Origin of the sequence: Achromobacter sp. B7, from assembly GCF_003600685.1 — a bacterium.
In the GTDB taxonomy this organism is placed as follows: Bacteria; Pseudomonadota; Gammaproteobacteria; order Burkholderiales; family Burkholderiaceae_B; genus Achromobacter; species Achromobacter spanius_B.
This window is the reverse complement of sequence record NZ_CP032084.1, coordinates 5,016,119-5,129,554: the sequence shown is the minus strand read 5'-3', so window position 1 is coordinate 5,129,554 and position 113,436 is coordinate 5,016,119. Positions and strand designations below refer to the sequence as shown.

At 66.3% G+C, this 113,436-nt stretch carries 100 protein-coding genes and 1 pseudogene (1 of these 101 running past the window's edge); 56 read left to right on the top strand and 45 right to left on the bottom strand.

Annotated elements, in window-relative coordinates; genetic code table 11:
- Positions 1-224: 224 nt before the first annotated feature.
- The 9 genes from DVB37_RS23270 to DVB37_RS23230 all read left to right on the top strand — a co-directional run bounded on the left by DVB37_RS23270 (position 225) and on the right by DVB37_RS23230 (position 10,110).
- Positions 225-1,664: a M81 family metallopeptidase gene (locus tag DVB37_RS23270; protein ID WP_120156903.1), complete on the top strand. Its 1,440-nt coding sequence runs from the start codon at positions 225-227 to the stop codon at positions 1,662-1,664.
- Positions 1,665-1,721: 57 nt separating this feature from the next.
- Positions 1,722-3,305, top strand: coding sequence for an ABC transporter substrate-binding protein (locus tag DVB37_RS23265; protein ID WP_046803847.1), 1,584 nt, complete (start codon positions 1,722-1,724; stop codon positions 3,303-3,305).
- Between the two features lie 35 nt (positions 3,306-3,340).
- Positions 3,341-4,276 (top strand): ABC transporter permease, encoded by a 936-nt coding sequence (locus DVB37_RS23260; RefSeq protein ID WP_046803848.1) that lies wholly within the window; start codon positions 3,341-3,343, stop codon positions 4,274-4,276.
- A gap of 19 nt (positions 4,277-4,295) precedes the next feature.
- The gene (locus tag DVB37_RS23255) at positions 4,296-5,207 is read left to right on the top strand and encodes an ABC transporter permease (RefSeq protein WP_120156902.1); all 912 of its coding nucleotides are present in this window, start codon (positions 4,296-4,298) and stop codon (positions 5,205-5,207) included.
- Between the two features lie 9 nt (positions 5,208-5,216).
- Positions 5,217-6,290 (top strand): ABC transporter ATP-binding protein, encoded by a 1,074-nt coding sequence (locus DVB37_RS23250; RefSeq protein ID WP_120156901.1) that lies wholly within the window; start codon positions 5,217-5,219, stop codon positions 6,288-6,290.
- Positions 6,287-7,300: an ABC transporter ATP-binding protein gene (locus DVB37_RS23245; RefSeq protein WP_046803851.1), complete on the top strand. Its 1,014-nt coding sequence runs from the start codon at positions 6,287-6,289 to the stop codon at positions 7,298-7,300. The genes DVB37_RS23250 and DVB37_RS23245 overlap by 4 nt, the downstream gene beginning before the upstream one ends.
- The gene (locus DVB37_RS23240; protein WP_120156900.1) at positions 7,297-8,700 is read left to right on the top strand and encodes an amidase; all 1,404 of its coding nucleotides are present in this window, start codon (positions 7,297-7,299) and stop codon (positions 8,698-8,700) included. Before DVB37_RS23245 ends, DVB37_RS23240 begins: the two co-directional genes overlap by 4 nt.
- Before the next feature lie 250 nt (positions 8,701-8,950).
- The gene (locus DVB37_RS23235; protein WP_046803852.1) at positions 8,951-9,130 is read left to right on the top strand and encodes a hypothetical protein; all 180 of its coding nucleotides are present in this window, start codon (positions 8,951-8,953) and stop codon (positions 9,128-9,130) included.
- Positions 9,131-9,450: 320 nt separating this feature from the next.
- Entirely contained in the window at positions 9,451-10,110 is a 660-nt protein-coding gene (locus tag DVB37_RS23230) for an acetoacetate decarboxylase family protein (protein ID WP_120156899.1), read from the top strand.
- Between the two features lie 74 nt (positions 10,111-10,184).
- Here DVB37_RS23230 and DVB37_RS23225 read toward each other — a convergent pair whose 3' ends face one another.
- Complete coding sequence (locus DVB37_RS23225; RefSeq protein ID WP_240433978.1) at positions 10,185-11,150, bottom strand: DMT family transporter; 966 nt, start codon at positions 11,148-11,150, stop codon at positions 10,185-10,187.
- A gap of 98 nt (positions 11,151-11,248) precedes the next feature.
- Between DVB37_RS23225 and DVB37_RS23220 the strand changes: the two genes are divergently transcribed.
- Positions 11,249-12,028 carry a helix-turn-helix transcriptional regulator gene (locus tag DVB37_RS23220; RefSeq protein WP_046803856.1) on the top strand — a complete coding sequence of 260 codons (780 nt, stop codon included), beginning with the start codon at positions 11,249-11,251 and terminating at the stop codon, positions 12,026-12,028.
- Positions 12,029-12,038: 10 nt separating this feature from the next.
- Here the strand turns inward: DVB37_RS23220 and DVB37_RS23215 are convergent, their stop codons facing one another.
- Positions 12,039-12,530 carry a hypothetical protein gene (locus DVB37_RS23215; protein WP_120156898.1) on the bottom strand — a complete coding sequence of 164 codons (492 nt, stop codon included), beginning with the start codon at positions 12,528-12,530 and terminating at the stop codon, positions 12,039-12,041.
- On the bottom strand, positions 12,505-12,897 hold the full coding sequence (locus DVB37_RS23210; RefSeq protein ID WP_120156897.1) for a phage holin family protein: 393 nt from the start codon (positions 12,895-12,897) through the stop codon (positions 12,505-12,507). The genes DVB37_RS23215 and DVB37_RS23210 overlap by 26 nt, the downstream gene beginning before the upstream one ends.
- A 124-nt stretch (positions 12,898-13,021) precedes the next feature.
- On the opposite strand from DVB37_RS23210, the gene DVB37_RS23205 reads away from it, so the two are divergent.
- Positions 13,022-13,288 carry a hypothetical protein gene (locus DVB37_RS23205; protein WP_120156896.1) on the top strand — a complete coding sequence of 89 codons (267 nt, stop codon included), beginning with the start codon at positions 13,022-13,024 and terminating at the stop codon, positions 13,286-13,288.
- Between the two features lie 4 nt (positions 13,289-13,292).
- Here DVB37_RS23205 and DVB37_RS23200 read toward each other — a convergent pair whose 3' ends face one another.
- The 3 genes from DVB37_RS23200 to DVB37_RS23190 form a co-directional block, all read right to left on the bottom strand.
- Positions 13,293-14,378, bottom strand: coding sequence for a calcium:proton antiporter (locus DVB37_RS23200; RefSeq protein WP_120156895.1), 1,086 nt, complete (start codon positions 14,376-14,378; stop codon positions 13,293-13,295).
- Between the two features lie 106 nt (positions 14,379-14,484).
- Positions 14,485-18,747 carry an AAA family ATPase gene (locus DVB37_RS23195; RefSeq protein WP_120156894.1) on the bottom strand — a complete coding sequence of 1,421 codons (4,263 nt, stop codon included), beginning with the start codon at positions 18,745-18,747 and terminating at the stop codon, positions 14,485-14,487.
- 1 nt (position 18,748) lies between these two features.
- Complete coding sequence (locus DVB37_RS23190; protein WP_104142114.1) at positions 18,749-19,132, bottom strand: response regulator transcription factor; 384 nt, start codon at positions 19,130-19,132, stop codon at positions 18,749-18,751.
- A 159-nt stretch (positions 19,133-19,291) separates the two neighbouring features.
- Here DVB37_RS23190 and DVB37_RS23185 point away from each other — a divergent pair, with 159 nt between their 5' ends.
- Positions 19,292-19,981, top strand: a complete 690-nt coding sequence (locus DVB37_RS23185; RefSeq protein ID WP_120157617.1) for a response regulator transcription factor — start codon at positions 19,292-19,294, stop codon at positions 19,979-19,981.
- Positions 19,982-20,086: 105 nt separating this feature from the next.
- Here the strand turns inward: DVB37_RS23185 and DVB37_RS23180 are convergent, their stop codons facing one another.
- The 5 genes from DVB37_RS23180 to DVB37_RS23160 form a co-directional block, all read right to left on the bottom strand.
- Entirely contained in the window at positions 20,087-20,731 is a 645-nt protein-coding gene (locus tag DVB37_RS23180) for a response regulator transcription factor (protein ID WP_240433977.1), read from the bottom strand.
- 154 nt (positions 20,732-20,885) lie between these two features.
- A complete protein-coding gene (locus DVB37_RS23175; protein ID WP_120156893.1) occupies positions 20,886-21,968 on the bottom strand; it encodes a porin in 1,083 nt (360 codons plus the stop codon).
- A 110-nt stretch (positions 21,969-22,078) separates the two neighbouring features.
- Positions 22,079-22,942, bottom strand: a complete 864-nt coding sequence (locus DVB37_RS23170) for an alpha/beta fold hydrolase (protein ID WP_120156892.1) — start codon at positions 22,940-22,942, stop codon at positions 22,079-22,081.
- 24 nt (positions 22,943-22,966) lie between these two features.
- Entirely contained in the window at positions 22,967-23,653 is a 687-nt protein-coding gene (locus DVB37_RS23165; protein WP_104142120.1) for a hydrolase, read from the bottom strand.
- A 254-nt stretch (positions 23,654-23,907) separates the two neighbouring features.
- Positions 23,908-24,297 (bottom strand): helix-turn-helix transcriptional regulator, encoded by a 390-nt coding sequence (locus tag DVB37_RS23160; protein WP_104142122.1) that lies wholly within the window; start codon positions 24,295-24,297, stop codon positions 23,908-23,910.
- 360 nt (positions 24,298-24,657) lie between these two features.
- On the opposite strand from DVB37_RS23160, the gene DVB37_RS23155 reads away from it, so the two are divergent.
- From DVB37_RS23155 to DVB37_RS23145, 3 genes are all read left to right on the top strand, one after another.
- Entirely contained in the window at positions 24,658-25,107 is a 450-nt protein-coding gene (locus DVB37_RS23155; RefSeq protein ID WP_120156891.1) for a YMGG-like glycine zipper-containing protein, read from the top strand.
- A 102-nt stretch (positions 25,108-25,209) separates the two neighbouring features.
- A complete protein-coding gene (locus DVB37_RS23150; RefSeq protein WP_120156890.1) occupies positions 25,210-25,647 on the top strand; it encodes a GNAT family N-acetyltransferase in 438 nt (145 codons plus the stop codon).
- Between the two features lie 182 nt (positions 25,648-25,829).
- The gene (locus DVB37_RS23145; RefSeq protein ID WP_120157615.1) at positions 25,830-28,265 is read left to right on the top strand and encodes a mechanosensitive ion channel domain-containing protein; all 2,436 of its coding nucleotides are present in this window, start codon (positions 25,830-25,832) and stop codon (positions 28,263-28,265) included.
- Between the two features lie 9 nt (positions 28,266-28,274).
- Here DVB37_RS23145 and DVB37_RS23140 read toward each other — a convergent pair whose 3' ends face one another.
- A complete protein-coding gene (locus DVB37_RS23140; RefSeq protein WP_120156889.1) occupies positions 28,275-29,231 on the bottom strand; it encodes a LysR family transcriptional regulator in 957 nt (318 codons plus the stop codon).
- A gap of 184 nt (positions 29,232-29,415) precedes the next feature.
- Here DVB37_RS23140 and DVB37_RS23135 point away from each other — a divergent pair, with 184 nt between their 5' ends.
- From DVB37_RS23135 to DVB37_RS23120, 4 genes are all read left to right on the top strand, one after another.
- A complete protein-coding gene (locus tag DVB37_RS23135; RefSeq protein WP_120156888.1) occupies positions 29,416-29,949 on the top strand; it encodes a thiamine pyrophosphate-binding protein in 534 nt (177 codons plus the stop codon).
- Between the two features lie 79 nt (positions 29,950-30,028).
- Positions 30,029-30,562 (top strand): thiamine pyrophosphate-dependent enzyme, encoded by a 534-nt coding sequence (locus tag DVB37_RS23130; RefSeq protein ID WP_240433976.1) that lies wholly within the window; start codon positions 30,029-30,031, stop codon positions 30,560-30,562.
- On the top strand, positions 30,559-32,169 hold the full coding sequence (locus DVB37_RS23125; protein ID WP_046803865.1) for a GMC family oxidoreductase: 1,611 nt from the start codon (positions 30,559-30,561) through the stop codon (positions 32,167-32,169). Before DVB37_RS23130 ends, DVB37_RS23125 begins: the two co-directional genes overlap by 4 nt.
- Before the next feature lie 36 nt (positions 32,170-32,205).
- A complete protein-coding gene (locus tag DVB37_RS23120; protein WP_240433975.1) occupies positions 32,206-33,201 on the top strand; it encodes a tripartite tricarboxylate transporter substrate binding protein in 996 nt (331 codons plus the stop codon).
- Between the two features lie 79 nt (positions 33,202-33,280).
- On the opposite strand, the gene DVB37_RS23115 is transcribed toward DVB37_RS23120, so the two are convergent.
- Both DVB37_RS23115 and DVB37_RS23110 read right to left on the bottom strand, forming a co-directional pair.
- On the bottom strand, positions 33,281-34,582 hold the full coding sequence (locus DVB37_RS23115) for a sigma-54 dependent transcriptional regulator (protein WP_120156887.1): 1,302 nt from the start codon (positions 34,580-34,582) through the stop codon (positions 33,281-33,283).
- A complete protein-coding gene (locus tag DVB37_RS23110) occupies positions 34,579-35,997 on the bottom strand; it encodes a sensor histidine kinase (protein WP_120156886.1) in 1,419 nt (472 codons plus the stop codon). The genes DVB37_RS23115 and DVB37_RS23110 overlap by 4 nt, the downstream gene beginning before the upstream one ends.
- Before the next feature lie 356 nt (positions 35,998-36,353).
- Between DVB37_RS23110 and DVB37_RS23105 the strand changes: the two genes are divergently transcribed.
- The 4 genes from DVB37_RS23105 to DVB37_RS23090 all read left to right on the top strand — a co-directional run bounded on the left by DVB37_RS23105 (position 36,354) and on the right by DVB37_RS23090 (position 40,232).
- Positions 36,354-36,839 (top strand): tripartite tricarboxylate transporter TctB family protein, encoded by a 486-nt coding sequence (locus tag DVB37_RS23105; protein ID WP_223264704.1) that lies wholly within the window; start codon positions 36,354-36,356, stop codon positions 36,837-36,839.
- A gap of 3 nt (positions 36,840-36,842) precedes the next feature.
- Entirely contained in the window at positions 36,843-38,363 is a 1,521-nt protein-coding gene (locus DVB37_RS23100; RefSeq protein WP_046803868.1) for a tripartite tricarboxylate transporter permease, read from the top strand.
- A gap of 76 nt (positions 38,364-38,439) precedes the next feature.
- A complete protein-coding gene (locus tag DVB37_RS23095) occupies positions 38,440-38,919 on the top strand; it encodes a hypothetical protein (protein ID WP_120156885.1) in 480 nt (159 codons plus the stop codon).
- 53 nt (positions 38,920-38,972) lie between these two features.
- Positions 38,973-40,232, top strand: coding sequence for a putative Na+/H+ antiporter (locus tag DVB37_RS23090; RefSeq protein WP_046803870.1), 1,260 nt, complete (start codon positions 38,973-38,975; stop codon positions 40,230-40,232).
- Between the two features lie 17 nt (positions 40,233-40,249).
- Here the strand turns inward: DVB37_RS23090 and DVB37_RS23085 are convergent, their stop codons facing one another.
- Together DVB37_RS23085 and DVB37_RS23080 are read right to left on the bottom strand one after the other, a co-directional pair.
- Complete coding sequence (locus DVB37_RS23085) at positions 40,250-41,608, bottom strand: ATP-binding protein (protein WP_120156884.1); 1,359 nt, start codon at positions 41,606-41,608, stop codon at positions 40,250-40,252.
- Positions 41,605-42,276 carry a response regulator gene (locus tag DVB37_RS23080; RefSeq protein WP_104142133.1) on the bottom strand — a complete coding sequence of 224 codons (672 nt, stop codon included), beginning with the start codon at positions 42,274-42,276 and terminating at the stop codon, positions 41,605-41,607. The genes DVB37_RS23085 and DVB37_RS23080 overlap by 4 nt, the downstream gene beginning before the upstream one ends.
- Before the next feature lie 164 nt (positions 42,277-42,440).
- Here DVB37_RS23080 and DVB37_RS23075 point away from each other — a divergent pair, with 164 nt between their 5' ends.
- From DVB37_RS23075 to DVB37_RS23055, 5 genes are read left to right on the top strand one after another with little or no spacing between them, the layout of a single operon-like run.
- On the top strand, positions 42,441-43,025 hold the full coding sequence (locus DVB37_RS23075) for a thermostable hemolysin (protein WP_223264705.1): 585 nt from the start codon (positions 42,441-42,443) through the stop codon (positions 43,023-43,025).
- Positions 43,022-44,503 (top strand): AMP-binding protein, encoded by a 1,482-nt coding sequence (locus DVB37_RS23070; protein WP_120156883.1) that lies wholly within the window; start codon positions 43,022-43,024, stop codon positions 44,501-44,503. The genes DVB37_RS23075 and DVB37_RS23070 overlap by 4 nt, the downstream gene beginning before the upstream one ends.
- Before the next feature lie 7 nt (positions 44,504-44,510).
- Positions 44,511-45,182 (top strand): TenA family transcriptional regulator, encoded by a 672-nt coding sequence (locus DVB37_RS23065; RefSeq protein WP_120156882.1) that lies wholly within the window; start codon positions 44,511-44,513, stop codon positions 45,180-45,182.
- Positions 45,179-45,994: an SDR family oxidoreductase gene (locus tag DVB37_RS23060; RefSeq protein WP_120156881.1), complete on the top strand. Its 816-nt coding sequence runs from the start codon at positions 45,179-45,181 to the stop codon at positions 45,992-45,994. The genes DVB37_RS23065 and DVB37_RS23060 overlap by 4 nt, the downstream gene beginning before the upstream one ends.
- On the top strand, positions 45,991-46,656 hold the full coding sequence (locus DVB37_RS23055; protein ID WP_104142141.1) for a hypothetical protein: 666 nt from the start codon (positions 45,991-45,993) through the stop codon (positions 46,654-46,656). The genes DVB37_RS23060 and DVB37_RS23055 overlap by 4 nt, the downstream gene beginning before the upstream one ends.
- Here the strand turns inward: DVB37_RS23055 and DVB37_RS23050 are convergent.
- Positions 46,653-47,210, bottom strand: a complete 558-nt coding sequence (locus DVB37_RS23050) for a cysteine hydrolase family protein (protein ID WP_120156880.1) — start codon at positions 47,208-47,210, stop codon at positions 46,653-46,655. The genes DVB37_RS23055 and DVB37_RS23050 overlap by 4 nt on opposite strands.
- A 162-nt stretch (positions 47,211-47,372) precedes the next feature.
- Here DVB37_RS23050 and DVB37_RS23045 point away from each other — a divergent pair, with 162 nt between their 5' ends.
- From DVB37_RS23045 to DVB37_RS23030, 4 genes and pseudogenes are all read left to right on the top strand, one after another.
- Positions 47,373-47,900, top strand: a complete 528-nt coding sequence (locus DVB37_RS23045) for a sigma-70 family RNA polymerase sigma factor (RefSeq protein ID WP_120156879.1) — start codon at positions 47,373-47,375, stop codon at positions 47,898-47,900.
- Positions 47,901-47,906: 6 nt separating this feature from the next.
- A pseudogene (locus DVB37_RS29010) lies at positions 47,907-48,464 on the top strand (FecR domain-containing protein); the annotation flags it as partial.
- Positions 48,465-48,958: 494 nt separating this feature from the next.
- A complete protein-coding gene (locus tag DVB37_RS23035; protein WP_120156877.1) occupies positions 48,959-51,406 on the top strand; it encodes a TonB-dependent receptor in 2,448 nt (815 codons plus the stop codon).
- A 206-nt stretch (positions 51,407-51,612) separates the two neighbouring features.
- Positions 51,613-53,214 carry a PLP-dependent aminotransferase family protein gene (locus tag DVB37_RS23030; protein WP_120156876.1) on the top strand — a complete coding sequence of 534 codons (1,602 nt, stop codon included), beginning with the start codon at positions 51,613-51,615 and terminating at the stop codon, positions 53,212-53,214.
- Positions 53,215-53,326: 112 nt separating this feature from the next.
- On the opposite strand, the gene DVB37_RS23025 is transcribed toward DVB37_RS23030, so the two are convergent.
- The 4 genes from DVB37_RS23025 to DVB37_RS23010 all read right to left on the bottom strand — a co-directional run bounded on the left by DVB37_RS23025 (position 53,327) and on the right by DVB37_RS23010 (position 56,929).
- A complete protein-coding gene (locus DVB37_RS23025; RefSeq protein ID WP_104142150.1) occupies positions 53,327-54,535 on the bottom strand; it encodes a benzoate/H(+) symporter BenE family transporter in 1,209 nt (402 codons plus the stop codon).
- 129 nt (positions 54,536-54,664) lie between these two features.
- Positions 54,665-55,309 (bottom strand): hypothetical protein, encoded by a 645-nt coding sequence (locus DVB37_RS23020; RefSeq protein WP_120156875.1) that lies wholly within the window; start codon positions 55,307-55,309, stop codon positions 54,665-54,667.
- Between the two features lie 118 nt (positions 55,310-55,427).
- On the bottom strand, positions 55,428-56,396 hold the full coding sequence (locus DVB37_RS23015; RefSeq protein ID WP_120156874.1) for a tripartite tricarboxylate transporter substrate binding protein: 969 nt from the start codon (positions 56,394-56,396) through the stop codon (positions 55,428-55,430).
- The gene (locus DVB37_RS23010; RefSeq protein ID WP_240433974.1) at positions 56,393-56,929 is read right to left on the bottom strand and encodes a GAF domain-containing protein; all 537 of its coding nucleotides are present in this window, start codon (positions 56,927-56,929) and stop codon (positions 56,393-56,395) included. The genes DVB37_RS23015 and DVB37_RS23010 overlap by 4 nt, the downstream gene beginning before the upstream one ends.
- 94 nt (positions 56,930-57,023) lie before the next feature.
- Between DVB37_RS23010 and DVB37_RS23005 the strand changes: the two genes are divergently transcribed.
- Positions 57,024-57,989 carry a LysR substrate-binding domain-containing protein gene (locus DVB37_RS23005; RefSeq protein ID WP_120156872.1) on the top strand — a complete coding sequence of 322 codons (966 nt, stop codon included), beginning with the start codon at positions 57,024-57,026 and terminating at the stop codon, positions 57,987-57,989.
- On the opposite strand, the gene DVB37_RS23000 is transcribed toward DVB37_RS23005, so the two are convergent.
- The 4 genes from DVB37_RS23000 to DVB37_RS22985 all read right to left on the bottom strand — a co-directional run bounded on the left by DVB37_RS23000 (position 57,982) and on the right by DVB37_RS22985 (position 62,599).
- Positions 57,982-59,172, bottom strand: a complete 1,191-nt coding sequence (locus tag DVB37_RS23000; RefSeq protein WP_120156871.1) for a Xaa-Pro peptidase family protein — start codon at positions 59,170-59,172, stop codon at positions 57,982-57,984. The two genes, DVB37_RS23005 and DVB37_RS23000, sit on opposite strands and share 8 nt — an antisense overlap.
- Positions 59,173-59,397: 225 nt before the next feature.
- A complete protein-coding gene (locus DVB37_RS22995) occupies positions 59,398-60,363 on the bottom strand; it encodes a PDR/VanB family oxidoreductase (protein WP_046807537.1) in 966 nt (321 codons plus the stop codon).
- A gap of 1 nt (position 60,364) precedes the next feature.
- A complete protein-coding gene (locus tag DVB37_RS22990; protein WP_104142157.1) occupies positions 60,365-61,432 on the bottom strand; it encodes an aromatic ring-hydroxylating dioxygenase subunit alpha in 1,068 nt (355 codons plus the stop codon).
- 9 nt (positions 61,433-61,441) lie between these two features.
- Entirely contained in the window at positions 61,442-62,599 is a 1,158-nt protein-coding gene (locus DVB37_RS22985) for an ABC transporter substrate-binding protein (RefSeq protein WP_240433973.1), read from the bottom strand.
- 108 nt (positions 62,600-62,707) lie between these two features.
- On the opposite strand from DVB37_RS22985, the gene DVB37_RS22980 reads away from it, so the two are divergent.
- Positions 62,708-63,631: a LysR family transcriptional regulator gene (locus DVB37_RS22980; RefSeq protein WP_120156869.1), complete on the top strand. Its 924-nt coding sequence runs from the start codon at positions 62,708-62,710 to the stop codon at positions 63,629-63,631.
- Between the two features lie 44 nt (positions 63,632-63,675).
- Here DVB37_RS22980 and DVB37_RS22975 read toward each other — a convergent pair whose 3' ends face one another.
- Entirely contained in the window at positions 63,676-64,557 is an 882-nt protein-coding gene (locus DVB37_RS22975; RefSeq protein WP_371683147.1) for a ZIP family metal transporter, read from the bottom strand.
- A gap of 42 nt (positions 64,558-64,599) precedes the next feature.
- Positions 64,600-65,121, bottom strand: a complete 522-nt coding sequence (locus tag DVB37_RS22970) for a ferritin-like domain-containing protein (protein ID WP_120156867.1) — start codon at positions 65,119-65,121, stop codon at positions 64,600-64,602.
- Positions 65,122-65,276: 155 nt separating this feature from the next.
- On the opposite strand from DVB37_RS22970, the gene DVB37_RS22965 reads away from it, so the two are divergent.
- From DVB37_RS22965 to DVB37_RS22950, 4 genes are all read left to right on the top strand, one after another.
- Positions 65,277-66,452, top strand: coding sequence for a hypothetical protein (locus DVB37_RS22965; RefSeq protein WP_205571582.1), 1,176 nt, complete (start codon positions 65,277-65,279; stop codon positions 66,450-66,452).
- A gap of 10 nt (positions 66,453-66,462) precedes the next feature.
- On the top strand, positions 66,463-67,185 hold the full coding sequence (locus DVB37_RS22960) for a ferritin-like domain-containing protein (protein ID WP_120156866.1): 723 nt from the start codon (positions 66,463-66,465) through the stop codon (positions 67,183-67,185).
- Positions 67,186-67,326: 141 nt separating this feature from the next.
- Positions 67,327-68,145: a glucose 1-dehydrogenase gene (locus DVB37_RS22955; protein ID WP_120156865.1), complete on the top strand. Its 819-nt coding sequence runs from the start codon at positions 67,327-67,329 to the stop codon at positions 68,143-68,145.
- A gap of 3 nt (positions 68,146-68,148) precedes the next feature.
- Positions 68,149-69,969 carry a glycoside hydrolase family 15 protein gene (locus DVB37_RS22950; protein ID WP_120156864.1) on the top strand — a complete coding sequence of 607 codons (1,821 nt, stop codon included), beginning with the start codon at positions 68,149-68,151 and terminating at the stop codon, positions 69,967-69,969.
- Positions 69,970-70,021: 52 nt separating this feature from the next.
- Here the strand turns inward: DVB37_RS22950 and DVB37_RS22945 are convergent, their stop codons facing one another.
- Positions 70,022-70,588, bottom strand: coding sequence for a sugar O-acetyltransferase (locus DVB37_RS22945; protein WP_120156863.1), 567 nt, complete (start codon positions 70,586-70,588; stop codon positions 70,022-70,024).
- Between the two features lie 130 nt (positions 70,589-70,718).
- Positions 70,719-71,858 carry a diguanylate cyclase gene (locus tag DVB37_RS22940; RefSeq protein WP_120156862.1) on the bottom strand — a complete coding sequence of 380 codons (1,140 nt, stop codon included), beginning with the start codon at positions 71,856-71,858 and terminating at the stop codon, positions 70,719-70,721.
- A 357-nt stretch (positions 71,859-72,215) separates the two neighbouring features.
- Here DVB37_RS22940 and DVB37_RS22935 point away from each other — a divergent pair, with 357 nt between their 5' ends.
- On the top strand, positions 72,216-72,704 hold the full coding sequence (locus DVB37_RS22935) for a PleD family two-component system response regulator (RefSeq protein WP_104142168.1): 489 nt from the start codon (positions 72,216-72,218) through the stop codon (positions 72,702-72,704).
- Positions 72,705-72,717: 13 nt separating this feature from the next.
- Here the strand turns inward: DVB37_RS22935 and DVB37_RS22930 are convergent, their stop codons facing one another.
- Positions 72,718-78,093, bottom strand: coding sequence for an autotransporter domain-containing protein (locus DVB37_RS22930; protein WP_162941273.1), 5,376 nt, complete (start codon positions 78,091-78,093; stop codon positions 72,718-72,720).
- 331 nt (positions 78,094-78,424) lie between these two features.
- On the opposite strand from DVB37_RS22930, the gene DVB37_RS22925 reads away from it, so the two are divergent.
- Entirely contained in the window at positions 78,425-80,248 is a 1,824-nt protein-coding gene (locus DVB37_RS22925; protein ID WP_240433972.1) for a tetratricopeptide repeat protein, read from the top strand.
- Positions 80,249-80,267: 19 nt separating this feature from the next.
- Here the strand turns inward: DVB37_RS22925 and DVB37_RS22920 are convergent, their stop codons facing one another.
- Positions 80,268-81,029, bottom strand: a complete 762-nt coding sequence (locus DVB37_RS22920; protein WP_120156859.1) for an SDR family NAD(P)-dependent oxidoreductase — start codon at positions 81,027-81,029, stop codon at positions 80,268-80,270.
- A gap of 23 nt (positions 81,030-81,052) precedes the next feature.
- A complete protein-coding gene (locus DVB37_RS22915; protein WP_120156858.1) occupies positions 81,053-81,787 on the bottom strand; it encodes an SDR family oxidoreductase in 735 nt (244 codons plus the stop codon).
- Between the two features lie 240 nt (positions 81,788-82,027).
- On the opposite strand from DVB37_RS22915, the gene DVB37_RS22910 reads away from it, so the two are divergent.
- Entirely contained in the window at positions 82,028-82,933 is a 906-nt protein-coding gene (locus DVB37_RS22910; protein WP_120156857.1) for an AraC family transcriptional regulator, read from the top strand.
- A gap of 10 nt (positions 82,934-82,943) precedes the next feature.
- Here the strand turns inward: DVB37_RS22910 and DVB37_RS22905 are convergent, their stop codons facing one another.
- Positions 82,944-84,605 (bottom strand): arylsulfatase, encoded by a 1,662-nt coding sequence (locus DVB37_RS22905; protein WP_104142177.1) that lies wholly within the window; start codon positions 84,603-84,605, stop codon positions 82,944-82,946.
- 336 nt (positions 84,606-84,941) lie between these two features.
- On the opposite strand from DVB37_RS22905, the gene DVB37_RS28465 reads away from it, so the two are divergent.
- Both DVB37_RS28465 and DVB37_RS22890 read left to right on the top strand, forming a co-directional pair.
- On the top strand, positions 84,942-85,478 hold the full coding sequence (locus DVB37_RS28465; RefSeq protein WP_162941272.1) for an anti-virulence regulator CigR family protein: 537 nt from the start codon (positions 84,942-84,944) through the stop codon (positions 85,476-85,478).
- 175 nt (positions 85,479-85,653) lie between these two features.
- The gene (locus DVB37_RS22890) at positions 85,654-86,721 is read left to right on the top strand and encodes an FUSC family protein (RefSeq protein ID WP_120156854.1); all 1,068 of its coding nucleotides are present in this window, start codon (positions 85,654-85,656) and stop codon (positions 86,719-86,721) included.
- Here the strand turns inward: DVB37_RS22890 and DVB37_RS22885 are convergent.
- The 3 genes from DVB37_RS22885 to DVB37_RS22875 form a co-directional block, all read right to left on the bottom strand.
- Positions 86,711-88,864: a PIG-L family deacetylase gene (locus tag DVB37_RS22885; protein ID WP_120156853.1), complete on the bottom strand. Its 2,154-nt coding sequence runs from the start codon at positions 88,862-88,864 to the stop codon at positions 86,711-86,713. The genes DVB37_RS22890 and DVB37_RS22885 overlap by 11 nt on opposite strands.
- A 176-nt stretch (positions 88,865-89,040) precedes the next feature.
- Positions 89,041-89,751 carry a hypothetical protein gene (locus tag DVB37_RS22880; protein WP_120156852.1) on the bottom strand — a complete coding sequence of 237 codons (711 nt, stop codon included), beginning with the start codon at positions 89,749-89,751 and terminating at the stop codon, positions 89,041-89,043.
- Between the two features lie 5 nt (positions 89,752-89,756).
- Positions 89,757-91,484: an alpha/beta-hydrolase family protein gene (locus tag DVB37_RS22875; protein ID WP_120156851.1), complete on the bottom strand. Its 1,728-nt coding sequence runs from the start codon at positions 91,482-91,484 to the stop codon at positions 89,757-89,759.
- A gap of 240 nt (positions 91,485-91,724) precedes the next feature.
- Between DVB37_RS22875 and DVB37_RS22870 the strand changes: the two genes are divergently transcribed.
- From DVB37_RS22870 to DVB37_RS22860, 3 genes are all read left to right on the top strand, one after another.
- The gene (locus DVB37_RS22870; protein WP_046807085.1) at positions 91,725-92,492 is read left to right on the top strand and encodes a class II aldolase/adducin family protein; all 768 of its coding nucleotides are present in this window, start codon (positions 91,725-91,727) and stop codon (positions 92,490-92,492) included.
- A gap of 82 nt (positions 92,493-92,574) precedes the next feature.
- Positions 92,575-93,159, top strand: coding sequence for a YceI family protein (locus tag DVB37_RS22865; RefSeq protein ID WP_104142334.1), 585 nt, complete (start codon positions 92,575-92,577; stop codon positions 93,157-93,159).
- A 79-nt stretch (positions 93,160-93,238) separates the two neighbouring features.
- A complete protein-coding gene (locus DVB37_RS22860; protein ID WP_120156850.1) occupies positions 93,239-93,685 on the top strand; it encodes a hypothetical protein in 447 nt (148 codons plus the stop codon).
- A gap of 13 nt (positions 93,686-93,698) precedes the next feature.
- Here DVB37_RS22860 and DVB37_RS22855 read toward each other — a convergent pair whose 3' ends face one another.
- The 3 genes from DVB37_RS22855 to DVB37_RS22845 all read right to left on the bottom strand — a co-directional run bounded on the left by DVB37_RS22855 (position 93,699) and on the right by DVB37_RS22845 (position 96,436).
- Positions 93,699-94,145: an SRPBCC family protein gene (locus DVB37_RS22855; RefSeq protein WP_104142186.1), complete on the bottom strand. Its 447-nt coding sequence runs from the start codon at positions 94,143-94,145 to the stop codon at positions 93,699-93,701.
- 73 nt (positions 94,146-94,218) lie between these two features.
- A complete protein-coding gene (locus DVB37_RS22850; protein WP_240433971.1) occupies positions 94,219-95,796 on the bottom strand; it encodes an FAD-dependent monooxygenase in 1,578 nt (525 codons plus the stop codon).
- Between the two features lie 130 nt (positions 95,797-95,926).
- Complete coding sequence (locus DVB37_RS22845; protein ID WP_104142189.1) at positions 95,927-96,436, bottom strand: DUF1993 family protein; 510 nt, start codon at positions 96,434-96,436, stop codon at positions 95,927-95,929.
- Between the two features lie 221 nt (positions 96,437-96,657).
- Between DVB37_RS22845 and DVB37_RS22840 the strand changes: the two genes are divergently transcribed.
- The 3 genes from DVB37_RS22840 (at position 96,658) to DVB37_RS22830 (ending at position 99,260) form a co-directional block, all read left to right on the top strand.
- Entirely contained in the window at positions 96,658-97,533 is an 876-nt protein-coding gene (locus DVB37_RS22840) for an NAD(P)-dependent oxidoreductase (protein WP_120156848.1), read from the top strand.
- 61 nt (positions 97,534-97,594) lie between these two features.
- Positions 97,595-98,560 (top strand): tripartite tricarboxylate transporter substrate binding protein, encoded by a 966-nt coding sequence (locus tag DVB37_RS22835; RefSeq protein WP_046807089.1) that lies wholly within the window; start codon positions 97,595-97,597, stop codon positions 98,558-98,560.
- Positions 98,561-98,591: 31 nt separating this feature from the next.
- Complete coding sequence (locus DVB37_RS22830; protein ID WP_046807090.1) at positions 98,592-99,260, top strand: RraA family protein; 669 nt, start codon at positions 98,592-98,594, stop codon at positions 99,258-99,260.
- A 12-nt stretch (positions 99,261-99,272) separates the two neighbouring features.
- On the opposite strand, the gene DVB37_RS22825 is transcribed toward DVB37_RS22830, so the two are convergent.
- Together DVB37_RS22825 and DVB37_RS22820 are read right to left on the bottom strand one after the other, a co-directional pair.
- Positions 99,273-99,635, bottom strand: coding sequence for a hypothetical protein (locus tag DVB37_RS22825; protein WP_120156847.1), 363 nt, complete (start codon positions 99,633-99,635; stop codon positions 99,273-99,275).
- Positions 99,636-99,653: 18 nt separating this feature from the next.
- Entirely contained in the window at positions 99,654-100,319 is a 666-nt protein-coding gene (locus DVB37_RS22820) for a GntR family transcriptional regulator (protein ID WP_046807092.1), read from the bottom strand.
- 155 nt (positions 100,320-100,474) lie between these two features.
- On the opposite strand from DVB37_RS22820, the gene DVB37_RS22815 reads away from it, so the two are divergent.
- On the top strand, positions 100,475-101,329 hold the full coding sequence (locus DVB37_RS22815) for an alpha/beta hydrolase (RefSeq protein WP_120156846.1): 855 nt from the start codon (positions 100,475-100,477) through the stop codon (positions 101,327-101,329).
- 37 nt (positions 101,330-101,366) lie between these two features.
- Here DVB37_RS22815 and DVB37_RS22810 read toward each other — a convergent pair whose 3' ends face one another.
- Both DVB37_RS22810 and DVB37_RS22805 read right to left on the bottom strand, forming a co-directional pair.
- Positions 101,367-102,725: an ATP-binding protein gene (locus DVB37_RS22810; protein WP_120156845.1), complete on the bottom strand. Its 1,359-nt coding sequence runs from the start codon at positions 102,723-102,725 to the stop codon at positions 101,367-101,369.
- Positions 102,722-103,390: a response regulator transcription factor gene (locus DVB37_RS22805; protein ID WP_120156844.1), complete on the bottom strand. Its 669-nt coding sequence runs from the start codon at positions 103,388-103,390 to the stop codon at positions 102,722-102,724. Before DVB37_RS22805 ends, DVB37_RS22810 begins: the two co-directional genes overlap by 4 nt.
- Positions 103,391-103,524: 134 nt before the next feature.
- Between DVB37_RS22805 and DVB37_RS22800 the strand changes: the two genes are divergently transcribed.
- The 5 genes from DVB37_RS22800 (at position 103,525) to DVB37_RS22780 (ending at position 109,566) form a co-directional block, all read left to right on the top strand.
- On the top strand, positions 103,525-104,289 hold the full coding sequence (locus tag DVB37_RS22800; RefSeq protein ID WP_046807094.1) for a MipA/OmpV family protein: 765 nt from the start codon (positions 103,525-103,527) through the stop codon (positions 104,287-104,289).
- Between the two features lie 225 nt (positions 104,290-104,514).
- Positions 104,515-105,570, top strand: coding sequence for a Dyp-type peroxidase (locus DVB37_RS22795; RefSeq protein ID WP_120156843.1), 1,056 nt, complete (start codon positions 104,515-104,517; stop codon positions 105,568-105,570).
- 259 nt (positions 105,571-105,829) lie between these two features.
- Positions 105,830-106,027, top strand: coding sequence for a hypothetical protein (locus DVB37_RS28460; RefSeq protein ID WP_146073884.1), 198 nt, complete (start codon positions 105,830-105,832; stop codon positions 106,025-106,027).
- Positions 106,028-106,081: 54 nt separating this feature from the next.
- Positions 106,082-107,374 (top strand): HlyD family secretion protein, encoded by a 1,293-nt coding sequence (locus tag DVB37_RS22785; RefSeq protein ID WP_120156842.1) that lies wholly within the window; start codon positions 106,082-106,084, stop codon positions 107,372-107,374.
- Positions 107,371-109,566, top strand: a complete 2,196-nt coding sequence (locus tag DVB37_RS22780) for a peptidase domain-containing ABC transporter (protein WP_162941271.1) — start codon at positions 107,371-107,373, stop codon at positions 109,564-109,566. Before DVB37_RS22785 ends, DVB37_RS22780 begins: the two co-directional genes overlap by 4 nt.
- Here DVB37_RS22780 and DVB37_RS22775 read toward each other — a convergent pair.
- Positions 109,505-110,143, bottom strand: coding sequence for a response regulator transcription factor (locus tag DVB37_RS22775; RefSeq protein WP_120156840.1), 639 nt, complete (start codon positions 110,141-110,143; stop codon positions 109,505-109,507). The genes DVB37_RS22780 and DVB37_RS22775 overlap by 62 nt on opposite strands.
- Entirely contained in the window at positions 110,140-111,969 is a 1,830-nt protein-coding gene (locus DVB37_RS22770) for a hybrid sensor histidine kinase/response regulator (RefSeq protein WP_120156839.1), read from the bottom strand. The genes DVB37_RS22775 and DVB37_RS22770 overlap by 4 nt, the downstream gene beginning before the upstream one ends.
- 142 nt (positions 111,970-112,111) lie before the next feature.
- Here DVB37_RS22770 and DVB37_RS22765 point away from each other — a divergent pair, with 142 nt between their 5' ends.
- Positions 112,112-113,436 carry the 5' portion of a methyl-accepting chemotaxis protein gene (locus DVB37_RS22765; RefSeq protein ID WP_104142203.1) on the top strand. Its footprint extends 529 nt past the window's final position, so only the first 1,325 of its 1,854 coding nucleotides appear in the window; it begins with the start codon at positions 112,112-112,114; its stop codon lies off the right edge, out of view.

The window sequence follows — 113,436 nt, the reverse complement described above, 5'->3', positions numbered from 1 at the left end:
CAGGGCAAAAGCGCCCACACCATAACCTTGGGTTATCCATAGGCCCACGTTAGCTATTTGTGCCGCGCCGGTGTGCCGCCGATGATCCGCTTACGGAACGCAACGCCATGCCGAACACGCAGGCGCTGACGACATAGCCGGCCTATACAAGGGGAAATGATGACGTCTTACCGGAACGCCACGGCAGTCGTGGCGCTTGCGCCAGCCTGTCCCGGAGCGCAGCCATGAAGGTCTTCTGCGCCGGTCTGGGCACCGAGACCAATACCTTCGCACCCATGCCCACCAGCCTTGCGGCCTTTCAGGAACGCGACTACTACCCGGCCGGCACGCATCCCGATTCCGTCACCTTCGCCGGTGCGCCGCTCTTCGTGGCGCGCCTGCAAGGCCGCGACGCAGGCTGGACGCTGGTGGACGGCCTGGTGGCTTCCGCGCAGCCCGGCGGCATCACCACGCGCGCCGCCTACGAAACCTTGCGCGACCAGATCCTGGCCGACCTGCGCGCCGCGATGCCGGTGGACATGGTGCTGCTGGGCTTGCACGGCGCGATGGTGGCCGATGGCTATGACGATTGCGAAGGCGACATCCTGCGCCGTGTGCGTGAACTGGTCGGCCCCGACGTAACGGTGGGCGCCGAGCTGGACCCGCACGCGCACCTGACGCCGCTGATGGTGGAACAGGCCACGGTACTGGTGCTGTTCAAGGAATACCCGCACACCGATATCCGCGAACGCGCCGAAGACCTGCTGGCCCTGTGCCTGGACGCGCACGCGGGCCGCACGCGTCCCGTGGCGGCGCTGGTCGATTGCCACATGATCGTGCCCATGCACACCACGCGTGAACCGGCGCGCGGCTTTGTCAGCCGTATCAAGGCGCTGGAAGGGCGCGACGGCATTCTGTCGATATCGGCCGCGCAGGGCTTCGCCACGGGCGACGTGCCCGAGATGGGCACCAAGGTGCTGGTCTATGCCGATGGCGACGCCGCCGCCGCGCAGACGCTTGCACGCGCGCTTGCCGATGAACTGATCGGCATGCGCGAACAACTGATGGTGCCGTACCGCAGCGTGGACGAAGCGCTGGACGAAGCCTTGGCGTTCGACGGCGGCCCGGTGGTGTTGGCCGACCGCCCCGACAACCCCGGCAGCGGCGCGCCCGGTGACGCCACCTTCGTACTGCAACGCGTGCTTGAGCGCGGCGTAAGCAATGTGGCGCTGGGCCCGATGTGGGACCCGGTGGCGGCGCGCATCGCCTTCGATGCGGGCGTGGGCGCCGAACTTGACCTGCGTATCGGCGGCAAGGTCGGCCCCTTGTCAGGCGACCCGATCGACCTGCGTTGCACCGTGCTTGCCGTGAAGGCGGACCTGGTGATGACCGGCCTGTCCGGCGCACCGGCGCCGATGGGCGACTGCGTATTGGTGCAGGCCCAGGGCGTACAGATCGTGCTGACTTCCGTGCGTAACCAGGCCATCAACATGGACCTGTTCACCCAGCTGGGCTGTGACCTATCGGCCTGCAAGATCGTGGTGGTCAAGTCCGCGCAGCATTTCCACGCCTCGTTTTCAAAGGTCGCGCGCCACATCATCTATGTGGGTGGCAAGGGCGTGGCGACGCCGGATTGGAAGACGCTGACGTATCGCAACATCCGGCTGCCGAAGTGGCCGCTTTAAGATCCTGCCGGCGCATGGCCGCCGGCGAATCCACTTATTTGACGGGAACCTAGTGCGATGAAAAACCGCCTGCTTTGCCTGATCTCGACCGCCACGCTGGGCCTGGCCTGCACCCTGGGCGCCGTGCCCGCAAGCGCGCAGCCGGCCAAGACCCTGCGTATTGTGCCGCACGCCGACCTGAAGGTGCTGGACCCGACCTTCACCACCGCCTACATCACGCGCAACTTCGGCTACATGGTGTACGACACGCTGTTTGCGATGGACACACACAGCAAGCCGCAGCCGCAGATGGTCGAAAAATACGAGGCCAGCGACGACAAGAAGACGTGGACGTTCACGCTCTTGCCCGGCCTGAAATTCAGCGACGGCCAGCCCGTGACGACGGACGATGTGATTGCATCGCTGCAACGCTGGTCCGCGCGCGACAACATCGGTCAAGCCATCACACGCGCTGGCGGCAAGTGGGAAGCGCTGGACGCCAGCCGCTTCAAGCTGACGCTGAACCAGCCGTTTGACCTGGTGCTGGACGGATTGGCCAAGGTGTCCAGCTACCCCGCCTTCATCCTGCCCAAGCGGCTGGCGTCGCAGCCGGCAACCAAGCCGCTGACCGAAGTCGTGGGCTCCGGCCCTTACGTGTTCAAGCGCGATGAATGGGTGCCGGGCAGCAAGATCGTGTTCGAAAAGAACCCGCACTACCTGGGTCCGAAGATGGCGGCCGACGGCCTGGCGGGCGACAAGACGCCGCATATTCCGCGCGTGGAATGGCGTGTGCTGCCGGACTCCAACAGCGCCACCGCCGCGCTGACCAACGGCGAAGTCGACATGATCGAGCAAGCGCCCGCCGACTACATCGACGCGCTGCGCGCCAACAAGAACGTCAAGATCGGCGTGCTGGAACGCGCGCAGGGCTACATCATCCTGAACCAGTCGATGCCGCCGTTTGATAACCCGAAGGCGCGTCAGGCGGTGGCGCATCTGGTGGATCAGGACAAGTTCACGGCTGCCATGGGCTACCCGGACGACCTGCGCATGAAGTACTGCGCCACGGTCTTCATCTGCGGCGGTCCCAACGACAGCACGGCGGGCGCCGCGCCTTACGCCAAGCCGGACCCGGCGCTGGCCAAGAAGCTGTTGGCCGAAGCCGGCTACAAGGGCGAAAAACTGGTCATCCTGTTGCCGACCGACCTGGCCTATCTGAATTCCGCAACGCTGGTTGCCATCCAGGCCTTGCAGGACATCGGTGTCAATCTGGACATCCAGTCGATGGATTGGGCCACGCTGACCGCACGCCGTGCGCGCAAGGAAACGCTGGACAAGGGCGGCTGGAACATCTTCCTGTCGGCCGCGTCCGAGTTCAACGTGGACTCGCCCATCAGCAATACGTATCTGGGCGCCGTGTGCGGCAACAGCCTGCCGGGCTGGCCGTGCGACAAGAAGCTGGACGAACTGCGCGAACAGTGGATTGCCGCCACCAGTTCGGACGAGCGCAAGCGCGTGCTCGATCTGTTCCAGGAGCGCGCCTACGAGGTCTTTCCCGCCATTTCCATCGGCCAGTATTCGCGGGCGTTTGCCGCGCATAACAGCCTGAAGAACACGGACAAGATCTGGAGCCTGCCGAACCTCTGGGTGCTGGACAAGTAATCCAGCGCCCGCCGTTACCGATACGCGAGACAACTATGGGTTACATCATTCGGCGCGTGCTTGCCATCGTGCCCGTCATGGCGGTGGTGGCAGTGATCGTGTTCCTGCTGATCCACCTGTCGCCCGGCGACCCGGCGGCGTTGATCGCCGGGGACTTCGCCACGGCCGAGGACATCGCCAAGCTGCATACGGCGCTGGGCCTGGACGAGCCCTTGTGGCGGCAGTTCGGCCTGTGGGCCGCCAAGCTGATGCAAGGCGACCTGGGCACGTCGATCTTCACGCAAGTGCCCGTGACGCAGTTGCTGTCGCAGCGGGTGGAGCCCACCTTGTCGATCGCCGCCATCACCATGCTGGTATCGATCCTGGTGGCGGTGCCGCTGGGCGTGTTGGCGGCATATCGCGCCGGCACCTGGATCGATCGCCTGGTCATGCTGTTTTCGGTGCTGGCGTTTTCGTTGCCGGTGTTCCTGGTGGGCTATCTGCTGATCTACGGCTTTGCGGTCAAGCTGCAATGGCTGCCGGTGCAGGGCTATGTCAGCCTGTCCAGCGGCGTGGGGCCATGGCTGCGCAACCTGACCTTGCCGTGTATCAACCTGGCGCTGGTGTACATCGCGCTGATCACGCGGATGACGCGGGCCACCGTTGTCGAAGTGCTGCACGAAGACTACATCCGCACGGCGCGCGCCAAGGGCCTGGCGGTGTTGCCGGTGCTGGAACATGCGTTGCGCAACGCCGCCATTCCCATCGCCACCACGGTGGGCGTGGGCATCGCCTTGCTGATCGGCGGAGTGGTCGTCACCGAGACCGTGTTCGCCATTCCGGGCATCGGCCGGCTGGTGATCGACGCCGTCCAGCACCATGACTACCCGGTCATCCAGAGCGTGCTGCTGATTTCGGCGGGCGCCTACGTGCTGATCAATCTGTTGATCGACCTCAGCTACCGGCTGTTCGATCCGCGTATCCGTTATTGAGCCGTCGCGGGAAAGAACCATGTCAGAAAATTTGATTTCCCCCAACGTGCCCACCGCGCCCGCTGCGCCCATCCTGCTGCACGAGGCCCTGACGGCCAGCGGCCGGCGCTGGCGCTGGGTGCGCAAGCATCCCACGCTGATCATCGGCCTGGTGCTGCTGCTGATCGTGGCGGGCCTGTCGATTGCCGCGCCGTGGATCGCCACGCACAACCCCATCACCATCAACCCCTTGCAGCGCCTGAAGCCGCCTTCGGCCCAGCATTACTTCGGCACCGACGCGATGGGCCGCGACGTGTTCAGCCGCGTGGTCTGGGGCGGGCGCGTGTCGCTGGTCGTGGCCATCGTGGTGGCGCTGGTGGCCAGCGTGATCGGCGTGGTGCTGGGCCTGCTGGCCGGCTTCGTGCGCTGGGCCGACGCCATCATCATGCGCATCATGGACGGCATGATGGCCATTCCCGACATCCTGCTGGCCATTGCGCTGATGGCCGTCATCCGCGCCAGCCTGACCACGGTCATCATCGCCATCGCGATTCCGCAGGTGCCGCGCGTGGTGCGGCTGGTGCGCTCGCTGGCCTTGACCTTGCGCGAGCAACTGTACGTCGAGGCGGCGCATGCCATCGGCACGCGCCTGCCCGTCATCCTGCGCCGGCATGTGCTGCCCAACATGGTGACGCCGCTGGTGGTGCAGGCAACCTTCATCGCCGCTACCGCCGTGCTGACGGAAGCCGTGCTGTCGTTCCTGGGCGTCGGCGTGCCGGCCCAGGTGCCCAGCTGGGGCAACATGATGGCCGACGCGCGCAACTACGTGGCCGTGGCTTTCTACACCATTCTTTACCCCGGCATTCTGCTGGCCATCACCGTGCTGGCCATCAACCTGATGGGCGACGGGCTGCGCGATGCGCTGGACCCGCGCCTGACCAACCAACGCTAGGAGGACGCCATGGCCCTATCCCCCGCCAACGCCGTTGCCCCTGGCGACGTGCTGCTTGAAGTCGACAACCTGCGCACCTACTTCGACACCGTCTCGGGCACCGTCCGGTCGGTCGATGGCGTGTCGTATCAGGTGCGCGCCGGGCGCACGCTGGGCGTGGTCGGTGAATCCGGCTGCGGCAAGAGCGTGACGGCGCTGTCTATCCTGCGCCTGGTGCCGACGCCACCCGGGCGCTTTGCCGGCGGCCAGATCCGCTATCGCGGCACCGACCTGCTCAGCCTCACGGAAAAGCAGATGCGCCAGATCCGCGGCAACCGGATTTCGATGATTTTTCAAGAACCGATGACGTCGCTGAACCCGGTGCTGACCGTGGGCCGGCAGATTGCCGAGACGGTCATGGTGCATCAGAAGCTGAACCGCCGCGACGCGTACCGCCGTGCCGAAGAGATGTTGCGCCTGGTGCAGATTGCCGAGCCCGAACGCCGCGTGCACGAGTACCCGTATCAACTATCCGGCGGCATGCGTCAGCGCGTGATGATCGCGCTGGCGCTGGCCTGCAACCCCGAAGTGCTGATTGCCGACGAGCCCACCACCGCGCTGGATGTGACGATCCAGGCGCAGATTGTGGACCTGTTGCGCAACCTGCAAAAGACGCTGGGCATGGGCATCGTGTTGATCACGCACGACCTGGGCGTGGTGGCGGAATGCTGCGACCGCGTGGCGGTGATGTACGCCGGCCGCAAGGTCGAGGAAGCGCCGGTCACCGAACTGTTCGACCGCCCCTTGCATCCGTACACCCGCGCGCTGATGGGGTCGATGCCGTCCATGAACGCCTCGACGCAACGCCTGGCCGAAATTCCCGGCATGGTGCCCGCGCCCAGCGAACTGGGCAATGGCTGTCGCTTTGCACCGCGCTGCACGTACGCCACGCCGCGTTGCCACGTTGAAGCGCCCGAGCTATCCACGCATGGCGTCGACCATGTGGTGGCGTGCCATGAAGTGGCGCGCGTGGCGGCGCAACCCGGCCTGCTGGCCGCGACTTCCGTGGCGCCCGGCGCCACCCTGACCGGAGTTCAAGCATGAGCGCCCATCCTCAGCCGCCGGTGGTTGCATCGACGGCGCCGTTGCTAGACGTGCGCGACCTGAAGATGCACTACCCCGGCGCGGGCGGCTGGTTCACGCCGCGCCGTAAAGTCGTGCAGGCGGTAGACGGCGTGTCGTTCAGCGTGGCCCGTGGCGAAACGCTGGCGCTGGTGGGCGAGTCGGGCTGCGGCAAGACCACCACCGGCAAGTCGGTGTTGCGGTTGATCCAGCCCACGTCCGGCTCCGTCAAACTGGAAGGCGAAGAGATCCTGGCGCTGACGCCGGAGCAGATGCGCAACCGGCGTCGCGATATGCAGATCATCTTCCAGGACCCCTATGCGTCCTTGAACCCGCGCATGACGGCGGGCGATATCGTGGGCGAGCCGCTGCGCAACTACCCGATGTCGGGCGGCCGCGCGCGCGTGGACGAGCTGGCGTGGCTGTTCGACAAGGTCGGCCTGCGTCCCGAAGCCATGAAGAAATTTCCGCACGAGTTCTCGGGCGGGCAACGCCAGCGCCTGGGCATTGCGCGCGCGTTGGCGCTGCGGCCCAAGCTGATCGTCTGCGACGAGCCCGTGTCCGCGCTGGACGTCTCGGTGCAGGCGCAGGTCATCAATCTGCTGATGGACCTGCAACAAGAGATGGGCATCGCCTATCTGTTCGTGGCGCATGACCTGGCGGTGGTGCGTCACATCAGCCATCGCGTGGCGGTGATGTACCTGGGCCGCATCGTTGAAGTGGCCGACCGCGACACCTTGTTCTCGCAGCCCCGGCATCCGTACACCGAGATCCTGCTGTCGGCCGTGCCGGTGCCCAATCCGCACAAGCCCGCGCAGCGCAAGCTGTTGCAAGGCGATCCGCCCAGCCCCGCGAACCCGCCCAGCGGCTGCCGCTTTCACACGCGCTGCCCGCTGGCGCAGCCCATCTGCCGCGAGACACAGCCCGCGCTGACGGAACGGCCCGTGGCTTCCGCCACCGGCCAGCAGTGGGTGGCGTGCCATTTTCGATGAACACGCCGCAATTGCTGGCCGGGCCGCTGCCTGACGATGACGCGGTATTCGGGCAAGCCATCGCCGCATTGCAGGCGGCGATGGCGGCGGGGCGCTTGACGGCCGTCGACCTGGTGCGCGCGTATCAGGCGCGCATTGCGGCGTACGACCAGGCGGGGCCGGCGCTTAACGCGCTGATCGGCTTGAATTCCCAGGCGGCCGCTGAGGCCGCCTTGCGCGATGCCGAGCGCCGCGCGGGCGCGGTGCGCGGCCCGCTGCACGGCGTGCCGCTGCTGTTCAAAGACAACATCGACGCCATCGGCATGCCGGCCACCGCCGGCTCGCGCGCCTTGGCGCGGCGGCTGCCCCGGCAGGACGCCGACGTGGTGCGGCGCTTGCGCGAGGCAGGCGCAATCGTGCTGGGCAAAACGACCTTGCACGAACTGGCCTGCGGCATCACCAACGTGTCGTCGATGTCCGGCCGCACGCGCAACGCGTATCACGCCACGCGCGTACCGGGCGGGTCCAGCGGCGGCAGCGCGGTGGCCGTGGCATCCAGCTTTGCGGCGGCCGCCATCGGCAGCGACACCAGCGGCTCCATCCGCATCCCAGCGGCGTTCAACCAGGTGCTGGGGTTGCGGCCCACGGCAGGGCGATGCAGCACGGCCGGCGTGGTGCCCCTGTCGCCCACGCTGGACACGGTAGGCCCCATGGCGCGCTGTGTGGATGACCTGGAGATTCTTTGGTCGGTCATGGCGGGTGGCGACGACGGCGATGCGGCGTCGCAACCGAAGCGTAGCAACTGGCGCATCGGCACCGTCAATGCCTTGTTCGGCGCCGGTGCGGCGCAGCGGGAAGTCTCCGCGCACGTGCAGGCGGCATTGGCGCGCTGGCAGGCGGCCGGTGCGTCGGTGCGGCAGGCGCCGCTGGCCATCGACGACGCGCGCCTTTCCGCCGCCAACGTCACCGGCTACGAATTTCGTGACGCATTAGCGCAGTGCCTGCGTGACGCCGACGTGCCGGTGCGCAGCCTGGGCGACATCCTGGACGGCGCCTACCCGCATCCGGAAGTCATGACGGTCTTGCGCGAACGCAATGCGATGCAGGATCCGGACGGCAGCGCCCGTCAGGCAACGTTGGCCCGTGCCGCCGCAATTCGCGCCGAGGCCCTCGCAGCCATGGCGTCCGGCGACTTCGATATGCTGGCCTATCCCAGCGTGCGGGGCGGGCCGGTGCAACTGGGCGAAGCACAGACCGGCGGCAACGGCCTGCTGGCTTCGGTTACCGGCTTGCCTGCCCTGAGCCTGCCCATCGGCTTCACGCCGAGCGGCATTCCGGTTGGCCTGGAGCTGCTGGGCGCGGCGGGCAGCGAAGCGCGGCTGCTGCGCGCGGCGCGGGATTTTGTTCAAGCGGTGGCCTAGCCGCCGTCCGGCACCCCGACAACCCCAACCCATCCATCGACGCGTTCGTGGCGATCATGCGCGACACGCCCGCCAAGCGGGGCCGGCCGCGAAAACCGGTGCAGTTGGCAGCGTTTTCATGCGGTGCAGATCGGTAGATCAGGATCACGGGATAATTCTGAAAGTGCATGGGTCGTCCGGCGCACGTATCATGATCCGCGTCGCGGATGTCGCACGCTTTGCCGATCGACTTGCCTGGCACGAGTAGTACATGAGGCTGCTGAAGCAGCGTTTTGAGGAAATGATGAACTTTTGGGTCCCTGTAGTCTTCGGTACGTTCAAGCTGCTGGTGTTGGGCACGGGCATGTTTCTCGCCATCAAGTCTCACTACGATGGAGAAAAAAAGGAGAAGAAGGAGAAGGAAAAGAATGAGGTGGATGCGCCGTCGTGAGGGCGTGCCATGCAGGGGCGACTGCGATGCCGTGGTGATCGCCCTCTGGCACCTTGATCGTCCACACCTTCCCTTCAATCACCCGCTGCCCCTACTGATGCTGCCCGCTCTGGTGCGGCCGTCAACAACGCCAGGGCGCTGGACAGCACTGCGGGGACGCACCACGGTAGGCGTAGCCGGGGCCGTGGCCGGCCGACGCCCGCGCCGCGCATTGCCCGGCACACGGCTTGCTGCAAGCGCCTTGCACCGGCAAATCCCTGCCATGCGACGTGCCGCTGCCCGGCTCAGGCCTGCGTCCGTTACACCCGAGAGCAACGCCCATGTCTACACCAGCCGCAACACCGTTTCCCCGCGCGCCGTGGTCCTTGCGGGGCTCGGCGATGATCAGCGTCTGGCGCGTGCCGCTGGATGCGCTGCCCGTGGCGGCGGCCAACGGCGCGCGGCTCGTGTCTCTGGGCCGTCAGGCCTTGTGCGCGACGGTGTGGGCTCGCTATGAACCGGGTGGCACGCTGGCCTATAACGAGCTGCTTTTTGCCGTGGCGGTGCAATCGTTTGGCATCGTGGCCCCGGCATGTACCGTCGGGCCTATCTGGGTGGACGACGACGCGGCGGCGGCCGGTGGCCGAACGCTTTGGGGAATTCCGAAACGCATGGGTGTGTTCCAGGCCGGGTCGTCTGACGGCCCGTCGCCCGGGTTTGCTGACGGCGCCACGGCGTCGATGACGGTGGATGGCCGGCGGGTGGCAACGTTGCAATATCAGCCGCCGTCGCGCTTGCAGGTGCCGGTGCGCTTGCCGCTCTGGACGATACAAGACGGCGACTCGGGCCCCATCCGCACGCGCTGTATGTTGCGCGGTCGAATGAGTCGCGGCGCCGCGCGATGGTTTTTCGAGCCGGACGGTCCGCTGTCATTCCTGGCGGGCCGTGAACCGCTGGCCAGCGCGCGACTGGAAAGCTTGTCGGCGCGCTTCGGCGTGTAGCGTCATGGGCTTCCTTGGCGCTTGCGATACGCGCCGCCCACGCAAGCGTCGTACCCGCCAGACCATGATCAGCGCTAGCGCGCGCGACGTGCCTGGGCGGCCGCGGCCGGCCGCGTCGCACTGCCTTGCGCGGCAAGCCTTGAGGGGGCCGCGCCCGCATGCAGCGGCCGATGCACCGTCTGCGCGATCAGCACGCCCACCAGGCTCATGCTGCCGCCGATGACGTGATACGCGTGCATCTGTTCGCCCAGCATGGCCACGGCCAGCACGGCGGTCAGCACCGGCAGCAGGTTGATGAAGATGCTGCAACGGTTGGGGCCCAGGTGCTTGACGCCCTGGATCCAGCAAAACGACAACAGGATGGACGACCCGATGCCGGCGTAGGCGATCAGCGGCAGGGTGCGGGCGTCAAGCGACGCGGTGCCCGCCGGCAGCATCACGAAGAACGGCAGCATGAACACGAGTGCCGCGATGGCTTGCAGGTACACCGCCTGCCACGCCGGAATCGTCAGGCGCCAACGGCGCAGCAGCACGCCGTACAGCGCATACGACAACGAGGCCAGCAGCATCAGCAGGTCGCCCGCGTGGACGCCGTTGTGCGCGATGGCGGCGATGTCGCCCTGGCCCACCAGGTACAACAGGCCCACGAAAGACAGCACGCCGCCCACGGCCATGCCGACGGTCAGCGCTTCGCCCAGCACGATCACGCTGAGGATGGCGGTCAGTAAGGGCACCAGCGCGGTCACGATGGCCATGTTGGTGGCCGTGGTGCTTTCGGCGGCGCGGTACGACAGGCTTTGGAACAGCGCCATGGCCAGCAGGCCGCTGATCGCCATCTTGCCCAGGTGCGGCCGCACCGACGCCCAGTTGCGCAGCAGCGGCCGCAGCACGAAGGGCGACATCAGCGCCAGCGCCAGGATCAGGCGATAGAAGGTGATGGCCGTGGGCGAAATTGCCGACGCGGCCAACTTGGAAACAATGACGTTGCCGGCCCACAGCACGATGGCCATGAACGGAAAGAGCAGGGAAGTGATGGACATGAAGGTCTCCGAAACGAGCCGTTCATGGTGCCGGGCGCCGCCGCGTCCGTCTGGCGCTACTATGTCGCCAGTTATCGCAAAACTGCCAATCTGAACGTATGGAAGATTCCCCTTTCTACAGCGCATTCGTGGCCTCGGGTGCACCCGCCGCCGCCTTGGCGGTGGATTACCCGCACGGCCATGTCATCGCGCCCCACCACCATGACCGGGCGCAGCTGCTCTACGCCATCCAGGGCGTCATGACCATCGAAGCGCAGGGCGGCAGGTGGGTGGTGCCGCCCACGCGCGGCGTCTGGCTGGAGGCCGACGTGGCGCATTCGGTGCGCATGAGCGGCGCGGTGCGTGTGCGCACCGTGTTCGTCGACAGCCGCGCCACGGCGCAACTGCCCGCGCGTAGTTGCGTGTTGGATATTTCACCTTTGCTGCGGGAGTTGATTGTGGCGGCGGTCGACATGGATGTCGCCGCGCCCAAGCGCCCCGGCTCGCGCGATTGGCATTTGTTGCACCTGCTATTGCAGGAATTGCGCAGCCTGCCGGTGTTGCCGCTGTATCTGCCCATGCCGGCGGACGCGCGGCTACGCAAGTTTTGCGATGCGCTGATGCGCCAGCCGGACGCGGCGTTGACGTTGGACGAATGGGCGGCCCGGCTGCACCTGTCCACCCGCACCTTGCATCGGCAGTTTCTGCAACAGACGGGCATGCGCCTGGGCCAGTGGCGACGGCAGGCGAGGCTGCTCTTGGCGTTGGAGCATCTTGCCGGCGGGGCGCGCGTGGTGGATGTGGCGCTGGAACATGGCTACACCAGCCAAAGCGCGTTCGCGGCCATGTTCAAGAAGCACTTTGGCGTGTCACCGGCAGCGTTCTACCGGCAGGGGTGACAGCAGCCGTTCAAGGTGGCAAGGGTTTGCTGGCATCCGCCGACATCCCGTCTTGCAACGCGCGCAGCCGCTGCACGTGCTCGTCCAGCTGCATGCGCAGGCGCTCGGCTTCTATCGCATCCGCGCCCGTCGTCACGTCCGGCCCCAACGCTTCCAGCCGCGCCATCGACGCACGCAGCTCCGCGATCAAGCGCGTCAATCGCTCAACCTCGGGCGCGGGCAGGATGCCGCTGACGCGGCGGGTATTGCGGCGGTCCAGCAGTTCGGCGACACGGGCGCGCAACGCCACCACCGTCATGGCGCGCAGCGGTTGCTTCAGGAATGGTGGCCAGCCCAGCGCGGCGCCGGCGGCCAGGGCGGTGGTCTTGGCCCATGCCGCGCCCGCCTGGCCAAACGAGGGTGAGCGCGCGCTTGCGATGCCCGCCCGGCGCAGCACTTGGCGGTCATGCTCCATCTTGGCTAGCAGCGCGTCTTTATCAGCCTGGGTGGTGGTCTTGGGCATAGTGGCTCCGTGCGGCGGCGGTATCCAGTCGGACCTGGTGGCTCAGTTCGGCAAAGGGCGAACCCTTGGGCGCGTTGTAGCGCGCGATGGCAAGCGCAATCAGGGTCACCACGAGCCAGGCGGCGGCAACCAGCCACGCGGCCAGCATGCGGTAGTCGGTGTCCCAGAAGGTGACGATGGCGGCAACCGAGATGAACCCCAACGTGCCCAGGGCGCAGAACACCAACGCTACCCCGCTGATCAGCGTGGAGATCAACGCGCCCCGGTACAGCGATAACTCGATGCCCACCAGCTCTACGTAATCGCCGGAACGTTCCGCAGCGAATTTCGCGATGTGCCGCAACCTGCGCAATCGTTCGGAAATCATGGCGTCTCCTCGGGGGCCGTGAAAGCCGCTGTGCAGCAATTGCCATGCCCGTCGCCCGCGCTGCCGGGACCATTTTTTGCCGCATGCAATCGCGGTAGCATGGGGCGTTTCAACAGGAGGAATCATGGAAAAGCCAAAGTGGGATTTTCAGATCGAGCGGCCCGTTGAAGAGGGCGGGGAATGGCGCGTCGGCTATACGCTGACGTTTGCCGGCGAACCGCAGCCGCGCGAACGCATCGCCATCGAAAGCACGTACTCGTCGGCGCAGACGGCAATTGACGAGGCGACGCGGCTGGCGCGCATCCACGCGGCGGACCTGAACGGCGAAGCGCCCACCTTCGAAAAGCCGACCGACGCCGAGGTGCCCTTTGGGCAGCATCAGCGGTTTTAAAGTCCTACAAACCCAGGCACAGCAGCATCAGGAAGGCGCCGAACAGCACAAAGTGCGTCATGCCTTCAATGGCATTGGTCTGGCCGTCATTCAGGTTGATGGCGGCGACCAGCAGCGTCACCAGCATCATCAGCGTCTGTAGCGGCGTCATTGCCATGACGATGCGCTGGCCCGAGATCAACGCCATGGCCTCCATGGCGGGCACGGTCAGGATCACCGTGGACAGCGACGCGCCCAAGGCGATGTTCACCACGGATTGCATGCGGTTGGCCAGGGCGGCGCGCAGCGCGGTCAGCATCTCGGGCGCGGCGGAAATGCCCGCCACGATCAAGGCAATCAGGCCGATCGGGACATCGACGCCTTCCAGGCTGCGGTCCAGCGAATGCGACATCAGTTCCGCCAGGAAACCCACCGCGACGATGCCGGCCGCCATGATCGCGGCCGACGGACGCCAGCTGGTCTGCGCCGCCGCGGGCAGGTTGCGGCGCGTTTTCTTTTCCGGATAGCTGTAGCTGAAAAAGTAGCTGTGCGGGCCGGTCTGCATGCGCAGGAATACGCCGTACAGCAGCAACATCGCCACGATGGTGAAGGCGCTGTACGCGCGCCAGCTGGCCTGCGGCACGAATTCTGGAACGATCATCGACACCGTCACGGCAGTCAGGATCATCACGCTGTAGGTGCGCGCGGAATCATCGTTGTAGGCCTGTTCGCCATGCTTGAATCCACCAATCAACGCGGCCACACCCAGGATGCCGTTGATGTCCAGCATGACGGCCGAGTAGATGCTGTCGCGCACCAGCGTGGGCGAGCCGCCCTTGGACGATACGATGGCCAGCACGATCACTTCCACCAGCACCGCCGACAGCGTCAGGATCATGCTGCCGTAAGGGTCGCCAAGTTTTTGCGCGATGCGCTCGGCATGGCGCGCCACGCTTAACGACGCGCACAGGATGGCGGCGATCAGGATGGTGGTTTCCGCCAGGCTGGCCATTCGGCCAACGTCGCGCAGCTGTGAATCGACGGCGTATCCGGCAACGGCGATGACGCACGCCAAGAGTAGAAACTTCTCGGACTGGAGAAAGGATTTCATCTGGGTAGGACGGGCGGGAAATAGTGCCAGCCTAGCATGTGCCGGACCTGCCCGTGTGCGCGCTTTTGGGCATGGGCCTTGCTGGCCCATGTCCTTTCCGCGGACGTTAGTTTGCCGTGCGCAGGCGCGCGAGCTGGAACGAGAAGCGGGTGCCGCACGGCGTGAGCGGCTGCGCGTGCAGGGTGCCGCCATGCGCTTCGATGATTGATCGGCAGATCGCCAGGCCCATGCCCATGCCTTGCGCCTTGGTGGTGAAGAAGGGGTCGAAGATGCGACCCAGATCCTCTGCCGCGATGCCGGGCCCGCGGTCTTCAACGCTGACCTCGACCATGTCACCTTCCAGCCGCGACGACACGATCAACTGGCGCTGTCCTTGCGGCGTGGCGTGCATGGCGTCGATGGCGTTGGTGACCAGGTTAAGCACCACCTGCTGTAGTTGCGTGCGGTCTGCCTCGACCAGCGCGGCGTCGGATTCCAGGCGCGTCAGCAGGCGCACTTGTTGCGCGTCCATTTCCATCTGCGTCAGCGTCAGCACGTCGCCCAGGGTATCGTCCACGCGCACCGGCGCCAGCACGGCGGGCGCTTGCTTGGCCAGCGAGCGCATGGCACGAATGATTTCGGCCGCGCGCAGGCCGTTGCTCTTGATGTGGTTCAGACTTTCGCGAGCTTCATCGATGTCGGGCACCGGCCGGTTCAGCCAACGCAGGCTGGCTCCGACCGACGTCACGATTGCCGTCAGCGGTTGATTGACTTCGTGCGCGATCGAGGCGGCCAGCCCCCCCATTACCGTCAGGTGCGACGTGCGCGCGAGGTCGGCGCGCGCCATGCGTAAATTCATTTCCGCTTGCGCGCGCCGCTGGTTCTCGTCAACCAATTGTGCGTACAGCCCGGCCATTTCCAGCGAGATCGCCGCGTGCGGCGCCAGCAGTTCCAGCGCCGCCGTGCGGCCGGCGTCAAACACATTTGGCGCGTCGTTGTTTTCCAGGTACAGCACGCCCAGCAGCATGCCGCCCCGGATCAGCGGCAGGCACAGTACGGAGCGCAGCGGCCGCGTCGCGGCCATTGCCGCGTGGATCGACGGCGCATCCACCACCGCGTCGGCCAGCACCAGCGTCTGGTGCGAGCGCAGCACGCTGTGCAGCACCGTCAGCGGCAGCGTGTCCGCCGTGGGGGTGGCGCTGCCCAGCGTGACCGCGCAGGTATCGCCCACGCGGCGCGCCGACGCCTCGATCAGCGGCGCTCCGCCGCGCACCAGGAGCAACAGGCCGTATTGCGCGTCGGCATAATCCATCATGTTGGTCATCAGCGTTTCAACCAGGCGGTCAAGCACCACCTCGCTGGAAATCAGCTGCGATGCGCGCACGCCGATGGTCCAGTCCGCCGCATTGGCCGCACCGTCGCGCTCGATCGGTTCAGGGGCGTCCGCGCGCAACGCCAACAAGGCCGCGTGCGTGGCAAACACCTGGTCGGCTTTTTTGCTGGCGCCCCAACGGCGATAACTGGCGTGGGCCAGCCGCACATGCTGACGGGCCGCCGACATCAGGCCGTTGGCCTGGCACAGGCCGGCCGCCATCTCGTGGGCCAGGGCTTGCTCGTGCACGAAGCCCGCCGCGCCCGCGCCGTCGGACGATGCCTCCAGGCTTTGCAGCGCCACCAGCGGCTGCTGGCGCAGGCGGGCTAGTTCGGCGTCAATCAGTTGCAGCTTGCTGAGGAAGGTTGCCGGGTTCAGTTGGCTCCAGGTCACAAAGCGCGCGCGATGCGGCTGCAACGCCGCGATGGTGGCGGCGGGGTCGGCCGCCGCGCCCGGTGCACGCGCCATGGCCAGCGCCAGGTACAGGTGACAATCCGCCGTATTGATGTGGCTGATCACGGACGACTTCAGCGCGGCCGCGCGCGACAGGCTGTCGACCGCTGCCGCGTAGTCATGGAAGTAAAAGGCTCCCATGCCGTCGTACAGCCAGATCCAGAACCGGGTGGATTCCGACCGCGTGCGGCGCGCCTGCTCGGAGGCGGGCTCGTCGCCCACGTACAAGGGCGTACCCAACAGCCGCCGCGTGAACCCGTGCTGCGCCTTGAGCAGCAGCTCGATGTCTATGTACTGGATCAACCGCGTGAGCGCCAGGCCGCGTTCGATTTCCTCTTCGACCAGGCGCAGCTGCTCGCCCATGAACAGCAGGTCTGACACGATGTGGTTGCTGGCGTAGCACGCCATGCCCAGGTCGCCCGACGCTCGGCCCAGCGACACGGCGGTGTGGACGTGCCCCAGCGCGACGCTCAGCGGTTGCGTCCAGGGGCTGACCTGGTCCACCGCCACCAGCGTGGCGATGCGCTCGGCCTCGAAGCCGTGATGCTCGGCCAGCGCCATGCCCGCCAGTCCGTAGGCCAAGCCGTCCTCATAGTCCTCATACTGCGCCGCGATGAAAACGCCGTACCACGACAGCCCATAGGCGGATTCCGGCGTGGCGCCGTGGTCCAGCGTCAGTTCCACCATTTTGGCCAGATGCGTGAAACGGATGCCGTCGTCAACGAAAAAAGACGAGATCAGCGTGGACAGCAGGCCCATCACGGTCTGGACGCGGCGGTCGCGAGTAATTGCCGTGCGCCCCAGCGAGGCGATGGGGCGGCCGGCCAGCTTGTGCCGGACAACGTCATACGCATCGCGCTGCGCGGCGGCGGACGGTGCGCGGGTCAGGGGCACGTCCAGCAGCGCCAAACCGGACAGCGCCGCGCCGATTGCGCCTTCGTAGTCGGACCGCAGCGTTTGAAGCACGGCCTTCAGCCGGTGCACCGCGGCCTTGTCCATCGGCGGCAGTTCGCGCGCCAGCAGGGCGCTGATCTCTTGCGCCGCCGTGGCGAATTCGGCTTGCGCCAACAGGCACTCGCATCGCAGCAGGCTGGCGTCGTAGGCCAACGCGTACTGCGTCGTCCACCAGTCCGGCTGCATCAGCCGGCAGGCCGCGCCCACGTAGCGGGCCGCCTGCTGCACCGCCGCCGCCTCCTTGGCGCGGCGCCCGGCAAGCGTCAGCACGCGCACGAACGCCACGCGTTGCGCCAGCGTGGGGTCAACGCCCTCGGCAAGCTCGATATGGTTGGCGATTTCGAAGGCGTAGTCGCCAAGCTGGGCGGCCCATAGCTGTGCCATCAGCGTGGCGATGCGCGCATGCGCTTGCGGGCGCTGCGCGGGCGGCGTCATGGCGTACGCGGATTCCAACACACGATCATGCGCGAACACATAGACGCCGTCGTCATGGCGTAGCAGGCCCGCATCGACCAGTGGTTGCAGCCGGGCCGCCACATCGGCCACGGGCAGATCGGCAATGCGGGCCAGCAGCGCGTCGCCGCTGCGCAGGCCCACGCAGGCCATCTGGCTCAACAAGCGCCTTCCGTCTTCGGGAAAGCGTTCAAGCCGGGTCACCATCAGGTCCACGACGCTGGCCGCATAGCGCGGATTCATCACGTCGGCCGGGTTCCACAGCCAGGTTTTCGATGCTGCGTCGAACGACAGGACGCCGTCGTCCATCAGGGTCAACAACAGCTGCCGGGCAAAAAAAGGGTTGCCCGCCGTGACCTGGTGCAACGCCTGCCCCAGCGGCTTGACCGCATCGACGTCGCCGCCCAGCACGGCGGCGGTCAGTTCGCAGACATCGTGTGCGGACAGCGGCGCCACCGTCATGCGGGTGACCTGGATGGGGTTCCAGCGGTCGGCGTGAATCAGCCATTCAAACGCCTGGCTTGCTTGGCGGTCCTGGTCGCGATACGCGCCCAGCAGCAGCACGTGCGCAGGGGGATTGACGGTGTACGCCTTCAACCAGGCCAGCGTATCGGCGTCGGCCCATTGCAGGTCGTCGATGAAAAGCACCAGCGGATAGCCGGCCTGTGCAAAGGCGGAAAACGTTTGCAGCAAGGCGTTGTGCACGCGTTGCTGGGCCTGCTTGGCCGGCACGCTGGACAAAGGCGCGGTGCGACCGATCAGGTGTTCTATCTCGGGAAAGATCTCGGCAACGGTCCGGCCCTGGCCCGCCAGGCGTTCGACGAGCCGCGCGCGCAGCGGCGCCAGCGCGTCTTCATCGCGGCCCAGCGCGGCCATGGTCAGGGTGCGCAAGGCATCGGTGATGGGGGCGTAGGGAATGTCGCGCAGTTGCTGGTCGCTTTTCCCGCCGGCAAAGCTCGCGCCGGCCAGTTCCGCCCGTTGCGCCAGCCGGTCCACCAAGGTTGACTTGCCCGAACCGGCGGGGCCGGCCAGCAGCACGAGTTCGGCGTTGCCCTGCACCGTCACGCGGGCCAGGGCGTCGTCCAGCATGCGCAGTTCCGCGCCGCGTCCGACAAAGGGGGAGGCGGCCAGGCCGGCGCTTGGGTCGAAGGCGGACATGTCAGGGAGCCGGCGCTTCCGGGTGGATGGCGCGGTCGATGCAGCGCAGGATTTCGGCGTCTTCGAAGGGCTTGCACAGAAAGCAGAATGCGCCCAGCTGCCGTGCCTGTTCGCGATACCGTTCTTCGGGGAATGCCGTCATCAGGATGACGGGCACGCCAAGGCCACGTTCGCGCAGGGCCGCGCACATGGCCAGGCCGGTCATGCCGGGCATCTGGATATCGGTGACCACGCAGGACAGCCGCGTCAGGTCTTCGGCATCCAGCAAACCCGCCGCGCCGTCGTACAACACCACGTTCAGGTCCAGGGAGCGCAGCAAGCTGCCAAGCGCCTTACGCACTGAAGCGTCGTCGTCGACGACCGCAATGAGGGGGGCGGCATTCACTGTGCATTCCTGTATCAAGGGCGACGAGCGGCTGGATGGCCGCGTCGCGAGTTCCCAAGCATACCCGCAGAAAGCCCCGGGAAAAAAGCCATACAAAGGTATAATTTTTTGCCTTTCTTCCCGCCCCGCTCCTTGCCGTTTCCGCGCGCCGATTTCACCATGCAAGATCAATCCGCCATCCCGTCTGGCGCTTGCGCCACCGCAGCCGCCACCGCAGCCGCCACCGCAGCGGCCAGGGCCGTGGTCTGGGTGGTGGACGATGACGCGTCGATACGCCAGGCGCTGAGCGATCTGCTGCGGTCCGAGGGGCTGGATGCGCGCACCTTCGGGTCGGCCGAAGAGATGCTGGCAGGCGGCTTGCCCACCGTGCCCACCTGCATCATCCTGGACGTGCGGTTGCGCGGCCTGAGCGGGCTGGACTTGCAGGCGCGGCTGTCGCCGGGCGATGCGCCGTTTTCCATCGTCTTTATCTCGGGCCACGCCGACGTGCGCATGACGGCCACCGCCATGAAGGCCGGCGCGGTGGATTTCATTGCCAAGCCATTCACTGACGAAGACCTGCTGGGCGCGGTCCACGCCGCGCTGGACAAGGCGCGCGCGCGGCATGAAACCGCCCGCCACGCGCGGACGCTGCGCGAACGCTACGCCACGCTGTCGCCGCGTGAACAGCAAGTGATGCGGCTGGCGGCGGCCGGCCTGCTGAACAAGCAGATCGCCGCCAAGGCCGACATCAGCGAAGCCACGGTAAAAATTCATCGTGGCAACGCCATGCGCAAGATGCAGGCCCGCACGTTCGCGGATTTGGTGTTGCTGGCACAGTCCATGGGGCTTCTCGAAGCGGGGGATTAGCGGCGGGCGGCGAGCTGCGGGCGGCCAGCTGCGGGCGGCGAGCTGCGGGCGGCCAGCTGCGGGCGGCCAGCCGTGGGCGGCCAGCCGTGGGCGACTAGCCACGAGCTAAGCGACCGCGGCTATCTGCCCGGCCATCGTCACCAGTTGCGCAAAGCTGCGCGCCTGCATCTTGCGCATGGCGTTGCCCCGGTGGATCTTCACGGTGATGTCGCTGATGCCCAGCCGGTCGGCAATCTGCTTGTTCATCAAGCCCGCCGTGGCGTGTTCCATGACCTGCCGTTCGCGCGGGCTCAGGCTCTGATAGCGCTGCACCAGGCCGTGCATGGCCTGCTCGCCGGCGCGGCGCTCGCCGTCGCGCTGCAAGGCCAGCCGCACGCAATCCAGCAGGTCCTGTTCGTTGAAGGGCTTGGTCAGGAAGTCCAGTGCGCCGGCCTTCATGGCCCGCACGGTCATGGGGATATCGCCGTGACCCGTCATGATGATGACGGGCAGGGCATCGCCGTCGCTTTGCAGCAATTGTTGTAGCGCCAGGCCGTTGCCATCGCGCAGCCGCACGTCCAGCAGCAGGCATGCCGGGCGATCGCCCCTGTCGAACTCGCGAAATTCCCGCACGCTGTGAAAGGCCTTGGCGGCCAGGCCCACGGAGGCAAACAGCGCGACCAACGACTGCGTGATCGCGGGCTCGTCATCGACGATATAGACCACGGGGTCCACGGGGTGGGAAATGCCGGGGCTGGCGCATGGCTTCACGATGAACTCCTGAGGGGGCGTGCGCACAAGTCGGCGCGCGGGGCTTGCGCTGCTGGGGCAACTTGCATGTCCGGAATTCTGGCACGGCCCCGCGCCGGGGACGCATCCACTACCACCAAAGTCGTAGCCGGTTGCGGCGCGCGGCAGATCCCCGCTAGAAGTTGTGGCGCAGGCCGATGGCCAGCGTTTGCGGGCTGGTGCCCTGCGTTACGCCCAGCCTGTTGATGGCAAAGTCGTAGTCGGCGCGCGCCCGGTTGCTGATCCGCGAGTAATAGCCGTACAGGGCGGTGCGGGGCGACAAGGGGTAGTCGTACCCGACCGTCCACTGCGCCGCGCCGGTGTCCGATCCGCTGCGTACAAAGCCCACCGTCTGCGTCGACGCCCCGCGGCCGTTGCTTGCCACGCCCAGCGCGGCGCGCAGGCTGCCCCGGCCCAGCGCCTGCACGATCGACACGTAATAGCCGTCCCGGGTCAACGATCCGCTGGCCGTCCGATAGCGCAGCCGTTCATACACCACTGCGACTCGCGTCGTCGGAAACTGATACGACAGGCCCATCTTGAAGGCGTCATCGTGCGTGTTCGCCGCCTGGTAATTGCGGTGCAGTTCGTAAGCCAGCGCCAGGTTCAAACCGCCCCGGTCATAGCTGCCCGACCACGAGAACAGCTGCGGATTGCGCGGCGTTGTCATTTTTTCCTGGGGCAACCCCCACGCGAATCCACCGCTTAAGCCCTGCCAGGACGGCGTGCGGTATTGCAGGGAATTGTTTTGCCTGCGGTCGAACGAACTGGTGTTCTCGACGTTGCCGGTGCTGGCGGCCGAGCCGTTGCCCAGCAAGGCCATGTAGGCCGCCGTGGTCGCATAGTAGGGGTCGTAGGCCAGCGTGGCTTCGGTATAGGGCGTGTGCCAGTTGCCCAGGAACAGCGTGCCATAGGGGCCGTCGAACCCCACGCGCGTGTTGCGGCTGGCGATCTGCCCCTGGCCGGTGTTCAGCGCGATGCCGTTTTCAATCTGGAAGATGGCGCTGGTGCCGTCGCCCAGCCATTCCGTGCCGCGTAGCCCGAACACCGAGCGGTTATTGGTCATCCGGGCGGCGCTGCCCGGCTCGGGTCCGCCGCTGATCCAGCTGCTTTCCAGCGCGGTGTTCAACCTGCCGTATAGCGTTACCGACGATTGAGCGCAGACCGGCGCCGCCACGGCCAACAGGCACGCGGCTAGCGGTTTTGCATAGCATTTCACTAGAGACTTCCGGTAAAAAAGAAAGGCAGGGCGCCGGGCTTGCTTGCCCGGCGCCCCGGAAAAGGCGCTCCGGAAGGCGCCTTTATGCAGGTGGCCCTGGGGCCGGGCGGTCAGCCCCGGATGAAGGCCAGCAGGTCGGCGTTGACTTCTTCGGCGTCCAGCACGCACATGCCGTGCGAGGCGCCCGGGTAGACCTTCAGCGTGGCGTTCTTGACCAGCTTCACGGCCTTTTCCGCCGAGTTGGCGATCGGCACCATCTGGTCGTCCGAACCATGCAGGATCAGGGTGGGCACGTCGATCTTCTTCAGGTCTTCGGTGAAGTCCACCTCGGAAAACTGCTTGATGCACGCGTACTGGCCACGGATGCCGCCTGCCATGCCCTGCAACCAGAAGGCGTCGATGGTGCCTTGTTCGATCTTGGCGCCCGGCCGGTTAAAGCCAAAGAACGGCTGGGTCAGGTCTTTGTAGAACTGCGAGCGGTTCCGCATGACGCCCTGGCGAATGCCATCAAACACTTCCATCGGCAAACCGTCAGGGTAGGCCGCGGTCTTGGCCATCACGGGGGGCACCGCGCCGATCAGCACCACACGGGCCACGCGCTTGCCGCCATGGCGTCCGATGTAGCGGGCAACTTCCCCGCCTCCGGTGGAATGGCCCACCAGCGTTGCGCCCTGGATGTCCAGCGCGTCCAGCAGCGCGGCCAGGTCATCGGCATAGGTGTCCATGTCGTTGCCTTGCGACGGCTGGCCCGAACGGCCGTGGCCGCGACGGTCATGGGCGATCACACGAAAGCCGCGCTCGGACAGGAACAGCATCTGCGCGTCCCAGGCGTCGGCGTGCAACGGCCATCCGTGCGAGAAGACGACCGGCTGGCCGGCGCCCCAATCCTTGTAGTAGATGCGGGTGCCGTCGGCGGTCACGATGGTCTGGCCGGCGGGGTTGGCCGGGGAAGCACTTTGCGATTGCACATTCATGTTGCGGGTCCTGTAAGCGTCGGATCAACGGGCGGCAATGGGGGCAATCGCTTCGTGCGCGGTACGCGTGCGCTGCGGGGCCTTGTGCACCATCGTGTAGGCGTAGTCCACGCCCATGCCGTAGGCGCCCGAATGCTCTTTCACCAGCGCCATCACGGCGTCATAGGTTTCGCGGCGGGCCCAATCGCGCTGCCATTCCAGCAGCACCTGTTGCCACGTCACCGGCACGACGCCCGCCTGGATCATGCGCTGCATGGCCTGGTCGTGCGCTTCCTTGCTGGTGCCGCCCGAGGCGTCCGACACCATGTAGATTTCGTACTGGCCTTCAAGCATGGCGCACAGCGAGAACGTGGTGTTGCAGACTTCGGTCCACAGGCCGGCCACAACGACCTTCTTGCGGCCGTTGGCGGCCAGCGCATCGCGCACCTTCTGGTCGTCCCACGAATTCATCGAGGTGCGTTCCAGCACCTTCTGGTCCGGAAACACATCCAGCAATTCGGGGTAGGTGTAGCCCGAGAAGCTCTCGGATTCCACGGTGGTGATCGTCGTCGGGATGTTGAAGATCTTGCCGGCCTTGGCCAGACCGACGGTGTTGTTCTTCAGAACCTGACGGTCAATGGATTGCACGCCAAAGGCCATCTGCGGCTGGTGGTCAATGAAGATCAGTTGGCTGTTTTGCGGGGTCAGCACTTCAAGTTTGGATTGGGTCATGGCGAATTTTCGAAGGGTCTGTCGATGCGTGATTGCAAGGCGCGAGCAGACGGATTGTGAAAGGGATGCGCGCGCATCCCGTGGCATGAAAACCTGTCCGGCAGCGGACGGAACGAAGCTTATGGGGGCGCTATCGGCGGCACAATAACGCCTTCGTATAGGCGCGAAGGCGAAGAGGGGAACACGCCTGTGATCGCCGCGCCTCGGTCAGGAATCGGTCCGGAAATTGGTCAGGAAATTGGTCAGGAAATTGGTCAGGCGTCGGCCGCGCGACGCCACGCGCCGGGCGTCAGGCCGACCACGTTGTGGAACACGCGCGTGAAGTGCGCCTGGTCGGCAAACCCGCAATCCAGTGCGATATCGGCCAGCGTCTTGTCCGGTATCCGCAGCTGTTCGCGGGCTTGGGCGATGCGTTGCAGCAGCGCCCAACGGTGGGGCGTCGTGCCGGCGGCATCGCGAAACACGGCTGTGAAATGCGTGCGCGACAAGCGGCAGGCGCGCGCGACGTCGGCCACCGAGCTCTGGCCGCTTAACAGCATGGTCTTTGCCTGCTGCTCCAGCGACACCGGCAAGCTGCGTTTTGCCGGCTCGGGGCCAAGCGGCGGCGGGCCGCTGTTGTCGGCGCGGACGTGGGATGGGCGCATGTAAACCTCCGGGGCAGAAAGCGAGGGACCGCGCCCTCTTGTTGGGTGAATCGACGCGCGACGCCTGCGCGGCAAGCGCGTGGGCGGGCTGGCCCTGGCGCCTGGCCCTGGCTTCTGGCTCGTCTGGCAGGCAAGCGCAGAATAGGAGTCGGCCCCCTCGCCATCAATCAGCCATTGGTGTTAGCGGCAGGACGTCAGCACGCGCCGGATACGGGTTGTCGTTGTCTCCATCTCGTTGGCCCCATCTCTTTGTCCCCATAACGCCATACCCAATATTGGGTATTCCGGACACGGGCCGAAGCACGGCAGGCGGGACTACATTGCAAGGTCCAGGGTTCTTAACCGCACGTGGAGTTTTCTATGAAAAAGTCCATCATTCCCTGCGTTGCCTTGCTGCTCTCGACCATCGGCTTGACCGCTACCGCACAGACCATTACGCCGATGAAAGGGCAGTCTCCTGAAACCACACAACAAGACGTCGCCGCCTGCCAGTCCCAGGCGGGGGGCACCGGCACCACCGACACCACGCAATCCGGCGGTCGTGCGCGCGGCGCCGCGACGGGCGCTGTCGCGGGCGCGGCAGTGGCCGGCGCGCGTGGTCAGCAGCACGAAGAGGCCTATGACCGCATGGACGACGACGTCAAGCAGGAATACCGTCAAAACCAGGCGAAGGACGCGGCGGTGGCCGGCGCCGTGGTGGGTGGGTCGCGCCAGCGGCAGGACCGTCGCGAGCAGGCCAAGACCAGCAGCGCGGCGTCGTCCGCATACACCAGCTGCATGCAGCAGCGCGGCTATCAGGTCACGCCCTGATTGAAGGTGCCCGGGGGCGCGGGGCCGCGCGCTTGTCATGAGGCTGACACGATGCCGTCATAAATTTCCGCGCAGTCTTGCACACGCAGCCCGGAAACCGACATGCACCTACGCCCCGCCACCGTCCAGGACGGCCCCGCCATCGCCACCTTGCTGGCGCAACTGGGCTATCCCGGCACCACCGCCTTCATGGCGGAAAAAATCGCCCTGCTATCGGCGCATCCCGATGCCCTGTTGCTGGTGGCTCACGACGATGCCGGACAATTGCTGGGCTTTATCAACCTGCATTTCATGATCCAGCTGGCGCTGCCCGGCGACTTCTGCCGCATCGCGTATTTCTGCGTTGACGACCGGGCCCGCAGCGCGGGCGTCGGCCGTCAACTCGAAGCGGCGGCCGAAGCAGAAGCCCGCGCGCGCGGCTGCGACCGCATCGAAGTGCATTGCCACGAACGCCGCGTGGATGCGCACCGCTTCTACTACCGCCAAGGGTATGAAGAATCGCCTAAATATCTGATGAAGCGGCTGGGCTTTATCATTTAGCCCTTGGCGGCGTTGTCCCTGCGATCGCGCGCCGCGTTCCTGGCCTTGATCGCAGAGGAGTTTTATTAGTGGTTCGATTCGCAACGACAGCATCCCTTTTTTATCCGCCCCGCGAAGAGTCCGCCCGCCTTTGGCGGCACCGACGCGCGAGGCCATGGCAGGCGGTGTGGCTGCTGGTGGTGATGCTCAGTTGCGTGTTGTTGACCTGGCCGGGGCAGGCTGGCGCCGCGTCGCCGCTGCACCCCCCGTCGCAGCCGCCCGCCGCATCGGCATCCGCGCTGACGCCCGATGCGTTGGCCGACCTGCTGGACAATCCCGAGGCACGCAAGGCGCTGGTCGATGCGTTACGAGCGCAAGCGGCGGGCAAGCCGCCCGCCGCGTCCCCCGCGCCGGGTGCGGCCACTTCCCCCAAGGCCCCGACCGAGCCCGGTTTACAGGAACGCATGGCCGATGGCGTGCAGCAGTTCCTGACCGGCGTGGCCGCCGACATGGGGCAGGGCGTGGACGATATGCGCGCGCTGGCCTCGGGGCGCAGCCTGCGGATGGACGGCGCCACCGCCGGCAATGCGCTGCTGCCGTTGCTGCTGGCCGGCTTGGCAACCGTCATTGCCTATCTGCTGCTGCGGATGATCGCCATGCGCATCTACACGCGCATCGACCGCTGGGTGGCTGAACATGCCAGCCCTTCCGAGGCGGCGACCGTTCACGACCCCGGCACCCCGCGCCGCGCGCCTGCCTCGATGCGGGCCTTGTACCAACGCTTGGGCGCCATCGTGGGCGCGGTTGCCATCGATGCCGGCGTGGTGCTGCTGGCCGCGATGGCGGGTGGGGCGGCGGCCCTGTGGGGCACGCCCGAGCGCGGCACGCTGGACACCCTGGCGGCCGTATTCCTGCGTGCCTTCGTGGCGGTGGAAATCGTCAAGGTGCTGATCCGCACGGTATTCGCGGTGCGCCATCCGCACCTGCGCCTGCTGCCGATGTCCGACGAGCTGGCCCGGTACTGGAACGCGTGGCTGGTGCGCGTGGTCGCGGCGGCGGGCTATGGCACGCTGCTGGTTGACCCGGTGATCTCGGCCGCGCTGTCGCCCGCCCTGGGTCGCCTGGCCAGCATGGTCATCATGCTGGTGGTGTACGTGTACGCCGTGCGCATCATCTGGCAGAACCGCCATTCGGTGCGTGATCGCATGAACCGCCATGCCGCCAACGCGGCCACGTTCATGGGGTCGCGGCTGCACTTCCTGTCGCGCATCTGGCACGTGCTGGGCATCGGCTACTTCACCGTGCTGCTCATCGTCAGCCAGATCGACCCGACCAACGCGCTGCCCTTCATGGCGCGCGCCACCGCGCAGACCCTGCTGGTCATCGGCGTGGGCAGCCTGCTGATCCTGTTTCTGAACACGATACTGGCCAAGCCCATCCGCCTGTCCGACGACCTGCGTCGGCGCCTGCCCATGCTGGAAGCGCGCGTGAACGCCTACGTGCCGGCCATGCTGAAAAGCGTGGGCTGGATCATTCGCATCGTCATCGTGTTGCTGGTGCTGGACGCCTGGCACGCTTTCGACCTGTCGCGCTGGCTGTCGTCCGACGCCGGTGGGGCGGCCATCAAGATAGTGGTCAACGTGGTCATCGTGCTGCTGATCGCGGCGCTGGCCTGGACGGTTATCGCCAGCATCATCGAACACCGCCTGAGTCAAAGCGAAGGACGCGGCATGCCCAGCGCGCGCGAACGCACGTTGCTGTCGCTGTTCCGCAATGCCGCGTTGATCGTCATCGTGACCATGACGCTGATGGTGCTGTTGTCGCAGATCGGCATCGATGTCGGGCCGCTGATCGCGGGCGCCGGCGTGGTGGGCCTGGCCATCGGTTTTGGCGCGCAGAAGCTGGTGCAGGACATCATCACGGGCGTGTTCATCCAGCTTGAAAACGGCATGAACGAAAACGACGTGGTGCAGGTTGCCGGCGTCTTCGGCACCGTGGAGAAGATGACGATCCGTTCGGTCGGCATACGCACGCTGGACGGCGGCTATCACCTGGTGCCGTTCTCGTCGGTGGATGTGGTCGCCAATCACATGCGTGACTTCTCGTATCACTTAGGTGAATACACCATCGCGCACCGCGAAAGCGTGGACGACGCCATCGAACATTTGCGCGCCGCGTTTGCCGAATTGATGACCGACTCGGTGCTGGGCCCCGAGATCCTGGAGGAAATGACGGTGGCGGGCGTTACCGCCGTCAACGACAAGGGCGTCACCATCCGCATCCTGATCAAGACCACGCCGGGCATGCAGTGGGCCGTGCAGCGCGGCTACAACCGCCTGTTGAAGAAGCACTTCGATGCGGCCGGTATCGAGCTGCCGTACCCGCACACGGTGGTGTACTTCGGGCAGGACAAGCGCGGCTATGCGCCGGCGGCCAACGTCACGTTGCAAGCCGAGCGGCCGGACGACGGCCAGGACGCGCGCGCGGCTGGGCACACCCGCCGCCGCTTCAAGCCGGAAACCGGTCAGGACGATTCGGCGGAGGTGCTGGGCAACGAGCTTGAGGCGCGAGAGGAAGGGCAAGCGCAGTCGCGCGTGTCCGAAACGACTTTGCACGACTCCACAACCGCGCGCGTGTAGGACGCGGGGTTACGCCCGGGCGTCATGGATGGTGCCGGACGATTCCCGCAGCAGTTCGATGAACAGGTCCAACGGGGCCGAGCGCAGGCTCGGCGCCCGGCGCGCAAGCAGCGCCAGCGCCGGCAGCTTGGGCGTGGATACCATCGACAGGATTTTCAGCCCGCCCAGGCGGGCTTCTTCTTTCGCGTGCGCCATGCGCAGCAAGCCCAGGTCCACCGTGCCCAGCGTGATCAGAGACCGAGTGGTCAAGGGCGATAGCGCCTCGACCGTGTGCTGGGGCGGGCGCATTCCCAATTCCAGATAGACGCGCATGAATGCACGTCTCAAGACCGACTCGGTTGGCGGCAGTATCCAGCGCGCCTCGCTCAGGTCTTCCCATTTGATGCGGCGTCGGCGGCTCCATGCACTGTTGGGCGACGCGACGACCGCCATCGAATCTTCGACCAGGCGCTCCAGGCGCAGCTCGTCGATGCGCACATTGCGCAGTTCCTCGTCGGTGATGGGGCCGACTACACAGTCCAGCTCACCGCCCAACAACGAGGCGATCAGCAGGTTGATCTGACCTTCCCGGATGGACACCTGCACCGTGGGCGCCTTCTTGAGCAACTGCGCCACCGCCACCGTCGCGTTCAGGTTGCCGGACAGCGCGCCGATACGCAGCAGGCCCTGCTGCCCCTGGCGCACCAGGTCGATTTCGTTTTCGATGGTGCCCAATTCCCGCATCAGGATTGCCGCCCGCGCAATCAGCGCCGTGCCCGAGCGGTTAGGCGCGATGCCCCGCGCGTTGCGGTCGAACAAGGGGCCGCCGAACATGGCTTCCACCTCGCGCAACATGCGCGTGGTGGCGGGTTGCGACAGGTTCATGCGCTTGGCCGCCGCGTGCACCGTCGACACCTCGCCCAGAATTTGCAGCAGCTCAAGGTGACGGGCGCGCAGGCGTCGGACGAGGGCAGAGGGCGGGTTCATGGCAATACCTTAAACGCATCGATTGATAAAAATAAATGACTAATACCGGATCGTTGCCAAGCCTACACTTGTCTGCACAGATCGGGAATAGCCGCCAGTAAGAGGGCTATGCCAAGGCGGTCATCGCGCCTTGGCAGCGGTGACCTTCGCAACCCGGCATCCGCGCAATACCAGGAGACTAGCCATGCCATCTTCCCCCCCGCCCGCCGTGAAGGGCAGTGCCATCGCGCACGCCTTGGCCGACTGCGGCATCGATTCCGCGACCGTCGTGCCGGACTTCGTGCAGATCGCCACCCACCAATGCCTGGACGCCAACGGCGGCCGCCTTCGCGTGACCTATTGCGCCAACGAGAACCAGGCGATCCACGTTGCAACGGGCCTGTACATCGGTGGCCGCCGCCCGGTCGTCATGATGCAGAACCAGGGCCTTTACAACTGCGTCAATTCGCTGCGCGCCTGTGGCCTGGATGCCGGCATTCCGCTGCTGTTGATGGTGGGCCAGTTTGGCCGCGAGTTCAGCAACTACGGCCAGGACATGCGCGCTTCCAGACGCCATATGGTCAGCCTGCTGGAACCGGTGCTGGACGCGCTTGGCATCGCCTGCTGGCGACTTGAAACCGCGCAGGACCTGGGCGCAATTGCCGCCGCCCACGCGCATGCCCAGCAGCAACGCTCACCCGCCGCCATCATCGTCGGCCGCCACACGGAATGGGATTGAACCGCATATGTCGATGACCACATTGCAAGCTTGCCGTGCCATTCACGAGGCCCGCGGCGACGCCGTTTTGGTAAGCACCATGAGCGCCATGAAAGCCATGGACGAGGTCGCGCCCGGCGCGCCCCTTGCGTTGTCCTCGGTTCCCCTGATGGGAGGCGCGGCCGGTTTGGGGCTGGGCATTTCGCTGGCGCGCCCCGAGCGCCGCGTCATGGTGCTGGACGGCGATGCCAGCCTGCTGATGGAGCTGGGTGTCCTGGCCACCGTGGCGGGCGCCGCGCCGGCACGCTTCGTCCATTTCGTGTTTGCCAATGGCGTGCAGTTCAATGGCAACGCCAATCTGGGGCTGGCCGGAAATGGGGCGGTTGATTTCTGCGCGGCCGCCAGGGCTGCCGGATACGCCGCGTCGTTCCGCTTTGCCGATGAATCGGAGCTGGCGGCGATGTTGCCGCGAATCATCCAGACGAACGGCCCGGTGCTGGTCGAGCTGACCATCTCGCCGTGTGCGCCGGTGCTGGGCAAGGGCAACCCCTTTCCCGAGCAGCCCGACAAGCGTTTCCAGCGCATGGGTAATGAAGCCGCGCAACTGCGCCGTCTGTTGGAGGCAACGTCATGACGCAGGCAAAGTACGAATTCATCGTGGTGGGCGCGGGCTCGGCGGGATGCGCGCTGGCCGCCCGGCTGGCGGCCGGCGGTCGGTCCGTGTTGCTGCTTGAGGCAGGCGATGACGACCGCTGGATCTGGATCCGCATCCCGGCCGGCGTGGCGTACATCCTGCGCGGCGAGCGCGGATTGCGACGCTTTCATACCGAGTCCGAGGCGCAGATGAACGGCCGCAGCATCTTCTGGCCGCGAGGCAAGGTGGTGGGAGGATCGTCTTCGGTCAACGGCATGATCTGGGTGCATGGCGACCCTTGCGAATACGATCGTTGGCGCGACGAGTTCGGCGCACAAGGCTGGGGCTACGACGACCTGAAGCCGATCTTTCGCGATATCGAAGGCTATGCGGGCGGTGATCCGGCCATCCGTGGCCGTCGCGGACCGGTGTCGGTCACGGAGTTCCGCTCGCGGCACCCTCTCATGAACGCCTTTATCGACGCCTGTGTCACCGCGGGCATCCCGCGTAATCCGGACTACAACGGCGCCTCTTATGAAGGCGTGGGTTATTTGCAGCACAACATTCGCAAGGGCTGGCGTTGGAGCAGCCGCGAGGCGTTCCTGCGGCCCTTGGCTGCCAATACGAATCTGCGGCTGCAAACGGGTGCGCTGGTGTCGAAGATCGTATTCGACGGCAAGCGGGCCAGCGGCGTTCAGTACCAGCTGGATGGCCAGCGTTGCGAGGCCACCGCCACCTGTGAAGTCATACTCTGCGCGGGCGCGATCCAGTCGCCCCAGATCCTGGAGCTATCCGGCATCGGGCGGCAGGGCCTGCTGCAAGACCTTGGCATCCCGGTCCTGCGCGATGCGCCCGCCGTGGGTGAAAACCTGCAAGACCATCTGCATACGCGGGTCACGTATGAATGCCGCAACGCCACCACGCTGAACCAGATCATGCGCAATCCGTTGCGCAAGGCCTGGATGGCGGCCGATTTCGCGCTGCGAGGTCGCGGCATGATGAGCTGCGCAAGCGCCGTGGCGCATGCCTTGGCAAAGTCGGACCCGGCGCTGGCGCAGCCGGACATCAAGTTGCAGTTGCATTGGCTGTCCAGCCCTGACGCGCGTGACCCCAAGCGGCTGGTGCTGGACGATTTCCCCGGCTTCTCGATTGGCACTTTTCCGCTGCGCCCGACGTCGCGCGGATCGGTGCACATCAAGTCGCGCGAACCCGGCGACGCGCCCGTCATCCAGGCCAACTACCTGTCCAGCGATGAAGACCGACGCGTGACCGTGGCGGCCATCGAGATGGCGCGCAAGGTTGCGGCCCAGCCGGCGCTGGCCCGGTTCGTGGTGCGGGAAACGCGCCCCGGCGCCGAACAAGGCAGCGCGTCCGGGCTGCTGGACTATGCGCGGACCATCGGGCAAACGTCCTATCACCCCGTGGGTACATGCCGGATGGGCGACGACGATCAGGCCGTGGTCGACGCCAGCTTGAGAGTCAAGGGCGTCACGTCGCTGCGGGTGGCGGATGCGTCGATCATGCCGACCCTGTGTTCCGCCAATACCAATGCGCCTTCCATGATGATCGGGGAAAAGGCGGCGCGCCTGATCCAGGCGGGAAACTAACTCAGGCACAGCCTGACTCACCGAAGGAGAATCGCCATGCTGATGACCTCGTTGTCCCTAGTCTCGCGGCGCGCCGCCGTCTGTTGCATCGCCATCGGTCTGGTGGGCGGCGCCGCGCCGGCCCTGGCCGAATCGGATTATCCGTCGCACCCCATCACGCTGGTCGTGCCCTTGCCGGCGGGCAGCGACACCGACACCATCGCCCGCCTGATGGCCGACGGCCTGTCGCACAGCCTGAAGCAGCCGGTCGTGGTCGAAAACCGCGTCGGCGCGGGCGGACAGATCGCGATGAAGTATGTGGCCAGCGCCAAGCCGGACGGCTATATCCTGGCCGCACCGTTTCAAGCGGCCTTGACGCTGGTGCCGCATATTCGCAGGACGCCGCCCTACGATCCGCAACGCGACTTCACGCCGATTGGCCGTTTCGGCAGCCTGGGGATTGCGCTGGTGGTTCCCGCCGACTCGCCTCTCAAGTCCTTTGACCAATTGATTGCCAAGGCCAAGGCCGAGCCGGGCAAGCTGACATTTGCCTCGTTCGGCGTCGGCAGCGGTGGCCACCTGGCCGGTGAAATGCTGAACGCCGCGGCCGGGACCAACATCGTCCACGTGCCTTACAAGGGCACGTCCGAAGCGCGCGTCGGCTTGCTGCGCAAGGAAGTGGACATGGCGATCCTGGGGGACGGGCTGGCCGCGTTGCTGGTGCAGGACGGCAAGGCGCGCGTGCTGGCCGTGCCGCAGGCGTCCCGGTCGGTGTTGTTTCCGGATGCGCCCACCTTTACCGAGGCCGGCGTGCCGCTGGCCACGCAGGGCTGGGTGGGGCTGGTGGGGCCTGCCGGGCTGCCGGCGCCGGTCGTGAAAAAGCTGGAGGCGGCGCTCAAGGATGCCGCCGCCACGCCGGGCCTGGCCGACCGCCCGAAGAATATCGGTCTGAAACTGGCGCCCACTGACGCGGCGGGCTTCTCGACCATCATTCGGGACGACTACGCGTTGTGGGGCAAAGCCGTGGACATTGCAGGCATCGAAAAGAACTAGCCCGGGCAAGCGTGCTTCCGTAGGCCGTGGGCGCAGCCGCCGCCCACAACAACATGCCTGGACACGCCTCTACCCGCCTCTACACGCCATCCCGCGCCGCGCGCAGCTTTTTCCATAGCGTGGTGCGCGAGATGCCCAGCCGCTTTGCCGCCAAGCCCATATGGCCGCCGGATTCTGCAATGGCTTGCTGGATGGCGCGCTGCTCGGCGTCCAGCCTCGTGGTGGCCAGGTCGGGCTTGTCGGCCAGCTTGCTTTCCGGGAAGAGGTCCTCGGCATGGACCTGTGCGCCGTCCGCCATCACGACCGCGCGCGCGATACGGTTCTTCAGTTCGCGCACGTTGCCCGGCCAGGGGTGGTCGTGCAGCGCCTGGATGGCATCGGGCGATAGCGTCGCGCCCGTGGGGGATTGCGCGGCTAACAACGACCGTGCCAGGCTGGGCAACGCGCCGGGCCGCTCGCGCAGCGGTGGCGCCGCGACCCGGGCCACCGCCAGCCGATAAAAAAGATCCGCGCGAAACGTACCCTGCGCCATCGCGGCGGGCAGGTCGGTGCAGGTGCTGGCCAGAATGCGGCAATGGGTGTGGCGCGCGGCGCTGTCGCCCAGCGGACGATACTGGCCGTTTTCCAGCACGCCCAACAGCGCGGCTTGCGCCCGGGGTGTCAGCTCGGCCACCTCGTCCAGATACAGCGTGCCGCCCTCCGCCTGGGAAAACAGCCCGTCGCGCGCGGTCCCGGCGCCGCTGAAGGCGCCTTTCACGTGGCCGAACAACAGGCTTTCAATCAGGTCCGACGCCAACGTGGCGCAGTTGACGGCAACGAAGCGGCCGGCCGCATAGGCCGAGCGCGCATGCACATAGCGGGCGGCGCGGTCTTTGCCCGAGCCCGTTTCGCCTTCCAGCAACACGGGCAGGGCGCTGGTGGCCAGCCGTTCCAGCTCTTGCGCCAATGGATAGGTTTCATCGTGCAGCGCGTAGGGGTTTTCCAAGACCTCGTCTTGCTGGCCGGCCGGCTGCGCGGCGATGACCGATCGGATGCGGGCCACCAGCGCATCGGTGTCGTACGGCTTGGTCAGGTAGTCGTTAGCGCCCGCCGACACCAGCCGCACGGCCTGGGCAATGTCGCCATAGGCGGTGGCGAACACCACGGTGGTGTTGGACAGATGCGGGATCAAGCGTCGGTAAAGATCTTCGCCGGAGCCGTCCGGCAGCCGGATGTCGGCCAACAAGAACGCCGGACGCATGCGGGTCCGGCGAAACACTTCGACCGCCTGCGCGCAGCTTTGCACCCATTGCGTGGTGATGCCTTCCAGCCGCAGGCGTTGAAGCAGCGCGCCGCCCAGCAGTTCATCGTCTTCGATCAGCAAAACCTGGATGTCGCTCACGCCGTATCTTCCTGTGGACCGTAGGGCAGGCGCACGGAAATGCGCGTGCCGGTTGCTATGCCGGTCGCCATGCCGGTTGCCATGCGGGTTGCGCGCAAACGGCCGTGCATGGTTGTTGTCAGATCGGCAACGATGCCCAGGCCCATGCCGTCGCCGTCGGTGGCTGCGCCCAGCAGCGCGCGCCTGGCGGCCGGCGGCAGGCCGTTGCCCCGGTCGGCCACGTGCAAGGTCAGTGCCTGGCGGCCCGCGCGCGCAAACACCTGCACCAGTTCGCCACGCGGCGAGGCCTGGATGGCGTTCAACACCAAGTTCAGCAACACCTGCCGCACCGCGCCCGCGGGCAACGCCAGGCGGCGGTCCTGCATGCCTTCGCAATGCAGTTCCACGCGCACGCCCGCCCGGTTGGCCTGTGCGCCCACCATCAGCCGGATGTCGGCGATATCTTCCTGGTGCAGCAGGGCGGCGCCGGGGCGAAAGGTACGCAGGCTCGCGTCCACCACCGCTTGCAGCGCTTGGACGCCGCGTTCGATAAAGCCCAGGGATTCGCTGCGCACATCCTCCCGTTCGCCGAATTGCCGTAGCGTCTGCACGGCGGTGCGCAGCCCGCCCAAGGGGTTGCGTACCTCGTGGGCCAGCGCGGCCGACATCCGCCCCAACACCGCTTCGCGTTCGATGCGCGCATTGCGTTCGGTCAGCGCTTCGCGTTGCTGCGCGCTTTGCACCATCCAGTTGTAGGCCGACAGCAGTTCCTTCAGTTCAGGGTCGGTGGTGTCCACGCGCATGGGGCGCAGGCGATCTTCCGGGCCGGCGCGCAGGGCCTCGGTCAGCGAAATGATCGGGCGCTGTAGCCGGCGCGCCATGCCAAAGCACAGCACCGCGCCGATCAGGCTGATCGCCAATCCCACCAGGCCCAGTTCCCAGGCCAGCTCCTGGCGTTGCCGGTGAAAATCGCTGACGTCCAGGTTGGCTACCAGCGTCCCCAGCGCGGGCCGCGCGTCGTCCAGCAAACGCCACGTCCACACGCCTTCCGATCTTGCGCTGACAAGCGTGCCGGAGGTGTCCGCCAAGGATGCCAGCGGAATCGGCTCAACTTCGGGGTAGCGCGCCACGTGCGCCAGCAGGCGGTGGTCCGCCGCGACGACGGCCAGCGTGCGATCAACCACGCCCAGATGCGTATCCAGCGCTCGGTTCAGCACATCGACCATCTGTGTGCGGTCGTCGGCGCGCACCGCAGGCAGGATCGCGGCGGACAAACCGTCCAGATACACCTGGCCCAAGTTGGCGACCTGCCTGTCGAACTGGCGCGACACGCCATGCAGCGCCAAGGAAATCAGCGCGGCGGAAATCGCAAGGAACAGCAGCGAGACCGCAAGCGGAATGCGAGCGGTCAGGGGCAGGCGGGGCAGGTGGTGCATGGGGGCAGCATGGCGATGCGATCGAAACCACGAAAACGAGGATTATGCATGCGTGGAATCGGCGCCCGCATTTGCAAGAATTGGCAAGCGCGCCGCGCGCGGGAAAAATCCATGCCAGCCCGCTCGCAGCCCGGGAACTTTGCCGTGTTGTTCACGTTTGTGAACATCCCCGGTGCTGCGATGTTCACCGTTGTTCAGCGATGTGAACAAGCGTCTTTCATCCTGCTGGTTTTCCCGGATGAAGCGCGCAAAAGCTTGAAAGCGGATTGCAAGGCGTCGTCCTTAAAGTGCCCCCTCCTTCGGCTTGCGACATCACGCGCGCCGAAGCATGTCGACAACAAACAGGGGAGCAAGCCGTGGGCAGCACCATATTTTCCAGAAAGCGCGATCTGTGGGGCGGTGCGTTCATCGCCCTGTGCGGCGCGCTCACTATTCTTGAAGCAACGTCCTACAACATCGGAGAGCTGGCGCGGATGGGCCCGGGCTATTTCCCGCTGATGATCGGCTGCTTCCTGGTCGCGCTGGGCATCCTGGTGCCGCTCAGCCCGGACCCCGACGAAGTGCAGGAAGAAATGATGGAAGAACAGCTGCCCCAGCCTACGCGCCGCGATCGCGTGCGCGGCATGGCGTGCATCGCCGCCGGCATCGCGCTCTTCATCATCCTGGGCAGCTTCCTGGGATTCCTGCCCGCCACGTTTGCGCTGGTGTTCGTCTCGGCGCTGGGCGATACGTCCAACTCCGTCAAGTCCGCCGCCATTCTCGCCATTGCGATGACGGTGTTCGGCGCGGTGGTGTTTTCCTGGGCGCTGCAATTGCAGTTTCCGATGCTGCGCTGGGGGTAGGAAATGGATCTGTTCGACAACGTATTGCATGGTTTTTCCGTGGCGTTGCAGTGGGAAAACCTACTGTGGTCGCTGTTCGGCGTATTCATGGGCAACATGATCGGCGTGCTGCCGGGCATGGGTGTGCTGGCCGCCATTTCGATCCTGCTGCCGCTGACCTACGCGATGACGCCCGTGGCCGCGCTGATGATGCTGGCCGGCATCTACTATGGCGCGCAGTATGGCGGCGGCATCACCTGCATTTTGCTGAACCTGCCGGGCACGCCGTCACACGCGGTGACCTGCCTGGACGGCAACCCGCTGGCCCGCCAGGGCAAGTCGGGGTCGGCGCTGTTCATGCTGGTCATGTCGTCGTTCGTGGGCGCCAGCGTGGGCATCATCATCATGATTCTGTTCTCGCCGATGCTGGTGGAAGTGGCCTTCCAGTTCGGACCGGCGGAATATTTTTCGATGATGATGCTGGGCCTGTTCGCCGGCGCCACGCTGGCCAAGGGCTCGGCCATCAAGGGCATCGCCATGGTGTTCCTGGGCTTGCTGCTGGGCGTGGTGGGTACCGACGTCAACACGGGCACGATCCGTTACGGCTTCGGCGTCATCGAGCTGAGCGACGGTGTGCCCCTGGTGGCGCTGGCGATGGGCCTGTTCGGCTTGGCGGACTTCTTCGCCAACGTCAACCGCATCGGCAAGGCCACGACGGTGGGCGCGGGCCCCAAGATGTCGGTGCGGCCTGAACCCGGCGACATCAAGAAGTCGGCCATGCCGATTGCGCGCGGCAGCGCCATAGGCGCAATCCTGGGCATCTTGCCGGGCACGGGCGCGACCATTGCGTCGTTCATGTCCTATGCGGTGGAAAAGCGCGTGTCCAAGACGCCCAAGCGCTTTGGCAACGGCGCCATCGAAGGCGTGGCGGGTCCGGAAGCGGCCAATAACTCGGCGGCGCAAACCAGCTTCATCCCGACCATGAGCCTGGGTATTCCCGGCGACTCGGTGATGGCCCTGATGCTGGGCGCGCTGATCATCCACGGTATCCAGCCGGGTCCGCAGATGGTGACCGAACACGCCGACCTGTTCTGGGGGCTGATCGCCAGCTTCTGGATCGGCAACGTCATGCTGGTGGTCATGAACCTGCCGCTGATCGGCATGTGGGCACGGCTGCTGAAGGTGCCGTACAAGTACCTGTTCCCGTCCGCGCTGTTCTTCGTGTGTGTCGGCGTCTACAGCACCAACAACAACCTGTTCGATGTGGGCATGGTGCTGGTGCTGGGCTTGGTGGGCTACCTGTTCCTGAAGCTGCGCTTTTCGCCCGCGCCGCTGTTGCTGGGTTTCGTGCTGGGGCCGATGGTCGAAGAGAACTTCCGGCGTGCGCTGCTGCTGTCGCGCGGCAGCATGAGCGTGTTCATCGATCGCCCGATCAGCGCCGGCTTTGTCTACGCCATCCTGGCGCTTGCCGCCTGGCTGGTGTTCTCGACGGTGCGCAACCGCAAGCGGGTCCGCGAGCTTGAAAGGGCTCAGGCCGGCGCCTGATCGCGTGCCGATGTCGTACTGAAAGGTGAAAAGGGGGCTGTCGGCTGGCCCCCTTTTCCATTGATGGGAGCGTGTCATGAAGCAATCGGATTGGCCTGCGCGGGGCGACATGCGGTGCGGTGACTTGACCGTGGTGCGCGAACTGCCCTTTGTGGAATTCATTGAACTGCTTGAATTCAGCCATCTGCGTTTCGACCCGCCCGCGCAAGGCGCCGCGTCCGCGCTGGTGGGCACGCAGGAATGGCGCCGGCGGATTGACGGCGACTGCGCGCAGCCGGAATCGGTGTATGTCTGCACGACGCTGGATGCGCTGCATGACGCGGTGCTGGCGCCCGAGGATGCCGAACTGAAAATCGACATGCCGTGCCAAAGCCGCGTGCGGCTGCGTACACTGTTTCAGCAACGCGACCGCGCCGCCTCCACGCCCTGCGTCCGGGTGGACTTGCAGGCCTTGATACGGCGGGTGCTGGTGCCCGCCAGCGCCCCGGCGCATCTTTTTGAACTGGTCAGGCACGTCGTCATGGCGCGCCTTTGGGTCGAGGTGGCGCGGGTGTAGCCGCCGCGCAATTCAATTCGGCTAGACCGCCGCTTACGTACAGGAACCGACACGTGACAGAGTCCGCACTGCAAATCATCGCCGCCCTTGTTTTCGCCCTTGCCCTGGTGCACACCTTTTCGGCGCCGCTGTTCCTGCGCCTGGCGCATCGCAGCAAGCGCCATGGCGGGCTGCTGCATCTGCTGGGTGAAGTCGAAGTGGTGTTCGGTTTCTGGGCGGCGATATTGCTGGTCTTGATGGCGTTGGCCGCGTCGGGCGAAACGGCGCTGGCGTATGCCGAATCGCGCAACTACACCGAGCCCGCCTTTGTTTTTGTGGTGATGGTCATCGCGGCATCCTTGCCGGTGCTGACGGTGGTGATGCGTCTGGTTGAACGCGTGGCCCGGCTGTTGCCGGTGCGCGACCAGACCGCCAAGGCCTGGTTGTGCCTGGCGCTGGTGCCCCTGGCAGGCTCGTTGGTGACCGAGCCGGCCGCCATGACGATTGCCGCCATGATGCTGGCGCCGCAGGTGTTTCATCGCGAGATGCCGGAACGCTTGAAGTACCTGGCGCTGGGCGTCTTGTTCGTCAACATTTCCATCGGTGGCACGCTGACGTCGTACGCCGCGCCGCCGGTGTTGATGGTGGCGTCCACCTGGGGTTGGGATAGCGCCTTCATGTTCAGCACGTTCGGCTGGAAGGCGGCGCTGGCCGTGCTGGTCAACGCCACGCTGGTGACGGTGTTGCTGCGGCCGTACCTGCGTTCGGGCGACGTGATGGCCATGAAGGACTCGGCCGTGCCGATGTCGCCCGTGGTCATCATCGTGCACCTGTTCTTCCTGGCCGCCGTCGTGCTCAGCGCGCATCACCCCATCCTGTTCCTGGCGCTGTTCCTGTTTTTCATCGGCTACACCCAGGCGTACAAAGCGCATCAAAGCCCGTTGATCATCAAAGAGGCGCTGCTGGTGGGCTTCTTCCTTGCGGGCCTGGTGGTGCTGGGCGGCATGCAGCAGTGGTGGCTGCAACCCATCGTCAGCGGGCTGGAGCCAAACGTGCTGTTCGTCGGCGCCCTGGCGCTGACGGCCATCACCGACAACGCCGCGCTGACCTACCTGGGTTCGCTGATCGACGGTATCTCCAGCCAGGCGCAGTACATGCTGGTGGCAGGCGCGGTGGCCGGTGGCGGGCTGACCGTCATCGCCAATGCGCCCAACCCGGCGGGCGTGGCGCTGCTGCGCGGCAGCTTCGCCAACGGCGCGGTCAGCATGCCGGGCTTGCTGGCTGGCGCGCTGATTCCTACGCTGGTGTCGGCGTCGTTTCTGTTTTTTTTGTGATGGTCCCGGCCAGGGCGCTATTGCCCGCGCCGCAATGATACGCGTAGCCCGCGCCCGAAGCCGTCGGTAGCCTCGCGCATCGCAAAATCAATGCGCAGGCCATGGTTGTGGGCGATTCGTCGGGCGATGGACACCCCCAGGCCGCTACCGGCTTCTTCATGGCCCGCCGCCCGCAGGAAGCGGTCGCCCAGCCGGGGCAGGACGTCAGGGGCGATGCCCGTGCCTTCGTCGTCGACGGTGATGTCGGCTGATCCGAAGCTCAAGCGCACGCGCGACTGGCGCGGGCCGTAGCGAATGGCGTTGTCCAGAAGGTTCTTCAGCATGATGGTCAATGCGCCTTCGTCGCCCGCGGTGGGTAGCGGCTGGACGTTACCGTCGGGCCATTCGACGGCGATCTCGACGTCGCGCCGGTCCGCGATCCAAAGGCAGTCTCCCACTGCTTGTTCAGCCACGATGCGCCAGTCCACCGAACCGCCAAAGTCCGCATGATTGGCGCTGTCCAGCCGGGCCATCGTCAGCAGTTGCGACACCAGCCGGTCCAGCCTTTCGATGCCGCGCGTGACACTGGCTTGCGCCTGCTTGCGCTCGGCCGGGTCTTCGGTGCGCTGCGCGACATCCCATTGCGCGCGCACGGCCGCCAAGGGGGTGCGCAGCTCGTGGGCAGCGTCGGCGGTCAGGCGGCGCTCTTGTTCGATCAGGCTGCCCACGCGCGCCAACAATCCGTTCATGGCGTCGACCAGTACCTTCAATTCGCCCGGGACGTTGGCGGTGGGCAAGGGGTTGGCGTCGTCCGGGCGGCGGCGCTCCAGTTGCGCCGACAGGTCGCGCACCGGCCGGATGGCCCTGCGTACGGCGAATATCAGCAGAGCGATGAGCACGGGAAGCCCGAGCAGCCAGGGCAGGATCTGGCTGGCCACGTAGGCGATGGCCAGGTCATCGCGTTCGCCGATGCGCTGGCCTACGGCCACGCGCGTGTTGCTGGCGGCGTCGCTCAGGTAGACCAGGCGCCACGGCACGCCGTTGACGACGCTGTTGAAGAAACCCTCGCGCTGTTCTTCGCGCGGAAACTGCTGCGCCTCGGGGTCAAGCACCCGGGCGTCGTGCGGGCCGCGCCAGATCGCCACGGACAGGTCGCCCAGCCCTGCGTCGCCGGTGTCGGCCGACGATGGGGCGGGCGCGGGCAACGGCACCGTGGTGACCGACTCCGGGATCAACCCGGCGACGGCGATGGTCTGCTGCGCCAGGCGCAGCATGTCGGTGTCGTAGAGCTCGTTGATTTCATGCGAGGCACGCCAGTAGGAGCCGGCGATGGTGACCAGCCACGCAAATGGAGCGGCCAGCAGCACGGCGACGATCAGCCTGCGTTGCAGCGTCATGATTCGGCGTCCACCTTGCCCAGCGCATAGCCCGACCCGCGTACGGTACGCACGATCTTCGGATGGATTTTCTTGCGCAGGTGATGCACGAAGACTTCCAGCGCGTTGCTTTCCAGTTCGGCCTCCCAGTCGTAGAGCTTGTCGCGGATGAAGTCACGCGTCAGCACACGATTCGGGTGCGTCAGGAAAAGCTCCAGCAGCAGGGCTTCGCGCGTGGTCAGGTCAACCTTTTGGCCCTTCCAGTGCACTTCGTGCAGGGCAGGGTGGTAGTCCAGGTCGCCATGGCGCCATACGGGTTCCGGCTTGCCCGCCACGCGCCGTGTCACCGCCCGCAGGCGCGCGGCCAGTTCGTCCAGCGCAATGGGTTTGATCAGGTAGTCGTCAGCGCCGGCGTCCAGCCCCGCGATGCGGCTTTCGACGGCCTCGCGCGCGGTCAGGATAACCACGGGCAGGGTGCGTCCGGCGTGGCGCCAGCGGGTCAGCAACGCCACCCCGTCTTCGCCGGGCAGTCCCAGGTCCAGCACCACGGCGTCGTAATGCACGACGCCCATGGCGTGGTCGCCGTCGCGGCTGTTGGTGAACCAATCCACGGCATAGCCCAGAAGCCGTAGTCCGGATTTCAGCCCGTCGCCTATAAGCGGGTCGTCTTCAATGATGAGGATTCGCATGGATTGCCTGCTGACCGTATGGGGACGAGATTACCACCGGCCGCCGGTTAATTTGTCATTAAGGTTCGATGCCTAAGCTGCGCTCCGTTGTCTGAGGAAACCCCGCTCGACTGGAAGCCAGTATGTCGCACACCAAGCTCTTAGCCCTACCTGCCGGATTGCCGATGGCCTCGCGCCCCGCGTCCGCTGTCGCCACCTTGCACGTGCATGCGCCGGAAGATCCGATGCGGGCGCGCGTTGAATCGTATATCCGGCAACGTTATCAGCAACGGTTCGGGGCGCAGATCAATGATTGGTTGCCCACCCTGGTCAGCGTGCAGAGCGACGGGGAAATCCTGGCCGCCGCGGGCTATCGCGGCGCCGCCGATCCCTTGTTCCTGGAACGCTATCTGGCCGCACCGATAGAAAAATACCTGCTTGACGAGGGCGCTTTGGTCGCAAGAGGGCGCATCGTCGAAGCCGGCCAGTTCGCCGCCGTCCGTCCGGGCGCGGGGCGCTTGCTCGTGCCGCTGCTGGCCCGCCATCTGCATCAGCAAGGTTTCGATTGGGCCGTCAGCACGCTGACCCGCGAGCTGCATCAGCTGTTCGTGCGGATGGGCCTGGCGCATCAACCGCTGTGCACCGCCACGGCGGACCATCTCAGCGAGCACGAACGTGCCGACTGGGGCACCTATTACGCGCACGGCCCACAAGTGTTTGCCGGACGCCTGCACGCCATCCTGGCGCGCTTTCCGGAGCAGGCCGCATGAACCCGCATGACTTTTTTTCCTTGTTGAACGAACCCGCGCGGGCCCGGCTTCCCGCCTTGCGGACGGTCGCGCATGCGGTGGACCATGCCGCGCTGCTCAGCCGCATCGAAGCCCGCGCCCAGGTGCTTGCGGCACATGGTGCGCGAGTCGTCGCGTCGTTGATGGATAACGGCGCCGACTGGATCGTGCATGACCTGGCCTGCCTGAAGGCGGGCGTGGTCCACGTGCCTTTGCCGCTGTTCTTCACGCCCGGTCAGTGGCGCGACACCTTGAACGCGGCGGGCGTCAACGTCGTCGTGGGTCCCGCGTCCATTCAGCCCTTGTTGCAGGCCTTCGGGTTCGAGGCCTTGGAATCGCTGCCGGACACGTCGGTGTTGTTCCGGCGTGCCGTGGCGGCGGTGGCGCTGCCCGCGCGGACCGCGAAGATCACCTTCACGTCAGGTTCGACCGGAAGCCCCAAAGGCGTGTGCCTGGGCGCGCAAGAGATGCTGGCCGTGGCGGCCAGCCTGGCCGAGGCCACCCGGCCGCTGGGAATCGTACGGCACCTGTCCGCGCTGCCGTTGCCGGTGCTGCTGGAGAATATTGCCGGCGTGTATTCACCGCTGATCGAGGGCGCCGCCGTGTGCGTGCGGCCCTTGAACGAGGTCGGCTTGCAGGGTTCGTCCCGCTTCGACCCGGCCGTGTTTCACCGCGCCCTGATGGACGCGGACGCCCAAAGCGTCATCGTGTTGCCGCAGATGCTACGCGCGTATGCGGGCTGGTTGCACGCGACAGCCACGCGCGCGCCTGCCGCATTGCGGCTGATGGCGGTGGGCGGCGCGGCGGTGGGCAAAGGGCTGCTGGACGCCGCACGCGCCCTGGGCTTGCCGGCATACGAAGGCTATGGCCTGTCCGAGGCGTGCTCCGTGCAGACCTTGAATCTGCCCGGGGCCAAGCGCAACGGTTCTTGTGGCCGGCCGCTGCCCCACGCGAAGGTACGCGTGGCGCCCGATGGCGAAATTGAAATCGCCGGCACGCACGCGCTGGGCTACCTGGGCGAGCTGACCGCGCCACGGGAGTGGCTGGCCACCGGCGATCTGGGGCATCTGGACGAAGCGGGCTTTCTGCATGTACAGGGGCGCAAGAAAAACGTGCTGATCACCGGCTTCGGACGCAACGTGTCGCCGGAGTGGATCGAGCTTGCACTGGGCGGGCAGGCGTGCATTGCGCAGGCTGTCGTGTTGGGCGAAGGCCAGCCCGAATTGGGCGCCGTGATCTGGCCGCTGGGCGACGTCGACGACGCCACCTTGCAGGCCGCCATCGACCGCGTCAACACCACGCTGCCTGACTATGCGCGCATCGGCCGCTGGGTGCGGGCGCGTGCCGAATTCAGCGCGGCCAGTGGCCTTAGCACGCCGAACGGACGCGCGCGCCGCGCCGCCGTGGCGGCCCTGCACGCCGATCTTTTTTCGCGGACCTCCGCACAACCCTTGGCTTGAAACGATCATGACATTCTTCGAACAATTGCTGGATCAGACGCGGCAAGGCCGGCAGGCCCTGGTGGCCACTCCCATCATTCAGGACTGCCTGCGCGGCGATGTTTCCCTGCCCGCGTACAAGGCTTTCCTGCAAGAGGCCTACCACCACGTCACCCACACCGTGCCCTTGATGCATGCGTTGCGCGCGCGCCTGCCCGCGCGGCTGAGCTGGATGCAGAGCGCCGTCGACGAGTACATCGAAGAGGAAACGGGACACGACGAATGGATACTGAACGACCTGCGTGCGTTGGGAATAAGTGCGGACGCCGTCCATGCCGCCGGGCCGGGCGCGGCCACCGAGATCATGGTGGCCTACGCGTACGACACGATTGCACGCAAGAACCCGATAAGTTTCTTTGGCATGGTGCACGTGCTGGAAGGCACCAGCGTGGCGTTGGCCTTGAATGCCGCCGACCAGATCCAAAGCAAGCTGGCGCTGCCGGCGACTGCCTTTAGCTACCTGCGTTCCCATGGCACGCTGGACCAGGAGCACACCGCGCACTTTGCCGACCTGATGAATCGGCTCGACAGCGCCGCCGACCAGGCCGCGGTCGTCCATGCCGCCAATATGTTCTATCACCTGTACGGCGCGATCTTCCAGGCGTTGCCACGTGCCGCATCGCAAGGGGCGGGCGCATGAGCCCGCGCGACGCCTCGGTGGTGTTGACTGGCGCGGCGGGGGGGCTGGGCAGCGCCATCGCGCGCCGGCTGGTTGACGAAGGTGCGCGCCTGCTGTTGGTGGGTCGCACGGCGGGACCGCTGCTGGCGCTGGCGCAGTCGTTGAACGCGGGGGCAACAGATCGCCTGCGGGTGGACGCGCTGGTCGTGGACGTGACCACCGACAGTGGTCGCGCGGCGATTGTGGACGCGGCGGCGGCGCGGGGCGCGAACGTGCTGATCAATAACGCGGCGGTGGCCGCATTCGGCCCGGCCGATCGGTTGCAGGCCGACGAGGCCCATCGCGTGATGGAAACCAACGTCGTCGCGCCCATGATGTTGATCGCGGGCATGCTGCCGGTGCTGCGATCCCACCCGCGCGCGCAGGTGCTCAATATCGGCTCCACGCTGGGCAGCCTGGGCGTGCCGGGGTTTTCCGTCTATGGCGCAAGCAAGGCGGCACTTCGGCTTTACACCGAGGCGCTGCGCCGCGAGCTGGCCGATACCGGAATACGCGTGCAGTACTACGCGCCACGGGGCATCGACACGCCGTTCAACACGCCGGAAGTCCAGGCGTTCAACCAGGCGACCGGTTCGGCCAACGATACGCCGCAGGCGATCGCCGCACGCGTCCTGCGGATGCTGCAACGTGAAAGCAGCCAGGGTTTCGCGGGCGGCGTCGAGGCCATTGCCGCGCGGCTCAATGGCTTGTGTCCGGAATGGCTGGATGGCGCATTTTCCAAACACCGCCGCGCCTTGACGGCCAACAAATTTCCTACAGGATCCTCATCATGAACTCACGTCCCTATCTGCGCGCCGCCTGTGCAAACCTGCTTGCCGGCGTGGCGCTGACCTTTTCCCTGTCAACGATTTCCTTGGCGGCGCCCGCCGAGCTGGACCAAGGCATCCGCGCGCTGCAATCCGGTTGGGCCACGATCCAGTATCAGACGCCCGCGGACCAACGCGCGGCCCGCTTCGAAGCGCTGTCGCAACAGGCGCACGAACTGACCGCGCGTTACAAAGGCAGCGCCGAGCCGCACATCTGGGAAGGCATCATCCTCAGTTCATGGGCCGGGGCCAAGGGCGGCTTGGGTGCGTTAAGCCTGGCCAAGCAGGCCAAGGCGGAATACGAAACGGCTATCCAGATCGACAGCAAGGCGCTGGGCGGATCGGCGTTGAACAGCCTGGGCGTGCTCTATTACAAGGTGCCGGGCTGGCCGGTCGGATTTGGCGACAACAAAAAGGCCGAGGCCCTGCTCCAGCAGGCGCTGGCGATCAATCCGGACGGCATCGACACCAATTACTTCTACGCCGACTACCTGGTCTATCGCAATCGCAAGCCTGAAGCGGTGCCGTACCTGGAAAAGGCGCTGAAGGCGCCGCCGCGCCCGGGCCGCGAGACGGCCGACGACGGCCGCCGCGCCGAGGCGAAGACGTTGTTGGACTCGATCCGTTAAACCCCGGCCCGCCCGAAATCGACATCGGCAGCGGGCAGCGCAACGATCTTCACGCCAAAGCTGATGATGGCGGGCAGGGTGGCGTTGTGATGCGCGCGGATCTGGGCGCCGGATGCATGCGCTTTGTCGTGCGTGGTGTGCGCGTCGGCGGCTATCGTCACCGCAAAGCCCAAGGCCGCCGCGCGCCGTACGGTGGTGTCCACGCAGAATTCCGTGGCGTAGCCACAGACCGCCACCGCCGTCACGCCCAGGTCGGACAGCGTCTGACCCAGCGTGGTGCGCAGGAAGGAATCGGGCGTGGTCTTGCGCACGCGCATGTCGTTGGGCGCGGGGCGCAGGCGCGGGTCCAGTTCCCAGCCGGGCTCCGCGTGCGCCAAGGCGCTGCCCGGGGCCTCGTGCTGCACGTAGATGACGGGGGCGCCAGCCTGGCGGGCCCGGTCGGCCAACGTGTTGATGCGGTCCAGTACGTCGGTGGCGTCGGCGGGCGCCGGCTGCGTGTCCGTGGTGTCGAACAAGGCGCGCTGCACGTCGATGATGATCAAGGCGGTGGGCATGGGGATAGAGGGGGCGGCTGAGACGGTGGCGGGGGCGGACAAGGCAGCTTGGCGCGCACCCGAATCTTGCAGTCTACCGCCGCTTGCAGACCGCTTGGCGACCGCCATCAATAATGATTACAATTCCCATTCTTAAAAATTGGGGTAGCGGTCGCCACGGCCATGTCGTCCTTGGAATCTCTGGAGCACCGAGCGCTGGGCTTGCTCTACCGCGACCATCACGGGTGGTTGCGGGGTTGGTTGCTGAGGCGGCTGAACGTGCCCGCCGAGGCGGCCGACCTGACGCAGGACACGTTCATGCGGCTGCTTTCGTCGCCGGCGTCGATGGCGCAATTGCAAGGCGTGCGGCAACCGCGCAGCTTTCTGGCGGCGGTGGCGCAGCGCACGCTGGTGGATCACATCCGGCGCCAGGTGCTGGAACGCGCCTGGCTGGAAACGCTGGCGCAGCAGCCCGAAGCGCATGCCGTGTCCCCCGAAACGCAAGCCATCCTGCTGGAGACCATCCGCGAGATCGACGCCATGCTGCACGGCCTGGGGCACAAGGTGCGGCGCGCCTTCCTGATGTCGCAGCTGGAAGGCGCCAGCTATGCGGACATCGCCGCGCAGTTGGGCGTCACCGTCAGTTCGGTGAAGAAATACATGGCGCGCGCTACCGAGCATTGCCTGGTGTACGCCTTGGAAAGGCAGTAGACGCCGATGGCCGACAAGACGATTGCCGCGGCGGCGCAATGGTACGCACGGCTTTGCGCCGACGAAGTCAGCGCGGCCGATGTGGCGGCGCATGGCCGCTGGCTGGCGGCCGACCCTGAACACGCGCGCATCTGGCGCCAGGTGGAACGCCTGCGCGGCACCCTGGGCGCGGCGCCCGCCCGGCTTGCCGCCGATACGCTGAACCGCGCGGACCACCACTTTGCGCGCCGACGCGCCGTGTTGCGCAGCGGCTTGGGCGCGGTGGCGCTGGTGGGCGCGGGCGGCATGCTGGCCTGGCGCGTCTTGCCGGTCGACCAGATGGTGGCCGGCTATCTGGCCGACTACCGCATGGGCACGGGCCAGCGGCGCGAACTGACGCTGGCGGACGGCACTTTGCTGTGGCTGGACAGCGCCAGCGCGGTCGACGTGTCCATGGACGCGCGCGGCCGCCACATCGCCGTGCATGCGGGCGAGATCCTGATCGACACCGAACACGCCGCACCCGGCGTGCCCCCGCTACGCGTAACCACGCCCCACGGCACCGTGCGGCCACTGGGCACGCGCTTTACCGTCCAGCGCCTGGACGACCTGACGCGGGTGGCCGTGCTGCGTCATGCGGTCGAACTGCTGCCCGCCGACGGCGGCGCGGGGCTGCTGCTCAAGGCGGGCGAACAGGGCACGCTGCAAGCCGCCGCCGCCCGCCATGAAGGCCAGATCATCGGCGAGCCGGACGCCTGGACGCGTGGCCTGTTGATCGTGGACGGCATGCGGCTGGGCGACTTCGTGGCCCAGCTGGACCGCTACCGCCCCGGCCACCTGCGCTGCGACGATGCCGTGGCCCAGCTGCGCGTGTCGGGCGCGTTTCCCATTGACGACACTGACCGCGCGCTGGCCGCCGTGGAGCGCGCGTTACCCGTGCGCATATCCCGTTTCACCCGCTACTACACCCGGATCACCGCCCGGGGCTGACATTATTTTTGCCGGGCATTGTCCTTTTTCCGCGCTCATCCGACTTAGCAGGGATTACGTCGGATTTGATTCACGGAAACCTTCATCCCATGCCTTCCCTTTTGACCAAACCTCGCCATCCCGGCGCCTTGGCGCCTGTTGCCCGCGCCGTCTTCACTGCGTTGTTGACGCTGGCGTCGGCCCCGCCCGCGTGGGCGCAAGCTGCCGACACCGCCGCCAGCGCGCGGCGCTACGACGTGCCGGCCGGCCCGCTGGGCCTGGCCTTGAGCCGCTTCGCCGCCCAGGCCGGCGTGGTGCTGTCCTTCGACGCCTCGCTGACGCAAGGCAAGCAAAGCACGGGCCTGCAAGGGGAATACGGCATCGCCTCGGGCCTGGCGACCATGCTGGCGGGCACGGGGCTGGAAGCCGTCAGCCAGGGCGGCAACAACTATGGGGTGCGGCGCGCGGCGGCGCAGACGCTGGCGCCCGTCGAGGTGCTGGGTTCGCGTGAACCGGGCCCCAGCGAAGGCACCGACTCGTACACCGTGGGCCTGAGCACCACCGCCACCAAGCTGCCGATGAGCTTGCGCGAGACGCCGCAGTCGGTCTCGGTGATGACGCGCCAACGCCTGTCGGACCAGGGCTTGAATACGCTGGAAGACGCCATCGCCAACACGCCCGGCCTGACCTTCAAGAAGAAGGGGTCGGCCGATGACAACGAAAAAGGCCTGTACGCGCGCGGCATGGAAGTCACCAATATGCAGGTGGACGGCGTGCCCACGCACAAGGACTTCAACGCACTGGGGCTGGACACCGCGCTGTACGACCGCATTGAAGTGGTGCGCGGGTCCACGGGTTTGTTGAACGGCGCGGGCAACCCGGCGGCGTCCATCAACCTGGTGCGCAAGCGGCCCACGTCGGACTTCCAGGCCAGTGTGGGCGCGGCCGTGGGGTCATGGGACTACAAGCGCACGGAGTTCGACTTGGGCAGCCCGCTGGATGAAGCCGGCAAGCTGCGCGGCCGCGTCGTGGGCGCATGGCAGGAGGGCGGCTCGTTCATCGATCGCGTCAAGCAGGATTCGCAGTTGCTGTACGGCGTGATCGAAGCCGATCTGGGCGAACGCACCATGCTGACCTTGGGCGGCGAGTACCAGCGCAAGCATTGCACGGCGTGCTCGTACTTCGGCTTTCCGGCGGCCTACGCGGACGGCACCAAGACGGATTTCCGCCAGAGCTTCAACTCGGCCACCGACTGGAGCCGCCAGACACGCACGCGCTACAACGTGTTCGCCACGCTGGACCACGAATTCGCGCCGCTGTGGAAGGGGTCGGTCACCCTGTCGCATACGGGCGACGATAACGACCGCACCTATGGCTGGTTCAGCAGCAATGGCTGGGCGGACCCGAACTCGGGTCGCGGCGCGTCCCTGTGGGTGGCGAAATGGCCTATTCCCAAAACGCAGAACGCCGTGGACGCCAGCCTGACCGGCGCCTTCAACGCGTTCGGCCGCCAGCACGATGTGGTGATCGGCGCCAGCGCCTCGCACACCAATGGCGACTACGACATGTACCCGCTGTGGACCGCGCCGGGCTACGACGCAAAGATTCCGGACATACGCGGCTGGTCCGGCAACATGCCCGAGCCCGACTGGCAGACAACCGGCAAGCGCGACTACACCGAAAAGCAATCGTCGATCTACGGCGCGCTGCGCCTGCGTCCCTCCGATGCCCTGTCCGTGGTGCTGGGATCGCGCGTGACGTGGTGGGACCAGCAGGCGTCCTACAACTACAACGACGGCACCTCGTATCCCGACAATATGCGCGAGCAGGGTGTCTACACGCCTTACGCCGGGCTGGTCTACGACCTGACGCCGACCGTGTCCGCGTACGCCAGCTACACCAGCATTTTCCAACCGCAGCAGGCGCAGAATGTGTCGGGCGGCGTGCTGGAACCCATCAAGGGCAACACCTATGAAGTCGGCCTGAAGTCGACGTGGCTGGATGGCCGCCTGAATGGTTCGGTGGCATTGTTCCGCACCCGCCAGGACAACTACGCGATGGTCGACGGCGACAATCTGGCGCCCAATGGCGACAGCGCGTATGTGGCTGCCGATGGCGCGGTGATGCGCGGCGTCGAGGCCGAGCTTAGCGGCGCGCTGAGCGCAGGCTGGCAGGTGCAGCTGTCGTATGCCTACGTGGACCGCCGCCTGCCGCAAGGCTTCATCACGCAGGTCGGGCTGCCGCGCCACATCGCCAAGCTGTACACCACGTATCGCCTGCCGGGCGAGCTGAGCGCGCTGACGGTGGGCGGCGGTGTGCGTTGGGAAAGCGGCAGCGACTATTCCAGCCGTGGCCCCGGCGGCCAGCAGTTTGAATCGTCGCAAAGCGGCTATGCGTTGGTCGACCTGATGGCGCGCTACCAGGTCAACCGCCAATGGTCGGCAACCTTGAACCTGAACAACGTCTTTGACAAGAAGTACTACGCCAGCACCAACGTCTACAGCAACTACTACGGCGCGCCGTTCAGCGCGATGCTGGGCGTGAATTACCGGTATTGATCTTGATCCGTTAAATTACGGCGTCCACGCGCCACGGTTCGCCTCGCGCGAGCCGTGGCCGGTCCCCATCAAGGACTGATCATGACCCGGCAACACCCTGAACGAGCGCGGCGTGAGCCGCGGCAGTCGCACCCGCATGTGCATTTGCATTTGCATGTGCATTTGCATCGCCATCGCCATCGCCATCTGCATCGGCTTCCCGCCGCATGGTGAAAACGTTTGAACTCGACACGCTGAAAATGCGGCTGGGCGACGCAGAGTTTGCGCGCCTGGATCTGCATCAGCGCATCCAGCGCGCGCTACGCGCGTTGATCCTGGACGGTGCGCTGGGTGCGGGCGTGAAGCTGCCCGCCACGCGCGGGCTGGCCCTGTCCCTGGGCGTGGCGCGCGACACCGTGGAAAACGCCTACGTGCAGCTGCATCGTGATGGCTACATCGTGCGGCGCGAAGGCTCGGGTAGCTATGTGTCCGATACCGTGGGCGCCGTCTTACGCGGCGCGGCGGGCGGGCGCGTCAAGTCTCGGCGTGGCGTAGAGGCCGGACAGGGCGCAAGGGCCGGACAGGGCGCAAGGGCCGGGCAGGGTGCAAGGGCGGGGCAGGGTGCAAGGGCGGAGCAAGGCGGCAATGCGGCGCCGCTCAAGGCAAGCCCCGGCCTAAGCCGGCGCGGTACCGCGATCTTTGACAGCGGCGGCGTGAGCGACCAGCAAGCGGTCAGGGCGTTCGCCACCGGCCTGCCCGAAACGCGCACCTTTCCCGTGGATGTCTGGGAACGCCTGCAACGCCAAGTGCTCAAAGCGCATCGCGCCAGCGTGCTGCTGCATGGCGACCCGCAAGGGGCCGGGCCGCTGCGCCGTGCAATTGCCGACTACCTGAACCTGGAGCGCGGCGCCCGGGTGTCGGCGGACCAGATCCTGGTGTTGTCCAGCACGCGGCAGGCGCTGACGCTGTGCGCGCAACTGCTGGTGGATGCCGACGGCCCGCTCCTGATGGAGAACCCGGGTTACTTCGGCGCGCGCAAGGCGTTTGAAGCCGCGCAGGCGCGTATCGTGCCGATCGATGTGGACGCGGACGGCATCCGCATGGACCTGCTGCAGCAGGACCCCAGCGGCGCCAACTGCGTCTATGTGACGCCGTCGCATCAATACCCCACCGGCGCCATCCTGTCGCTGGAACGGCGCCTGATGCTGACGCGCTGGGCGCATGAGAACCGGCGCTGGATCATCGAAGACGATTACGACAGCGAATTCCATTACGACGGCCCGCCTACCGCGTGCGTGCAGGGCGTGGACCAGTTTGATCGGACCTTATATCTGGGCACCTTCAGCAAGACGCTGTTCCCCGGCTTGCGAATGGGCTACATGGCGTTGCCGCCTGAGCTGGTCGACGCCTTTGCCCGCGCCCGCAGCATCATGGACGGGCACACGCCGCAGGTGCTGCAACTGACGCTGGCGCGCTTCATGGAAGACGGCCACTACAACGCGCACGTGCGGGCCATGCGCAAGCTGTATGCGTCGCGCCGCGCCTGCATGCTGGATGCCATCGGGCGGCACCTGTCGGGCATTGTCACCGCCATCCGGCCGCCGGGCGGCTTGCAGGTGCCTTGCCTGCTGCAAGCGGGATGGTCCGAAGACCAGACCATTCGGCAAGCGGCCGCGGCCGGTATCGTGCTGCCCGGCATCAGCCGCCTGTACGCGGGGGTGGATCGCCTGGAAGGGTGGCTGCTGGGCTACGCGTCGTTGGCCGAACACGAGATCGAAGCCGCGGTGCTGCGGCTGCGTAATGCGTTGGCGCGCACGCCACGGCGGTAGCGCTCATGGCGTGCATCGCGGCTTGGCGATTGGTGGCGTGCCTGGCGGCCGGGGTATTGGTGGGGCCTGCCTGACGGCTGGGTATTGGGGCCTGCCTGGCGGCCCCGTGCGCCTACGGTCTGGCCGCGCTGCCAACCAGCGTGCGATGGCCGCCATGGATCAGCAGGTGCGCCGTCAGGCCGGCCACCAGGCCCCAGAACGCGCCGCCCACGCCCAGCAGCGTGACGTTCGCGGCGGTGGCCAGGAAGGTGATCAGCGCGGTTTCGCGCGTGCGGGCGTCGGCCATGGCATTGGCCAGGCTGCCGCCGATGGCGCCCAGCAGCGCCAGCCCGGCCAGCGTGGTGATGAAGGCCTTGGGCAGCACCATGAACAGCGTGGCCAGCGTCACGCCGAAGGTGCCGACCAAAACGTAGAACAGTCCGCACGCCAAGCCTGCCAGGTAGCGCTTGCGCGGGTCGGGATGCGCGTCCGGGCCGGTGCAGATGGCCGCCGTGATTGCCGCCACGTTGAACGCGTGCGCGCCAAATGGGGCCATCAGCAACGAGCCCAACCCCGTCGTGACCAGAATGGGGTTGGCGCTGGTCTTGAAGCCGTCGTTGCGCAGCACCAGCATGCCGGGCATGTACTGGCCGGTCAGCGTGATGATGAACAGGGGCAAGGCCACGCCCAGCAAGGCGTTCAGCGAAAACCGCGGCATTTCGAATACCGGCGTGGCCAGGCTCAAGTGCACGGCGGAAAAATCAATGCGGCCTTGCGCGATCAGCATCGCCAGGCCGATGACCAGGATGCCGACCACGGCAAAGCGCGACGTGAATCGCTTGAGCAGCGCGTACGACACCACCAGGACGATGACCAGCAGCGGCTCGACGCTGGCGCCGCCAAAGGCATTGACTCCGAACTGAAGCAGGATGCCCGCCAGCAGGCCTGCCGCGATGCCGCCCGGTATCAACCGCACCAGCTTTTCAAAGGCGCCCGACATGCCCAGCACCACAAAGCCCAGCGCTGAAATGACATACGCGCCGATCACTTCGCCATAGGGCGTGAACGGCATTACCGTAGCCAGGAACGCGACGCCGGGGGTGGACCACGCGGTGATGATCGGCGCTTTGTAGCGAAAACTCAGCATTGCCCCCGTGATGCCCACGCCCACGGACACCGCCCACACCCACGACGCGGTCTGCGCCGGTGTCAGCCCGGCCAACTCGGCGGCCTGGAACACCAGCACGAAGGTGCCGCCGTAATTGACCAGCACGGAGATCAGCGCCGCAACGGTCGGGGAAAAGAAGTCGGCGGCGCGCAGGCTGGCCGGCAATGGATTCATGACATCACTCCACACTTTGAAGAAAACGCGGCCGGCATCTTGACGATGGCCGGCCGGCGCGGAAAGCAAAAGTGTAGGGCTGTGGCGGCCTGTTCAATCAGGCCACATTCCTGAATACCACCAGACCACTTACTGGCAACGCTGCGTGGGCAGACCGTAGCCGACGGTAATGGCGGTGACGGGCACGTCCTTGAAGGCGGCCTGGGCCGCGTCGTCAAAGCGCGTTTCGCAATTGAACTTGGTGTCCATCACGTAGTCCTCGCCGGCGGCCTTCTTGATCTGGGCTTCCCAGGCGTCGGCGGCGTCCATTGCCTTGCCGCTGACCAACACCGTCTCCATCAGCACTTCCACGGCGCCCGACGAACGCGGCGCCGTCCACAGCGCGTAGACGGACGGGTCCGCCGCGTTGCCGCACTGCGAGAGGCAATCCGCGGTGTAGCGCAGGCCCCGGCCGAACATGCCGGGGGTGATGGGCTGGCCGGCCTTGGGCGCGTCTTCGCCGATGAAGCTCTTCAAGTCGGCCTCGCAGCCCGGCGCCAGCTCCAGGCGCAGCGCCGTCACCTTGCCGTTGCCGATGGTGGCCCTGACCTGACACTGTTGCACGACGAAGACGTGGTCATTGCCGAAGGATTCCCGAGGCACGCCGGCAACCGATTCCAGATAACGCTGGTTCGCGCCCAACATGGCGCCGTTGAACACTTCCTTTACCGTCGCCGCCTGTGCGGCGCTTGCGCCGACCAGCAGGATACCCAGGGCCAAGGCTTTGAACTTCATTCGAATGACACTCCGTGGTTGGTGGCATCGCGAGCCCGTGGCGGGCTCGCAAAAGGCGGATGCACGCGCATCCTGCCACAAACCGGCGTGTTTCGTGTGAGGAAAAAGGGCCGGGGCGTCAATTGGGCTTTAACGAGATGTCCCGGGCCACCTGGCCGAGCAGGTCGTAGTCCTTGCGTGCGCGCGCCAGGGCCTCGCTCGGGGTGTTGCCGACGACGACCCATCCCAGCTCCTGCAACTTGCGCTGCATGTCGGGCTCTTTCAGGCTGGCTGCCATCGCGTCATGAAGCTTGTCGACGATGGCGGGGGGCGTGCCCTTGGGCGCCGCCAGCCCAAACCACCCAGCCGGAACCAAGCCTGTCACGCCCACTTCCTTGGCGGTCGGCACCTGGGGGTAGCCGCTGAAACGATAGTCGCTGGTCACGAACAGCGCCGTCGTCTTGCCGGCGGTGACATACGGAATCTGGGACGCCGCGTTGTCCATCATGGAGTCCACGTGCCCGCCCAGAATGTCGTTCACGGCCGGGGCCGCGCCCTTGTAGCCGATGATGCTGAGGTTCAGCCCCGCCAGCTTGGCGAAGGCCGCCTGCGTCAGATGCGCCTGCGTGCCCAGGCCCGCATTGGCCGACGTCAGGCCACCCGGCTTGGAGCCATCCAGCGCCTTGAAGGCCGCATAGGTCTGCGCCGGGAACGTCTTGTTGACCACGAAGACGAACGGCACTTCGACGGCGATGGAAATATGCGCCAGGTCGTCCAGCGTGCTGTACCGCAGCTTGTAGATGTGCGGGTTGACCGAGATGGTTCCGCTGGCGCTCAGCAGCAGCGTGTAACCGTCCGGAGCCGCCCGCACGACGTGTTCGGTGGCGATGGATCCGCCCGCGCCCGGCTTGCTGTCCACGATGATGGGCTGGCCCAGGCGCTTGGACATGGACTCGGCCAGCAGCCGGGTCATCGTGTCCGACGCCGACCCCGGCGCATAGGGATAGACGATGGTGATGGCCTTGGCCGGGTAGGCGTCGGCGGAGGCGGCTTGCGCCATGCTGCAAGGCAGCAGCAGCGCGGCAAGGTAAGTGCACAGGCGTTTCATGGTTGTTCCCCTTGTTGTCGTACTGTTTGAATGATGTTCTGAACGACCGGAATGGCAAGCGCGCCATACCAGTCCAGCTCGGCCAGCATGTCGGCTCGGTACCAGCCGGCCTCATGCAAAAGGTTGAGCGATGCAATGGTCTGGCCGTTCCAGCGCACGGGCACGTTGACCGCGCTTTCGCAGCCCAGCGACCGGATCAGTTCATGGTCCGGAAACGCTGCTACGCAGGCGGCGCGGTCGGCGCAGATCCTGGCCTTGCCGTCTTGCACGACGCGGGCGAAAAAATCGCTGTCTTCGCGTATCGGCTTGGCGCCGCCCGGCGGGTAGGCGTCCGGCCGGCTTGAGAAGTAGCGGCGGCTCAAGCCCGCTTGCCGGTCAAGGACCAGGACGGTGAACAAGCGATAACCGATGCGTGCCGCCAAGGCCGTGGCCAGCCCTTGCAGCCCGGTGTGCGGCTGCGGGCCGTCAGCCAGTGCGCGCGCCATCGCGCTTAGCGCACCCGCTTGCGGCGTAAGGTTTGTAGAAATCGTCACGGCCTGGTTTCCATCTGTGGTGGAAAGCCATTTTGGCCGCCAAAGGCCATACCAAGCTAATGAATAAAGCTGAGATATCCATTACCATTTCCGCATGGAAACCGCCTCGACCGACCTTGCCTGGACTCGCCGCCTGAAGCTTCGACACCTACAGGTGCTGGCGGCATTGGAAAGCGCGGGCAGCGTCACCGCCGCCGCCAAAGCCATGCACATGACCCAGCCTGCGTTGTCGCATTGGCTCAGCGATATGGAAGACCTGGTCGGCACGGCGCTCTTCTTGCGGGGCCGCAAGCTGGAATTGACCGAAGCAGGGCGCGCGCTATGGCGCTATGCGTGCCGCGTGCTGGGCGATACCGCGCGCACGGGCGAAGAGATCGAGGCCGTGAAAGGCGGCGTGGCGGGGCATCTGCATATCGGCACGATCCTGTCCGCCGCGCCCGTGCTCCTGCCGCGCGCCATCGCGGCGCTGCACCAGCGGTCTCCCAAGGTGCAGATCGAATTGGTGGAAGGCCTGCTGGAACCCTTGATGGAACGCGTTGAACGCCGCGAAATCGATTTGATCATCGGGCCGTTGGACGTGCGCGCCAGCCGCTCGGGCCTGTGTACGGAATGGCTGATGACGGACACCTTCAGCGTGGTGGCACGACGCGGCCATCCGCTGGCGGAACTGGACGCGCCGCAGTGGGAGGATACCGGCGCGTACCCGTGGGTCTTGCCGCCACCCGGCACCTTGTCACGGATGCGGCTGGATCAGGCGGTGGCGGACGCGGGCATGCCGCCGCCCAGGCCGGCCGTCGAGACCAGTTCGCTGGTGGCGCTGCTGTCCATGCTGCAAGGGCGGGACTACATCGCTACCCTGGCAAGTTCCGTGGCGCACATGTACGAACAGCTGAACCTGATCCGCATCATCCGTGTGCCGTCGCGATTGGAGTTCGGCCCCATCGGCATGTTGTGGGCGGCGGATTCCCCCAGCATCGTGCTGCCGGCCTTGCGCGATACCTTGCGCGAAGAAGCCGGCAGTCTGGTTGATACGGGGAACGGCGGCGCAAGCGCTACCTGACGGTGGCGTACTCCAGCGTCTTGGGCGTATGCGTCAAGACGCGCGGGGTGTCGCCCACGACCACCGTGTCATCCAGCCGGAAGCCGCCGATGCCATAGGCGTAGATGCCGGGTTCGGCCGAGTACACCTCGTTGTCCAGCAGCGGGCGCTGGCAGAACGCCATGTCTTCGGGATATTCATGATGGATGATGCCCACCGCATGCCCCGTGCGATGGCGGATGAAGTCGGCGTAGCCGGCTTTTTCGATTTCGGCTTGCGCGGCCGCGTCGATCATGCAGACCGGGTTGCCGGTGCGCGCGGCGTCGATGGCTGCCTCGTTGGCCGCCTTGGCCGCCGACCACAGCCGGGTCTGTTCGGCAGAGGGCGTGCCGCAGAACCAGGTGCGTTCGTTTTCGATGGTCAAGCCATTCAGACGCGGGATGACGATGTTGACCAGCACGTCGCCTTCCTTGATACGCGCGCCGCAGGACGCGCCGTCACCATGCGGGGACGCGGACGCCGGACCGCTCAACGTCCAGCAGCGAATCACCTCGAATTGCTCGCCGGGAAAGCGTTCGGCCGCTTCCTGCACGAACAGCGATGCCATGGCGAAGTCCAGTTCTTGGACCAGACGGCCCGGGCGAATGTTCTCGCGGTAACGGTCCTGAATCCAGTCCGAGATGGACGCCGCCGCCGCCATGACGGCCAGTTCTTCTTCGTGCTTTTGCCAGCGCAGCGACCGGCATTCGGGCGTGGCGGGGCGCAGCGCCAGCTCGGGAAGCAACCGGCCGACCGCCGCCAGTACCGGGCTGCCGCCCTCAACGGCGATGCGTGAACGCGCCAGCCCGGCCGATTTCAGACGCGCCGCCAGCACCTCGGGCAATTGCGTGATGAGCGCCAGCCGGTTGGTCACGCGCGGGTGCTCGGCGTAGTAAGTGATATCGGTGATCCAGACCTTGCCCTGGTCTTGCGAAAAGCGCATGTGATGCGTGGACAGCTCGTTCATCACCAAAAACGGTGTGCCGTTACGCGGCACCACGGCAAAGATCGGGCGTTCCCAGGGCAGAACGTCGGTATGGAAGTTGGTGGCGAACTGAAAAAAATCCGCCGACGTGAAAACGATGGCGTCAACCGCCAGGTCGTCCATCATCGCGGTCATCTTGTCCAGCCGGTATTGCCAGACAGCCTTGGTCAGTTTGGGCATGTTGCGCGTCCTTGTGCAGAAGATTGATGCGTTGCCCACGCCAAGCCGGCCCGTGCATCGTCGAACAGGGCCCAGGCAGGCAACGCCATGGAACTTGTCGACGATTATGGGCAGGGACGGCATTAGCGCCCAATGAATAAAGCTGAGGCCGCCATAAGCGTTATGGCATGGGCAAGCGGCACGGCCGGGGAGGCCTGCGACGGTTCGGTTGTGTCGATGCCGCCGTCAGATATCCAGTTCGACCGTGCCGGCCGCCCGCGACACACAGACCATCATGCAGCGATGCTCGGCACGTTGCGCATCGCTCAGGACGTAATCGCGATGATCGATAGCCCCGGACAGCACCGGCGCCTCGCAACTGCCGCACAGCCCTTCGCGGCACGAGCTTGGCCACGCGATGCCTGCTTCTTCCAGCACTTCCAGCAGTGACTTGCCGGCGGGAACCACATAGCGGCCACCGGATTTGGCCAGCACCACGGTGAAGGCATCGGCGCCGGGTTGCGCTGGGCCAGGCACGGGCGTGGGCGTGGGCGATGCCGAGAATCGCTCGGTGTGGAAATTCGACGGGGCAATTCCCAACTGCACGCAGGCCTGGCCCACGGCATCCATCAAAGAGGATGGCCCACAGCAATACACATGGGACCCGGGCCGGGCGACTTTTTCAACATAGGAGGGCGCATCGCAGCGCGCGGCCCGTTCGTCGTCCATGTGCAGGGTGACCCGGTCGCCGTATTCGGCCAGCTCGTGCAAGAAGGCGGCGTGCGCCCGGCCGCGGGCGCAGTAAAGCAAGGTCCAGGGCTCTTTGCGCCGCTCGCAGGCAAGGATCATGCCAAGGAAAGGGGTGATGCCGATCCCGCCGGCGATAAACACGTGCGACGTCGCCTGCGCATGTAGACCGAATAGTTGGCGCGGCGCACCCACGTGCAAGGTGTCGCCCTCGCGTAGCGTGTCATGGATGCGGCGCGATCCGCCCCGGGAGTCAACGGCCAGCCCGACCCCCAGGCGGTACTCGTCGCATTGCGCCGGATCGCCGCACAGGGAATATTGACGCGTCATCCCGTTGCCCAGATCCACGTCGATATGGGCGCCGGGCTCGTAGGCGGGCAGATTGGCGCCGTCTTTATCGCGCAGCAACAGGCTGACAACGCCCTGCGCTTCGGGCGTGATGCGGCAGACAATCAGCGGCTGCATGTCAAGCGGCCTCCGGCGCGGTCGCGATCGGAATCACGGTGGGGGCAAGCTGTTGCTCTTCCTGCACCCGCCGCGATACCACCCAGCGAAATTGCGACAGCGCCGCGTCAATGGCCAACGGCACCATCTTGAAGTCCGGCGCCAGGGACAACGAGCGCTGCTGCGCGGTGATGATCTCGCGGTCTTCGTCAAAGGCGGTGACCACGCTTTGGTGGATGGACGCCGTGACCTCCGGGCGGTCGATGGCGAAGTTATGCGGATGCGCGAAGAAATAGTGCGTGGACGTTGCCGTTTCCGGGGTCAGCGCCTGGCACCCGCGAAACTCGGCGGCGTCTACCCGCTGGCCTTCCTGTGCGCCCGTTCCGGTGGGCGCCATGCCCGAGTCCATGATGAGAATGCCGGGAACGGTGAAGTTATAGATGTTCCAACGGTCGACCCGGCCGGGCCAGTTCTTGACCTTGGCCGCAAACGGGGGCGCTTCGGTGTTCATCGTCCAACGCGTAATGCGCACGCCGTCCGGCAGGCGTTCCACCTTGGGCGCTACCGCCGCGTAGTCTTCACCGCCGCCCAACGTGGTCGGATGCACGAAGGGCAGATGCGAAAAGTCCAGCAGGTTATCGGCGATCAGCAGATAGTTGACGTCGTAGTGGATGTAGCCGTCCAGGCTGCGCCAGTCGGGGTGATCCAGCCATTGGGTGTCGGGAATAAGCGTCGCGTCCGCGCGCTCGGGGTCGCCCATCCAGATCCATATCCATCGGTTGCGCTCGACGACGGGAAAGGTATTGACGCGGGCTTGTGGCGGTATGCGCGCTTGGGCCGGGGCTTCGACACAGGCGCCCGAGGCGTCGAACTTCAACCCGTGATACATGCAGCGCACGCAGTCTCCCTCGCGCCGCCCCATGGATAGCGGCGCGCCGCGGTGGCAGCAGCGGTCTTCCAGCGCCACCAACGTGCCGGTGCTGTCGCGATACATCAACACGGGCACGCCGATCAACGTGCGCGAGAACAGGCCGTCCGCCGTGACTTCCTTGTCCCACGCCGCCACATACCAGGTATTTTTCACGAACATCGCAATCTCCTATTGCACGTAGCGCCATGCGCCGTTCTTGATCTGCACCATGACGGCGGCGCGTGCGTCGTAACCCACGTGATCGCTCGGCGACATGGTGGCTATGCCTTGCGAAGTGACCACGTCCCGCGTGCTTTCCAACGCGTCGCGCAGCGCCATGCGGAACTGAGCCGTGCCAGGTTTGGCGCTGCGCAGCGCGGTCTTTAACGCGGGTTGCAACACCAGGCCGGCGTCCCACGCATTGGCCGCGAAAACCGACATGGAATCCTTGCCATAAGCGGTTTCATAGCGTTGGGTCAGATCCATGGCAACCGCTCGTATCGGGTTGGCCGGGTCCAGCTGGCTTGCCACCACTACCGGGCCGACGGCGAACAAGGCGCCTTCAGCCTCCTTGCCCGCGATGCGCAGGAATTCGCGGTTGGCAATGCCGTAAGTCTGGTAGATGGCGCCTTGGTAGCCGCGTTCGCGCAGGGACTTTTGCGGCAACGCACCGGGCGTGCCGGATGCCGCCACCAGCACCGCGTCAGGTCGCGCGCCCATCAATTTCAAGGTCTGCGCGGTGACACTGGTGTCGGTTTTTACATAGCGTTCGCTGGCGACCACCTCGATGCCGGCCGGCGCCGCCTGCTTGCGGGCCTCGGCCAGCCAACTGTCGCCATAGGCGTCGGCAAAGCCGATGTAGCCCAGCGTCTTCAAGCCGTTGGCCTTCATGTGGGCTAGGGTGGCGGCGACCATCAGGTTTTCGTTCTGGATCGCTTTGAATACCCAGCGCCGCTGCGCGTCCATCGGCTCCACGATCTTCACGCTGGCCGCCAGGCTCAGCAACGGCACTTCTTTTTCCTGCGCGATGGGCACAAGCGCCAGTGTCGATGGCGTAACGGACGTGCCCAGAATGACGTCCACCTTGTGCTCGTCGACCAGCCGACGGAACGCACGCGCGGCCTGTGTGGTGTCGGATGCATCGTCCAGGACGATGTAGCGGATGGGTTCGCCATCCAGATCGCGGGGCAACAGGTCGACCGCGTTTTTGGCGGGGCCACCCAGCGATGCGGCGGGGCCGGTCAGCGACAGCACTATCCCGACGTTGATGTCGGCCAGGGCAGGGCCACTGGAAAGCAAGGCGCAAGAAAGCAGCGCCCCGGTTGTGAGGCGTAAGCGGGTTATCAAGATTTGTCTCCTTGGTGTGGAACGCCGATCTGCGCGGCGCTTGACATCAAGATAGGCAGGCGCGGAATATGCGTCAATGTCATTGCTCGAATAGTGAGAATGCACGTCATGCATAACGAAAAGTTGGACCTGAATCTGCTGGCGGTATTCGACGGCCTGCTACGCGAGCGCAGCGTGACACGCGCAGCCGAGCAACTGGGGTTATCGCAAAGCGCAATGAGTCACGCGGTGAATCGGCTGCGCGCCTTCTTTGACGACCCCCTATTCGTCAAGACAGGGCAGGGGATGCTGCCCACGCCCAAGGCCGAGAGCCTGGCGCCCACGATGCTGGACCTGATGGCCACCATTCGCTCGCAGGTGTTGTCGCAAGCACAGTTCGACCCTGCCGTGGCGCGGCGTGCGTTCACGCTATGCATGACGGACATGGGCGAATTGGTGTTCCTGCCGCCGCTGATCAAGCGGCTGCGAAAGCTGGCGCCGCACTGCACGCTGCGCTCGCGACAGGTGCCGGTCGCGCAGATAGAACCCTTGCTTGCTTCGGGCGAAGTGGACCTGGTGCTGGGCTCGCTGCGCGCCGCGCCGTCTGGCCTGTTTCAGCAGCAGCTGTTCATGCATCGGTTCGTCACGTTGGTCAGCGTCAAGAACACCGAGGTGGGCGATGTCATGACGTTGGAGCAGTTTCAACGCATGCCGCAAATCGTCGTGACGCTGGCAGGGCGATCGTCCGAAGCTTATGACAGCGCCATTGAAGAGCAAGGCATCACCCGGCACATCTTTTTGTCGACCCCGCACTTTGTCGTGGTGCCGTTGCTGATCGACCAGCATCCCGACCTGATCGCGACCGTGCCGCAGGAACTGGGCAATGTGTTTGCCGGCTATGGCTCCGTCCGGGTATTGGAGCCGCCGATGCCGTTGCCGTCTTTCGCATTGCGCCAGCATTGGCACCCGCGCTTTCACCAGGACCCGGCAATTGTGTGGCTGCGCGAATTGGTGAAAGACACCTTCGATGCCTATCCGCGGATGCCGGAGTGATCGGTCCGGCGGCCACGTCGATGCGCCGGCAAGGTGCCGCGCCACTAGCCCAGCGCCGTATCCAGCAACGTCATCAGCACAAAGCCCAGCATCAGCCCGCCCGTGGCCCAGGCTTCGTGGCCCTTGCGGTGGGATTCCGGAATGATTTCGTGGCTGATGACGAACAGCATCGCGCCTGCCGCGAAGCCCAGGCCCCAGGGCAGCAGCTGCGCTGATCCGCCGACCAGCGCAGCGCCCAGCACGGCGCCCACCGGTTCGACCAGGCCGGATGCCGCGCCCAGCGCCGCCGAGAACGCGCGCGAATAACCCGCCGCCCGCAGCGCGATGGCGATGACCAGGCCTTCGGGCACGTCCTGGATGGCGATGCCTATCGCCAGGGCGCTGGCGCGCATGGCGTCATTGCCTGCGTAGCCCACGCCAATCGCCAGCCCTTCGGGCAGGTTGTGCAAGGTGATGGCGAAGGCGAACAGCCAGGCGCGGCGCATGGCGCGTGCGTCCTTGCCTTCCTTGCCTTTGATGAAATGTTCGTGCGGGATGCGCTGGTCCGCCAGCATCAGCGCGCCCGCGCCCAGCAAAATGGCGGCGCCGACCGTCAGGCCGGCGGCCCAGCGCCCCAGGCCCAGGTCAGCCGCCGCGCCCAGCGCGGGCAGCACCAGCGAAAAGGCGCTGGCGGCCAGCATGATGCCCGCGCCAAAGCCCAGCATGGTGTCTTGCGTCCGCTCGGAAAGCGTCTTGCAGAACAAGATGGGCAAGGTGCCCAACGCGGTCGCGGCGGCGGCGGCCAGGCCGCCCAGCAGGGCGTCGCCCACCAGCGGATGGTGCGCATGCAACAGCAACCAGCCCTGGTAGAAGGCGGCAATACCCGCCACCGCCAGGAACGTCCACATGCAGCGCCTGAACATCGACATACGCGTCATGCGCGTCATGCGCGGGGCAGAGCGGGCGTCCATGTCCGTGGCGGTCCGGCGCTAGCGCTTGGCCGTGGCGTCGGGTTCGTCGGCCAGCATCAGGAAATGCCGCACCACCGCACCGGTATTTTTTTCCAGCCACTGCGCCATCGCGATCTCTTCCTGCAAGATGCGTTCGCATTCGACGGCGGTTTCCGTGTCGCCCACGTAACGCGCGGCTTCGATGATGTTCTTGTAGGCGGCGATTTCCAGATTCTCGAAGGAAAAGCTGAACATCGAACCCTTGACGATTTCATCCGAGGCCAGCGCGCCCGAGAAACCCTGAAACGTTGCCATCGCCTTGCCGGCCATGTCTTTCATCGTGGAGTTGTCCTGTCCGCGCCGTTCCAGGCAGCGCTTGACCACGGCCTGCTGGCCGCGAGTTTCTTCGATGTGCTGCGAAATGCGCTGGCTGAGTTCCGGGTAGTTCTTGATGCGCGACAGCATGCTGGACAGCATGGTCTCTGCCTGTTCTTCCATCGCGTGCGCGTCGCGCAGCCAGTCGTTCAAGTGGTCGTTGGATGGCCGGGAGGTCGTTTCCATGTCGTTCTCCGAAAAAGGTGTCAGGCAGAGCGTTGCCTGGGGCTGCATCTACAGCAATCACCGTTCCCGCCGACCGCGCCGCAGCCTGAAAAAAAATGGCCGTGCGGGCACGCAGTTTGCTGCCCCTTGTGGTTTTCGTGGAGGCCGATATGGGCATGATCAACAACTTATGGGACAACGCCGGGGTGCCGCTGGACAAGCAGCGATTTACCTGGGCGGAAATGGCCGGCAAGCCGATCAGCAAGTTGGACGATGATGCGTTCACGCGCGTGCGGATCATCTTGCTGAACGGGCTGGAGCTGGATGCGTTGCGGCTCAAGCATATTGCCAGCCGCTTCAACGAGCCGCTGCGCGTGCCGTTGGCGCAGTTGCGGCGGGTTGAGCAGCATCAGGCCACGATGATCAACTGGCTGCTGTCGGCCGACCATTCGGCGCTTGAGACCACCATCGCGTACGAGCAGGTGGCCATTGAAGTGACGGCGGCGGTGGCGCAGGCCGAGCCGGACCCGTATCAGGCGCAAAGCTATCGCTACGGCCTGCTGGAAGACTTTGACCACCTGTACCGCTACAGCGCAATGCTGGACCGGCTGGAAGGCAAGGACGCCAACAACATTCTTCAGGGCTATACCGATATCGTGCCGGGCCGGCCCACCATCGACGAGCATCGCGCGCCCGAGGACGACGTCAGGCATTCGTATCAGCGCCAGCAGGCGGCGCTGTTGACCAAGATGCACGCCACGTTGATCACGGCGGCGGAATATCAGACGCACGACTACTACATGAACATCGGGCCCTTGTTTGCCGACCCGCTGGCGCGCCAGCTGTACGCCGAGATCGCGTCAGTGGAAGAGCAGCACGTGACGCAGTATGGGTCGTTGCAGGATCCGGATGAATCGTTGTTGGAAAAATTACTCATCCACGAAGCCACGGAAGTCTTCACCTATTACAGCTGTGTGGAGCAGGAAACGAATCCCAGGATCAAGGCGATCTGGGAACGCTTCCTGGACTACGAACTGGGCCATCTGTCGATGGTGAAAAACCTGTTCAAGGACATTGAGCGGCGCGACCCGGAAGAGGTGCTGGGGTCGGTCATTCCGTCGCCGTTGAAGTTTGCGCCGCAGCGCGACTTTGTGCGCGCCGTGCTGGCCAAGGAAACGGGCTTGCGCGCCAAGGGCACGGCCTACGTGCCGGGCGACCAGGAAAGCCAGGCGTCGATCCAAGCGCGCGGCATTCTGAATGCGGCGGGGTCGCCCAGCAGCATGGTGTCCGCCGGCTACGTGTGGACGCCGGGCACCGAACTGAACCAGCGTGCCGAACGCCCGCGGCAATAAGGAGCCAACCATGGACAAAGCCACCAAGACCGGGATGAATCGCACCGGCATGCAGATGGCGCCCGTGCAGGGGCCGATGCAAGTGAGGTTCGCGCTCGATCAGGGCCCCTCGCCCGGCGGCATGCAGGCGGCCGTCGCGCAGCGCACCGCGGCCATCGTGTCGGCCGGGCAGTTGGGGTCGGTGCCGGTGCCCGCCACGGGCAAGGGCGTGCTGACCACGGTCGCCGGCAAGCTGACCGGCCGCAATCCGGAGGTGCTGATCGACAAGCTGGGGCAGCGCGCGGCGTACGAGCGGTCGGGCGTGCGTCTGTACGAAGCCATGCTGGTCAAGGTCGAGGCCGACCGCGATGACCGGAACACGGGCCTGCGCACCGACCTGATCAAGATTCGTGACGAGGAAGAGGCGCACTTTCACATGCTGGTCGACATCATCGAAAAATTGGGCGCGGACCCCACCGCGCAAACGCCCGGCGCCGATGCCAGCGCGATGGCGTCGCTGGGCCTGGTGCAGGTGTTGACCGACCCGCGCACCAGCATTTCGCAGGGCCTGGAAGCGTTGCTGACCGCTGAACTGACGGACCACGCCTCATGGGAACTGCTGACAGAGCTAGCCGAGCAGCAGGGCCACGACGACCTGGCGGCCCAATCGCGCGAAGCCGAAGCGGCCGAGGCGCGGCACACGACCATCATCCGTCAATGGCTGCGCGAGTTCGTGGCGCGCGACGCCACGTGACGGACGGCTATCGGGCGGCGGTTATTCGGGGCGGTTGATGCGCACGCCGCTCCGGGACTAAGCTGGCGTCTGGCTATCGACAGCGGCGCAAGCGGGTTCATCCGGCATCGGCCCGAACCTGCCCGCCTCAAGGAGAGCAGCATGCGGCATGCGGTAGATCTGTCCGGGCGCGTGGCAATTGTCACCGGCGCCAATTCAGGGATCGGGCGCGGTATTGCGCTGGAACTGGCGGCGGCGGGGGCGCGGGTGGTGGTCAACCATCGGCCCAACGAAGACTCCGAGCGGCGCGGCCTGGATGTCGTGCACCAGATCGTCGACGCGGGCGGCCTGGCGGTGGCGGCGGCAGCCGACATCAGCCGCGAAGACGATGTCGAGCACTTGTTCAGCGTCGCGGCCGAACATTTTCAGCGGGTCGACATCCTGGTCAACAACGCCGGCATCGAGCAGCCGGCCGCCATCCAGGACATGACGCTGGCGCAGTGGCAGAAGGTGATCGACACCAACCTGACCGGCCAGTTCCTGTGCGCCCGCGCGGCGGCGCGCGCGTTCCTGAACCGGCAGCCTGCTCCGGCGCCGGGTGAGGCCGCAGGGAAAATCGTCTTCATCAGTTCGGTGCACGAAGTGATTCCGTGGGCCTTTCAGGCGAACTACGCGGCGTCCAAGGGCGGTGTGTCGTTGCTGATGCAGTCGCTGGCGCAAGAGTTGGCGCCGATGAAGATACGCGTCAATTCCGTGGCGCCGGGCGCCATCCGCACCCCCATCAACGCGCCCGCGTGGAACACGCCGCAAGCCCTGGAATCGTTGCTGAAGCTGATTCCGTATGGGCGCATCGGCGAACCCGAGGACGTGGCGCGCGCCGTGGCGTGGCTGGCCAGCGACGACTCCGATTACGTCACGGGCTCGACCTTGTTCGTCGATGGTGGCATGACGCTATACCCCGGCTTTCGCGGGGCGGGCTAGGCCATGTCCAAACGCATCGAGGACTATGGCCTGATCGGCAATATGCTGTCGGCCGCGCTGGTGGCGCGCGACGGCTCGATCGATTGGTTGTGTTTGCCGCATTTCGATTCCCCGGCCTGCTTTGCCGCCTTGCTGGGGGACGACAGCCACGGGCGCTGGTTGCTGGCGCCAGAGGGCGCGGGCCACACCAGCACGCGCCGCTACCTGCCCGACACCGCCGTACTGGAAACGCGTCACGAAACCCCGGACGGGGTGGTGCGCGTGTACGACTTCATGCCGCTTAGCGACGAGGAAGAGCGGGTGGACGTGGTGCGCATTGTTCAGTGCGAGTCCGGGCAGGTGGACATGCACATGGAGCTGACGCTGCGCTTTAACTACGGGCAGGCGGTGCCGTGGGTGCGGCGGCGCGATTACGGTCTTAGCGCCATCGCGGGGCCGGATGCCGTCGAGCTGCACACGGCTGTGCCGCTGCAAGGGCGCGACATGAAAAGCGTGGCCGAATTCCGGGTGCGCCAGGGCGAGACGGTGCCGTTCACCCTGTCTTACCACCGCTCGCACAAGACGCCGCATTTTGTGCCCGATCGCATGGAAAGCATGGACCGCACGATTGCCTGGTGGCAGGAGTGGGCCAAGCGCTGTCACTGGGAAAACGGGCCGGGGCGGCGGCGCGATGCGGTGGTCAGATCGCTGATCACGCTGAAGCTGCTGACGTTCCAACCTACGGGCGGCATTGTGGCCGCGCCCACCACGTCGCTGCCCGAGCAATTGGGCGGCACCCGTAATTGGGACTATCGCCATTGCTGGCTGCGCGATTCCGCGCTGACGTTGTATGCGCTGCTCAATGCCGGCTATCGCGAAGAAGCCGAGGCGTGGCGGCAATGGCTGTTGCGCGCGGCGGCCGGGCATCCGAACCAGTTGCAGATCATGTATGGCATTGCGGGCGAACGCTGGTTGCCCGAACACGATATTCCGTGGTTGCCGGGCTACGAGAACAGCGCGCCGGTGCGGCTGGGCAATGCGGCGGCGGGGCAGATGCAGCTGGACGTTTATGGCGAACTGATTGAAACGCTGCACGCCGCGCGGGTGGCGGAACTGGCGCCGCTGGCCGAAGCATGGCGCATGCAAAAGGTGCTGCTCAAACCGCTGGAGCAATTGTGGCGCAAGCCCGATCACGGCATCTGGGAAATGCGCGGGCCGCCGCGCGCGTTCACGCATTCGCGGCTGATGTGCTGGGTGGCGCTGGATCGCACGTTGAAATCGTGCGAACGCTTCGGGCTGGAAGGGCCGGTGGATCGGTGGCGCGCGCTGGCCGCCGAGATCCGCGAAGACATCTGCACGAACGGCTACGACGCCCAGCGCAATACGTTTGTGCAGTACTACGGCGGCACGGCGCTGGATGCGAGCCTGCTGCTGATTCCGCAGGTGGGTTTCCTGCCGCCGGACGATCCCCGAGTGACCGGCACCGTGCAGGCCATCGAGCAGGAACTGCTGCGCGGCGGCTTGGTACTGCGATATTCCACCGAGCATAGCGACGACGGCCTGCCGGGCGATGAAGGCGCGTTTCTGGCATGCAGTTTCTGGCTGGCCGACGCCTACATCATGCAGGGCCGCCTGGATGACGCGCATCGTTTGTTCGATCACCTGCTGTCGTTGCGCAATGACCTGGGCTTGCTGGCCGAGGAATACGACGTGGCGCGCAAGCGGCTGGTCGGCAATTTCCCACAGGGGTTTTCCCATATCGGGCTGGTCAATACCGCCTACAACCTGAGCGCGGCGGGCGGGCCGGCGCACCAGCGATCGTTCCGCGACGCGCCCCAGGACTAAGCGGGCAGGCTTAACGGCCGATGGGCCGCGTCGCAGGATCAATCGGGCAGGCTTAACGGCCGATGGGCCGCGCCGGGTTGCCTGCCACCGTGGCCGATGCGGGCACGTCACGCGTGACGACGCTGCCCGCGCCGATGATTGCGTTGTCGCCCACCGTGATGCCGGGCAGCAGGATAGCGCCGGCGCCGATCCACACATTGCCGCCGATGCGGATGGGCCGCCCGAATTCCAGTCCGGCCGCGCGCGCGTCCGCCTCGCGCGGGTGATCCGCCGTCATGATCTGTACGGCGGGGCCGATCTGCGTGCCGTCACCGATGTGGACCTCGGCCACATCCAGGATGACGCAGTTGAAATTCATGAAGACGTTGGCGCCCAGGTGGATGTTGCATCCGTAGTCGCAATGAAACGGCGGCCGTACCACCGCGCCGCGTCCTACGGTGCCAAAGCGTTCACACAGTAGCGCGTGGCGCTGGGCGGCGGGCGCGGCCAGGGCGGCGTTGTACGCCGCCATCCAGGCTTTGGTGGCGGCCTGCTCGGCCTGGATGTCGGGGTCCGTGGGATCGTAGAGATCGCCGTTCAGCATTTTTTGAATTTCAGCGCCGGGACGTAGGCGGGGCATGGTGGTTCCTTGTGCGGTGGCAATGACGCGCGCGGCTGTCAGCAAGCATCGTGCCCAAAGCGGCGGCGCGGCGCCCGGGCGACGACATAAAAGCGTGCGTCACGGCACGCGTCCGAACCAAGCCGTACCGTCAAGCGGCGACCTGGTTGCGGCCTGCTCTTTTGGCGGCATACAGCTTTTCGTCCGCGCGCTGGAATAGCGACTGCCAGTTGTCGGCCGCGGTCGCCGCCGCCACGCCCAGGCTCATCGTCACAGGCGATGTCCCGTCCGGCGCGCGTACGGTGTCGGCGACAAAGGCCCGCAGCCGCTCCGCGCAATGCACCGCTTCCTGGAAGTCGGTGGCCGGCAAATAAATGGCGAACTCTTCGCCGCCGATGCGCCCCAGCAGGTCGCGCTTGCGCACGGACAACGTCAGCGCCCGTGCCACGTCTTTCAACACCGCGTCCCCGCCGCTGTGGCCGTATTGGTCGTTGATGCGCTTGAAGTGATCGACATCGCCAACCACCAATGCGGCCGGTTCGTGACCGCGCTGTTCAAAGGGACGCATGCGGGTTTCAAAGCCTCGGCGGTTGAGCAAACCCGTCAGCCAGTCTTTCTCGCCTTCGTGCCGCACTTCGTCGATGGTGTCGGCGGCCACCGCCAGCAATAGCGTGATTGCCAGCCCTACGCTGAAGACGGCCAGCGACAACTGCAACCACTGCCAGAACGGGGAATCCGCAAACGCCAGTGGGCCGTTGGGCGCGTGCGTGCCGATGCTGAGCAACGTGCGCGGAAAAAAATGCAGGCCAAACGCCAGCAGCACCACGAACAAGGCGGTGTCGATGCGGCGTCCGGCGGACGCGCGGCGCATGCGCAATGCGGCCACGGTCAGCAGGGCGCCGATGCCGATGTTCAGGACATAGACGCGCACCAGCAGGTTGCGGTCGATATAAAAGAAGTACCAGAGCGCCGTCAGGATGGCGGCGCAGAAGGCCAGGTACGCATGCCAGGGCAGGCCCCGGCCGACGCGGTTCAGGATGCCCTGCGTGGCCGCGCACACGGCGGTGATGTAGAGCATGCCGGACACCAGCGCGTTGGCGCCCGAGTCGCGCGGCAGATGCAGGATCTGCGACATCGCGCCGGCGGCAAACAGCCCGCAACCCGCCGCCAGATACAGAAGATAGGTGCGATGCCGGAAGGCGCACCAAATGCCAACAAATGTAATGGCGAAAACCACCACCAGGGTAGGGGCAATCAACGACAGGGTAATTCGAACCTGGGCACCAACCATATAAGCATCCTGAAGAACCCGCGCGTGCGTGCAAAGCGCCGGCCAAGGGTGGAATGCTACCAAGGGCGCGCGCCGGGCTTACGCCGCGTTTGGGAAAAGCCGCGCGGCCGGCTTGCCGACCGAGCGTCGTTTCGTCCCGATACAATTCCTTCATACATGAACGAGCGGCATGCCCTAGGATTCCGCCTTATACAGCCCGCCATCCTCTTTTGCGTACGCTTGAAAGCGCCGGAAGTCGAGAAACGACGCGAGGCACATTTCCCGCCCCTTATCGCCATGCCGCCCCAACAATGGGCGCCGGCGAACCAGCCTGGGCGGCCAAACATACGAACGCCGCGCCAGGCGGCATTGAACACCATGACGAAGATTCTTGTTGTCGATGATCAGCCGACGCTGATCGAACTGTTGAGCGAATTCCTTGGCGACGAAGGCTACGACGTAACGGGCCACACCGACGGACTGACTGCGCTGCAACAGATGCTGGCCGTGCGTCCCGACGTGGTCATCACCGACTTTTCCATGCCCGGCATGCACGGCGGCGCGCTGCTAACCGCCATGCGCGAAAACGCCTACCTGTGCGACACCCCCGTGGTCGTGTTGAGCGGCCGGCCGGAATACGAGGTAGACCAGGCCTGCGAAGGCTATGCCGTCTACCTGCGCAAGCCGGCCGAGCCGACCGAGGTGCTGGCAGCCGTACGCCGCCTGGCCCCCGCGCCGGCAGCGCCCACGGTAGCCGCCGCGCCCGCGCGCCCGGCGCGTCTGCGCAGCGACGCGGACGACCTTGGCGCCCCGCTGCGCCAGAACACGGCCGGCGCCTCGCACGGATCGGCCGCGTACTTCGCGTAACGCCGGTCGTTTTTTAAAACCGGTAGCGCACATCCAGCGTGCCGGTGTTCTGCCGGTTGCCGTCCCCGAATTGACCGCCGTAGCTGACGCCCACCGTGGTGCGCTTGCTGACGTCAATTCCCACGCCCACTTCCACCACGGCCGCGTCGCGGGCCACGGGCGCGCCGGTCGCCGTGAACGTGTCGCCGCCTTGGGCAAACGCCAGTACGCTGGCCGGGTTCAGGTCGCCGAACGCATGGCGCCAGCCCAGCGTGCCGCGCGCGTAGCCGCGTGCGCCCGCGCTATCGAACGTCGTCAACGCGTGCAGCCCGACGGTGGTGGTGGTGACGTCGTTGCGGCTGCTCTGGCCGCGCAGCGCCGCGTCCCCGCCCGATTCCGAAAAGCCGCGCGTGTGCAGGTCGCTGTAGTTGGCGGCCACGAAAGGCTCCAGCGTCAGACGGTCGTGCACGGGCACGGCGTAGCCCAGTTCCGTGAAGACCTGGCCGGTGCTGGCGCCGTAGTTGGCCTTTAGCGTCTGGTTCAGCCCGGCGGCGGCGGTGCTGCGGCGCGTGTCCACCTCGTGCCAGGTATAGGCGGCGCCCAGACTCAGATTGATCTTGCCGGCCCCGGCCTCGAACGCCTTGCCGCCATAGACCGCGATGCTGTAGCTGTCGGTGTCGGCACTGGACGCACGGTCGCGGGTGCGGCTGTCGCTGTTCGTGTAGCCGACCGCGCCGCCCAGGCGCCAGCCGCCGCCTACCCCCGCGTCCCCGCCGATGGTCACGCCGGCATCGGATTGCGTGGTCTTGGCCGCATTGCCGTCACCGTCCAGCGTGGTCCATTTTCCGAACACCTGTGCCCACAGCGGTTGTGCGGCGGACTGCGGCAGCGAGGCGGCGTCGCCCAGGCCCAACTGGGCAGTGGGCGCGCCGGGAATCTGCCCGGCATTGAGGTTGGCGTGCAGCCGCGCCATCGGCATCTGCGTGAACGCGCCCGTCACGTTTTGCAGCACCGACACCGTGCTGGCATGCGCTTCGCCGGACAGCGCGTTGAAAGCCGCGGGCGGCGCGCCGTTGGGCAGGTTGAGAATGTGCTGATACAGCGCGCTGTTGGCCGGCAGGCTTTGCAACGCACGCGCCACGCCACGCTGATTGCCGGTGACGGCGGCATCGGCGAATTCGATGGGGCGCGTGCCCCCGCCGCTGCCGTTGTCGCCACCCCCGCCTTCGGACGGCACTTCCTTCAGCTTCACCACCAGGTCCACGCGATTCGCGTCGTAGGACAAGGACGGCGTCAGAAAGGCCAGGTTGCTGGAGACGGTGTCAAAGCGCCCCTGCACGCCATTGTTGGCGGCAAGAATGGTGTAGGTGGTGGAGGGCGCGTAGTTGCCGTTTTCACCCACTTGCACGACTGAGCCGTTCAACGTGGCCGTGCCCGCGACACGCACGCTGCTGCTCTGGCCGTTGGCGGCCGTCGCCACGCGGTAGGTCGCGCCCGGCTTGAAGGTAAGGTCGCCCGCGACGTTCATGCTGCCCAGCGGGGTGGCCGCGTTGCCGGGCGACAGCGTGGCGCCCGATCCGATCGTGACGTTGTTCAAGGTGCCGGTGCCCGACAGCGTGGTGCCCGCCAAGGCCTGCACGCGGCCGCCCAGCTTGCCGTCCACCTGCAAGGCGCCGGCAGACAGTTGCAGGGCGCCGGTGTAGGCACTGCTGTCGCCCGCCATGGCCAGCGTGCCCGCGCCCAGTTTGCGGGTCGCGCCCGCACCGGACAGCGTGCCGCTGTAGACCGTGTCGTCCGACCGGTTGAACACCAGGCTGCCCTGGTTGGCGATGTTGCCGGTGACCCAGCCGGTGGTGCCGCCGTCGCCCACTTGCAGCGTGCCGGCGTCAATGTAAGCGCCGCCTGCCAGCGAGTGTTGTCCGGTCAGCACCAGCGTGCCCGTGCCGCTTTGGCGTAACTGGCCCGCGCCGGTGATGTCGCCATTGAAGGCCACGCGGTCGCTGCGCTTGAACACAAGCGTTGCGCCGCTTGCCACCGCGACGTTGCCGGCGATGCTGCCCGCTACCGCGCCGTCGCCCACCTGCAAGGTGCCCGCTTGCACCGAGGTGCCGCCGACATAGGTATTGCTGCCGCCCAGCACCAGCGTGCCCGCGCCGAGCTTGGCCAGGCTGCCGTTGCCGGTCAATGCTTGGCTCAGGGTGTACGTGTTGCCGGCGTCGGCGATATCGAAGCCGCCGCCCGCCGTGCCCAGCGTGATGTTGCGCGCGGTGTTCTGAAAAGCGGTGCCGGTCACGCGCAGCGTGCCGCCCAGGAAGTCCAGGCCGGCCCCGGGCGCGCCCAGGTTGGCATCGGTGGAAACCTCCAGCGTGCCGGCCGTCAATTGCGTGCGTTGCGTGTAGGTGTTGACGCCGTTCAGCACCAGGGTGCCCAAGCCCGTCTTGTTGATGCCCACGCCCGTCAAGGTGTTGTCGATGGTGGCCGTCCACGCCGCCGACGCCGGGCTGCCATTACCCACGCGTATCTCGCCCGGCGCGCTGGGCGTGGAGCCGGTCACCGCCAACGACGAACCGGTCAGCCGATAGCCGTCGCTGGCGAACTGAATGCCTTGGGCGGTGATGGCGCCGCCGGTGTCATCGACGGTCACCGTGCCGGCAGCCCCGCCAAAGATGGCGAAGGCGTCGGCCGGATAGCGCGCGGCGGTCAGGCTGCCCGTGGCGTCCGTCCAGACGGCGCTGGTGGTCGACCAGACGCCCGACCCGCCGCCCATCTGGGTGGGGCTGGCCAAGCCGTTGGCGTTCCAGAGGTTCAGCGACAAGCCGGTGGCGTTGATCAGGTTGATCTGCTTGGCACCGGCAAGGGCTTGCAGCGTCATGCCTGTGGAAGTGACCAGGCCGCCATGACTCAAGGTCAATGTGCCGGTGTAGTCGAACAAGCGGTACAAGCCCAGGCCTAATCCGCCGGCATCCAGCACGCTCAACTGCGCGCCGTTCAATTGCAGGTCGCCGTTGACGCTGACGCTATGGCTGACGCCCGGCGCACCCAGGCTGAATTGCGCCTGAGACCCCTGCGCCATCGACAGGTTGCCGTTGACGGTGAACACGCCGGCAAGCGCGCCCGGAGCCAGGCGGCCGCCGGATTCCACCGTTACGTTGCCGGTGACCTGCCCGAATCCGCCCAGCGTAGCGGTGTTGCGCACGGTGATGTTGCTGGTGACGGCGGCGCTGCTGTTGGCCGCGCTGGAGCCGACCATCAGCGTGCCACCGTTGACCAGCGTGTCGCCGGTGTAGGTGTTGACGCCATTCAGGTTGAGACTTGCCGGCCCGTCCTTGACGAGCCCGCCGGCGCCCTGGATCGAGCCGGCGTAGGAACCCGAATTCACCATCGCGCTCAGACCCAGCAGCACGTTGCCGCCGTTGCCGTTCAGCGAGGCCAGTTGCTGGCTTGCGGCCGATGCCAGATCCAGCGTTGCGCCGGTGTTGACCGTGACGGCGGAGTCCGGAGGCAGGCTGCCCCCGGGTCCCAAGGCCAGCGTGCCGCCGTTGACGGTCAGGCCGCCGGTAAAGGTGCTGGCGCCGCTAAGGGTCTGCCTGCCCGAACCCGCTTTGACCAGCGCGCCCGCGCCGGCGATCACGCCGCCAAAGTCGGCGTCGTTGGGGCTGTCCAGCGTCAGCGTTGCCGATCCCAACTGCACGAATGCGCCGGAGCCCGCAAGCGTGGTCAACGTCTGGTTGCCGCCGGTGCTCAGGTCCAGCGTGGTTCCGGAGGCCAGGGTGATGGCGCTGCTGCCCAGGGTGCCGCCCGCGCCCACCGCCAAGGTGCCGGCTGCCACGGTGGTGGCGCCGGTATAGGTGTTTGCGCCGGTCAGCGTCAGCTTGCCCGCGCCTGCCTTGGTCAATGTGCCCGCGCCGGACAACACACCGGAATAGGTGCCGGCGGTGGCTTGCTGGAACGTCAGCGCGCCATCGTTGGCGATATTGCCTTGCAGGTTGCGCGTGTCGCCTTGCAGGCTGGCGGCTGCGCCGATGGCGGTGCCGCCGGTGTAGGTGCTGGTGCCGCCAAGCGTGATGGAGCTGGTGCCCTGGACGTTCAGCGCGCCCGCGCCCGAGACGTCGCCCGCCAGCGTCAGGGCTTGGCCCGCCGTGATGCGCAGCCCGGCATTGCCAAGCTCGACGTTGTTGCTCATCGTCTGGTTGGCGGTGCCCACGGCCAGTGCGCCGCCATTTGCCACGATCGACGCCGAGCCGAACACGGCGCCGTCTTGAAGGGTGGCCAGGCCCCCATTGAGTTCCACGTTGCCGCCATTGGGCAGAAACGCGCCGCTTAACGTCCAGCTGCCGCTATTGATGCGCAGCGTGTCGAAGTTGATGTAGGTGTCGCCGGATGCGGTGCCCACGCCGCCATTGCCGCTCTCGGTGCCGGCCGATGGCAAGACGTTTTGCAGCACCAGCGTGTCGCCCGCGCCCGTGCCGCCGTCGATCTTGCCGGGGGGCGCAAAGCTCAGGCCGGGGGTGTCGTCCACGGCCAAATCGGCGGTCGCGGCGTTCGGGCCACGCAGCACCAGCGATCCCGTTACCGCGGTGTAGGTGTTGTTGCCACCCTGACCCAGCGATACGCCGCCCACGATCGTTCCCGCGTTGTCGAACAGGTGTCCTTGGCCCGGTGTGCCGGAGGCCTGGAACCCGACGCGCCCGATGATGACGCCCGTGCTTTCGTTGACGAAGCGCACTTGACCACCCCCATACGCCGCGATTACCGGCAAGTTGGAGGTTTCCGTGATCTGGCCGCTTCTCGGAACGCTACGGATCATGCCGGCGTTGCTCAGTTGGCTTACCCCACCGGTTCCGTTTTGCACGGCCAGCGCCATGCCTTGCACGGTGGGAAACGGAACAGACGCGCTGACCACGCCGCCCAGTATCCCGGTCGCCAGGTTACTGACGCTGATCGCGTTGCCCCTGCCGCTGCTGTTGCCGATCACCAGGCCCGACGATGCTGTCGCGGCGGGGCCGAACAGATTGGCGTCGATCCGGCCTTTATTGCTCACCGTGATTTTGTCGCCGCTCAGCCGCATGGCCGTGCCGCCCAGGGCCGGGTCGACGCCTACGGTGGCGTTCTCCTCCACCCGCACATCCAGCACGTTCGAGGCGCTTGCATAACCCGGGTCGCTGGACAGATCCAGGCCTTCGCAAGTCACGATGATGAGGTCTTCAATGCACTCGGCCTGAACCGCCGTGCTGACGCTGGACAATCCAAGCGCCAGCGCAACGGCGGCGGCGGCCGCATAAGGCGGCGCGCTGGTCGCGATGCTGCGGGTCGCGGACGAGCTGCCACCGCGCGATTGCGAGGCCAGTTCCGATGCGGCCTGCCAGACGCGCAATTTGCGGTTCCATACCAATCGGTAGATGTGATTCAAAATGCGGTCCTCCGGGGCTCTTGGGGCGTGCATTCCGTCAAGCGCGACCGCCGCGTTCACGCGCGCAATCCCGTCGCACGGCCCCGGGCCATGCGTGGGTTTTTTGGAATGATCAGGGATGGGTAGGGAAATTTCGGGTCAATAAATACTCGATGTTCCAGCCCGCCAATCGGGGGAAAACAAAGGATTTTTGTGTGCATTTCTGCGGTGTCACACGTACACCCAAGCCCGGCGCGGCGCTGCGGCGCGCTTTACGACATTCACGCTTAACGTTTGGCTGTCGGCGTAGATAATGTTGCTTTCCCAACCTTGTCCCTGTGGGCCTGAACGCGTGGACCAGAACACCCCTGCCGACGTCCCCGTCCTGACCGTCTCCGCCGCGCTGAGCCAGGCCTATGCGCATTGGCAGGCGGGCCAGGCCATGCAAGCCGAACAGCTTTGCTTGCGGGTGCTGGGCACGGTGCCGGACCAGCCTGACGCGCGCCATCTGCTGGGGCTGATCGCGCATGCGTATGGGCGGGCGGACGTGGCGGTTGAGCACCTGCGCGCCGCATGCCGGTCCCCGCTGGCGCCGGCCGCCTACCACAGCAACCTGGCTGAAATATGCCGCCAGCAAGGCTTGCTGGACGAAGCCGAACACGCGGCGCGGCGCGCGGTGGCGCTGGAGCCGCACGGCGCCGAAGGGTGGAACAACCTGGGCATAGTCTTGCAAGAGCAGGGGCAGCTTGCCGCCAGCCTGGAATGCCTGCAACGGGTAGCCGCGTTGATGCCCGACAGCCCACAGGCGCACAACAATCTGGGCAACACGTACAAGCGCCTGGACGATAACGCGCAGGCGCTGAAGCACTACGCGCACGCGCTGGAACTGGACCCCGATTACGCGCAGGCGCTGGGGAACCTGGCGTTGGCCTTGCATGACCAGGCCCGCCACGACGAAGCGCTGGCCGCCATTCGCCGCGCCATCGAGATCGACCCGTTGACGCCGGAATGGCATCGGCATCTGGCGCGCATTGAAGCGGCGCGAGCCGAGCTTGCCGGCCGCTACGCCGAGGCCGAATCGTTGCTGCGACACGCGCTGGCGAACGATGCGGACAACATCGTGCTGCTGCGCCAGCTGGCGCAAGCCATTCGGCCGTTGGGCCACACCGACGAAGCCCGCGCGATACTTGAAAGCATCGTGCGCGCCACGCCCACGGATGCGGGCGCGCGCTTTGATCTGGCCGAGCTGCTGCTGTTGCAAGGGGACTATGACGCGGGCTGGCGCGAATACCGCTTCCGCTATCGCATGCCGCACACCGCGATGCGCAGCCGCCATGTGCAAAAGCCGCGCTGGGATGGGCAACCCCTTGCGGGCAAGACCTTGCTGATTCATGACGAGCAAGGCTACGGCGACACGTTCCAGTTCTTGCAACTGGTGGCGTGGGCGCGTCAGCGTAGCGGCGCGCGCATCATTCTGGAAATCAACGATGCCTGCCACAACCTGGCCGAACGCAGTGGCGGCTTCGACCAGATCATCCGCGCGGGCACGATACCGCCCGCGTTCGACCTGCATTGCGAGTTGATGAGCCTGCCGCTGGCGTTGGGGCTGCGTCTGGCGGACTTGCCGGCCAGCACGGCGTACCTGCGCGCCGACCCGTTGCGTGTGGATCGATGGCGCGCACGGTTGGCGGGCTTGCCACGGCCCTGGGTCGGGCTGGTGTGGGCGGGGCGGCCCAGCCATCCGAACGATGCGCAGCGCTCGTTGACACTGGCCGATCTGGCGCCGCTGGCGCAACCGGGTGTTAGCTTCATCAGCCTGCAAAAAGGCGAGGCAGCGGCGCAGGCCGACACGCCGCCCACCGGCATGGCGATGGTGTCGCCAAGCCAGGACATCAATGACTTCGACGACACCGCCGCCCTGATTACGCTGCTTGATGTGCTGGTCTCGGTGGACTCGTCGCCCGCGCACCTGGCCGGCGCATTGGGCTGCCCGGTGTGGACCCTGCTGCCGTACGTGCCGGACTGGCGCTGGTTGCAGGAACGCGCCGATACGCCGTGGTATCCGTCGATGCGGCTGTTTCGTCAGCCCGGCCCGGGCGCGTGGGGGCCGGTGCTGGACGAGGTGGCGACGGCGTTGCGCGCGCTGCGGCCTCAGGCCGGCTCGGGCGGGGCATAGACAGGCTTGGGCGGGCTGCCTACTTCAACGCCACGCTCATGCCGCCATCCGCCATGACCACCGCGCCGACGATGTAGCTGGCCTTGTCCGACGCCAGGAACGCGATGACCTCGGCGATTTCACTGGGATGCGCCGCGCGCTTGATGGGCGCGCTTTTGCCGTGTTCCGCCAGAAACGCCGGCCCGTCCTTGTGGATGTGGTTGGTGATGTTGGTGACCGCGTCACCGGAACCCACCGCGTTGACGCGGATGCCGTGGTCGATAGCTTCCAGCGACATCGCGCGGGTCAGTTGCGCCAACGCGCCCTTGGACGCGGCATAGGCCGCAATGGTCGGAAAGGCCTGGTAGCAGGCGTAGGACCCCACGTTGACAATGGCGCCCGACCCGTTCGGCATCATGGCGCGCAAGGCCTCGCGCGAGAACAGGAACGCGCCGGTGGCGTTCACTGCCTGGATGCCGTTCCAGTCGTCCAGGCTCATGTCGACGACGGGCTTGTTGATGATGATGCCCGCGTTGTTCACCAGGATGTCCAGCTTGCCGAAGTGTTCGACGGCGGCCGCCACGGCCTGCGACGCGCTGGCTTCCCGCGCCACGTCCGCCATCAGCGGGACGATGCCCGGGCGCGCCAGCGCCTGCACGTTGTGGCCACGGTCCACGGCGATGACGCTGGCGCCTTGGGCGTGCAGCAGTTCGGTCGTGGCCAGCCCGATGCCGCTGGCGGCGCCGGTCACGATGGCGACCTTGCCGGAAAAGGTTCTGGATTCCGTTGTGGTGCTATTCATGGGATTCACTCCTGGAAAGAAATTCAGTAGGGGCTGGCGGTGGGACGCAACACGATCTCGCTGACGTCCACATCGGCGGGCTGGGCAATGGCGTAGGCCACGGCGCGGGCGATGGCGTCGGGCGTCATCGCAATGCGACGGAACTCGTTCATGGCCTGGCGCGCGGTGTCGTCGGTGATGGTGTTCGCCAGTTCGGACTCGACCACGCCGGGGCAGATCACCGTTACGCGGATGCGGTCGGATTCCTGGCGCAGCCCGTCGGAAATGGCGCGCACCGCGTACTTCGTGGCGCAATAGACGGCGGCGGTGGGCGACACCGACAGCCCGCCGATAGACGAGATGTTGATGACCTGGCCATAGCCCTGCGCCTCCATCGTGGGCAGCACGGCCGCAATGCCGTGAAGCACGCCGCGGATGTTCACGTCGATCATGCGGTCCCATTCATCGACCTTCACGGCGCGCAGCGGCGACAGCGGCATGATTCCCGCGTTGTTGACGATGACGTCGATCTTGCCGAAGCGCTCCAGCGCGAAGCGGGCGAAGGCGTTGACGCTGTCGGCCGAGGTCACATCAAGCGACTGGTAGCTGACGTTGTTGCCGCCGGCGTCCAGCGTGGCGGCCAGCGCGGCCAGGCGGTCGGTGCGGCGTGCGCCGATAAGCAGGCGGTGGCCTTGCGCGGCCAGCATGCGCACGGTGGCTTCGCCAATGCCGCTGCTGGCGCCGGTGATCAAGACGACTTTCGATTGCGGGGAGTCCATGGGCTTATCTCCGGGGGGTGAACAAGAGGCGTTGAACAAGGGGCGTTGAACCGACGAAACGCGTTGATGAAATCTTAGGTTTTGGGGGGCGGGCGGCGAATACCTGTAACGATGCCGGTATTGCCTATTCCTATCGAACAGGGGGTGAACGGAGGTGGGTGCGGTTGTAGAATCCGTGCACGTGAACCCCCGGCAAAGGACGGCACCGTGGATATCGATCGGAAACTGGCTTCGCAAAAAATGGCCGGCCTGCTTGAGCGGCTGGCGCCCAACGAGGGCTATACGCAGTCGGCGCTGGAAGGCGTGCGCTTCATGCGGTCGAACCGGCCGCTGGGCCGCACGCCCGTGCTGTACGAGCCCGGCATCGTGATCGTGTGCCAGGGGCGCAAGGTGGGTTTTCTGGGGGACGAGGTCTATGTGTACGACGCGCAGCACTATCTGGTGCTGTCCGTACCCTTGCCTTTTTCAACTGAAACCGAAGCCAGCGAAGCCGAGCCGATGCTGGCGGTTTCGCTGCGGCTGGACCTGACCGAGCTGACCGAACTGATCCTGGCGATGGACGACACGCCGCCCTCGCAAGCCGCGCCGCTGGGCATTGTTTCCACGCCGCTGGATGCTTACCTGGCCGACGCCACGTTGCGTCTGTTGCGCGCGCTGTGTACTCCCGTGGAAGCGCGCGTGCTGGGCCCGGCGCTGCGGCGCGAGATTCTATTTCGGGTATTGAGCGGCACGCAGGGCGAGGCCATGAAGGCGGCGCTGGTGCACCAAGGCCGCTTTGGTCGGGTGGCGCGGGCGCTGCGCAAGATCCACGTCGACTTTGCGCAGCCGCTGGACGTGGGCAGCCTGGCGCAGGAAGCGGGCATGAGCATTCCCGCCTTTCATGCCAACTTCCGTAGCGTGACGCAGACGTCGCCCATTCAATACATCAAGTCGACACGCCTGCATCAGGCGCGGCTGATGATGATCCGCGACGGGCTGACGGCCGCCTCGGCATCGGCCCGCGTCGGCTACGAAAGCCCGTCGCAGTTTTCCCGCGAGTTCAAACGGTTTTTCGGCCGCACGCCGGTGGACGAGGCAAGAGACATGCGCGCGTCGTTCGCGCTGTCTCCTGCCGCGTCGCTAAGCGACTATTCCGGCGCGCACTGACCAGCCGCCGTCAATTGCCCGACGGCATGGGCAGCTTGAAGCCGTCCTTGGCCAGGCTTTCACGAATGTATTGCAGGCGCTCGTACTGCGACAGCGTGACGGGGCCGGTATAGGCATCGCCTTGCGCCTTTCTGGGCGGGTACTTCACGTAGGTCTTCATCAGGTCCGCCGCCGCCGCGTTCATGGTGGGCAGCGTCCACGTTCTTTCCGTGACGTTGCTCATGAAAATGTCGTAGCGTTCCTGCGGGTCGGCCCACAGGTCGAACACCTGGGGCACCCCGGCGACATAGGACTCCGGACCCTTCCAGCCCAGGTTGGTATCCACCGCCAGCCCGCCTGTCTTGACGCCGTCGTCGCCCCGCAGGTTGAACACGGCCTTGTAGTTGCCAACCCGAATCGCGCCGGGCGACAGTTCGTTTTCCGTGAAATAGAACCACGACTTGCGTTCCGACTTGCCCGTGCCGAACAGTACCGGCGACATGTCATAGCTGTCGAAGATGATCGGCTTGTCGGCACGGTCGTTGACGGGCAGCTTGACGCCGGCGACCGAGGCAAAGGTGGCCATCAAATCCAGCCCGCCCAGGATGCTGTGGTCTTTGGTGGCGGGTGCAATCTTGCCCGGCATCCACGCAATGGCGGGTACGCGGTTGCCGCCTTCGCGCACGGTGCCCTTGGTGCCCCGGAACGGGGTGTAGCCCGCGTCGGGGTAAACGTCTTGCCAGGCGCCGTTGTCGGTGGTGTAGAAGACCAGCGTGTTCTTGTCCAGGCCCAGCTCTCGGACCTTGTCCATGATGCGTCCGATGCGGGCGTCCAGTTCGACGACGGAATCGGCGTACTTGCTTTTCGATAGGGATTTGCCGACGTAGTCCGGGTCGGGCATGTTGGGTTGGTGCACCTTCATGAAGTTGATGTTCATGAAGAAGGGCGTTTCGCTTTTTGCATTGCGCTCCAGGTAGTCCACCGAGGCTTTTTCAACGTAGCGGTCAAAGAACGGAATGCCGACCACGCCTTCCTTGCCATTGACCTCGGGGGTGTCGACGTACTGCCCGTTGATCTTGAATTCCTCGCGCGCCGTTTCGCCGGCATTGCCCGAGAGCGCACCGCGCGTGACCTTCTGGAACATGGCGCGCAGTTCGGGGTCCATGTCGGGGAACCAGGTGGGATCGGCGTATGTGTAGGCGTTCAGGTGATACAGGCCGGCGTACTTCATTTCGTCATAGCCTTGCGCGTTCGGCAGGGAATAATCCGCTTCGCCCAAGTGCCATTTGCCGCTGAAGAACGTTTTGTATCCGCCCGTCTTCAGCACGGACGCCAGCGTCCATTCTTCCTTGGGCAAGCCGCCGCCCTGGCCCTGGAACGCAACGGTGGTCATGCCGCTGCGGTTGGGGATGCGGCCGGTCTGCATGGCCGCGCGCCCGGGGGTGCAGCTGGGCTGCGCGTAGAACGAAAAGAACGTCATGCCTTCGTTGGAGAGCCGGTCGATGTTGGGCGTGGGCATGCCGCGCCCCACACCGCCGCCGTAGGGCCCCAGGTCGCCGTAGCCCGTGTCGTCGGACACGATAAGAATGATGTTGGGTTTGCGGGCTTCTTGCGCCACGGCGGGCGCGCTGATCGCCGCTGTCGCCATCAATAGGGCGGCAAGGCCGGTTGAGAAACTTTGCTGTGTCGCCATGTTCAACACTCCATCAATAGATCGTTGAATCGACCGTGGGGGCGTGAATGACCTCGCGGTCGGGGGTGGCCTACATGAAGCTAAAGCATGTCAACGACGGCAGCGTCCGGGCTTGCGCCATTGAGCAAACGATCATTCCACCGTCCGTCAAATGGCGTCAATGGAAAAAGTGTCAGCGAAAATGTGGGCCTCAGGGGGGATGCCGGCGGCAGGGGCGGGGCAGCGCAAAAACTTCAAGGACGGTTACAGGCGCACCAGTGCGGATACACGATAGATTCCCGTTTTTCCGACGGCGGGAGTAAAACGGCGGTGTTACCGACCAGCCTGGAGCCTTCCATGCGCACCACCGTTCGCTTGTTGACCATTGCCTGTAGCCTCGCCCTGGGGGCGCATGCGTTCGCGGCCCCTCCGGAAGGCAAGGGCAAGCCCGACAAATCGGATCAAGGCCAGGGGCAGGGACAAGGGCAGGGCAAGAATAAAGGCCAGGGCCAAGGCGATTCCGGTGACAAGAATGGCAAGTCGAATTCCGGCAATGGCAATGGCAATGGCAATGGCAACGGCAAGGGCAAGGGCAAGGGCAACGGCGGCGATGACTCGCTGCGGCAGGCCGGCATTTCGGTGACCACCGCGCGCGGCTACGCCACCGAATATCACGTCACCGGCTATGCGCCGCTGCCGCCGGGCATTCGTAAGAACCTGGCTCGCGGCAAGCCGCTGCCGCCCGGGATCGCCAAGAAGATGGTGCCCGGCCCCATGCTGGCCAGGCTGCCCGTATATCCCGGCTATGAATGGCGCGTGGCGGGATCGGACCTGGTGCTGGTGGCGATTGCCACCGCCGTGGTCGCGGACATTCTGGTCAATGTGTTTGACTGACCGGGCGGCATGACGCTTGCTGGTGCATCGGGCTCCGATGCACCCGTTTTGCGATTTATCCGTGCCAACTCAATCCCGACCCCAATCCAAAGCCCAATCCCAGTCCCAATCCCAACCCCTGCGGCCCACCCTGGCCTTGCGGCTGCGCAACACCACGGCTTTTTGCCGGGCCCGGATGGCGGAGGACGCCTTCCGCCTGCCAGTGCAAACGGTGGCCGCCGTGCTGCTTGCGTTTGTCTGGATGCGATGGCGCCAGATGCCCGAGATTTCATGGGGCGCATTTTCCGCCCTGTTCGTCGTGCGCGCCAGCGTGGAGGGCACGGTGGGCGAAGCGTCGGCCCGCGTGCTGGGCGCCCTGATCGGCGTGGTGCTGGGGGTGTCGATGGTGCTGGCGGCGGACGCGGCGGGCGCCAGCCCGGTGTGGGCCATCGTGGTGGGGGTCGCTTGCGCGGCGTATCTGTCGATGCGCTGGCCCATGCTGAGCTACAGCCTGGTCACCGTCACGATCCTGACCGTCACGCCCGACGGCGACATCCTGGGCGGCGCGCTGGACAAGACACTGGCCATTGCGGTGGGCTCGGCCTCGGGCATTCTGGCCGCGCTGGCCGTGTTGCCCTTGTCGGCACGGTACAGCGCGCGCTGGAACCTGGCCGCGTCCATTGACGCCTATGGCGACATGCTGGTCGATTGGGCGGCGGCGTTCAACGAAGCGCGGCAGCGCCCACGCCTGCATGACCGGCCCATCATGGAACGGGCGCGTTGGCGCGCGCGCGACATGGTGACCCAGGCCGGCGCGTTTCCGCTGGACAAGCTCAGTTCACACCTGTCCGTCTATCAATTGAATGAACGCATTGAAGGCTTGTGGCGCACCGCCCCGATCATGGAGCGGGCGGGAAGCTTCGTGTTGTCCGAACGGACTTGCCACGCCCTGGGGCCGCCGCTGCACGACGTGGCCGCCGCGCTCAAAGAACAGATCGGCTGCCTGACGGAAGCGCTGCGCGAGAGAGCCTACACGCAACCGTGCCACGTCCCCGCGTCGGCCTTGTCGGCGCTGGATGAAGCCATCGAAGAGGCGTTGCGGTGGCCCGATTGCGACGCCGCCGAGAAGCAGGCGATCGGCGTCATCCGGTGGATCTGGCAGGAAGTGGCCCGGGAAGTGGAGGACCTGGCCGGCTATCTGCTGGAAGGACGTCCTGAGGCAGGAGGCCATGACGCGGGAGGCCCCGACGGGCCTACTGCGTGACGGTCTTGGCGGGCGGCGCGGCGGGCGCGCCGCTGGCCGCCGTGGTGGTCGTGGGGGACGTGGGCGTGGCGGTGCGCGAGGCCTGCGTCGGCATGCGTTCCACCGTCAGCGCGGCGGGATCGCTGGGCGACGGGCGCACCACCACCGTGTTGGTCGCGGCGGGCGTGCCCAGGTTGGGCAGGTCGGCCGGACGCGCGGTGGCCATGGTGGCAAAGGGGCCACCGCCATTGCCCGGCACGCCGTCCAGCGTCAGCCGGTCCGCCCACACGCCGTCGCGGCGCGACAGCACCTGATAGCGTTGCGGGCCGCCGGCACTGCGGGCCACGATGTACACGGCGCCGTCGATGACATTGAGCGCGGGCGGCGAGGCGGCGTCGGCGTCCAGGCGCGTGGGCTTGCCGTGTTCCACCAGCCACAGCGGCCCGCCGGAACGTTCCAGCAGCGCCAGGATGACGTTGCCCTTGGCATCGGCGTGCAGGGCCGGGCGGCCGATGAAGGGCACGCCCAGATCGGCGGGCGCGCTCCAATCCATATCCATGTCGGTGGTGTCGCCGGCTTCGATCAGCTTGGTCAGGTGGTTGTTGCCACGCTGGCGGAAATACAGCTCGACGCGGTCTTCGTGGTTGCGGATTGCGGCCAGGCCACCGGCCGCCACGGGCGCGGGCACGTGGCGCCATGCCTGCCATTCGGGGCGCTTGCCTTTGTCGGCGGGCAGCTGGCGGGTGTAGAAAAGTTTGCCTTCGGACGTATTGGCGAAGATCACGTAGCGGCCATCGGCCCCGCGCGCGGCGGCTGGCGCGCCAGTGGCGCCGTCCAGGGCGGGCAGGTCTTGCCAGGGGCTCCAGCTGCCGTCGATGCCCGACGGTGCAATCCAGTGCAGCAGGCCGTCATAGCCCAGGGCCACGGCAGCGGCTTCGCCACGCGGAGCCACGGCGGGAATCTGCGTCACGCGCAGGCCGCCCAGCGCTTGCCAGCCTTGCCACGTGCCGTCGTGGCGTTGCTTGTTGGCCCACACGCCGCCCAGCGGATCGCGCGCCATCAGGCCGGCCGTGCCGTCGGCATGCGTAAACGATACCAACGGGCCGGTGGTGCGGCCGCCCAGGCTTTGCCAGCGGCGCTGGCCCGAATCCCAGCGGTTGACGGCGGCGTTGGTTTCGCCCGCCGCAAAGACCACCAGGCCGCCGCGCCCGTCCGGATACAGCTGTGGCGCGATGTCCTGGCGCGATACGTAATAGGCGCGCTGCACCCAGGCGGCGGCGGGGCCGGCCGGTTCCTTGCAGCCGCTGGGGCCGGCGCAGTAGTGGTAGTCGTTCCAGGCGTAGTGCTGGAAGATCACCGACTTGCTGGCGATTTCGGATTCGGTCAGGTTGGTGGCGCGTTCCTGGCTGGGGTAGTCGATGTAGCCGGTTTCGGCGTAGTTGCCGGGCACGCGCAACATGGCTTCGCGCGCCAGCCGCGCGCTGGCGATGTGGTCGGGGTGGCCATGGCCGGCGCAGCGCCAGCACAGCTGCGTGTACGGCACGGTGATGGTGTCGTCCAGGTGGCGCACGGTGGTCGGGCCGTATTGGCGGATGAGTTCAGCCAACGTGTCGATCAGCTGTTCGCGCGTGTACGTTTCGGGATAGGGGCCCAGCGTGTCGACGCTTTGGCCCGGTTCGGATTCCGTGCGGCTAAGCGGGGTCAGGCTGCCCCAGCCCTTGCCCAGCCACGGGTCCTTCAGGCGCATGTGCCACAGCTGCACGCGCGGATTGTCCTGCAAGGTAAAGCGCGCGATCTGGCGGCTTGCCGCGATGCCGGTATCGGCTTTCCAGACGTCCGGTTTGTGCGCCATGTAGGCGTAGGCGGCGCGCACGCCGCGCTCGCGGCCCAGCATGTAGGTATCGCCTTCGCCCGCGTCGCTGGCGGTCAGGTAGACCACGCGCACGCAGCCGCCCGCTTCAACGTTGGAGGCAATGTCCGGGTTCATGAACAGCAGGTCGTCGTCCAGATGCGCGACGAACGCCAGGTCCTTGATGCCGTGACACTCTGCCAGCGTGGGCGGAGCGGCCAATGCGGGAAGGCAAGTGAGGGTGGCGGCCAAAGCGGCGGCCGTGCAGCAAAGCGCCCGGCGTAGCGGGCGCAGCATGTCCATCAAGGCGGGCATAGAAGGGCGCGGCCAAGGGGCCGCGCGGCAAGAAGCTTAGGTTGGAAGAAAGACTGCAAAAACAGCTCGGAAAAGTATACCGGCGCGCGTGCAGGCGTCCATGCCTCTGGCCGTACAGAGTGTTGGATAGGGTGTCAGACTGCAATTTACCGCCGGGCTGGATGGAGAACCGTCACCTAATTACGCTGCCACTGTCCCCATTCAGGATCCAGTCGGGCAGGCGCGCCGTGCACCCACACCTGCTCGTCGTACAGGCCCGCTGCCGCCTGCGGGGCGACGTCGAACGCGATGCCCAGCGCGCTTGCTACGCAGGGCGCTTCGATGGGCAATTCCCAGGTAAGGAACCACTGCGACAGGTCGGCATCGGCGGGAAAGTCCCGGGCGTCAAAGCGATGGCCGCCGCGCGGCACAACGGCATGTGGCTGGCAGGTGTCGAAGACGATGGCGGTGCCGCGTGTCAGGGGGATGCGCTGGCCGGAATGCGGGAAATGCACGTCCAGCCCCCTGTCTTCGCTTACGAAAAGGTTGCAAAAGGCCGCGCCGGCATATTGCCCGCCGTCATGGTGGTAGCGGGCGCCCCGGCAGGCCATCAGCGCCATGTCACTGTCGGCCAGCACGTTGTCCAGGCCTGCGTCGCGCGTCCAGGCGTGCATGGCCTGCACGCAGCGCTTGTAGTCGGGCCAGCGGCGTTGCGCGCGGGCCAGCGGCAGGGGTTCCACATCGCCGGGCTCCAGCATCAGGCGTGTGGTGATTTCGCGTTGCCAGTCGGCGACGACGTGTGGGGCGGGGGCGGGAATGTCCAGGGTGGCGCGCAGCACCGTCGGGCTGACGCTGCGGCTGCGGATGGCGTCGCCGCTGAAATAAAAGGCGGTCAGCAGATCGGTCATATCGTTCAGCCCCCGCGATGCTCGTACGCGGCCTGCGTGGCCTCGCCATCCACCGTGGCGGCGCGCGCGCGTTCCATCAGGTGCTGCTTCAGCCGCGCCAGCGCGTCCGGCGTCCAGCCCGTCGCGCCCGTCACCGCCAGCCACGCATCCACGTAGTGCTGCGGCGCGTAGACGTGGCCGTAACCGATGGGCGTCTCGGTGCTGACCGACATATCCAGCGCCAGCTGCAACATCGTCACCACCGGCACCCAGCGCAGCTGCGGCGATACGTCGGGGCCGTAGGGGGGCTCCATCCATGCGGGGCGGCGGTATAGGTCGCGAAAGTCGAAAAACGTGATGGCGTCGCTGGCGTACTGCAAGAACACAATGCGCATCGGGCCCCATGGCGCATCGGCGGGCACGGGCGAACCGTGCTGGTTCATGAAGCGCACGAAAGCGCCGTCGCGCAATTGCGGCAACCACGCGGGCGAACCGGGGTTGCGCGCGTCTGTAATGGCGCGCCACACCCGGCTTTCAAACGGTGGACCGCTCCAGAGGGCGCCCTGGATCGGGTCGCCGATCATCTCGAACAGTTCGGCCGACCGCGCGGAATTCAGCGCGCCCAGGCTTAAACCGTGCAGATAGAGCTTGGGGCGCTTGTCTTTCGGCAGCGTGGTCCAGTAGCCGTAGACCTCGGCGAACAGCGCGCGCGCCGCCTCTGATCCGTACTCGGGCTGGGCCAGCAAGGATAGTGGGCTGGACAGGTAGGAATACTGCAATGCCACGCTGGCCACGTCGCCATGCAGCAGGTATTCCAGCGCGTCCATCGCGGCCGGGTCGATCCACCCCGTGCCGGTGGGCGTCACCACCACCAGCGCCGACCGTTCAAACGCGCCCACGCGTTTCATCTCGGCCAGCGCCAGCTTGGCGCGGGCGGCCGGCGTGTCGGCGCCGGGCAGGCCGACGTAGACGCGGATCGGTTCCAGCGCGTCATGCCCGGTCTGCGCCCGGATGTCCTGGGCGCTGGCGCCGGATGCAATGAATTCGCGGCCGGCGCGGCCGAGTTGTTGCCAGGCGATCAGGGAATCGGGGCTGCCCGTTTTGCCGGGGGCGGTGGGACGCGGGCGCTCGGGTTCAAGCAGCGCATCGTATTCGCGGAACGAGGCGTCCAGCACATGCAGCGCCGCCCGAAAGAACACGTTGTTGGCCAGCGACCAGAAGATCAGGATGGCGATTGCGGCGCCCGTCACGTTGGCCACACGGCGTGGCACGACGCGGCGCACCCGCGCGGCCACCCACCGCGTCACCAGCTTGAACAAGCGGCCCAGCGCCAACAGCACGGCGAAGGTGGCCAACGCGGTAAGGCTGACCTTGAAGGGATGCGCGCTGGGCACGGGCGGCATTTCCATCAGCGCGCGGATCGTGTTCTGCCAGTCGGCCGCGCGCCACAGAAAGGCCAGCAGCACCGCCGCGCACACCAGCGTGATCGTGCCGTTGACGATGCGCGCCGCGCGCCCACGGGGCTCGGGCAGTTCCAGGTAAGCCCACAGCCAATGCCACAACACGCCCAGCCCATAGCCGGCGGCCAGGCAGGTGCCGCCCAGCACGCCCTGGGTCAGGTAGGTGCGCGGCACCAGCGTGGGCGTCAGCGACGCGGCGAAGAACAGCGTGCCCAGCAGCAGACCCAGGCCCGACAGCGATTCCAGATGCGACTGGAAAAAAGCCTGTAGGCGGCGGTGCGGGCCTTGCGGCATGGTGGGGTCTCCGTGGGGGCGGCCCCTTAGAGGGGCGGCCCTTATTATGCAAGCGGAACCGGGGCCGGGGCCACGCCCGGCGCGGTGCGACGAAAATTGTTTTTCATCTGACGGACGGCAGCGCCCACGGCCATGCCGGATCGGTTTAAAACCAATACAGTGTTCCACGGGCCGGCGGCGTCATGGCCGCAAGCGCCTTCGGAATGGACCCCAAGACGAATCAATAACACTGGAGACGGGATGGACACGGTAAGCAAACAGGGCGCCGGCGTGCGCGAACAAGTCAGCGCAACGGAATGGCAGGTCCGCACAGACCTCGCGGCCCTGTATCGGCTGGTGGCGCTATTTGGCTGGGACGATCTGATCTTCACGCACATCACCGCCAAGGTGCCTGGCACCGAGCACTTCCTGATCAATCCCTACGGCATGATGTTCGACGAGATCACGGCGTCCAGCCTGGTCAAGATCGACCTGCACGGCAACAAGGTGATGGATTCGGAATACGACATCAACCCGGCCGGCTTCACCATCCACAGCTGTATCCATGCGGCCCGCAAGGACGCGATGTGCGTGCTGCACACGCACTCCATCAACGGCGTGGCCGTGTCGGCGCAAAAAGACGGCCTGCTGCCCTTGTCGCAATTTGCCTTCATCGCGCTGCGCTCGCTGAGCTATCACGACTACGAAGGTCTGGCGCTGAACCCCGAAGAACAACCGCGCCTGGTGCGCGACCTGGGCAGCAACAATTACCTGATCCTGCGCAACCACGGCTTGCTGACGGTGGGCCAGACCATGGCCGAGGCGTTCCAGGCCATGCACCGCCTGGAAGCCGCCTGCATGGCGCAGGTGCGGGCGCAGGCCGGCGGCGGCGAATTGATCTTCATCCCGCCCGAGGTCCTGGCGCGCGCCGCCGTTGAATCGCCCGCCGACCGCGCCTACAAGGCCTCGTTGGCCTGGCCGGGCTTGTTGCGTCGGCTGGATCGACGCAACCCCGGCTACGCGGAATAGGTCTGTCTGGTTTGTCCGCCGTGCCCGGGCCCGCCCGCGCACGGCCCCTTCACCATAAGGAGCCTTGATGAAGCTGACTTCGATGAAGCGCATCCCGACCCTGATGCTGGGCGCCGCCGTGCTGGCCTTGTCCGCCCAGGCCGTCGCCGAGCCGGTCACCTACGACATTGACCCCTCGCACACCTATCCCAGCTTTGAGGCCGACCACTTCGGCGGCCTGTCCACGTGGCGCGGCAAATTCAACAAGTCCCAAGGCGTGGTGGTGCTGGACCGCCAGGCCCGCACCGGCACCGTCGAGGTCACCGTCGACATCAACTCGGTGGACTTCGGCCACGACGAGATGAACAAGCACGCGCTGGCGCCCGACATCTTCGACGCCGCCCGCTACCCCACCGCCACCTTCAAGGGCAAATTCACCAAGTTCGACGGCGACCGCCCCGAAGAGGCCACCGGCGACCTGACGCTGCGCGGCGTGACCCGCCGCGTCAAGCTGGACATCGACGACTTCAAGTGCATCCAGCACCCCATGGAAAAGCGCGAGGTCTGCGGCGCGGACGCCTCCACCGAATTCAGCCGCAAGGATTTCGGCCTGGACTTCGGCCTGGACATGGGCTTCAAGCCCGAAGTCGAACTGAAGATCCAGGTCGAGGCGGGGCGTCGGGGGTAGGGGCCGATCCTGGCGCGTCATATCGCGGATATGTAAGTCATAGCCGACATTTTTGCCAAATTTTCAGAAAAAGTCGGCTTTGGCTTACATTTTTGGGCCGGATCGGTGCACGCGCAGTGGCGCCAGTGTCGAGCTTTTTGACCACCTGGTCAGCGCCTACCTGACCTCGGGCATTTCAGGCTTTCAACCCAAGGTGTTGATGCCGGATGTGGTGACGACCAGCGTGTACGAGATCGATGACCCGCAATCCGGCCGCAAGCTGTCTGACCGGACGCTGGCGCTCAAGCTGAACAAAAGCCGCGAGTATCCCAGCAGGAAAACGCTGCTTCAGTTTGGCCGCACGGTGTGTGGCGTTGCCAGGCCGGAAACGGTTATCGACCGGATTGCCACGGCGATGCACGAGGTGCTGGAAGATGAAAAGCACCGCGTCGACGCCGATTTCCTGGCCAGGATGCGGGCCGAATGGCAGCAGGGCAGCGATTCCGTGCAAGCGCCTGTCTACTTCCAGGGCAAGCCCGGCGCGTGACGTCCCAGCCGGCCTACTCCGCCACTTCCGGCTCGACCAGCCGGGCCAGTTGCAGCAGGGATTCCTGCCAGCCCAGGTAGCACATTTCGGTGGGGATGGCGGCCGGGATGCCGCTTTGCTCGATGGTGATTTCCGTGCCGCACGACACCTTGCGCAGCTGGATGGTCGTCATCATTTCGCCGGGCATGCCGGGGTCGTCGAAGCGGTCGGAATAGCGCAGCCTTTCGCCGGGGACCAGTTCCAGGTATTCGCCGCCGAACGCATGGATCTGGTTCGATCCAAAATTGCGGAACGACATCTTGTAGGTGCCGCCTACCTTTGCGTCCAGTTGGTGGACCTGGCAGGTAAAGCCGTACGGGGGCAGCCATTTGGCGACGGCGTCGGCCTCCAGGAAGGCGCGGTAGATGCGGTCGGGGGTGGCGCGCAGGACGCGGTGGAAATTCACGGTGCCGGTAGTCATGGTGGATCGCCTTGAGAAGAGTGGGTCGTACTGATACGACGAACCGGCCGCGCCAACATCGACAGGGATCTTCCTAGGAAAAACCCTGAGAACGCAACCGGTCCACATACGCCGACAAGGCTTGCGCGTGGCGCTCGTCCGCGCGCAGGCCGACGTGGCCGTCCGCCCGCACCACCAGCAGCACGATCTTGTTCACGCCCAGCTGGCGGGCGGTGTCGGGCGACAGGTAGGCGTCCACATTGGACACCTCGGCGTTGGCCGTCAGTGCAACAACCACTTCAATGATGGGGCCGTCCGACAGCGCCGCCGTGTCGCGGTGGACCTGCGCCAGCTCGTCTTGCGGCGTGGCGCTGCCCCCGATCAACAGCGCGGTGTGGCCCAGCCGCTTGGTGTAGTCGTGCAGCTTGCCCGCGCCGCCTGACGCGAATTCGACGGGCAGGTGGTCGGGCAGGCGTTGCCCGGGCGACACGCTGGGTTGCGCATCGCCCATGACGATGGGCGAGCCGGCGTAATCGATGTCCAGCTCTGCCTCGGCCACGGCTTCGTGATGGCGCGTGGCGGGGTCGGAGAACGCGGCGCGGATCGCGGCGTCGCGCTCGCGGCGGGCCTCGGGATCCATGACCATTTGGGCATTTTCGGCGGCGTCGCCCGACGCCATGACCTGGTCCGCCACCGGCCGGCGCTCGGCGTGGTAGCTGTCCAGCAAGGCGTCCGAGCAATGCCCCTGGCAAACCAGCGCCAGCTTCCAGCCCAGGTTGTAGGCGTCCTGCATGCCGCTGTTCATGCCATGGCCCTGCGCGGGGCTGCACGTGTGCGCCGCGTCGCCGGCCAGCAGCGTGCGGCCCAGGCGAAAGCGCTGCGCGACCTTCGTGTGGCAATCAAAGCGGGTCGGGTGCGACACGCCTTCGAAGCGCGCGTCGGGCAGGTAACGGCGCAAGGTCTCCAGAGCGTCGTTCACCAGGTCCGACTGCGGCGAACCGGGCCGCAGATAGACGCGCCACCGACGCTCGGGCAGCGCGGTCAGGATCACGGGCGTCGGATCCAGGTAGGCGTAGTTGGCCTCGAACGAATCGGGCCATCCGGTGATGGCGGCGTCGAATACCGCCCAGGGCTGGTGGATGTCGTGCCCCTCCTGGCCGATACCCATCAGCGTGCGCACGGTGCTGTGGTGGCCGTCGCAGCCGACGACCCATTGGGTAAACACCTTGGACCGGACGCCGCCTTGCTCAAGGGTTGCCAGCACGCCGTCGGGGCGCTCTTGCAGCCCGACCAGCTTGGTGGCGCGAGTGACGCTGCCGCCCAGGGCTTGCAGATGGTCGGTCAGGATGGCTTCGGTGACTTCTTCCGAAATACCGATATTGAAGGGGTAGCGGCTGCCGCACAGCGCCAGATCGATGTCGCCCAGCACGTTGCCGGCGGCGTGGATGCGCGCGCGGCGCTGCTTGACGCCGGCATCCAGCAACGGCGCGGCGATGCCCAGGGCGTCCAGGATTTCGATGGTGCGAGGGTGGACCACGGTGGCGCGGTCCCAGTCCAGCGGCCGTTCGTGCGCGTCGATCAGCAGGCAATCGACGCCGCGTCGAAAAAGCTCCGAGGCGGTGAGCAGGCCGGCGGGGCCGGCGCCCACGATCAGAACGGTCGTCGCGATCATCAAGCTTTCTCCAGTCGGCCCGTGCCGCCCATGCGTGGGCGTCTGGCGAAATTAGAGCAAGCCGAGGGAAAGCGTCAATGAAAGCGGCCCTTGCCTGATGGGCGAGGGCCGGCTTACCGGTGCGTCGGTATCAGTACGCGCCCATGTAGTCGCGCTTGCCGACTTCGATGCCGTTGTGGCGCAGCAGGGCGTAGGCCGTGGTGACGTGGAAGAAGAACTGCGGCAGGCCGTAGTGCAGCAGGTAGGCGCTGCCCGACAGCTTCTTTTCCTTGGGCGTGCCCGGACGCAGCACGATTTCCAGCGTGGCGGCTTTCTCGAACTGTTCCGGCGTGAACGCGCCGACGTGCGCCAGCGTCTTGTTGATCAACGCTTGCAGCTCGGCAAAGGTGGCTTCGCCTTCGGGCCAGGATGGCACCTCGGCGCCGGCCAGGCGCGAGGCGATGCCCTTGGCGAAGTCGCAGGCGATCTGCACCTGGCGCGACAGCGGGAACATGTCCGGGTACAGGCGGGCGCCCAGGTAGGCGGACGCGTCGATGTTCTTGGCCGTGGCGTGCGCTTCGGCTTTCTTCAGCACGTCCGACAGGGCGGACAGCATCTGCTTGATGACGGGAACGGAGGCGTCGTACAGGGGTTGGGTCATGGGGGCTCGCTTGAATAAGGGTAGGCGGGCGCGGGAAATTCCCTGCGCGGCTGCGGCAAGACTACCAGCAATTGATGGCGTTCGTTCCGGCTGGTATTTTGTACTTTTAATGTATCCAGGATTCACTAAACCTGGGGTTTATACGGGGTATATCTGCCGTTTTTCCTTGCGCTATAACCCGGTATGTATTTTTTGTGTATTTTTTTACGGTTCGGGTGCAAATGAAAATCGCATTGTTGGGTTGTGGGGAAGTGGGCCATTGCTACGCCGAGGCGTGGCGGGCGGGCGGACACCAGATCGTGGGGATCTGTGAGCTAAGGCAAGACGCAGAAATGCAGCAGCGCGCCCAGGCGCATGGCGCCCCGTTGCATGCCACCCCCGGCGCGTGGCTGCAAGAGGCCGACATCGTCGCCTCGGCCGTGTTCGGCCATGCCGCGCTGGCTGTCGCCACGGCGGCTTTGCCGCACTTGCGCCAGGACGCGGCGTATGCCGACTTCACCACCGCCAGCTCGGGCGACATGCGCGCCGCGTCCCAGGTGGCGGCGCAGCACGGCGTGCCGTTCACCGACGTGGCCATCATGGGCGCCATCGCGTTGTTGGGCGCGCGCACGCCGCTGCTGTGCGCCGGCACGGGCGCTGAAAAAGTGGCGGCCTTTACCGCCGATTGCGGCGCGCCCGCACAAGCCATCGATGGCCAGGCCGGCGATGCCGTGCGCTTGAAACTGCTGCGCAGCATCCTGACCAAGGGCATGGAAAGCCTGGCCGTGGAATGCCTGGTCGCCGCCGAAAGCATGGGCCTGCGCGCCTCGTTGTACGACGTGCTGTCGGACATGGACCGCACGCCGCTCACCACGTTCGTCGATTCGTTCGTGCGTTCGCACGTGTTGCACGCGCCGCGCCGCCTGGCCGAAGTGCGCGAGGCCCGCGAACAACTCGTCGAAGCCGGCTTGCAACCGCTGGTGCTGGACGGCGTGGAGCGCCTGTTCGCGCGCACGGCCAAGGGGATTGAAGCGGCGCGCGAGGCAGGCTCGTTCAACGTGCCCGATTCGGTCGACGCGCGGCTGGCCTGGCTGACGCCGCTGGCCCGGCAATCCTGATTTCTGACAAAGCGGCCCCGCAGAGGGCCGCTGGCATCAACAAAACCTGGAGAGGAAGACAATGACGTCCCTGAAGACTTTGCTGGCGGCCACGCTGCTTATCTCGTCGGCCGCCGCCGGCGCCGCCGACATGGGCACGGCCCCGATCACGCTGATTTCGCCCTTTCCGCCGGGTGGCGGCACCGACACACTGACCCGCATGATCGGGTCGGCCATCGCCCAGGACACCGGCTGGAACATCGTTGTGGAAAACAAGCCGGGCGCCGGCGGCAACCTGGCGCTGGACGCCACGGCGCGTGCCAAGCCCGACGGCCATACGTTGGTCATGGCGCAGACGGACAACATCGTGCTCAACCCGTGGCTGTACAACAAGCTTAGCTACGACACGTTCAAGGACTTCAAGCCGGTCGGCCTGGTGGCCTCGTCGCCCAGCGTGTTCGTGGTGGTGCCCGAGTCGCCCTACAAAACGCTGGACGATGTGGTGAAAGCCGCCAAGGCGCGGCCCGGCCAAATCTCGCTGGGCATACCCGGCATCGGCGGCAGCGGCGACTTGATCGGCCACCTGTGGCGCAAGGCCGCGGGCATGGAGCTGATGCACGTGCCGTATCGCGGCTGGTCGCAGGCGTTTCCGGATCTGGCCAGCGGCCGCATCGACCTCTACACCGGGTCGGTGGCTTCGTTGTTGCCGCAGATCCGGGGCGGCAAGGTGCGCGCGCTGGCGGTGGTGGCGGACGCGCGTTCGCCCGCCTTGCCCGACGTGCCGACCTTTGCCGAAAGCGGTTTCAAGACCATCAACCAGACCATCTGGTGGGGCTTGATGGCGCCGGGCAAGACGCCGGACGACGTCGTCGCCACGCTGAACCAGGCGCTGAACGCGTCGCAGGCCAAGCCCGAACTGGTGAAGAAGTTGGAAGACTCCGGCTACAGCGTCATGACGGGCACGCCCGCGGACCTGGCCAAGCGCCATCGCGCCGACCACGACGTCTTCGGCAAGGTCGTGCAGGAAGCCGGCATCCCGAAGCAATGAACCCCAACATCGAACGCAACAGGAGCACCCCATGATCGGCTTTGATATCCGCCCGCGCCAACGCGCGGTCAGCAGCGATTTCGTCGAGAAATTCCGCCACATCCCGGTGGCCAACATCAGCGATTGCATGTGGCGCATGACGGCGGGCGGCGCACGCCTGCGCCCCATGCATGACGGCACCTTGCTGGCCGGCCCGGCCGTGACGGTGCGCACGCGCCCCGGCGACAACCTGCTGGTGCACAAGGCATTGGATCTGGCCCAGCCGGGCGACGTGGTGGTGGTGGACGCGGGCGGCGACCTGACCAACGCCATCATCGGCGAAATCATGACGACCTACGCGCAGACGCGCGGGCTGGCCGGCATCGTGATCAACGGCGCCATTCGCGACTGCGGCACCATCCGGCGCGGCTCGTTTCCGGTATACGCGGCGGGCGTCACGCATCGCGGGCCGTACAAGGACGGGCCGGGTGAAATCAACGTGGTGATCTCGCTGGACGGCATGACGATCGAGCCGGGCGATTTGATCCTGGGCGACGAAGATGGCCTGCTGGCGTTGCCCTACGACCAGGTGCCCGCGCTGTACGAGGCCGCCTCGGCCAAGCACGCGGTGGAAGAAAAGATGCTGGCCCAGATTGCCGCCGGCACGCTGGACACATCGTGGATCGACGCGCGCATGAAGGCGCAGGGCTGGAAGCCGTAGCGGGCAGCCGTCTTAGCCCCGGCCGATACCCAGGCGGCGCAGCAGCCGGTCCTTCAGCCCGCCCGCGTACGCCCAGGACAGCACCGCCAGCACCAGCATGGTCACCGTGAAGTACGCGCGCGCGGCCAGCGGCACGGGGTTGATCTGCGCGATGGTGCGCAGCGGCTCGTAGTTCGTGAAGTCGCTGGCGGCCAGCGTGCTGAACAGCAGCGCCAGCACCGGCCCCGTGAAATGCGGGCGCTCGCCGCGCGTGGGGTCATTGCCGCGCGACATCCACTGCATCAGGCGGAACAACTGCACCACGAGGGTGGCAAGCGGGATGGCGACCGCCAGCAGCAGGACAAAAAGGGCAACCAGGATCTGAGGCGAATTCATAAATATCGGTAAAGCCCATCATGCGGCTGTTGCATCGGCCGGCGGCTTGCGCTGGCTGCGAAACAACAGGTGCGTGCTGGTCAGGTGAAAACGCATGGCGATGTCGGCGCAGGCCGCATCGCGCGCGCGCAAGGCGGCGATGATCTGGCGGTGGTGTTCCACGCTGCGCAGCATGTCGTCGTGCGTATAGAAATAGAACGAGCCGATGATGATCGGCATGTCCAGCAGGTTTTCCACCATCGTGCGCACGCGCGCCGATTGCGCCGCGTCCAGCAGCGCATGGTGAAAAAGGTTATTGCAATGCTGCACCCGCGCCACCTTGTCGGCATCGTCGGACAGGATGGCGTCCAGCATGCGCTGGTTGATCTGTTCAAGATGGTCGATCTGCTGCGGCGTGGCCCGTTCGGCGGCGCTGCGCGCGGCATAGGGTTCCAGCAGCAGGCGCAGTTCGAACGCTTCGTTGATGTCGCGGTCCACCCAGCCCAGCACCTCGGCGCCGCGCCGGCCTTCGCGCTTGACCAGGCCATCGGCAACCAGCCGTTCGATGGCGCTGCGCACCGGTGTGCGGCTGACGGAGAGTTCGGCCGCGATGTGTTCTTCGCGCAGCCGTTCGCCAGGCAGGAACACGCCGGACATCAGGCGTCGGCGCAGTTCTGCATAGACAAGATCGCGGGCGCTGGTCATGGTGAAGAAGGGGCTTTCCTGGGGGGCGCGAAGAGTTCCAGACTATACCCGAAGGCGACTTGAAAACAGCGTCTGCAAGACGGCCGGCCACGTTGCCGCCCGCCGCCGTTTATGGCTGAATAAAGCCATCCTGTTTCGATGAAGAGCGCACCGCCATGGGCCAGCACAATTTCCCCGCCCTGCCGCCGCAACCCGCCGAGATCGCCATCGGCGTGGCGGCCGCCGATATCCACCATCACCTTGTCACCGCGCCGGATGGCAAGCGCGTGTATCGCCTGTCGGTCTGGACGCCGCCGCTTGACCCGGCGCCGCCCACCGGCTACCCGCTGCTGCTGATGCTGGATGGCGCGGCGGTGTTCGACAGCTTGACGCGCACGCAGGCGGCATTGCCGCCCGGGCGGTCGCTGCAAGCGGTGGTGGTGGGCGTGGACCATGACGATGCCAAGCCGTTTGATCCCAAGGCCAATCTGGCGGCGCGGTCCTACGACTACACGCCGCCATCGCCCGGTGCGGACGCGCCCCGCGGCGCGCCCAACAACCCCGACGCCGTGGGCTGGGCCAAGCGGGGCGGCGGCGCGGATCATTTCCTGGACCTGCTGCTGCAACAGGTGCTGCCGCTGGTGCAGGCGCGTTATCCCGTGGACCCGGGCAACCGCAATCTGTACGGCCATTCGTATGGCGGGCTGTTCGTGCTGCACGCGGCGCTGACGCGGCCGCAGGCGTTTCAGCGCTATGTGGCGGCCAGCCCGTCGATCTGGTGGAACGATCACACCATCCTGCAAGCGCTGGCCTCGCCTGCGCCGGTACTGCCGGCCGGCATCGACGTAACGGTCATGGCCGGCGCCGAAGCCAAAGGCCAGGACGACGCGCCGGGCAGCCCCGAAAGCGTCGTGCGTGCCCTGTCGCGGATTACGCATGTGCGCGCAGACTTGCAGGTGTTTCCCGGCTTGGGGCACGGCGCGATGCTGCCCGCCTCGCTGGCGGCAACGCTGCAACGGTATGTCAGATAGCGCCCACGACAGCGCTTGCAGTGCTACACCGGCAGCACTACACCCGCTGGGCGAATGCGATCGTCAAGCTCACGCCGCGTCCCGCCGGCCCCAGCCCGGTTCCCCATTCGATTCGCGCGCCGTGCGCCTTGGCAATCTGCGCCACCAGCGACAAACCGATGCCGCTGCCGTGTTCCGCTGTGCCGGGCGGCCGGTAGAAGCGGTCGAACACGCGTTCGCGTTCGGCCGGTGCGATGCCCGGCCCGTCGTCCGACACGCTAAGGTAGGCGCCGCCCGCAACCAGCGGCCCGCAACGAATCTGAATGCGGCCGCCGGCCGGCGTATAGCGCAACGCGTTGTCCAGCAGGTTGCGCACCAGCACGCCCAGGGCGTCCACATTGCCCGGCACGGACACGGCTTCGGTGTCCAGGGCAATGCGCTGCTGGCGCGATGCGGCCGGCATTTCGCTGTCGCGCGCGATCATTTCAGCCAGCCGATCCAGCGGCACGGGTTCGATTGCGCTTTCGTCCTGCGCCTGCGTGCGGGCCTGTTCCAGCAACTGTTCGGCCAGCCGCGCCGTGCGCGTGGCCACCTGCCGCAATTGCCCGACCGCCTGCGCGCGCGCCGCCTCGCTTTCGCTGCGCAGCGCCAGTTCGGCATACGTGCTTAACGCCGCCAGCGGCGTGCGCAGCTCGTGCGCCGCGTCGGCCACGAAGCGGCGCTCGCGGTCCAAAGAGGCCGACAGGCGTTGCAGCAGGTCGTTGATGGCGCCGACAAAGGGGCGCAATTCGCCCGGCATGCCCGCCGTGGGCACCGGCGTCAGATCCACGCCGGTGCGGTGCAGGATGGCGTCGCGCGCGTGGTCCACGGGGCGAAACGCGCGCCGGATCACCAGCCACGTCAGCGCCATCAGCGTCGGGAACAGCACGCTTAGAAACCACAGGCTGCTCCACATGCGGTCGGCGGTTTTCTGCCGCAGCTCTTTAACCGACTTGGCAAACTGCACCTGCACGCGGCCGTCGGCGTCCGACACCGCGTATGCGCGCCACGGTTCACCTTGCAGGATGATGTTGCGATAACCGTCTTGGTAGTCCGGCACCAAGGGCTCGGCGGGCGCCCAGGGCGATTGCAGGACCAGCCGCTTGTCGGCCAGCGACCACGCCTGGAAGTTGGCGGTTTCGCCGTCCATCCGGGCGGGCGCGGACAATTCAAAACGGTCTTCGCGCGACGGCTCCGCTTCCAGCAGGCTGGTGGGAATGGACACCAGCGCCTTTTGCGCGCCGTAGCGCAGGCCCTGGTCGAACATGCCGGTTTCAGCGCGCGTCTGCTGCACGTAGATCAGCGCAAACACGATCAACCCCGTGGCCAGCATGGCAAGCAGCAGGGTGATGGCCACCCGTCGGCGCAGCGTCATCATGGCGCGGTGTCCGCCACGATGCGATAGCCCATGCCGTGCTGGGTTTCGATCAGCCCGTCGCCCAGCTTGCGCCGCAGCTGGTGGATGTACACCGCCACCGTGTTGCTTTCGATCGTGCCGCTGCTGCCGTACACCGCCGCTTCAAGCTGATCCCGGCTGACCGTGTGGCCCATGCGCTGCATCAGCGCCAGCAGCGTGTGGTATTCATGCGCGCTCAAGCTGACGTCGCGGCCGCCTTGCCTGACCCGGCGGCCGGCCGGTTCCAGCACCACGTCGCGGCAGCGCAGCGCCGACACCACGCTGTTGCTGCTGCGCCGAAGCACCGCGCGCAGCCGAGCCAGCAGCTCGTCCAGCTGAAACGGCTTGACCAGGTAATCGTCGGCGCCCGCATCCAGGCCCTGGATGCGTTCGCTGAGGCGGTCGCGCGCCGTGATGATCAGAACGGGGGTGGTGTCGAAACGGCCGCGCAACGTCTTGAGCAGCGCCAGGCCGCTGCCTTCAGGCAGGCCCAGGTCCAGCAGCACGGCGTGGTAGCCGTGGTCCACCAGCGCCAGTTGCGCGTCGGGCAGGGTGCGCACCCAGTGGACGCTGGCGCCGTCATCGGCCAGGCCCGCGTGCAGCGCGTCGCCCAGCATGGGGTCGTCTTCAACAAGCAGGATACGCAAGCACACTCCAGACCGGAACCCGCGCCAGGCGGGCGGCGGGTCTTAAAGAAATTTTAAAAGTTGCAGAAGACAATTCGGGCCGATCCCGTGGGCGGCCGCCCGCGGCCAACGACACGAATGAAAAGGAAGCCCTGATGCGGATGGGTATAGTAGCAAGCGGCCTGATGGCGGGCGCGGTGCTTGGCGGGGCCGGCGTGGCCCAGGCGCAGGGCGCCAACGGCATAGGTTTAGGGGTCGGAGCCATACCGGTCTATGAAGGGTCCAGCGAATATCGCGCCTTGCCCGTGCCGCTGATCAACTACCACTCCGGCAACTTTTTCATCACGCCGCGCATGGGCTTGCCCGCGATGGGGCTGAAGACGTCGCTGGCCACCGACCTGGACGCGGGCGTCTTCGTGGGGCTGAGCCTGGGCCGCAAGGCGGACGACGCCGACCGCACCAAAGGGCTGGACGACATCAAGTTCCATGGCGCCTACGGCGCCTACGTGGAATGGCGGCCGGGCCGGTATTCGCTGGGCGCGGGTTACAAGCAGGCGGCGCGCAGCGGCTATGGCGGCACGCTGGAACTGCGCGCCTCGTACGCAGCGCTGATGACCGAGCGGAACGTGGTGCAGGTTGGCGTCAGGACCGAATGGGCCAACCACGACGCCATGCAGACCTGGTTCGGCGTGACGTCCTCGCAAGCGGCGCGCAGCCGCGAAGGCTTGTCCACCTATTCGCCGTCGTCGGGCTTCAAGTCGGCGGCGCTGTACACCACCTGGACCTATCGCATCGACCCCAGCTGGAGCACCGTGTCCACCCTGGGCGTAAGCACCTTGCTGGGCGATGCGCGCGACAGCCCGCTGACCGAGCGCAAGACGAATATGTTTGGGTCGGTGGGCGTCATGTATCGCTTCTAAGGCGGGACGGCGGGACGGCGGGACGGCGGGGCAGCGGGCTTGGGGGCAGCCGGCTTCCCGGCAGCGGGCGGCCGGGCAACGAGCAGCGCGCAACAAACAAGGCGCAACCCGCAGCGTTATTTTGTTCAAGAAAACGCACCGGGTGCCGGATACAATTTCCGCGCGAAATCCCCGATGTTTCCTCGCTTCCTCGTTCCCCATTCCCTCATTCCCTTGAGCCCCGCCATGCCCGCCACTTCGCCCGACCTTCCGCCTGAACCCCAAGCCGTGCACAGCCCGACGACGCGGCACGCGATCTTTATCGTGGCCACGATCAACCCCGGCGCCGACGCCGCGCAAACGGTGCGGTCGTGGTGCGAAGACGTGGCCACGCGCGTGCGCACCGTCAACACGCGCTCGCCGGAGCAAAGCCTGTCCTGTGTGTGCGCGTTCGGCTCCGACGCGTGGGACGCGCTGTTCGGCCAGCCGCGTCCGGCCAGCCTGCATCCGTTCCGGGTGTTCGGCGAAGGCGCGCGCGTGGCGGTGGCCACGCCCGGCGATATCCTGCTGCACATCCGCGCCGATTCCATGGACCTGTGCTTTGAAGTGGCAACGCTGCTGATGCAAGGCCTGGGCGACGCCGTGACGGTGGTGGACGAGGTGCACGGCTTCCGCTATTTCGACCGCCGCGCCATCATCGGCTTTGTGGACGGCACCGAAAACCCCGAAGGCCGCGAAGCCGTGAACTTCACCGTCATCGGCGATGAAGACGCCGAGTTTGCCGGCGGCAGCTACGTGCTGGTGCAAAAGTACCTGCACGACATGGCGGCCTGGAACGCGCTGACGGTTGAAAGCCAGGAAGGCGTCATCGGGCGCCACAAGCTATCCAACGTTGAACTGGACGACGACATCAAGCCGGCGTCCTCGCACAGCGCGCTGACCACGCTGGAAGAGAACGGCCAAGAGATCAAGATCCTGCGCGACAACATGCCGTTCGGCCGCGCGGGCATGGGCGAGTTCGGTACGTACTTCATCGGCTACGCGCGTTCGCCCGCGCCCATCGAGCAGATGCTTGAAAACATGTTCGTGGGCCGCCCGGCGGGCAACTACGACCGCTTGCTGGATTACAGCCGGGCGGTGACGGGCGGGCTGTTCTTCGTGCCGTCGGCGCAATTGCTGGAGCAGTTGGCCGAACGCGCGCCGGTCGTAGCTGTTGTCCAGGACGACGCCGCGCCGGTGGTGGCAAGCGCGCCGGTCGCACCGGTCGCGCCGGTCGTACCGGTCGTACCAACCGTGCCGTAGGGGCGGCGACCGAGGCCGGCAATATCTTGCGCCCTGAGGCTGTGCCGCGCAGGCGCGGCAGGGCGCAAGAACGCCATCCTCTACGACTAAAGACCGATGCGCCGGTCGCGCCCCGCTGCTACTGTCCGCCCGGAGCAGATCGGCATTGCCGGCCACGGCGCTTTCCGATTGCATCGTCACGCGGCACGTGCCGTGCGGTGGCTGCTGCTCAGCCGATGCCGACGCGGTTTTCTTCGTCGGCAAGCAGCAGGAGAATCGCATGAAGACCAACCATCAACCGTCCACGGCCAGCCAGGCGCAAGACGCCCAGGTCCAGGCCCTGACGGCACAAGAAATCCAGCAGGTCAGCGGCGGCTACGGCCAGAACCGCTCTTTCGGCGTCGTCGTGCCGCAGCGTAGCGTCCCCGGCCAGGGTTCGGTAACCCCGACATCCGGCAAGACCTTTTTCACGCGCTGATGCAGGGGGGCGCGGCGATGCCATCGCCGCGCACTCCTTTTGGCCTGACCTGCCGTGTCGCTCTATCGCAAACAAGCCCTGGCCGCGCAACGCACCGCGCCGCTGGGCGATATCGTCCTGATCCGACCGGTGTCGTTTGCGCTGGTCACGGCGGCGCTGGGCGGCTTTGTGTTGCTGGTCTGCCTGTTCCTGGCCTTCGGCACCTACACCAAGCGTGCCACGGTCAGCGGCCGGCTTGCTCCGGATACGGGCCTGCTGAAGCTGTATGTGCGCGACGCCGGCGTGGTGGTTGAAAGGCGGGTGCGGGAAGGCCAGCATGTGAACGCGGGCGACGTGCTGTACGTGGTGTCCGGCGACCGGCAAAGCGCCATGGGCGACACGCAGCAAGTCATCAGCGGGCAGATCCGTCAGCGGCAGGACAGCCTGCGCGTCGCGCGCCAGAAAACGTTGTTGCTGCAACAGGGCGAACGCGATCTGTTGACGGCCGGCGTGGCGAGCCTGCGCGCGCAGCTGACGGCCATCGATAGCCAGATCGACGGCCAGCGCGCCCGCATCAAGCTGGCCGAAGACAGCGCGCAGCGCTATCGCAACCTGATGGACAAGGGCTATCTGTCGCCCGAGGAATCCGACGCGAAGCGCGCCGAACTGCTAGAGCAACGCAACCAGTTGCAGGCGTTGCTGCGCGATCGCATCGGCCTGGGACTGGACCTGTCCACACGGCAGGCCGGCTTGGCCGACCTGGGCTTGCGACAGCAAAATCAGCTGGCGCAACTGGACCGCGACCTGGCGGGCGTGGAAGTGGAATTGACGCAAAGCGAAGCGCGGCGCCAGATGCTGGTCACCGCCCCGCAAGCGGGCGTGCTCACGGCCGTGACGGCCGACGTGGGCCAGGCGGTGGACACGGCGCGGCCGCTGGCCACCATCGTGCCGGACGGCGCGAAGCTGGTGGCCGAACTGTATGCGCCCAGCCGCGCGGTGGGCTTCGTGGCGCCGGGCGATGCGGTGCTGATGCGCTTTGCCGCCTACCCCTACCAAACGTACGGCCAGCAAGCGGGCGTGGTGCAGAACGTCACGCAAAGCGCCTTGCCGGAATGGCAGTTGCACGACGGGGCAAGCGCCGATGCCACCCCGCCCGGCGGCCCTGGCGGCAACAACGCCAACGCGGGCGCCCCGGGAGAGCCGATGTACCGCATCACCGTGTTGCTGCAAACACCGGTGCGCGGACCCGATGGGCAGTCGCTGACCCTGCGCCCCGGCATGCGCCTGGACGCCGACCTGCTGCAACAGACGCGGCGGCTCTATCAATGGGCCATCGACCCCGCCCACCAACTGGCGGGAAAACTATGACGATGCTTGAACGCCTGACGCTGGGCGTCAAACGCCGCGTGCCGCGCCTGTTGCAGACCGAGGCGGCCGAATGCGGGCTGGCCTGCGTGGGCATGATCGCCGGCTTTCATGGGCATCACCAAAGCCTGGCCAGCCTGCGCGGCCGCTTTCCGGTGTCGCTGTCAGGCTCGACCCTGGCGACGCTGATCCATGTGGCCAGCCAGCTGGGGCTGGCCTCGCGTCCCGTCAAGGCGGGGTTGGGCGCGTTGGGCAAGCTGGCGCTGCCGTGCATCCTGCACTGGGAGTTCAACCACTTTGTGGTGCTGACCGCCATCAATGGGCGGTGGGCCACGCTGATCGATCCGGCGCGCGGCACCCGCAAGGTCGCCATCAGCGAGTTGTCGGCGTCGTACACCGGCGTGGCCCTGGAACTTTGGCCCACGCCGGATTTCGTCACCGCGCACGAGGCGCGGCCCGTGCGGCTGCGCGAACTGACCGGGCGCATCGCGGGCCTGGGCGCGGCGTTTTCACAAGTGCTGCTGTTGGCGCTGGCGCTGGAAGTGCTGACGGTGGTGCAGCCCTTCTTTCTGCAATGGGTGGTGGACCATGTGCTGAACACCGGCGACCGCGACCTGCTGACCACCTTGGCGCTGGCCTTCGGGCTGTTGATGGTGATGCTGCAACTGACCTCGGTCGCGCGCAGCTGGATGCTGCTGTACCTGGGCACGACGCTGAATCTGCAATGGCGCACGAACGTCTTCACGCATCTGCTGCGCTTGCCGGTCGGCTATTTCGAACGGCGTCACCTGGGCGACATCGTGTCGCGCTTCGGCGCCATCGACGCCATCCAGCGCACCGTGACCACGTCGTTCCTGGAAGCCCTGCTGGACGGCATGGTGATGGTGATTACGCTGGTGCTGATGTTCCTGTACAGCCCGCCGCTGGCGTGGATCGCGTTGGGGGCAATGGCGCTGTATGGGCTTGCGCGGTGGGCCGGCTATGCGTCGCTGCGCTACGCCACCGAAGAGCACATCGTGCACGCCGCGAAAGAACAGTCGCACTTTCTGGAAACGGTGCGCGGCGTCAAGGCCATCAAGCTGTTCCAGCATCAGGACGACCGCCGATCACGGTGGCTGGCCTTGCTGGTCAATGAAATCAACGCCGATTTGCGTGTACAGAAATGGACGCTGTTTTTTCGCACGTTCAATGGCTTGCTGTTCGGGCTGTCGTCCATTGCCATTCTGTGGTCGGGCGCGCGGCTGGTGCTGAACGGCCAGTTCACCGTCGGCGCCTTGCTGGCGTTCATTGTTTACAAGACGCTGTTCGACAAGCGCGTGGCGGCGTTGCTGGACAAGCTGGTGGACGTGAAGATGTTGCGGCTGCAAGGCGAGCGGCTGGCCGATATCGTGCGCGAAGCGCCGGAGGCCATCGATGAAACGCCGCGCGACATCGCAGATCCTGGCGGCGGCGCTGGCGTGCGCCCGCCCGTGATCGAGGTGCGCAACCTGCGCTTTCGTTACAGCCCGCATGAACCCTATGTGCTGGACGGCGTGAGCCTGCGGATCGAGTCGGGCGAATCCGTGGCCATCACCGGGCCATCGGGCGGCGGCAAGACCACGCTGGTCAATATCCTGCTGGGTATTCTTACGCCCACCGATGGCGAAGTGCTGGTGGACGGCGCACCGGTGCGCGGCCCGGGCGCGGCGTCGCTGCGCAAGATGGCGGGCACGGTCTTGCAGGACGATGTGCTGTTTGCGGGTTCCATCGGCGAGAACATCAGTTTTTTCGATCCGCGTTTCAATGCCGATCGCGCGCAGCGCTGCGCCCGCATCGCCGCCATTCACGACGATATCGTTGCCATGCCCATGGGCTACAACACGCTGGTGGGCGATATGGGCACGGTGCTGTCGGGCGGCCAGAAGCAGCGCGTGCTGCTGGCGCGGGCGCTGTACAAGCAGCCGTCCGTGCTGTTCCTGGACGAGGCCACCAGCCATTTGGACATCGACCGTGAACGCGTGGTCAACACGGCGATTGCGCGGCTGGCCATGACGCGCGTCATCGTTGCGCATCGGCCGGACACCATCGCCGCCGCGGGCCGCGAGATATCGCTGGTGGATGGAAAGATTGCCGCCGACAGCGGGCGGCGCAGCGCTACGCCGGCCGGCCGAACACGCCGCCGCGTCGAGCCACTAACGTCGCCTGTGTGCGATTAAGCACGCCGAGTGCGGCCAGGATGGCCGACACGTGCGTCTTCACGGTTTTTTCCGTCATGCTCAAGCGCTCGGAGATTTCTTTGTTGCGCAGGCCATCGCACATCAGCCGCAACACTTCCTGCTGACGCGGCGTCAGCGTGCGCAGCAGCGCCGCTTCGTCTTGCGTGGGGTGCGCGTCGCCGCCGGCCGCTGACAGGTGCAGGGGCGGGGAGGCATCGTTGATGGCATCCAGCGCGGCCACCAGTTCCTGGCAACTGGCCGACTTGTTCATGAAGGCCTGGGCGCCGGCTTCCATGGCGCGGCGCCGGTCTTCGGGGTCTTCCGAAGCGGACAGCACCAGTACGCGCAATTGCGAACGACGTTGTCGCATGCGCCGCAGCAATTCCGCGCCGGCGATATCCGGTAGGTAGTAGTCCATGATTACATTAGTGATGTCGTCATGGCGGGCCAGCACCTCCAGCGCGTCCCGGCCATTGGCGGCCGGATGCAGCGTCAACGTGGGTACCGCGTTGGCCAAGGCCAGGGCGAGGGCTTCGCGGAACATGGCGTGGTCGTCGACCAGCAGTACGGCCGTCATTCGGTATCTCCAGAGGACGCGGTGGCGTGCGTCGCTTGCAGCAGCGCGGCTACGCGTTCGCGCAGTGCCTGCACCGCAACGGGCTTGTGCAGCAGGGGGATGCCACGGTCGGCGGCTTCGGCCAGGCGGGCGGGGTCCGTGTCGCCGCTGACCAGCAGGGCGGGCAAGTCCGGGTCGTTGTATTCCTCGCGCAGCCGCTCGATGACGTGGATGCCGGTCTCGTGGTCGCGCAGGCGATAGTCGCTGACGATCAGCGATGGGCGTTCGGCCAGCGGCAGCACGCGTTCAAATAGGGCGTTACCGCTGGTGGCGCCAATGACGCGGCAGCCCCAGCTTTCAAACAGCATCGTCAAGCCGGCCAGGTTTTGCGCATCGTCGTCCACCAACAGCACCAGCTGTCCGGGCAAGACGGTGTCGCCGGCCATCGCGCGCGCATCGCAGGGCGCGGCGCTGACGTTGGACAGGCCCGCTTGGGTGGGGTCCGCGATGGGCGTCGTCAACATGAACGCGGTGCCACGACCCGCCTGCGAACGCAGCGCCAGCGGATGCCCCAGCAGCGTGGCGGTGCGGCGCACGATGGCCAGCCCCAGCCCCAGGCCCTTGCTGCGGTCTCGTTCGGGATTGCCCAGCTGGTGGAATTCCCAGAACACCCGTTCTTGCTCGGCCGCCGGAATGCCGACGCCGTTGTCCCACACTTCAATGCGCAGCTGGCCCGCCACGCGGCGGCAGCCGATCAGCACGCGCCCGCCGGTGGTGTGGGTGATGGCGTTGCTGATCAGGTTGCGCAGGATGCGTTCCAGCAGCACCGGGTCGGACCAGATGCAGGCGGAACACGCGCGCACGCGCAGCGACATGCCTTTTTCGCGCGCTTGCGGGGCGTATTCGGCGCGTAACCGATCCAGCAGCGGGTTCAGCGCAAAGCCCTGCCAACGCGGTTCGATCACGCCGGCATCCAGCCGCGACAGGTTCAGCAAGGCATCGAACAACTGCCCCATTGCCGCCATGGCGCTGCCGATGTTGTCCACCAGATAGTGACCGTGACGTGACAGCGGTTCGTTTGTCAGCAAGCCCAGGAACAGGTTGACCGCGTGCACGGGCTGGCGCAGGTCGTGGCTGGCGGCTGCCAGGAAGCGCGATTTTTCCAGGTCGCTGCGTTCGGCGGCAATCTTTTCCTGGCGTACCTGTTCCAGCAGCGCCAGGTTTTCATACCCCAGCCGCAGCGCGTCCAGATGCGTGCGGTTCATGCGGTGGATGAAGGCCAGCGTGGCGACCAGATAGGCCAGGCCGCCCGTGACCAGCGCCAGGTGGATGGCCGAGGGCTGCGCGGCCAAGGCGATGAACATGGGCGCGAATGCCGGCACCTCGAACGCGTACATCACCGGCAGCAGCATGTAGTTCGAATAGATGGCGCCGGTGCCCAGCCCGAACAGGATGACGATGAAGAACAGCTGGTATTCCAGCGGAACGAACAGCGTCCAGTAGGCAAAGGGCAGGCCCCACAGCAGGCCGGACGTCAGGTTGCCCACCAGCATGCGCCGCAGCCAGCGTTCGGCCGCGCCGGGGTCGGCGCGATGGTGGTCGTAGGCGATGACGGCGGCCAGGCGCAGCACGCCGACCACTAATGTGGCGCCGATCCACCACAGCACTTCGTGCAGCGGCAAGACGTTGTGCAAGGCGTAAGCCGAGAAGCAGGCCGTGATCAGGGACCCCGCCAGCGCGAAGGGAAAGCTGCGGCGCAAGGCGTCGATCTGCACCTGCTGGATGCGGGCGCCGTAGCTGGAGGTGGACGCGGTGGCGGAAGGGGAGTGACCTGGGGTGGGCTGCACCGGCGGATTTTAGACCGATTGCATCGCGCCCGGCTAAAGGTTCCGCCGTGCCTGCCGTAAGCCCAAACGTGGCCGCCTGTTTCGTGGGGGGGGCTGCGTACCCGTGCCGTCCGGCATGGGCTGTGGCAGTAAGAAGGCAAGAATGAAAATCACCTCGTTGCGCAACCGTATTTTATTGATCACCTGCTTTACCGTCGTAGGCGCCCTGGTTTTGTCGGGCATCACCACCTACCAGATCGTGCGCAGCAACATGATGGCAACCATCTCGGGCAACCTGGACGCCATTGCAGCCGGCAACGCCAGCGCCATCGAGCGCTGGTCGGCGGACAAGGCGCAAGCGGTTTCCGCCACTGCCGCCGTGGTGGAAAAGGGCGACCCGCGCGGCCTGACCAAGCTGATGGGCGAGACCAACGGCTTTCCCATTTCGACGATAGGCTGGTCCGACAAGACGTTTTTCTCGACGACGCAAACCGCCGCCGACTACGACCCCACCGCGCGGCCCTGGTACAAGAGCGCGGTCGCGGCGGGCAAGCTGACCGTGACCAAGCCGTACGGCGATTCCGGCACCGGCAAGCTGTACGTGGCGTTCACCGCGCCGATGGTACGCAGCGGGCAGACGGTGGGCGTGCTGAGCGGCGCGGTGCCGCTCGATGGCATCCAGAGCATCATCCGCGCGATCCGTCCCACGCCGTCCAGCCTGGCATTCGTGGTGGCGACCGACGGGCAGGTCATCTCGCACGTGAATGACAAGCTGGCGTTGAAGCCGTCCACCGACGTGGCCCCGGAACTGACCCCGGCCGCGCTCACGGCCATGGCGCAGGAGGGCGCCGACCCCATCACGGTCAGCCTGGACGGCCAGAAAAAGCTGCTGAAGGCGCGCCGCATTCCCGGCACCGACTGGTCGCTGGTGATTGCGCTGGACAGCGCCGAAGCCACGGCGGGCTTGACCCAGGTGCTGAACGCCACGCTGATTTCGCTGGTGGTGCTGACCCTGGTGGCCGTGGGCATTGCCAGTGTGGTGACATCCCGCGCCTTCAAGCGCCTGTCGGCGGTGCGCGACGCCATGGACACCATCGGCTCGGGCGACGGCGACATGACGCATCGGCTGGACGTGGTCGGGCACGACGAGGTGGCGCAGATCTCGGCCTCGTTCAACGCGTTTGTCGACAAAATCAGCCATGTGATGCTGGACGTGCGCACGGGCGTGCATTCGATGTCGGCCGCCACGCGCGAGATCGACATGGGTAACCGCGACCTGTCGCAGCGCACGGAAACGTCGGCCGGCTCGTTGCAGGAGACGTCGTCGGCGTTGACGCAGATGACCTCCAGCGTGCGCCAGACCGAAGAGGCCGCCGAACACGCCAAGCGCCTGGCCACGGAAGCCAGCGTGGCGGCCGAGCGCGGCGGCAAGGTGGTGACGGACGCGGTGACGACGATGAGCGCGATTTCGCAGTCGTCGCAACGCAT

Excerpts from the sequence above, each read along its gene's own strand:
- DVB37_RS23145 (WP_120157615.1), top strand. The coding sequence starts at position 25,830 with ATGCTCAGTTGCGTGTTGTTGACCTGGCCGGGGCAGGCTGGCGCCGCG.
- DVB37_RS23095 (WP_120156885.1), top strand. The coding sequence starts at position 38,440 with ATGAAGCAATCGGATTGGCCTGCGCGGGGCGACATGCGGTGCGGTGAC.
- DVB37_RS22940 (WP_120156862.1), bottom strand. The coding sequence starts at position 71,858 with ATGGTTGGTGCCCAGGTTCGAATTACCCTGTCGTTGATTGCCCCTACC.
- DVB37_RS22920 (WP_120156859.1), bottom strand. The coding sequence starts at position 81,029 with ATGAATAGCACCACAACGGAATCCAGAACCTTTTCCGGCAAGGTCGCC.
- DVB37_RS23045 (WP_120156879.1), top strand. The coding sequence starts at position 47,373 with ATGTCGTCCTTGGAATCTCTGGAGCACCGAGCGCTGGGCTTGCTCTAC.
- DVB37_RS22795 (WP_120156843.1), top strand. The coding sequence starts at position 104,515 with ATGCCCGCCACTTCGCCCGACCTTCCGCCTGAACCCCAAGCCGTGCAC.
- DVB37_RS23015 (WP_120156874.1), bottom strand. The coding sequence starts at position 56,396 with ATGAAACGCCTGTGCACTTACCTTGCCGCGCTGCTGCTGCCTTGCAGC.
- DVB37_RS22880 (WP_120156852.1), bottom strand. The coding sequence starts at position 89,751 with ATGACCGATCTGCTGACCGCCTTTTATTTCAGCGGCGACGCCATCCGC.
- DVB37_RS23130 (WP_240433976.1), top strand. The coding sequence starts at position 30,029 with ATGAGCGCCATGAAAGCCATGGACGAGGTCGCGCCCGGCGCGCCCCTT.
- DVB37_RS22955 (WP_120156865.1), top strand. The coding sequence starts at position 67,327 with ATGCGGCATGCGGTAGATCTGTCCGGGCGCGTGGCAATTGTCACCGGC.
- DVB37_RS22850 (WP_240433971.1), bottom strand. The coding sequence starts at position 95,796 with ATGATCGCGACGACCGTTCTGATCGTGGGCGCCGGCCCCGCCGGCCTG.
- DVB37_RS23255 (WP_120156902.1), top strand. The coding sequence starts at position 4,296 with ATGTCAGAAAATTTGATTTCCCCCAACGTGCCCACCGCGCCCGCTGCG.
- DVB37_RS23215 (WP_120156898.1), bottom strand. The coding sequence starts at position 12,530 with ATGCCCAAGACCACCACCCAGGCTGATAAAGACGCGCTGCTAGCCAAG.
- DVB37_RS23120 (WP_240433975.1), top strand. The coding sequence starts at position 32,206 with ATGCTGATGACCTCGTTGTCCCTAGTCTCGCGGCGCGCCGCCGTCTGT.
- DVB37_RS23135 (WP_120156888.1), top strand. The coding sequence starts at position 29,416 with ATGCCATCTTCCCCCCCGCCCGCCGTGAAGGGCAGTGCCATCGCGCAC.
- DVB37_RS23025 (WP_104142150.1), bottom strand. The coding sequence starts at position 54,535 with ATGAATCCATTGCCGGCCAGCCTGCGCGCCGCCGACTTCTTTTCCCCG.
- DVB37_RS23170 (WP_120156892.1), bottom strand. The coding sequence starts at position 22,942 with ATGAATGTGCAATCGCAAAGTGCTTCCCCGGCCAACCCCGCCGGCCAG.
- DVB37_RS22885 (WP_120156853.1), bottom strand. The coding sequence starts at position 88,864 with ATGCCCGCCTTGATGGACATGCTGCGCCCGCTACGCCGGGCGCTTTGC.
- DVB37_RS23225 (WP_240433978.1), bottom strand. The coding sequence starts at position 11,150 with ATGTCCATCACTTCCCTGCTCTTTCCGTTCATGGCCATCGTGCTGTGG.
- DVB37_RS22945 (WP_120156863.1), bottom strand. The coding sequence starts at position 70,588 with ATGCCCCGCCTACGTCCCGGCGCTGAAATTCAAAAAATGCTGAACGGC.
- DVB37_RS22810 (WP_120156845.1), bottom strand. The coding sequence starts at position 102,725 with ATGATGACGCTGCGCCGACGGGTGGCCATCACCCTGCTGCTTGCCATG.
- DVB37_RS23205 (WP_120156896.1), top strand. The coding sequence starts at position 13,022 with ATGGAAAAGCCAAAGTGGGATTTTCAGATCGAGCGGCCCGTTGAAGAG.
- DVB37_RS23100 (WP_046803868.1), top strand. The coding sequence starts at position 36,843 with ATGGATCTGTTCGACAACGTATTGCATGGTTTTTCCGTGGCGTTGCAG.
- DVB37_RS23070 (WP_120156883.1), top strand. The coding sequence starts at position 43,022 with ATGAACCCGCATGACTTTTTTTCCTTGTTGAACGAACCCGCGCGGGCC.
- DVB37_RS23265 (WP_046803847.1), top strand. The coding sequence starts at position 1,722 with ATGAAAAACCGCCTGCTTTGCCTGATCTCGACCGCCACGCTGGGCCTG.
- DVB37_RS22950 (WP_120156864.1), top strand. The coding sequence starts at position 68,149 with ATGTCCAAACGCATCGAGGACTATGGCCTGATCGGCAATATGCTGTCG.
- DVB37_RS22990 (WP_104142157.1), bottom strand. The coding sequence starts at position 61,432 with ATGTTCGTGAAAAATACCTGGTATGTGGCGGCGTGGGACAAGGAAGTC.
- DVB37_RS22890 (WP_120156854.1), top strand. The coding sequence starts at position 85,654 with ATGGCGGAGGACGCCTTCCGCCTGCCAGTGCAAACGGTGGCCGCCGTG.
- DVB37_RS22780 (WP_162941271.1), top strand. The coding sequence starts at position 107,371 with ATGACGATGCTTGAACGCCTGACGCTGGGCGTCAAACGCCGCGTGCCG.
- DVB37_RS23020 (WP_120156875.1), bottom strand. The coding sequence starts at position 55,309 with ATGAAGTTCAAAGCCTTGGCCCTGGGTATCCTGCTGGTCGGCGCAAGC.
- DVB37_RS22870 (WP_046807085.1), top strand. The coding sequence starts at position 91,725 with ATGGACACGGTAAGCAAACAGGGCGCCGGCGTGCGCGAACAAGTCAGC.
- DVB37_RS23230 (WP_120156899.1), top strand. The coding sequence starts at position 9,451 with ATGTCTACACCAGCCGCAACACCGTTTCCCCGCGCGCCGTGGTCCTTG.
- DVB37_RS22910 (WP_120156857.1), top strand. The coding sequence starts at position 82,028 with ATGGCCGGCCTGCTTGAGCGGCTGGCGCCCAACGAGGGCTATACGCAG.
- DVB37_RS22960 (WP_120156866.1), top strand. The coding sequence starts at position 66,463 with ATGGACAAAGCCACCAAGACCGGGATGAATCGCACCGGCATGCAGATG.
- DVB37_RS23035 (WP_120156877.1), top strand. The coding sequence starts at position 48,959 with ATGCCTTCCCTTTTGACCAAACCTCGCCATCCCGGCGCCTTGGCGCCT.
- DVB37_RS23250 (WP_120156901.1), top strand. The coding sequence starts at position 5,217 with ATGGCCCTATCCCCCGCCAACGCCGTTGCCCCTGGCGACGTGCTGCTT.
- DVB37_RS23055 (WP_104142141.1), top strand. The coding sequence starts at position 45,991 with ATGAACTCACGTCCCTATCTGCGCGCCGCCTGTGCAAACCTGCTTGCC.
- DVB37_RS23060 (WP_120156881.1), top strand. The coding sequence starts at position 45,179 with ATGAGCCCGCGCGACGCCTCGGTGGTGTTGACTGGCGCGGCGGGGGGG.
- DVB37_RS23065 (WP_120156882.1), top strand. The coding sequence starts at position 44,511 with ATGACATTCTTCGAACAATTGCTGGATCAGACGCGGCAAGGCCGGCAG.
- DVB37_RS22905 (WP_104142177.1), bottom strand. The coding sequence starts at position 84,605 with ATGGCGACACAGCAAAGTTTCTCAACCGGCCTTGCCGCCCTATTGATG.
- DVB37_RS23140 (WP_120156889.1), bottom strand. The coding sequence starts at position 29,231 with ATGAACCCGCCCTCTGCCCTCGTCCGACGCCTGCGCGCCCGTCACCTT.
- DVB37_RS22915 (WP_120156858.1), bottom strand. The coding sequence starts at position 81,787 with ATGGACTCCCCGCAATCGAAAGTCGTCTTGATCACCGGCGCCAGCAGC.
- DVB37_RS28460 (WP_146073884.1), top strand. The coding sequence starts at position 105,830 with ATGAAGACCAACCATCAACCGTCCACGGCCAGCCAGGCGCAAGACGCC.
- DVB37_RS22965 (WP_205571582.1), top strand. The coding sequence starts at position 65,277 with ATGATCAACAACTTATGGGACAACGCCGGGGTGCCGCTGGACAAGCAG.
- DVB37_RS22840 (WP_120156848.1), top strand. The coding sequence starts at position 96,658 with ATGAAAATCGCATTGTTGGGTTGTGGGGAAGTGGGCCATTGCTACGCC.
- DVB37_RS23030 (WP_120156876.1), top strand. The coding sequence starts at position 51,613 with ATGGTGAAAACGTTTGAACTCGACACGCTGAAAATGCGGCTGGGCGAC.
- DVB37_RS23185 (WP_120157617.1), top strand. The coding sequence starts at position 19,292 with ATGCAAGATCAATCCGCCATCCCGTCTGGCGCTTGCGCCACCGCAGCC.
- DVB37_RS23125 (WP_046803865.1), top strand. The coding sequence starts at position 30,559 with ATGACGCAGGCAAAGTACGAATTCATCGTGGTGGGCGCGGGCTCGGCG.
- DVB37_RS22825 (WP_120156847.1), bottom strand. The coding sequence starts at position 99,635 with ATGAATTCGCCTCAGATCCTGGTTGCCCTTTTTGTCCTGCTGCTGGCG.
- DVB37_RS23195 (WP_120156894.1), bottom strand. The coding sequence starts at position 18,747 with ATGTCCGCCTTCGACCCAAGCGCCGGCCTGGCCGCCTCCCCCTTTGTC.
- DVB37_RS23210 (WP_120156897.1), bottom strand. The coding sequence starts at position 12,897 with ATGATTTCCGAACGATTGCGCAGGTTGCGGCACATCGCGAAATTCGCT.
- DVB37_RS23165 (WP_104142120.1), bottom strand. The coding sequence starts at position 23,653 with ATGACCCAATCCAAACTTGAAGTGCTGACCCCGCAAAACAGCCAACTG.
- DVB37_RS23075 (WP_223264705.1), top strand. The coding sequence starts at position 42,441 with ATGGCCTCGCGCCCCGCGTCCGCTGTCGCCACCTTGCACGTGCATGCG.
- DVB37_RS23000 (WP_120156871.1), bottom strand. The coding sequence starts at position 59,172 with ATGCCCAAACTGACCAAGGCTGTCTGGCAATACCGGCTGGACAAGATG.
- DVB37_RS23240 (WP_120156900.1), top strand. The coding sequence starts at position 7,297 with ATGAACACGCCGCAATTGCTGGCCGGGCCGCTGCCTGACGATGACGCG.
- DVB37_RS23050 (WP_120156880.1), bottom strand. The coding sequence starts at position 47,210 with ATGCCCACCGCCTTGATCATCATCGACGTGCAGCGCGCCTTGTTCGAC.
- DVB37_RS23150 (WP_120156890.1), top strand. The coding sequence starts at position 25,210 with ATGCACCTACGCCCCGCCACCGTCCAGGACGGCCCCGCCATCGCCACC.
- DVB37_RS22995 (WP_046807537.1), bottom strand. The coding sequence starts at position 60,363 with ATGCAGCCGCTGATTGTCTGCCGCATCACGCCCGAAGCGCAGGGCGTT.
- DVB37_RS23235 (WP_046803852.1), top strand. The coding sequence starts at position 8,951 with ATGAGGCTGCTGAAGCAGCGTTTTGAGGAAATGATGAACTTTTGGGTC.
- DVB37_RS22875 (WP_120156851.1), bottom strand. The coding sequence starts at position 91,484 with ATGCCGCAAGGCCCGCACCGCCGCCTACAGGCTTTTTTCCAGTCGCAT.
- DVB37_RS23220 (WP_046803856.1), top strand. The coding sequence starts at position 11,249 with ATGGAAGATTCCCCTTTCTACAGCGCATTCGTGGCCTCGGGTGCACCC.
- DVB37_RS22980 (WP_120156869.1), top strand. The coding sequence starts at position 62,708 with ATGCATAACGAAAAGTTGGACCTGAATCTGCTGGCGGTATTCGACGGC.
- DVB37_RS23085 (WP_120156884.1), bottom strand. The coding sequence starts at position 41,608 with ATGACGCTGCAACGCAGGCTGATCGTCGCCGTGCTGCTGGCCGCTCCA.
- DVB37_RS23155 (WP_120156891.1), top strand. The coding sequence starts at position 24,658 with ATGAAAAAGTCCATCATTCCCTGCGTTGCCTTGCTGCTCTCGACCATC.
- DVB37_RS22820 (WP_046807092.1), bottom strand. The coding sequence starts at position 100,319 with ATGACCAGCGCCCGCGATCTTGTCTATGCAGAACTGCGCCGACGCCTG.
- DVB37_RS23005 (WP_120156872.1), top strand. The coding sequence starts at position 57,024 with ATGGAAACCGCCTCGACCGACCTTGCCTGGACTCGCCGCCTGAAGCTT.
- DVB37_RS22835 (WP_046807089.1), top strand. The coding sequence starts at position 97,595 with ATGACGTCCCTGAAGACTTTGCTGGCGGCCACGCTGCTTATCTCGTCG.
- DVB37_RS23200 (WP_120156895.1), bottom strand. The coding sequence starts at position 14,378 with ATGAAATCCTTTCTCCAGTCCGAGAAGTTTCTACTCTTGGCGTGCGTC.
- DVB37_RS22830 (WP_046807090.1), top strand. The coding sequence starts at position 98,592 with ATGATCGGCTTTGATATCCGCCCGCGCCAACGCGCGGTCAGCAGCGAT.
- DVB37_RS22855 (WP_104142186.1), bottom strand. The coding sequence starts at position 94,145 with ATGACTACCGGCACCGTGAATTTCCACCGCGTCCTGCGCGCCACCCCC.
- DVB37_RS22815 (WP_120156846.1), top strand. The coding sequence starts at position 100,475 with ATGGGCCAGCACAATTTCCCCGCCCTGCCGCCGCAACCCGCCGAGATC.
- DVB37_RS23110 (WP_120156886.1), bottom strand. The coding sequence starts at position 35,997 with ATGCACCACCTGCCCCGCCTGCCCCTGACCGCTCGCATTCCGCTTGCG.
- DVB37_RS22970 (WP_120156867.1), bottom strand. The coding sequence starts at position 65,121 with ATGGAAACGACCTCCCGGCCATCCAACGACCACTTGAACGACTGGCTG.
- DVB37_RS23260 (WP_046803848.1), top strand. The coding sequence starts at position 3,341 with ATGGGTTACATCATTCGGCGCGTGCTTGCCATCGTGCCCGTCATGGCG.
- DVB37_RS22935 (WP_104142168.1), top strand. The coding sequence starts at position 72,216 with ATGACGAAGATTCTTGTTGTCGATGATCAGCCGACGCTGATCGAACTG.
- DVB37_RS22845 (WP_104142189.1), bottom strand. The coding sequence starts at position 96,436 with ATGACCCAACCCCTGTACGACGCCTCCGTTCCCGTCATCAAGCAGATG.
- DVB37_RS22775 (WP_120156840.1), bottom strand. The coding sequence starts at position 110,143 with ATGACGGCCGTACTGCTGGTCGACGACCACGCCATGTTCCGCGAAGCC.
- DVB37_RS23270 (WP_120156903.1), top strand. The coding sequence starts at position 225 with ATGAAGGTCTTCTGCGCCGGTCTGGGCACCGAGACCAATACCTTCGCA.
- DVB37_RS22975 (WP_371683147.1), bottom strand. The coding sequence starts at position 64,557 with ATGACGCGCATGACGCGTATGTCGATGTTCAGGCGCTGCATGTGGACG.
- DVB37_RS23160 (WP_104142122.1), bottom strand. The coding sequence starts at position 24,297 with ATGCGCCCATCCCACGTCCGCGCCGACAACAGCGGCCCGCCGCCGCTT.
- DVB37_RS22865 (WP_104142334.1), top strand. The coding sequence starts at position 92,575 with ATGAAGCGCATCCCGACCCTGATGCTGGGCGCCGCCGTGCTGGCCTTG.
- DVB37_RS28465 (WP_162941272.1), top strand. The coding sequence starts at position 84,942 with ATGCGCACCACCGTTCGCTTGTTGACCATTGCCTGTAGCCTCGCCCTG.
- DVB37_RS22800 (WP_046807094.1), top strand. The coding sequence starts at position 103,525 with ATGCGGATGGGTATAGTAGCAAGCGGCCTGATGGCGGGCGCGGTGCTT.
- DVB37_RS23245 (WP_046803851.1), top strand. The coding sequence starts at position 6,287 with ATGAGCGCCCATCCTCAGCCGCCGGTGGTTGCATCGACGGCGCCGTTG.
- DVB37_RS23080 (WP_104142133.1), bottom strand. The coding sequence starts at position 42,276 with ATGCGAATCCTCATCATTGAAGACGACCCGCTTATAGGCGACGGGCTG.